The organism is Qipengyuania vulgaris, from assembly GCF_009827325.1.
GTDB classification, from domain to species: Bacteria; Pseudomonadota; Alphaproteobacteria; order Sphingomonadales; family Sphingomonadaceae; genus Qipengyuania; species Qipengyuania vulgaris.
The window spans coordinates 277,717-389,779 of record NZ_WTYC01000002.1; the positions used below are offsets into that span (position 1 = coordinate 277,717).

Here is a 112,063-nt window from a genome sequence, read left to right on the forward strand (position 1 = left end):
CGGCGGTGCGTGCATCGTGACCAGCATCATCGGGACCTATTTCGTGAAGCTGAGCAAGGGCGGCACGAATGTGATGGGCGCGATGTACAAAGGTTTCATCGTGACTGCCCTTCTGTCGATCCCGCTCATCTGGCTGGCGATCAATGTATCGCTCGGCGGTATGGGGACCGAAATCGGTGCGGCCATTTCCGGCATCGACGTAGGCGCTCCACTGGCCGAGGAAGGCACCACTGAACAGGTGACGAGCTTCACCGGTTGGGACCTGTTCTGGTGCTCGCTGATCGGTCTGGCCATCACCGGCCTGATCATCTGGATCACGGAGTATTACACCGGCACGAATTTCCGTCCGGTGCGCTCCATCGCCAAGGCTTCGGAAACGGGCCACGGCACGAATGTGATTCAGGGCCTTGCCATCAGCCTCGAATCCACCGCCCTGCCCACACTGCTGATCGTAGCGGGCATCATCGGGACCTTCGAACTCGCCGGCCTGATGGGCATTGCCTATGCGGCGACAGCGATGCTGGCGCTGGCCGGCATGGTCGTTGCGCTCGACGCCTATGGTCCGGTGACGGACAATGCAGGCGGTATCGCCGAAATGGCCGGTCTGGACGACAGTGTCCGCGAAAAGACCGACCTGCTCGACGCGGTGGGCAACACCACCAAGGCGGTGACCAAGGGATATGCGATCGGATCGGCCGGCCTCGCTGCGCTGGTGCTGTTCGCTGCCTATACCACTGACCTTGCCGAGTTCTTCCCGAACGCGGACGTCGATTTCAGCCTCGAGAACCCCTACGTCATCGTGGGTCTGCTCCTCGGCGCACTGCTCCCTTACCTGTTCGGTTCGATGGGCATGACCGCCGTGGGCCGCGCTGCGGGCGACGTGGTCAAGGATGTGCGTGAACAGTTCGCTGCCGATGCGGGCATCATGGCCGGCACCAGCAAGCCGGACTATGCGCGCACGGTCGACCTGGTGACCAAGGCCGCGATCAAGGAAATGATCATTCCTTCAATGCTGCCGGTGCTCGCTCCGATCGTGGTCTACTTCCTGATCACCTTCATCGCGGGACAGGAGAACGGCTTTGCCGCGCTTGGCGCATTGCTGCTCGGCGTCATCGTCGGCGGTATCTTCGTCGCGCTTTCCATGACCGCAGGCGGCGGCGCATGGGATAATGCGAAGAAGTACATCGAGGACGGCAATCACGGCGGCAAGGGCAGCGAAGCCCACAAGGCCGCGGTGACCGGCGATACCGTGGGCGATCCCTACAAGGATACCGCAGGTCCCGCCGTCAACCCGATGATCAAGATCACCAACATCGTCGCGCTGCTGCTGCTGGCGGCTCTCGCGGCTGGCTGATCGCTTCGATCACGATGCTAGAATGGGCGGCGGCACTCCGGTGTCGCCGTCTTTTTCTTGACCCTCACGTAAACGGAACGCACATGCCGCGGCGTGAGTGACAGCAAGACCCCAGAACAACTCGTTGCCGGCCTCGTCCGCCTGCTGACCGTGACACCCGCGGGCGACAAAGCCTTTACCGGCGGCCAGCAACCCGGCGGCATCGGCCGCGTATTCGGCGGCCAGGTGATTGCACAGGCGCTCCAGTCCGCCCAGGCCACAGCACCTGAGGGCATGGAGGCGCATTCGCTCCACGCCTACTTCCTGCGCGGCGGGCGCGAAGGCGTGGACATCGACTATGCGGTCGCCGCCGATTTCGACGGGCGCAGCTTCGCCAACCGCCGGGTGGTGGCGCGACAGGACGGTTCGGCAATCCTCAACCTTACCGCCAGCTTCCAGCTTCCGGAGCGAGGGCTGGAACATGACGATTGCCCCATGCCCGACGTGCCCGCCCCCGAAGACCTGCCCTCCGACACGGAGATGCGGAAGAAATTCCTCGCCGAGATGGGCGAAGTTTCCGATGCCCAGCGCGAACTGATGACCCGTCCGCGCCCCATAGAGATGCGGACCAGCGGCGAGCTTCACTGGATGAATGCGGACAAGAAGCCGCCCCGCGCCCACAGCTGGTTCCGCGCTGCCGCCGCATTGCCAGACGATCCGGCACTGCACCGCGCCGTGATCGCCTATGCCAGCGATTACACCCTGCTGGGCACCTCTGCCCTGCCCCACGGACTGAGCTGGGCACGCGGCGAACTCAAGGGGGCCAGCCTCGATCACGCCATCTGGTTCCATCGTCCGGCACTCGAGTCGTTTCGGGCCGACGAATGGTTGCTCTACGCCACGGACAGCCCGTGGTCTGGCGGGGGCCGCGGCTTCAACCGCGGACGGATCTTCAACCGCGATGGAGAACTGGTGGCGAACGTGGCGCAGGAAGGCGTCGTGCGGAAGGCGCGGCGTGGCTGATCTCCGGGTGATGAAAATAACGCAAGCCAAACGCGCATAAACACTGTAGGGGGCCGCTCAACCGCAGGTCGCGTGGTTGCCGATAGTACCGGCGAGCGACCCGATAGCCGCGCCGAGTGCGGCTTCCGCTTCCCCCTTCTACCCTCGGCGCCGCGCAACGATGCGGCGCCTCTTTCGTTTGTGAGCATCATGAGTTTCGAAACCCTCCCGCCGATGATCGGCGAAGCCCTTTCCGAGCGCGGCTATACCGCCCTCACCCCTGTCCAGTCCGCCGTCGTCGAAGACGAAGCGCGCGGACGCGACCTGATAGTGTCCGCCCAGACGGGCTCGGGCAAGACGGTCGCCTTCGGCCTTGCCATGGCCGATACCCTGCTAGCCGAAACCGCCAATCTGGCGCTGGTCGAACAGCCGCTGCTCCTGGTGATCGCGCCCACGCGCGAACTCGCGCTGCAGGTCAGCCGGGAACTCGGCTGGCTTTATGCCAAGGCCGGTCTGCGCATTGCCACCTGCGTCGGCGGAATGGATGCAAGCAAGGAACGCCGTGCCCTGCGCACGGGCCCCGCCATCGTGGTGGGTACGCCGGGCCGCCTGCGCGATCATCTCGAACGCGGCGCGCTCGACCTTTCCGGTCTGGCCGGTGTCGTGCTCGACGAAGCCGACGAGATGCTCGACATGGGCTTTCGCGAAGATCTCGAGGAAATCCTCGACGCCACTCCCGACAAGCGTCGCACGCTGCTGTTCTCCGCCACCATGCCCCCGGCCATCGTCCGACTGGCAGAGCGGTACCAGTCCAACGCGCTGCGCCTGTCTCTGGCGGGCGAGACCCGCGGACATGGTGACATTTCCTATCAGGCGATCACGGTCAGCCCTTCGGAAATCGAGAACGCGGTGGTCAACCTCCTGCGCTTTCATGAGGCCGAGACTGCCATCTGTTTCTGCGCCACACGCGACAGCGTCCGCCGCCTCCACGCGACTCTGCAGAACCGCGGCTTCGGCGTAGTTGCCCTTTCGGGCGAGCACTCCCAGTCGGAGCGCAACCAGGCCCTGCAGGCGCTGCGCGACCGCCGCGCCCGCGTCTGCGTTGCAACCGACGTGGCTGCACGAGGGATCGACCTGCCGACGCTGAGCCTCGTCATCCATGTCGAAATCCCGCGCGATGCGGAAACGCTGCAGCACCGTTCTGGCCGTACCGGACGTGCGGGCAAGAAGGGCACTGCGGCCATCGTCGTGCCCTACAACCGCCGCAAGCGGGTCGAGAGCATGCTGCGGGGCGCGAAGATCGCCGCCGAGTGGATGGATGCGCCAACCCCCGAAGCCATCGCCAAGAAAGACCGTGCGCGGCTGATGGAAAAGCTCACTGCGCCAACCGAATTTGACGAGGCGGACCGCGATCTGGGCAAGGAATTGCTGGCCAAGCTTTCGGCAGAGGACATCGCCGCTGCCCTGGTCCATGCACACCGCGCCAAGATGCCGCACCCCGAAGAGCTGCTCGCGAATACGCCCGAAGCGCGCGACAAAGCCAAGGCCGAACGCCATCGTCCCGGTTTCGAGGATGTGGTCTGGTTCAAGATCGGCATCGGCCGCCGCCAGAATGCCGAACCACGCTGGATCCTGCCGCTGCTATGCCGCCGCGGTCACATCACCCGTAACGAAATCGGCGCGATCCGCATCGGCCAGCACGAAAGCTGGTTCCAGGTGCCGAAAACCGCCGCCACGAAATTCGCCGATGCCATTGCCCGCACGGCCGATACCGATGACGAGCAGGACGCTATCGTCATCGAGGAATCTCCCGATGGCCCACGCGTCGAAGCCCGCCAGAACCGTCGCGATTTCGGCGGTGGCGATGGCGGCGACGGCCCCCGCGTGCGCCCGAAGCCCTTCGGAAAGGGCCCGCGCAAGGGACCGAGCGATGGCTCCGGCGGCAAGAAGTCAGGGGGCGACAAGCCTCCCTTCAAGAAAGGCAAACCCGGCGGTTTCAAGGGCAAGCCAGGTGGCAAGCCGTTCGCCGGAAAGCGTAAACCGGGCGGTCCGCCACGGTCCTAGTGCTTTAGCAGAAGGGGCACCCGCACATCGGAAAGCATGGCCCGCGTGACTCCACCGAATACCCATTCGGACAGACGCGTGCGGCCATAGGCTCCCATCACGATCAGTCCGACGCCCCGGACATCGGCTGCATTCCGGATCGCCTGGGCCGTGCCGTTCTCGGATTGCTCGAGCTCGACCATTTCGCTCGATATGCGATGATGAGATAGATAGTCCGCACCGCGTATCGGCGGCAGGTCGAACTTGTCCTTGCTGCCCCCCTTCTTCGTCTGCACCGTAGCCAGATATACTGTGCTGGCCCGTTTCAGAAACGGAAGGGCGGCGCGCAGCGCGTGGGAGGCTTCGGCCGATCCGTCCCACGCTACCAACGCAGGCTTTTCCAGGTCCATCCGCGTGCATTCATCGGGGAGAACGAGAACGGGACAGTCTGCGGTCAGCGCGAGTTCGCCCGCCGTGAAGGAGGGTGCCTCGCCCCCCGCACGAGGCTCGCGTTCGCCAACGACCACGAGATCGGCCAGCGACGACCGCTTCAAAAGGGCCAGCGCGACTGGGCCAGCCTTGTCCACCCAGTCCCAGGGAACGTCCTCGTTCGCAAGGTCCCTTTCGGTTTCCTCGCGAAACTTGCGCACTTCTTCTCGCCACACCGGCACCATGGCAGCAAAGGCAGCACCGTAGGGGTCGTTACTCGCCGCTACCTCGTAAGGCATGGCCGTCAAGAGTGTCAGATGGCTGTCGAAAGCTCTTGCGAGGTCCAGAACGACATCCAATCGGCGTGAGTGGCCCGGATCTTGGTGGGCATTGAAGAGGAGCGATTTCATGGCGGAACTCCACGCAGTTTCGGCTCGCAGACTGATCCTCGAGCCTTCTGATGGTAGTTTACACCTCAGGCCGTCGCGCGTCATTGATCGAGCGCAATCTGGCCGAGACCCCAAACTCAACCGCCCGCGTGATAGAAATCGTAGATCTGCTGGGCGACGCCTGCACTAATTCCCGGTGCGCGCTGGAGGTCCTGCAGCGATGCGGCGCGGACTTTTCCCGCCGTGCCAAAATGTAGCAGCAGCGCCCGCTTTCGTGACGGCCCGATGCCGGGAATTTCGTCGAGCGGCGAGGCCGTGATCGCACGGCTGCGTTTCGCTCGGTGGGCACCGATGGCGTAGCGGTGAACTTCGTCGCGCAGGGTCTGGAGATAGAACAGGAGCTGCGAATTGACCGGCAGCGTCTTTTCGCGGCCGTCGGGGAAGTGGAACACTTCGCGCCCTTCGCGCCCGTGGTGCGGGCCCTTGGCGATGCCGACCACGGGCACCTCGTCCGCGATTCCCAGATCCTCCAGCACGCCCATCACGCTCGAAACCTGCCCCTTGCCGCCATCGATCAGCAGCAGGTCGGGCCAGATCGCTTCGTGACCCTTCCCATTTGGCGCGCTCTCATCTGAGCGGTCGGTCTCCGCAAGCTTGCGGAAACGGCGGCCCATGACCTCACGCATCATTGCGAAATCGTCGTTTGTCTGCGCGGTTCTGAAGTTGAACTTGCGGTACTGACCTTTTTCGAAGCCTTCAGGACTGGCGACCACCATCGCGCCCAGCGCCTTGTCGCCTTGGATATGGCTGTTATCGTAAATCTCGATGCGCTGGGGCACCTCCTCCAGTTCGAGGAATTCTGCCAGCTCGCGCAGCCGCTGCGCTTTCGTCCCGCTTTCCGCCAGCCGCCGCTCGAGTGCTTCGGTGGCATTGCGCTGTGCCTGCTGCATCAGCTTGCGCCGGTCGCCGCGCTGGGGGATCGAGATCACGACCGCATGGCCAGCCTTCTCCGCCAGCGCTTCCGCGATCAGTTCCTGCTCGGCCAGTTCCCGGTCTGTCAAAATCGTCTTGGGCGGCGGAACCTCTTCGTAGAATTGCAGCAAAACGTCGGACAGCACTTCTTCCTCGGCCAGATCGGCTGTATTCTTCGGGAAGAAGGCCTTGTGTCCCCAATTCTGTCCGCCGCGAATGAAGAAGGCCTGTACGCCGATCTGACCACCCTTGGCAGCCAGCGCGAAAACGTCGGCATCGCCGACGCCGCTGGCGTTGATTGCCTGGCTGCCTTGGATGAAGGTCGCCGCGCGCAACCGGTCACGCAGGATCGCCGCGGTTTCGAAATCGAGGTTCTCGGCCGCCTTGGCCATCTGTTTTTCGATATTGGACTGCACCGCACCCGACTTCCCCGAAAGGAAGTCCTTGGCTTCCTGCACAAGGCTTTCGTAACCCGCTTCGTCGATCCGGCCGACGCAGGGGGCCGAACAGCGCTTGATCTGATAGAGCAGGCAAGGCCGGTCGCGATTGTTGAAGAAACTGTCGGTGCAAGACCTCAGAAGGAACAGTTTCTGCAGCGCGTTGAGCGTCTTGTTGACAGAGCCCGCGCTGGCGAAAGGGCCGTAGTAATTGCCCTTCGCCCGCCGCGCGCCGCGGTGTTTCTGGATGCGCGGAAAGGCATGGTCGGCGCGTAGCAGGATGAAAGGGAAGCTCTTGTCGTCGCGCAGCAGCACGTTGAAGGGCGGGCGGTACCGCTTGATCAGCTGCGCTTCGAGGAGGAGCGCCTCGGCTTCCGAATTGGTGACGACTATTTCCATCGCCCGGGTCTGGCTGATCATCCGCTGGAGCCGGATAGAAAGGTTCTTCACTTGCGTGTAATTCGCCACCCGCGCCTTGAGACTGCGCGCCTTGCCGACATAAAGCACGTCGCCCCGCGTATCGAGCATGCGATAGACGCCGGGGCGCGGCTTCAATGTCTTCACCGTGTCGCGGATGGCCTTGATCCCGGTTTCGAGATCCGGCTGCGCGCTGGCCACGGTTTTGGTGGCGCGTTCCTCGTGGAAACGCTCCTTTCCTCTCGGATCGTTGGGAGAACCGGCCTTGCTGCGCGACATGGCGGTGGAGATAGTGCGCGCGAGGCGCTTGTGCAAAGCCGTGTTTGCCGCCATCCCCGCCGGGATGAACGAAAGCTACGACGCTCCGCCACGTACCGTCGGTTTCTGGGGAACGGCGCTGTTCCCGATAAACGGCATGATCGGAGCGGGCATCTTCGCCCTTCCTGCCGTACTGGCAGCCAGTGTGGGAAGTTTCGCCCCCTGGTTGATGCTGGCGGGCGGGATCGGCTTCCTGCCACTCGCGCTGTGCTACGCTTGGCTTGCCCGCAGGTTCGAGAATAGCGGCGGGCCAGTGCTTTACGGTGAAGCCGCGTTCGGGCGCTTCGTCGGCTTTCAGGCAGGCTGGGCCCGCTATGCCAGTGCGATCGTGACCGCGGCTGCCAACACCAGCGTGATGGTCGCCTATCTCGCTGCGGTGTGGCCCGCTCTCGCCAATCCGATCGCGGAAGCTGGCGCGATTGCCACGATCCTCGCCATCGTCACACTCGTCAATCTCGTCGGCATGAGCCGCGCCGTCGGCGCGCTTGGAGTGATGACCGTTATAAAGGTCGTACCGCTCATCGCACTCGTCGTTTCCGCGCTCTTCGCCGCCGATCCGGACATCGGTTTCGCTGTCCCGGAATTCTCGGCCGTCGAGACGGTGGTGCTCCTCACATTCTATGCCTTCATGGGTTTCGAGGCGGTGGTCGAACCCGCCGGCGAAATGCGCCGACCGCGGCGCGACATCCCGCTCGCCATCATCTCCATGGTGGCGGCAGTGACGCTGCTCTACATGGCCGTGATCTGGGGCTATCTCGCGATTGCTCCGGCAGTCGTAAACGAAGACAATGCGCTGGCCGGTGCAGCTCTGGAAACAATGGGGCAGATCGGTGCGACAGCCATCGTCATCGCCGCCGCAGTCAGTATCGCCGCGAACAATTTCAACGGTTCGACCACGCAACCGCGCATCCTCTACGGCATGGCGCAGCGGGGGATGTTGCCCCTGTGGTTTGCAGGCATTTCCAAGCGTTTCGGCACTCCGGGCAATGCGATCCTCTTTACCGGCGCGGCCTCCATCGCTTTCGGCGTGTGGGAAGGATTCGCCGTACTGGCGATCGCGGGGACTCTGATCCGGCTGGTGACCTACTGCATCTGCGCCGCTGCCCTTCCTGTGCTCGAGCATCGGGAAGGAAAGGTGCAGCCTTTCCATGCGCTATGCAGCGTGCTGGCGATCGCCGTCAGCCTGTTCGTTGCGGCGCAGGTCGATACAAAGGCCATCCTCGTACTGGCGGGCATGATCGGTTTGGGCGCCGTGTTCTATCTTATAGCCGGGAGAAACGCGGCACAAACCGAACTTCCGGTCGCCTGACATGGCGGATCGTTACGACGCGATAGTGCTCGGAGCGGGAGCCGCCGGGCTGATGTGCGCGGCACGAGCAGGCCAACAGGGTCGGCGGGTGCTGGTGCTCGAAAAGTCGGAAAAGCCGGGCAAGAAAATCCTGATCTCTGGCGGCGGGCGGTGCAATTTTACCAATATCGGCGCAGGCCCTGCGAACTATCTTTCGTCCAATCCGCACTTCGCCAAATCGGCGTTGGCCCGTTACACGTCCCGCGATTTCCTCGCACTGGTGGAAAGCTACGGTATCGCCTGGCACGAGAAGACACTTGGCCAATTGTTCTGCGATGGATCGTCGAAGCAAGTCGTCGAAATGCTTGTGGTGGAATGTGCCAAGGGCGGTGTCGATATCTTTTGCAGCGAGCAGGTGGCAGAGGTTTCGCAAGAAGATGGCTTTACGGTCGTTACGCACGCCGGAAGCTATTCCGCACCCAATCTGGTGATCGCCACTGGCGGCCCTTCCATTCCCAAGATGGGCGCAACCGGCTTCGCTTACGATCTCGCGCGGCAGTTCGGTCTCAAAGTCGTCGAACCACGTCCCGCGCTGGTTCCGCTGACACTGGGGGGAGAGGAGGTGCTGTTCCGCGAAATCTCAGGGGTTTCCGCGCCGGTCGTGGCGAGCGTGGGCAAGGCGAGCTTTTCCGAAGCCGCGTTGTTCACGCATCGCGGGCTGTCCGGCCCTTCAATACTGCAGGCCTCCTCCTACTGGAAGCCAGGCGAAGACGTCGCAATAGACTTCTTGCCGGACCACACCGGCAACTGGCTGCTCGACCGGAAACGCGAAACGCCTCGCGCCACCCTGCGCTCGGTCCTGCGCGAGGCACTGCCAGACCGTCTCGCCGATATACTCGCCGAAAAGCTGGGGCTGGAAACGGAACTCGGCAATGCGAGCGACCAGACCCTGCGTACGGCAGAAGATCGCCTCAAGAGCTGGTCGTTCCGGCCGACCGGCAGCGAAGGCTTCGCCAAGGCCGAAGTAACAGTCGGCGGCATTTCGACCGCCGAGCTGTCGTCGAAGACGATGGAAGCCAGAAAGGCCCCCGGCCTCTATGCAATCGGAGAGGCAGTCGACGTGACGGGCTGGCTCGGCGGGTACAACTTCCAGTGGGCCTGGGCGAGCGGTGTTGCTGCGGGCGATGCCATCGCGGGCAGCGTCTAGAACGCCTTCCTGACCTCGATACCGAAATAACGACCGGTGGGATCGATCCTGAACGGTTCGTAGGCATCAGGAACAACTCCGTTCTCGTCGGTAACCCTCCTGCGGGCGTCGAACACATTGTCCATCATTGCCGAGACGCGCAGGCCCTTGAGAAAACCATCTTCCTTGTCGAACGCTTCGCCCAGATCTGCGAACAGGCGAATATCTACCGTCGCCAGATCGCCGAAGAACAGATCGCTCGATCCGGGTAGTTCTCCTCCGCGAAGGACGGCCCCGCCGACATATTGGCCCGAAAGCCGGAAACCATAACCCTGCCAGAAGATGCCGCCCTGCAACCTCGAGCTATGGCGCGGAACTGCCCCGCCGCCGAGCACGAAGCCATCGATCTGATCGAACAGCGGTCCGTTCTCAGACAACAGCACCTCGTTTTCCAGAACGATGTTGTGGTTGAAGCCCAGGAAGTAGCGCGGGCGGGTGTCTTCGTTTCCGCCGCCTCCCATCATCCGAGCCATGCGTCCGCCACCGCCGCGGCGGCCCTGCTGGCCGGATTCGCCGGCAGCAGCGGCATCGGCGCTGCACATACGCTCGCGCAGGGTCTTCAGGCGCTCAGGGTCGATCTCGCCGTCCTCGTTTCTCAGACGTGCGAGCATTTCCTCCGGCAGTGCGTCCAGATTGGGCGGATCGGCACAGATTGCCGTACGCATGGCGGCGAAGCGCTCGCTTCGTTCTTGCGCTTCTTCTCCGCAGAACCGCTCACGCGCAGCCGCGATCTTTGCAGGGTCCGGATTGCCGTTTTCGTCAAGCAGGCGCGCACGGAAAGCTTCCGGGATCTGCGACAAATCGGGCGTCTCGCCTTCCGGTGTATTGCAGAAGACTTCCCGCACTGCCTGCATGCGTGCGGGATCGAAACCGCCGCCCTGCTCGCCCGGCGGCGCTTGCGCTGCAGCTTGCCCGCCTGCGCTTGGCGGTCCCCTGCGCTCGGTCCGTTCGGGTGCCTTGCCGATTTGGCCGCGGGTGTTGAAGCCGAAGGAAAGGATGCGGCTGCGGGTTTCATACAGGGTGAGCGGGCGCCGATCGATAGCCAGAAGCTCACCGTCGGAATCGCGAGTTACACGGTCAGGAAAGGCTTGCTCAAAGGCGGAGCTGAAGGAAGGCGATGACGTGACATCACGCGACCGGTTGATTCCGTAATCGGCGCTCAGGCGCGAATTCTCCCAGAAGGGCAATTCCCAATTGGCGCTGAATTTCCAGTCGTTCTGCGTCTCCGCAACCAGGTCGGGGTTTCCGCCCGTTACGACCGTGGCCAACACCGTTTCTCCGCTGCGATAGTCGAAGACGGTTGAATTGAATTCGTCGATCCGCGGATTACCGAGATTCGCGAGCGAAGGGGCCACTTCGCGATAGATCCGGGTGGCGCTCAGATTGAGGTTTTCGAAAGGCGACCAGTTGGCGCCAAGGCTCCAGTTGGCGAGCGTGCCGAAGTCCGACAAATTCTCGAACCCGCCCGTCGCCGTCAGCGAGATATCGCCGATAACGCCCAGGGGATCGCCGCGCCGGGCAATCGGTGCTGTCACCGTGAGACCGCCGTTTAGGCCTCTGCGCGTCAGTGAAATATCGCTGTCGGCGCGGGAATCTTCGCTTTCGAGCCTCGTCCAGTCGAGACCCAGATCGAGCGTGGTACTCAGTTCGCCGGCCGGAAGCTGGAGCGGGAAGCCGTTCAACGTCAGCTTGTTCGAGGTCGTGTAAGTCCGGCTGCGTGCCGTGTCGAAGCCGCTTGCGTCGTTGCGGTCGATCTCTGTCAGCGAGCGGGTGTGATTGCTGTCGTTCGTAAACGTTGCGTCCCAGGCACCGAGCGGTTTGTTGAAGGTGAGGCCAGCCGAATAGCTATCGGTTTCACCGCGCCGTTCGAGAGGCGTCGCCCCGTCGATCGCCAGGCCGGACAGGCTACGGCTTTCATCGTGCCCAATCGTCCCGTTCAGGCTAATCGAGCTGCCGCTGTCCATGAATGCGCGGGTATAATTGCCTTCGGCCTGCAGGCTCATCGTATCCGATACGAGACTGCGGAACTGGGCCTCGCCGGGGATATCGGTCAGCACCAGCCCACGCTCCGCCTCGGTCAGCAAGCTGCGATCCTGGGCTTCGACATTGAAGTTTAGCCGGCCCTTCTCCCCGATCCTCAGCCAGGTCGCTTCCTGTTCGCTGGCCGAATAGCCGCCAGAACCCGGTTGTTCATATTCCACTTCAACGGTCAGGCTCTGGAAATTGGGCTTGAGGACGATATTGACCACGCGCTGGTCCGGCGAATAGCCGAAGCGCTGCGCCACCTCTTCCGCAAACACCTCCACCTTGGCGACGGCCTCGGGAGGGTAGCTGCGAAATTCGCGCGAGCTCGATACGCGAATACCGTTGATCAGGAAGACGGGCCTGCCCCCGCCGCGTCCGCCTCGGGCACCGCTGCTGGTCGCAGGCTCGATGGCGTCAATAAGATCGGCGATCGATCCCGCGCCGAAAGCGGCGATATCGGCTTCGTCATACTCCGCAAGCGGTGGCTGATCGATGATGAGCTGGCCCTTGAGACGCGTTCCATAAACGACAATGTCGCCTTCGTCTCCGGGCGGAACGGCCGCCTCTGCGTCGGCCGAATTGTCTGCTGGCTGTTCTTGGCCGTCTTCATCCTGCGCCATTGCGGATGGAATTTGCCATACCCATATGGCAGTAAGCGCCAGAAGCGTGGATTTGCCGTATCTATGCATCAAACTCGGGTCTTTCGATTTTGGATCGTCAGGCGCCCTCGCTTGATGACTTCGGCGAAAGGACGAACAAGGACAAGAGTTTGCCGCGTATCGAATTGTCGCGGCAGCCTTGCAGAAGCCTGAATGCCAAACTCTTCCCTTTTATCCCGCCTACCGCTATGGGCGCGCGACATTACTCGACCAACAACATGACTTAAGGACACGAATGGCCAAGGAAGAACTTCTCGAAATGCGCGGGCGCGTTGTGGAACTGTTGCCCAACGCCATGTTCCGCGTCGAGCTCGAGAACGGCCATGAAGTGCTTGGCCACACTGCTGGCAAGATGCGCAAAAACCGCATCCGCGTTCTGGTGGGTGACGAGGTGCTGTGTGAACTGACGCCTTACGACCTGACCAAGGCGCGCATCACCTACCGCTTCATGCCCGGACGCGGCGGCCCCGGCCAGGGCCCCGGCCCACAGTAACCGCGCGTGGGTTCGCCCAAGCTCATCCTCGCCTCCGCCAGCCCGCGCCGCCGCGATCTGATCGCGCGGCTGGGCTTGGCGCCGGATGCGATCAATCCTGCCGACATCGACGAAACGCCCACAAAAGGCGAACTCCCGCGCGACTATGCCCGGCGCATGGCGCGCGAGAAGGCTGAAGCTGCCGCAAGCGACGATGGTTTCGTGCTGGCAGGCGACACCGTAGTGGCGGCCGGCCGCCGCATCCTGCCCAAGGCCGAGGACGAGACGACAGCCCGGCAATGCCTCGAATTGCTGTCGGGACGCCGCCACCGCGTCATGTCCGCCATTGCCTTGCATGCGCCGGACGGCACGGTACGCGAGCGCTTGAGCGAGACGGTGGTTCTATTCAAACGTCTTTCCGGACAAGAGATCGAAGCTTACATCGCCAGCGGCGAATGGCACGGAAAAGCTGGCGGATACGCTATCCAGGGCATTGCCGAGGGCCTGATCACTCGCATTCAAGGCAGCCATTCGGGGGTCGTCGGCCTCCCGCTCTACGAGACACGCGCCTTATTGAAAACGGCAGGGTTCGACATTGCCTGAGTGGCTGATCGAAGAAGGGATCGGCGAAACGCGTGCCATTTTGCTCGATGGCGATACCGTACTGGCTGCAAAATGCCGCTGGCACGGCGAAGTATATTCCGGCCAGACTATCGCCGCAAAGCTGGCAAGCAAGCGCGGTGTCCGGGGAACGGCGATCTCTCCCGAGGGCCGCGAGATTCTGGTCGACAAATTGCCCCGAGACGCAAGCGAGGGAAGCACGCTCGACCTCGTCGTGACCCGTGCCGCCATAACCGAGCAGGGACGCTACAAACTGCCTTCCGCCAGGCCCGCGGGCTCCGTTACGAAGACAGAGGACGGCTTCAGTGGCGGAACAGCCGTGCACCGCTTTCCCGCCGGGACATGGGAGGACATCTGGCTCGCCGCGAATTCGGGGGAGGTGGCATTCAACGGCGGATCGCTGCTGTTTGCCGTTACCCCTGCGATGACATTGGTAGATATCGACGGAGACCTCGATCCCCGCGCGCTGGCGCTGGCAGCGGTCGAGCCACTCGCACTTGCGCTGGTTCAGTTCGATCTCGGCGGTTCGATCGGGATCGATTTCCCCACGCTGGAAGCCAAGACAGTCCGCAAGGCAGTGGACGCCGCTCTCGAAGAGGCGCTGTCGAATTGGCCGCATGAGCGTACTGCGATGAACGGGTTCGGCTTCGTTCAACTCGTCTCGCGGCTGGAAGGACCCTCCCTCCTCCACCGCTTCGCCACGTCGCGGACCGGAATGGGGGTACGCATGGCATTGCGCCGGGCGGAATTGGTCGAGGGTGCAGGTATCACGCTTCTTACAGTCCATCCCGCACTCAAGGCCAAACTCAAGTCTGAATGGATTGAAGAACTCGAACGCAGAACGGGTCGCCCGCTGCGGATAGAGACCGATCCCGGCCTTGCCATCGAGGCCGCTTCTGCCCAGATCATGGGGCATGAATAAATCCTGCCCCATCTGCAAGAAGCCGCGCTCCGAAAACCATGCCCCGTTCTGCTCGGATCGATGCCGGGACCGTGACCTCGCGAAATGGTTCGGTGACAGTTATGCCGTGCCCGGTCGAGCCGCCTTGCCGGAAGAGATCGCCACCGAAGTGGTCACGCCGCAGGACGACTGAAATAGCCCCTTGCCAATCCGCGCCCGCTTCGCCATAGGCGCGCACTCCAGCCGCTGGAGAGCCCCACGAGAGGCCGCAGCGAAGGTAAGCCCGGGTAGCTCAGTTGGTAGAGCATGCGACTGAAAATCGCAGTGTCGGCGGTTCGAATCCGTCCCCGGGCACCACTTTATAGCCTCCGTAGTCACCTCCTTCACTGCGCAGGGTTTTCCTGACCCTCAGGCCGCGCTATCGCTGCCGCCATGCACGAAGAAACCGCGACTGCGCTCTCCGCCTTCGATATCGCCGCATTGCTGGTGGTGGCTTCTGCCTTGCTCGGCTGGTTCAACCACCACTTCATCAGGCTTCCTCACGTTATTGGACTGACCGTGATGGGTGCGCTTGCGGCCAGCGGCCTTATGGTTGCCAACGCGTTCATTCCGGGCGTCACGCTCGACGACTGGGTGTCCGACACGCTGAAGCAAATGAATTTCACCGATACGTTACTACAGGGCATGCTCAGTTTCCTGCTGTTCGCAGGCGCGCTGCATGTGGATCTCGCCCGGCTCAAGGTCGCGTGGCTTCCGGTGCTGTTGCTCTCCACAGTCGGCGTGATGATTTCGACCGTGCTGGTCGGCCTCGCGATGTGGGGCGTCGGGACGCTGCTTGGTCTTTCCATCGCGCCGATCTGGTATTTCGTCTTCGGTGCGCTGATTGCTCCGACCGATCCGGTTTCAGTACTCGGCGTGCTCAAGGAAGAGGCCGTACCGCAATCACTACAGAGTGCAGTTGCCGGGGAAAGCCTGTTCAATGACGGCGTGGGCATCGTGGTCTTCATAATTCTGCTGGGTGCAGCCGTCAGCGGGACCGACTTCTCCCTTGCCGAGGGCGCACAACTCTTCGCGATCGAAGCAGGGGGGGGAATTATCGTTGGGCTGATCGCCGGTTTCGTCGGCTACCGCGCCCTCGCCGGGATGGACGAATATACACTCGAAGTCCTGATCACGCTGGCAGTGGTCATGGGCGGCTACGCTCTCTGCAGCCAGCTCCACCTATCAGGCCCGCTAGCCATGGCGGTCGCCGGACTGCTGATCGGCAATCACGGCGTGACCTATGCGATGAGCGATGTGACGCGAGACTATCTGCTGAAGTTCTGGGAATTGCTCGACGAACTGCTCAATTCGGTGCTGTTCCTGCTCATCGGACTGGAGATGATCGTTTTGATTCCTGGCGTGAACGAACTGATGTTCGGCCTGCTCGCCATTCCCCTCACCCTCATAGCGCGCGCGGTGGGCATCTTCGTCTCGACCAAGACGATTCCGGCTGCACGGCTCCAAGACAAGGGCGCAGGGCGTGTATTGTGGTGGGGCGGCTTGCGCGGCGGCATTTCGATCGCGCTCGCTCTCTCGCTCCCACCCGGGGAAACGCGCGACCTGATCCTCGCTGCTACCTTCGCTGCCGTCTTGTTCAGCGTGCTCGTTCAGCGTGCCACACTCGGACGCCTGATCGAGAAGCTGAAGAAGGAACACGCTCCTGCAGTGGAGGAGGACACTGCCCAAGCCGCCCCCATTCCGCCGCCCGCATGATTGCTTTCGTCACCGCCATCCGGTAAGCGCCGACCGAACGCCCCGGCCTCGTGCGGATCGCTTCGATTCCACTGCCGGGGCGCAAGTTTTTTGCGCGAAGGAAGCATCCGATGGCACGTCGCCGCCAGATTTATGAAGGCAAGGCCAAGATCCTGTACGAGGGTCCCGAGCCCGGCACGATCATCCAGTATTTCAAGGATGACGCTACCGCCTTCAATGCCGAAAAAAAGGGCACGATCAATGGCAAGGGGGTGATCAACAATCGCATCAGCGAATATGTCTTCACGCGGCTGTCACACATCGGGATCCCGACGCATTTCATTCGCCGCCTGAACATGCGCGAGCAGCTGGTACGGCAGGTCGAAATCATCCCGCTCGAGGTCGTAGTGCGCAATGTCGCCGCTGGTTCGCTTTCCAAGCGGCTCGGTATCGAGGAAGGTGAAGTGCTTCCGCACACGCTCATCGAATACTGCCTGAAGGACGATGCGCTGGGTGACCCCAAGGTGTCGGAAGAAGAAATCGCCTGCTTCAACTGGTGCAGTCACGAAGAGATGCAGGACATGGCCAGCATGGCTATCCGCATCAACGATTTCCTTTCGGGCATGTTTGCCGCGATCGATATCCGCCTGGTGGATTTCAAGCTCGAATTCGGCCGCATCTGGGATGGCGACTACAGCCGTACAATCCTTGCCGACGAAATCAGCCCCGACGGCTGCCGTCTGTGGGACATCAACACCGGTGAAAAACTGGACAAGGATCGCTTCCGCCGGGACCTCGGCGGCGAGAGCGAGGCCTATCAGGAAGTGGCCCGCCGCCTCGGCATCCTTCAGAATGAAGACAGCGGCCCGGGCGAAGTCCTGGACATGAGCGCCCACCGCACACGTCTGCGCACCTCGATCAAACCACCGAAAAAATAAATTAGATAATTCCACGGCTTGGTGGTTGCCAATCCGTCCCGCCGCGTCATGTTATGCGCGACAGGGAGGGTTGAATGACTTTGTTCAGAATGCGGATATTGATGGCCGGTCTTTTGCTGTCCGCCCCGATTTCGGCGCAAGCGCAGGACATCGAGCATGGGCCAGTGCCCGACTGGGTGACCGAGATAAACCCACTCCCTGTGCCGGACGATGCAACCGGGTTGCTATTTATCCGCAAGCAGCAAAGTGCCGTTCATCTTGTTGCCGATGGTCAAGAGACTTTCCAGTCACAACATTTCGCCTTGCTCAATCCGCAAGCACTTCAGGCGGGCAACATCGCCATCGAATGGAATCCGGCAGCCGGTAATCCAACCGTTCACCGGCTGCTTGTCCATCGAGGAAACGAGCGTATCGATGTGCTCGAAACTACCGATTTCGAAATACTTCGGCGTGAAGATCAACTCGAGCAAGCCATGCTCGACGGACATCTTACTGCCGTGTTACGCGTACCCGATCTGCGGGTGGGCGACGAACTTGAGCTTGCCTATTCGATGCCGACTCATGACGTCGTGCTGGGAGACGAGAGCTTCGGAATACTGTTTCTCGGAGACAGCGCGCCTCAAGGACGGATCGCATTGGAACTATCCTGGGAAGAAGGACAGGAACCCGCAGTATCCATACCGGAGGGGCTAAAGCCATTTACAACGAAGACGGAGAACGGTGTCTCCTTCCTCTCGGATAATATCCCCAATGAGATAATGCCGAAAGGCGCGCCCCCTCGTTATGCTTGGCATCGCATCCTGCAATACAGCGACTTCAACGCCTGGCCTAATGTCTCAAGGCGCTTCGCTGACCTGTTCGACCAAGCTTCGAGGTTGTCATCAGCGTCGCCAATAATCGATGAGGCCAGGCGAATCTCGGATCAATATGAAGGGCAGCGAGAGCGGGCACAGGCTGCCCTCGATCTCGTCCAACAGCAGGTCCGGTACATCTACGTCGGCTTGAATGGAGGCAATTTCGAGCCCACTGACGCGGATACCACCTGGCAACGCCGTTATGGCGACTGCAAGGGAAAGACGGCATTGCTTCTGGCGCTGTTGAAAGAGCTCGACATTGAAGCGCGAGCGGTGCTGGTCCAGAATCAACTCAGCGACGATGGGCTTAATGAAAGATTGCCCTCCCCGGCGGCCTTTGACCACGTTCTCGTGCAAGCTCAAATCGACGGTGAAACACATTGGCTTGATGGCACTCTCCCGGTCGTCGCAGAAATGGATGCAAAGCCGTTCTTACCTTATCGCTGGGCACTTCCACTGACAGCAGAGGGGGCCGATCTACAGGAAATCCCTCGCAAGCCTTTCGAGCTTCCGCAGGAAATGGTTCTTTACGAACTCGATGCCCGCGCCGGGTTCGATGCTCCGGCTCGCCAAGTAATTACCTCCGTTAAACGAGGCTTCGAAGGGATCATCGAATATTCGCGGCTTTCCACGCTGACGCCGGACCAAATCGAAGAGGTTTTCCGGAATCAAGCCGGTGGAGAATGGGACGAGATCGAAAGCGTAACCTATCGCTTCGATCGTTCAACTGGAGCCAGTATCCTCACAATTACCGGGACCGGCCCGCTTGATTGGGACAACGAAGGGGGCGGTGCGTACGATCTGACCTTGCCTGGAGGAGGCTTCAATCCTCCGCCGCGCCTGGGCCGTCCGAAAGACCAGGACCAAACTGCGCCTTACTACACGGAGCCGAATTACAGCTGCCACGTAACGACAGTTCGGTTGCCCGAAGGGACTAGCCTCGAGAATTGGGGCTACAACTCGACGTTTGACACGATGATGTATGGGCGCGTCTATTATCGGATGATGGAAGAGCGGGACGACCTGACCATCCGCATGGTTAGGGGTTCCCGCGTCGAGATAGCGGAAATTACTCCCGCCCATGCAGAACGTGACAACAAACGATTAGGCAGGTTCGATAATTCGATGGCCCGGATCACTTACGATCCGGATAAGATAATGAACCCATGGGGAAAGCAAGCTCCGGTTCCCGCAGTTTACGAATTCGATTGGATTGGGACGGATTCTCACTGTCTTCCCGAAGACTTGCACTCCGTCGATTAGCCAGCCTTATCCTCAGATCACGTACCGGAGCGCCAATCCACTAGGTGCGATGGCGTAGGCGCAGTCGGGCATGTGGTCGCCGTCGACCTGCACGGGGGTAACGCAGCGGTCGAACTCGACCCGGCGGCAACTGCGCACTTTCGCCTTTGCGAAGCGTTCGACCGGAAGGCCGAGCATGGCGGCCAGGCTCAACGCGATGATGCCGAACCGAGAACCCTCCCGCAGCGTGATCACTTCGACAGAATCTGCATGCAACGCCGCCTCCGGGCTCATTCGGAAAGGCCCTGCATAAAGCGCCGCGTTCGATACGATGACCGCCTCGGCTTCGTCCTCAAATGCCTCCCCTTCGGTCGTCGTCCCGCGCACGATCATCGGCGCGCGCGGCCATTCGCGCATTTGCTGCATCATGGCGATGACATACGCATACCGGCCGATACGCTTTTTCAGCTCTCCCGAAACGCGGGCGACCGCGTGGCTGTCCGGGCCGATGGAAAGGCATGACACGATCGGAAGTTCACCCAGCCGGTAGAGCGGGGCGTGCACCCATGCTTCTTCACCGCGCGCCCAGCCCTCGGCGATCTTCTTCGCGAATTCGCCCGGCTTGCGGGGATAATTCAACTCTCTCGCGACGAGATTGATCGTTCCCGAAGGAGCGACGCATATCGGCGTGCCTTCCGCATTTTCGCCGAGGGACCGCACGACATCCCGCAACGTTCCATCGCCGCCGAGCACGCAGATGAGATCCGCACGCCCAGTAAGTCGGGCGCCTTCTGCAGTTGTCGGCAGTGAAGCAACTTCGAAGCCTTCGCTCTCCAAGGCGCCAGCGAGCGCAGCCAGATGCTTCTGCGAGAAGCTCCCCGAAACCGGGTTGTAGACAAGGTCGATTGCAGCCATCGCCACCGGCTCTACCTTGCTGATGCCAAAAGAGAACCTGCAATTCATCGGAAGACGAGTGACCTTTGCAGATCGCGGGGCACCTATTCTTGCCCTCAGCAGCCCAATCTGTACCCTCTTATCCGGGACGGTCGCGTTTGCGGCTGAATGAAGGGACGCCAGATGAAATTACTGAATGTGACGCGCGCGGTTGCCGCGCTCCCCCTCATCGCACTCGTCACACCACTAGCCGCGCAGGATGCAGGGCCAGTGCAGACCGAGGCTCAACAGCGCAGCGAAACCGCTTGGGGCCTGCCGATCTACGATATCGCACACGATGCGTCAGTTCGGTACGGCATCCTTGATAACGGCATGCGCTACGCGATCATGCGCAACCAGACCCCAGACGGTGCGGTTGCCGTTCGATTCGGATTCGACGTTGGCTGGGTCGATGAACAGGACGACGAACTCGGCCTCGCGCATTTCATCGAGCATATGGCTTTCAACGGTTCGACCAACGTCCCCGAAGGGGAGATGATCAAGCTGCTCGAACGAGAAGGCCTCGCTTTCGGGGCGGACACCAATGCCTCGACCGGTTTCGAGGAAACGATCTACAAGCTCGACCTGCCGCGCAATGATGCCGACTTGCTGGGAACTGCGCTCATGCTGATGCGCGAAACGGCAAGCGAACTCAGCATTGCCGCAGATGCGGTCGATCGAGAGCGCGGCGTTATTCAATCCGAAACGCGCACGCGCAACAATTTCCAGATCCGCCGCATCAGGGATTATCTCAAGTTCATCGCGCCCGATACGCGCTTTGCCGGACGTTTTCGCGCCGACGGGACGATCGAGAATATCGATGCGGCCCCTGCACAGCGTCTCCGCGAACTTTATGCGCGCTATTATCGGCCTGATAATGCGGCGCTGGTGATCGTGGGCGACATCGACGTCGCGGCAGTGGAAGCCGAAGTGCGGGAGCGGTTCGCCGACTGGACCTTGCCCGATGCCGCGATCGAACGCGTCGAGGGCGGCACGATCGACCTCGAAAGAGGACCAGCCGCCGCCAATTTCGTCGATCCGGACGTTCCCTATCTCGTGGTCATCGACCGCTTTGCACCTTATCGCAAACCCCAGAGCACTACGACCGACTTTCGCCGCTCACTCCTTTCGCAGCTCGGCCGCGCCATGCTCAATCGTCGGCTCGAACAGATCGCGAATTCGCCAGATGCCCCGATCATCTCCGGCGGAATTTCGGGAAGTGACTTCTTCGAATTGTACGACCAGGCATCCCTGACCCTGCAGGCCAAGGAGGGCGAATGGCGAGAGGCCCTGTCAATCGGCGAGCAGGAATGGCGCCGCGCGATAGAACACGGTTTTACCCAAGCGGAACTTGCCGAACAGATCGCCAATTTCACCCGCAGCTTCCGGGATTCCGCACAGCAACAGAATACCCGTCAAAGCGCGGGTCTCGCGACCGGCATTCTCGGCACCGCCAAGACCGGACGGATCTTTGTTACGCCCCAGACCAATTGGGAGATATTCCAGCAAATCGCCGACACGATCGCGCCGGAATCCGTCGCCGAAGTATTCCGCGAAGACTATGCGCTTTCCCCGGCCCTGGTCCACGTCAGTTCGAAAGCGCCTGTCGAGGGTGGGCAGCAAGCGATACTCGATGTGCTGGCGACATCCCAGGCTGTGCCGGTAGAGGCACCCTCGAGCGACGAAGTGGCAACGTTTGGTTACACCGATTTCGGCGCACCTGGCGAAGTTGTGTCCGATACCGTGGTTGAGGACCTGAATTTTCGTCAGGTCCGCTTCGCCAATGGGGTGCGCCTGAACCTCAAGTCGACCGATTTCGAGGAAGGCAAATTACGTTATTCGATCCGCATCGGATCGGGCCTTCTTTCGCTTCCCGATGATTCAATCAGCACCGGCCTGTTCCTTTCCACCTCGCTTGCGCAGGGTGGGCTCGTAAAGCACAGCTATGACGAGATCCGTCGCATCATGGCAGGTCGCGATGTAGCAAGCGGATTGAATGTGGGCGGAGACAAATTCTCTACTTCTGGCAGCACGACGATGATCGATCTCGAACTGCAGCTTCAGCTTACCGCAGCATACCTGACGGATCCGGGTTTCCGCGAAGAAGCACTGAGCCGGTGGCAGGCGCTCCTGCCGCCATTCCTCGCCAGCGCAGATGCGACCCCGCAGGCGGTTTCACAATTCGAACTGCCCCAGGTCCTGACGGACGATAATCCCCGCTTCGGTATTCCCTCTCAGGATGGGCTGGAGGCGGTCACTCTCGAACAGGCGCGGGCGCTGTCCTCCGCCCAGTTCGGCTCCGCCCCGATCGAAATCGCCGTCGTCGGCGAAATCGACGAGGCCGCGATCGTCGATGCGGTCGGGCGTACATTTGGCGCGCTGCCCGCGCGAGCAGAGGCGCTGGAACCGTTCGAGGACGCAAGGCAAGCCAGTTTCACGGCTAGGCGAGAACCGGTCACGCTAACTCATGCCGGTGCAGAAGATCAGGCGCTGGCCCAGGTCTACTGGCCCACGACGGATGATGGCGATGCGCAGGAAGAAGCGACGATGCGGCTTCTCGCAACGGTGATGCGACTGGAACTGCTGGAGGAAATCCGCGAGAATTTGGGCGCGTCTTATGCTCCCGGCGCCTCGTCTTCGATGTCGGATACCTATGAAGGTTTTGGCACCTTTTCGACTTCGGTGGTCGTCGCTCCCGGCGATGCCGAGACGGTCTTCGCAACCATCGACTCCATTGCGAAGAACTTGCGCGAAAACCCGGTCGATGCCGATCTTCTGGATCGCGCCCGCCGCCCAATGTTGGAAAATCTCGCGCAGCAGAAGACCCAGAATCCATACTGGCTCGGATTGCTCTCGGAAGCCCAGCTCAAAGTGGACCGACTCGATCGCTATCGTACGCTCGAGACACGATTGCGGAATGTGACTCCGCAAATGCTACAGGAAGCCGCGGCGCGCTATCTGACTGAAGATGAAGCCCTGCGTGTCCGGATAGTACACCAGTCGCTGGCCGAAGACGATTAGGCTAGCCGATACATGGAAAAAGGGCTGGGAGAGCGATCACTCTCCCGGCCCTTTTCTCATGCAGGTTCCGATCGCTTAATGAGCGAAGCGGACCGAGAGGCCGATTACGCGCGGGTCGCTCACGAAACCGGTATTGTTGTTGAAGTCGATCCCGCCCTTCACATTGTCCTCGTCGGTAATGTTTCGTGCGAACAATGCCACTTCCAGGCTGCCATCATACTTGGCGTAACCTACGCGCAGGCCGCCTTCGACCTGATTGTCGGCGCGAAACTCGAAGCTGTCGTAGAGGAAGAAGTTCGTCGCACCCTGATATGTCCAGTCCGTGTAAGCGAAAAGCTCGCCGTCCGCCGAGACCGGCACAGCGTAGCGTGCGGTCAGATCGGCGATCCATTCCGGCGCGTTGGGGAATGGGTTTCCGTCCACAAGTGCACGGTCGGCTCCGCCGATATCCACCAAGGGATCCAGAATCGTACACTGCGCGCAGATTCCCACGGCCAATGCCTCGTCCTGAATTTCCGTTTTGTTCCAGCTTGCACCTCCCGTGATCAGGAAGTTCGGCGTGACCTGGAAGGCGGTGTCCAGTTCGAAGCCGTAGCCCCGACCCTTGTCGGCGTTGACAAGTTGTACGAGATTGTCAGCCCCACCGATTGCAGAGAATTGCGGATCGGTGATGGTGTAATAATAGCCGGCAAGGTTGAACCGGACACGGCGATCAAGCAGTTCGGACTTGAAGCCAGCCTCGTAGCTCATGATCTTTTCGCTGGTCGCGATCGAAGGCGGATTGAAGAAGGCGACGTCGCGGCCCTGGATTGTGGGCGCGCGAAAACCGCTCGCCACACGTGCGAAAAGACTGGCATCGCCGCTTAATTCATAAAATGCAGCAAGATCCCAGCTGATACGCTCATCCGAAACCGAGCGGGCCTGCGGATCGGCAGCGTCCCTGACGAAGAAATCCTTGTCGTCTTCGGTATAGCGCAACCCGCCGGTCAGTTTGAGCGCCGGCGTCACTTCACCAGTCACTTGGCCGAAGACGGCCCAGCTTTCGTTGGTGTGGTTGACGGTAACCGGCGGCGGGAAGTCGAAGCCCACGGTAGTTACATCGAAATCACTGTCGAAGTAGAAGCCGCCGACCTGCCATTGGAAAATCCCGGCGCCGTTCGAGGCGAGGCGGACTTCTTGAGTGAACTGGTCGAGCGCAATCGAATCCCGCGTGTCCGACTGGAAGGGAATAAAGCCCGGACCATCGAGGTTACCGCCATCGATGTCGCCGCGACTGGATCCTTCGCTCTCTGCCCAGCTGCTGATGCTGGTGAATGTGGCAAAGTCAGCCTCGTAATCGGCCTTCAGCGTTGCGATCTCGGCCTTGTACTTGGCCTGATTGCCGGCACCCGCATTATAGAACACGGTATCGCGGTCGTAGTTTTCGTTGAGGTCGTTCGAACCCGGGCCAAGGATGTTGGCGCGAAACAGTGTCGAGGTGCCGTCAAGGTCGCGGACCGAGTAGCTGCCGAGGACCGACAAACGGTCGGTCGGCGTCAACAGCAACTGGGCGCGGCCAGCGATGTCGCTGTAAGCGCCATAAGCGTCTTCTTCACCGGTAAAACCATTGTCGACCCAATCGTCGCGTTGCTGCCACAGACCCGACAAGCGGACAGAAGCAATGCCCGGCATGATCGGAACGGTCACGCCGCCATCGATCGAAACCGAATTGAAGGTTCCGTAGCTGGCAGAACCGGTCACGGCGAATTCGTCGCCCGGCTTGGTAGTATCGATCTTGACGATACCGGCCGGCGTATTACGCCCGAACAGCGTTCCTTGCGGACCGCGCAGCACTTCGATGCGCTCAACATCGAAAATCGGGAAGCTCTTGAGCGTGACGTTCTCAAGAACGACCTCGTCCATCACGACCGAAACCGGCTGCGAGGCGGCGAGATCGAAGTCGGTGTTGCCGAGGCCGCGAATATAGAAGCGAGGGGCAGCACGGCCGTTCGAGCTTTCGACGAACAGGCCAGGCACCCGGCCAGCGAGGGCAGTGATGTCTGCACCGGCGTCGAAGATGGTTCTTGCCGCATCCGCCGAGATGGTCGCAGCCGATACGGCCACATCCTGCAGGTTTTCTTCGCGGCGGTTGGCAGTGACCACGATCACGTCGAGCGCACTGTTATCGGCCTGTTCCGCGCCTGTGGCCTCGGTGTCCGAGCTTCCGACACTGTTTTGGGCGAGTGCAGGCTGCGCAAAGGCAAGCGCCAGCGTGCTAGCGGAGATGAGACGAAGAGGAAGTGAGCGGTCAATCATAGGAGAAGATCCTTGAGACCCGGCGCTACGATCCATTGGCGCGGGGCTGGTGGGACTGGAAAGGGTGAATTGACGAGGCGGGCTGTAACCCAAATGTCGCACAAATCGAGTCACAAACCCGCAGAATGCCGCGGTGCTAAGTCTATGTTGCAATGCAGTGACAGTGAACGGGTGGTCACGAATCGGCTAAGCTATTGTCCGGCCTTGTATTTCCCTCGCAGCTTGCTCTTGCAGCCCTCTCGCGGCATAGGCGCCCGGCATATGCCGACCGCATCGTTCCTATCGAAAGGCACATCATGAAGATTCGCGTTCTCGTCAGTCTCAAGCCCGGGGTTCTCGACCCTCAAGGCCGTGCCGTTCATCACGCGCTGGAGGGGCTCGGTTTCCAAGGCGTCGACGAAGTCCGCATCGGCCGTACCGTCGAACTCGACGTTGCAGACAGTACCAGTGACGAAGCGCTCGCCGATATGTGCGAGAAGCTGCTCGCGAATACGGTGATCGAGAATTACAAGATCGAGAAGCTGGGCTGATGGCTTTCCGTTCGGCGGTCATCACCTTCCCCGGATCGAACTGCGACCGCGACATGGCTGTGGCGCTGGAGCAGGTTTCGGGTAGCGCGCCAGTCCGCGTGTGGCATGGCGATGCAGAATTACCCGCAGGGCTCGACTTTATCGCGCTGCCCGGCGGCTTTTCCTATGGTGATTATCTACGCTCCGGGGCAATGGCGGCGAATAGTCCGATCATGCGCGAGATTGTCCGTGCTGCCGATAGGGGGGTGCCCGTACTGGGCGTATGTAACGGCTTTCAGGTTCTGGCCGAGGCGCGATTGCTGCCTGGCGCCCTGATGCGTAACGCCAGCCAGCACTTCATCTGCCGCACCGTATCACTCAAGGTCGAGAACGTGCAGTCTTTGTTCACCCGAGGCTATGAACCCGGGCAGGAAATCCGCATTCCTGTGGCGCATCATGACGGTAATTATTTCGCCGATGAGGAGACCCTCGACCGCTTGGAAGACGAAGGCCGCATAGCCTTTCGCTACGTTGAAAATTGCAACGGATCGCGCCGCGATATCGCTGGAGTTCTCAACAATGCAGGCAATGTCCTTGGCATGATGCCTCATCCCGAACGCGCCGTTGATTCAGCTCATGGCGGAACCGATGGACTCACCCTTTTCGAAGGGGCCATGAAAGCGCTTGCCAGCGCCTGATATTCTTAGGCTCTTTTGCGCGCGCCCGCAGCGGCGTTCCGGAAAATTTTGCGCGCATCCTCGGAAGGCATGGGGCGGCCGAAATGGAAGCCTTGGATCTTGTTGCAACCGAGTCGACGGATCATCTCCGCCTCCTCCTCGTTTTCCACGCCTTCCGCAGTGGTCGTCATCCCCAAGCTGTCCGCCATGGCAACCACGGCACGAATGATCGCAAGGCTCTCGGGACTGTTTTGCGCCGCTCCCTGCACGAAGGTCCGATCGACCTTGATGGTCGTGAACTTCAGCTTGCGAAGATAGCCGAGTGAGGAATAGCCAGTCCCGAAATCGTCGAGCGCGACCGAACAGCCCAAGGCCATGCACTGCTCCAGAGCTTTGCGCGCAACATTGGCGTCACGCATAAAAATGCTCTCGGTCACTTCGATCTCAAGCCGTTTGGGGTCCAGCCCGCTGTGCGATAGCGCACGGACAACTGTACCCGCGAAGTCGGGCTCTACCAGCTGCTCGGGCGAAACGTTGATATTGACCTTTACGTTCTCTGGCCAGTTGAGCGCCGCTTCGCGGCAGGCCTCCTGCATGACCCACGTTCCAATCGGAACGATCAGGCGCGTATCTTCGGCGAGTGGAATGAATTTCGCCGGGCTGACGAAGCCATGTTCTTCGCTGTTCCAACGGATCAGAGCCTCGAAGCTGACAAGCTCTTCGGTTTTCGCGTCCACGACGGGTTGGTAATGGAGAACGAATTCGTTCTTCTCGAGCGCTGAACGCAGCGAGAATTCGAGCACTCGGCGTTCTTCCGCGTTGCTATGCAGCGCCGGCTCGTACTCGAAATGACCACCGCCACCTTCATCCTTGGCCCGATAAAGCGCGAGGTCGGCATTGCGCAGCAGTTCCTCGACCGTATTCCCATCGCGAGGGCCGATTGCCGACCCGACGCTGGCACCAACGTAAAGTACCTGTCCATCTACATGATAGGGTGTCGAAAGCGCAGAGATGATTGCCTTGGCCAACGTATCCACGCGCTGGCGGTCGCTCGCATCCCGGATGATCACGGCGAATTCGTCGCCGCCGAGCCTTCCGCACAGTTCTCCTTCTCCCATCAGCGGCTTCAGACGGGAAGCCACGTCAGCCAGCATCTTGTCCCCTACCAAGTGACCCAGAGAGTCGTTGACTGACTTGAAGCGGTCGAGATCGATCATGAGCAAGCCGCAACGGGTGCGCCACTGACCGGCATATGCGAGCGCCTGAAACAGCGATTCGTTGATCTGAAGCCGGTTCGGCAACTGGGTGAGGGTATCGAACCGGGCCAGATACTCGATCTTCTCGCTGCTTTCGCGTTGAGTGGTCACGTCCGACCCCACGCCGCGAAAACCCAGCCAGACCCCGTCCTCGTCGAACATGGGCGTGCCCGACATCTCCCACCAGCGGGTCTGGCCGTCGACCAAAGCCTTCACGAGAAGATTGGAGAAGCTCTCCTTTCCCTTGAGCCTGTCCGCCAACTCATGAATGCTGGAAGGAAACTGGCCGGTTTTCCAGCCTTCACCAGAAATTAGCTGAAGGAACGACTTGCCCTCTATCTCCGCGATGTCTTTCCCCATCGCGAATGCAAGGCGGGGACTGACCGAACGCAGGCGCCGGTTGGTATCGATCTGCCACAACCAGTCGGCCTGGCCGTCCTCGAACTCGCGCAGCAGCATCGACACGGTCTCGCTCTTCTCGTGCATCTCGAATTCGGCGAGACGCGCGCCAATCGCCATGCGTGCCGTTTCGATCACGCCGAAGCAGGCAAAGAATGCACTCGCAATTATAATGGCGGCAAGACCGTAATTGAGCGTGGCCAGCGCCGCGACAAGCGACCCGGCGCTTAATGCCAGACTAAAGGCGATGGTGCTCAATGGCGCACCATAACGGCTGACTGCGCTCGCCATCATGAGGAACGCCAGCACCGGCCATAGGTATGCAACCTCGTCCGCAGGACCGAAGATGGCGACCATGCACAGACCCACTGACCAGACGCTTCCCTTAACGGCAGAAGCAAGCGCGTGGCGATGCGACTCTTCCATAGTGAATGCGCGTTCGTCCGCATCGCCTAAGCGGCGGTCGAGACAATAGGAATAGACAACTGCGCAGGTGAGGGCTGCTCCCCAGATACCAAGCACCATGCTCGGAATCGCGCCTCGGCACATCCAGCCAACCACCAACGCAGCGAAAATGTGCAGAGCAATGCGCGTGCCCGCCCGCTGCGTGACCGTGGAGTATTGCCGGCCATGCAGGCGCGCGAAATCTCCGCGTTCGGGCGCATCGAGCCCGATGACCTGTCGCATGCTTAGCGAACTGTCCATTGAGGACGGTACGATTTGGTTCTCGCTCACGCCCTACGGCTTAGGCGCGAAAGGTTATTCTCGAGTAAACCGGAGGCGATTATTCACCCCTTCACGAGCGCTGGCGGTGATCCGACAAATTGGGTCTAAGAAACAGGTATTCTTAGGAAATTTCCTACTCGACGGTGACCGATTTCGCGAGATTGCGCGGCTGGTCCACATCGGTCCCCTTCACGCAGGCCACATGATACGCCAGCAATTGCACCGGGATAGCATATACGAGCGGTGCGATCAGCGGATGGACGCGCGGCATTTCGATCGTGGCAAGGCAACCCTCGCCCGCTTCCTGCAATCCTTTCGCGTCAGATATGAGAACGATCTGCCCGCCGCGCGCACGGACCTCTTCCATATTCGAAATGCTCTTTTCGAACAGCGGACCGGAGGGCGCGAGCACGATTACCGGTACATCGTCGTCGATCAGCGCGATCGGCCCATGCTTCATCTCGCCGCTGGCATAGCCTTCGGCGTGGATATAGCTGATTTCCTTGAGTTTCAGTGCTCCTTCGAGGGCCAAGGGATAGTCCGGACCGCGCCCGAGATAGAGGACATCGCGCGCTGGAGCGATCAGATGTGCCATGCTGGCGATATCGTCATCGTGATCCAGGGCAGCATTCAGCGCCGCGGGTGACTCCAGCAGGTGTCCGACGACTTCCTGCTCCTCCTCGCGGCTCATCAGACCCTTCTTGACCGCCATATGCGCCGCGAGCGCAGCCAGCACGGCAAGCTGGCAGGTGAACGCCTTGGTGGAAGCAACACCGATTTCCGGACCTGCATGTGTAGGAAGCAGCAGGTCGGCCTCTCGAGCCATGGTGCTTGTCGGCACGTTGACGACCGCGCCGATGGTCTGGCCGTTTTCCTTGCAATGGCGGAGCGCCGCCAGCGTGTCTGCCGTCTCGCCGCTTTGCGAAATGAAGAGGGCAAGACCACCGTCTTCGAGAACCGGATCGCGATAGCGAAATTCGGAGGCCACATCGATGTCGACCGGCACGCGCGCGAATTGTTCGAGCCAGTATTTGGCGACCATGCCAGCGTAGAACGACGTCCCACAGGCGACAATTGTCACCCGCTTTACGCTCGAGATGTCGAAGTCGAACTGCGGCAAGGCCACGGAATTGTCTGATTGCCGCAAATAGGAGGAGAGCGTCTGCGCCACCACGGTGGGCTGCTCGAAAATCTCCTTCTGCATGAAATGGCGATAGTTGCCTTTCTCGACGGCAGCGGCGGAAGCACCTGAGCTGCGAATTTCTCGCTCTACCTCTTCGCCGTTTTCATCGTAAATGGTCGCACCCTCGCGACGGACGACGACCCAATCTCCCTCTTCAAGATAGGTGATCTGCTGAGTCAGGGGCGCGAGCGCCAGCGCATCGGAGCCCAGATAGGTTTCGCCATCCCCGTAGCCCACGACCAAAGGCGAACCGCGCCGCGCGCCGATCACCATCTCGGGGTGTTCGCGAAAAACGATTGCGAGCGCAAAGGCTCCCCGAAGACGGGGAAGAACTTCGGCAACAGCCTTCTCGGGCGTCTCTCCCTTTTCCACCAGGCGCGAAATCAGGTGTGCAACCACTTCACTGTCAGTGTCGCTTTCCAGCCTGCGCCCGTCCTCGCGCAGCTCTGCACGCAATTCCTTGTAATTCTCGATGATGCCATTGTGCACGAGCGCGACGTGATCCGTCGCATGCGGGTGGGCATTGTTAGCAGTCGGCGCACCATGCGTGGCCCAGCGGGTATGTGCGATACCCATGTTGCCAGGCGCAGGGTTGTTCGCCAGCTCGACCACCAGATTGTTCAGCTTGCCTTCGGCACGGCGGCGGACCAGGCGGCCGTTGTCGATGGTACAGACACCCGCGCTATCATATCCGCGGTATTCCATGCGTCGCAGTCCATCGACCAGTCTCTCGGCAACTGCTTCCCTGCCGACGATACCGATTATTCCGCACATGCACGTTACCCCTTATTCATTTGTCGAAAGCACACCTAGAGGCTTCCGCCTGCCGATCAATCGGTGCGCAGCTTCACATGTTCCCGCGGCGTGCTCCACCACAGTAGCAAGCCCGCACCGATAATGATCGCTGCGCCCGCCAAGGTGAGCAGATCGGGAACGTCCCCAAACCACCACCACCCCAGGATCGTCGCGACCAGCATCTGGACATAGGTTGTGGGCGCTATCGTTGCTGCGCCTGCACGCTGGGTGCCGATATATGCCAGCCAGTGGGCGCTGCTTGCAGTGACGGCGACTACAGCGCAGCGGGCGACTATCGTCCAATCGGGCGCAGTCACCTCAAGGCTTTCAAAGCCTGAAATATGCCCGCCCACAGCGGCAAGTATCAGCAAGGGCATCGCCCCGATCTGCACGAAAACCTGCATCGAAAGGGCGCTGCCTTGTCCAGCACTTGCGCGGTTCGCAATTATCATCAGCGCGAAAAAGAAAGCAGAAGCCAGAGGCAAGAGCGCGACTAGGCCGAGTTCGGCAAGATTCGGCCGCAAGACCAGTCCGACGCCAACCAGTGCTGCCAGCGATGCAAACCAGACTGCAGACCGGACCTTCTCACCCAGCAGCGGCCCGCTGAGCAACGCCACGATTACCGGTGAGACAAAAGCCAGCGCCATGGCAGTCGCCAGCGGCATGACAAATATCGCGGAGAAGAAGCAGAGCGAAGCGGCGGCTAGGCAAAATCCGCGCGCAGCTTGCAGACGCGGATTTCGGGGACGAAAAGCTGCCTTACCTTCATTCGCCGCCAGCAGGACCGAAACACCGGCAGAACCCAGCGCAAAGCGCAGCGCCGCCACGGCCAAGGGCGACCATTCCCCCGACATGGTCTTGATCACGGCATCGCCAACGCTGAGCAGGGTAAAACCGCACAGCGCGATAAGAATACCGCTGCGTTCTGAATTTTGCATAGCGATGTGGGCAGTTCCTGGTTCAGATCACGTGGCCTCGAGCGGGCTGCGCATACAGCAATTGTCCGGCTGGGGAAGATTCAAGATGTCCAGGGGCTCGTATCGCCGAGCTGCCCAAGCTGCTCTTCCACCCCATGCAAATCGCAGAACTTTCGTTGTGCCGAGAAAATTGGTTAGGAAAAAATCAAGGTTTCCAACTTATTCACCAAACTTCCACACGCAGAATTCGCCGTCTTGAAGACAGGTGGACTGCGCGACGACGAATTCGACCTCGGGGGTTTAGGCAATGAGTGCATTCGGGCGGAAGAACGGGCCGACTGGCATGGGCGCCGGATCGCGTCCGCAATTCGGTGTCGCTCGGCCGATGCATGGCGGCGGCGCACCCGATAAAGAAGACAAGAAGCAAGCTGGCGGAGAACAGTTTCCGCCGCTCCCGCAGGACAGTGCTCCCCCTCCCGGCACAGGCGGTTCGGCCGCCAGTTCGGAAGCCATGGCGCGCCTGTCGGAACGCATGAATTCCACGCATTCTGGCGATTCGGAAGTCGGCGGTTTCGAAGCCAGCGTACACAAGATCAAGGAGCAAGTCCTTCCCCGCTTGCTCGAACGCGTCGACCCCGAGGCGGCCGCGACGCTGACGAAGGACGAACTCTCCGAAGAATTCCGTCCGATCATCATGGAAGTTCTGGCCGAACTGAAGGTCACCCTGAACCGGCGAGAACAATTTGCGCTCGAGAAGGTGCTCGTCGACGAACTGCTCGGCTTCGGCCCGCTCGAAGAACTGCTAAATGACCCAGACATTTCGGACATCATGGTCAACGGCCCCGATCAGACCTACATCGAAAAGAAGGGCAAACTGGTCATCGCGCCGATCCGCTTTCGTGATGAACAGCATTTGTTCCAAATCGCCCAGCGCATCGTTAACCAGGTCGGTCGCCGTGTCGACCAGACGACCCCATTGGCCGACGCCCGGTTGAAAGACGGGTCACGTGTCAACGTCATCGTGCCGCCGCTCTCACTACGCGGCACCGCGATCTCGATCCGTAAATTCTCCGAGAAGCCGATCACGCTCGACATGCTGCAGGGCTTCGGTTCGATGAGCGAGAAGATGTGTACGGCGCTCAAGATCGCAGGCGCCTGCCGTATGAATATCGTCATTTCGGGCGGCACGGGCTCTGGTAAAACGACGATGCTCAACGCCCTGTCAAAGATGATCGACCCGGGCGAGCGCGTTCTCACCATCGAGGACGCCGCAGAACTTCGGCTGCAGCAGCCGCACTGGCTGCCGCTCGAAACGCGCCCGCCGAACCTCGAAGGACAAGGCGCGATTACCATCGGCGACCTCGTAAAGAACGCACTGCGTATGCGCCCCGACCGCATCATTCTTGGCGAAATCCGCGGCGCGGAATGTTTCGACCTACTTGCGGCGATGAACACGGGCCACGACGGATCGATGTGTACACTTCACGCGAACAGTCCGCGCGAATGCCTCGGCCGCATGGAAAACATGATCCTGATGGGCGATATCAAAATCCCCAAGGAAGCCATCAGCCGCCAGATCGCCGAATCAGTGGATCTGGTTGTTCAGGTCAAGCGACTTCGCGACGGTTCGCGCCGCACCACCAACATCACCGAGGTGATCGGGATGGAAGGCGACGTGATCGTAACGCAGGAACTGTTCAAGTTCGAATATCTGGACGAGAGCGAGGACGGCAAGATCATGGGCGAGTATCGCAGTTCAGGCCTGCGTCCCTACACTCTAGAAAAGGCCCGCCAGTTCGGCTTCGACCAGGCCTATCTCGAAGCCTGCCTCTAGGGCTCTAGCCGCGGATCATGCCCGGTATCGCGACGGCCAGCAGCCCGCCGCCCACCACGGCGCAAATCAGAAAAAGCCCGGTCCAGGGCACCCATCCTACGCCGTCGATCTTCGCCCGCTTGGCGCGTCGGCGCTCCATCACCAGGGTGATACCGGCGAATAGCAAGAATCCCGCTCCCCAAACGGCAAGGATGTCCGCTTCGCTGGCAAATGTCAGAAATTCGCGCATCGCGGCGCCATATGGGTTGCAGCCGGTCTTCTGCCAAGCTGGCGTTCAGGGAACCGGGTTATAGCTTGGTCGTTCCTTTCTGTTGAACGCCCTATGGTCGGGCTCTTCGGGAAGGATATAACCATGATCAAGAAGCTAATGCTCGCCCTTGGAATTACCACGATGAGCCTCGCCGCCACTGCCTGCAACACAGTCCAGGGTTTTGGCGAAGACATCGAATCCGTCGGCGAAACCGGTGAGGATGTAATCGATTAAGCCATGAAAAAGAAAACAGAATTCTTCCGCAAATCCGCAATCCTCATATCGGCAGCAGCGTTATCGCTAGGCGCCGCAGGGTGTAACGCGGTCAAAGGCTTGGGGCAGGACATTGAGTCCGTCGGTCAAGCGGGCGAGGAAGCGATCGACTGATCGCGCTTCTGCATTTGCGAAGAATCACGAGACGCCCGCCCTTACCGGCGGGCGTTTCTATTTGCGGCGATACACTAGAACCAAATTATTGGCGGGCATTTCATACCTCGCCGTGCGGATGAATGCCGAACGCTGTGCCAGTTCATCCATGTCTCTGATGTGCCGCAGGCCCCACAAAGAATTGCGGCTGCGCAGGCTCTCGTCGAACGCCGCATTGGATGGAGCGGTCTTGTTCCGGTCCTCCAGATATGGTCCGTAGAGAACAAGAGGGGCACTCTTTTCGAGTATCCCCCCTGCTTTTGCAAAAAGGCTCCGGGTTGCCTCCCAAGGGCTGATATGAACCATATTGATACACACCACGGCGTCGGCCTGCGCCACCGGCCAGTCTTCCATCTCGGCGTCCAGCATTAGGGGCGGCAGGAGATTGGCAAGCCCCTCTTCCTCCGCCCAAGCCGCAATCGACCTAAGGGCGGACGCGTCCTGGTCGGTCGGCCGCCATTGCAATCCGGGAAAACGCCGCGCCATGAAAACGGCGTGCTCGCCGGTGCCACTGGCGACCTCCAGAACAAGGCCGCTCTTGGGCAATTCCTTTTCAAGTACCTCCGCTATCGGTGCGGAGTTTCGAGCGGCAGCAGGCGATGTTCGCTTCAATTGACCTGCCGCTCGCGTCCAGCCCAATAGGGTGCGCGCAAATCCTTGCGGAGGATCTTCCCGCTGGCGTTGCGGGGCATCACCTCGATCACGTCGATACTCTTGGGAACCTTGAACCCGGCAACTCTTTCCTTGGTCCATTCGATCAACGAGTCCGGATCGATCTGCTGCCCGGGCTTGGCTACGATGCAAGCCTTTACCGCTTCGCCCCAAGTATCGTCAGGCACTCCGATTACCGCAACTTCGCCCACCGCCGGGTGTCCGTAGATCGCGCTTTCGACCTGGGCTGGATAGACGTTTTCTCCCCCGGAGATGATCATGTCCTTCATCCGGTCCTGAATATAAACATAGCCATCCTCGTCCATATAGGCGGCATCGCCAGTGTGCATCCAGCCGTCCCTGAGTGAGCTTTGGGTCGCTTCGGGAAGGTTCCAGTAGCAGGCCATGTTGGAGGGGCTCCTGCAGACAAGTTCGCCCACTTCGCCGCGCAGCAATTCCTCGCCGTTCTCACCGACCACTTGCAACTCCACACCGGGCACGGCTTTCCCCGCCGATTTCATCCGCTGGTTCCCGGCCAGATCGTGATCCTCGGGCGGAAGGACGGCAATCGTGCCGGTCGTCTCGGTCATGCCGTAGCACTGCAGAAACCCGGCATCCGGGATGGTTCTTACCGCCTCGCGCAGCAGGTCGAGCGGGATCGGTGCGGCCCCATAGAGAACGTATTTGACGCCTGTCATGTTGGTCGTCTTCGCGCGTGGATGCTGGACGACCATCTGCAGGGCGGCAGGTACTATGAACAGGCGCGTTATACCCTGCTCGAACGCGTCAAGCACGCCATCGGGCGTGAATTCCTCCTGCACGATGGCGCGAATGCCCGAACCCATCGCCATGATACCCAGCCCGGTTCCGCCGATATGCGCGCAGGGCATGCAGACGAGGATCGCCTCATCCTCGTCGAAATGCGACCAGGGCTGTTCCGCATCCTGGCTTGGGAGCCGGAGGGAAAAGAGGTTGCGATTGGTCAGCACCGCCCCTTTCGGATTGCCCGTGGTTCCCGAAGTGTAGAGCTGGAGCACGGCATCGTCCGGTCCGGCAGGCACGAAATCGTCTGCCCGTGCAGCATCGATCGCGGCAGCCGCATCGGGCGTAGTCGCCACTGCGGGCGGCGTATCCATCTGGCTGCAGGCCGTCGCCGCCATGTCCTCGAAACCACGGCCAACGAAGATCAGTTTTGCGCCCGTATCGCCAAGTATGAAGCCGATCTCGGGCGCGGCCAGCCGCCAGCCGATCGGGACCATTACCGCACCCATCCTCGCAGCCGAATAGAACAGCTCGAAATAATGGCGCGAGTTCTTGCCGAGCCATGCAATCCGGTCACCCTTCCGCACGCCCCGCGCCCTCAGCATCGAAACGATCTTGCGGCTGCGCGTTTCGAGCTCGCTGAACGTCAGCGCCTCGCCTTCCTGTTCGAGAGCCGTATTATCGGGGCGCTGTGCGGCCCAGTGGCGGATGAACTGGTCGAAACTCAGCTTCGGCTCTTCACTCATGCGGCTCTCCTCTGCGGGAGCCATCATGCCATGCCGCATGACGCACGCAAGAACCCTATTGCCAGCGACCGCTTGCCCTCGCCCGGCGTTCACGCACGCCAAGCCAGACGAGCAGACCCAGCGGCCCGGCGAAGAAGGTCGCCAGCAGGATCGGAGCCTGGAGGATGCGCGAGAACCCCTTCGCATCGGCATCGCGGGCAATCCAGAGGCCGACGAAAAGATCGAAAGCGAGATAGTGGATCCAGCCTACGGTCACCCCGCCGTCGCTCGCAAAGATCGACCTGACACCCTCTATGGAACCGAAATCAAGTCCGGACCCGTTGCCGCCGACGGGGTCGAGGCCTCCGGAAAGGATCCCGAGGAGGCCGATGACATAGGCGAGACACAGCAGGCCGATGCCAAGGTAAAGCACCGCTGCAAGCAGTGCGGGCCAACGGGGTAGCGCGATCAACGCAGTCCAGCATATCAGCGCCAGGATGTTGGCGAAGGCGAATGCGATGTCCCACATGTCTTGGTTACCTCAGTCTTCGACCAGCGCTGGCAGGCTGTTAGCCGCCCGCTTGATCGCGTCATTGTCGTGGACGAACCGTCCGCGTGCCGCGCGTTTCGCGAGGGCGATCGCACCCTTGGCTACAAGATCGGCCTTGATCCCCCGATATTGCCGGTATTTGCCATGCATGAAGAGATTGGCAATCGGCGCCGCCGCTATTCCGAGGCGTTCGGCAGTGCGGCGATCATTCTCGCGTTCTCCCACCAGCAATCCGGGGCGCAGGATGTCGAGACGCGGGAAGCGCAATCGCGTGAGTTCCCGCTCGGCCTCACCCTTGACGCGCAGGTAGAAGCTTTTTGCAGCGGTGTCGGCTCCTACCGAACTCAGAGCCACGAACCGATCGACGCCATGCTCAAGAGCAGCCCGGGCAGTTTGTAGCACCAGTTCCTGATCGACCGCGCGAAAAGCCGCCTCGTCCTCTCCGGCCTTTTTCCATGTCGTGCCTAGCGCGCAGATCACCGCCTTGGGACGCAGTGCTTCGAAAACCTCACCCCATTTGGCTGGATCGGCCACGAAGTATTCGATGCGGATGCCCGAAGGGAGCGCAGCCTCTCGCCGTGCTATCGCCTGGAGACGAACATCTTCGCGCCCCACGCATTCTTCGATCACCTTGCCGCCGATCAGACCTGTGGCACCGACCAGACACAGGCGTAGTGCATCAGACATTAGAGAGTCCTTCCGGTGCCCTGCCGTAAATGCGGCGGCATTGGTCGATCGCGAAGCGGTCGGTCATCCCGGCAATGAAATCGGCGATATGGCGGCTCTTCTCCGGGTCGCCAGCGGGAAGCCGTTCGACCCAGTCGTCGGGCATTGATGCAGGGTCCTGCTGATAGGCCGCGAAAAGCTTCGCCACGACTTCGCGGGCCTTTTCGGCAGTCTGGATTTGCTCAGGATGATAGTAGAGCCGCTGGTACATGAATTTCTTGAGCCGACGTTCCTCGGCGGCAAGCGAAGGTGAAAATCCGGCGAGTTGCTTCCCCGCACTTCGCACCCCCTCGATATCCTGCATTCCCTGCACATTCTCGCGCGTATGCTTGATAACGTCGTTCACCATCAGGCCGATCTGACTGCGGATTAATTCGCGCGACTGGGTTTCACGCGGAGCATGGGGGAATCGCCGTTCGACGCGCCGGAACTGCTCGGCCAGGAAATCGATCTCCATGAGATCGTCGAGATCGAGGAAACCGGCACGCAGGCCGTCATCGATATCGTGATTGTCATAGGCGATGTCGTCCGCCACCGCAGCCACCTGCGCCTCGAGCGATGGCCATTCGCCGAGTTCGAGCGGAAAAGCCGTGTCGATTTCCGCCAAGGCCCAGTTGGCCGCTCCGACCGGGCCATTGTGCTTGGCCATGCCCTCCAGAGTTTCCCAAGTGAGATTCAGGCCAACGTGATCGGGGTAAGGACTTTCGATCCGCGTCAGCGTGCGGATTCCCTGCGCATTGTGATCATAGCCACCTGCGTGACCCATGGACTGTTCCAGGGCTTTCTCTCCCGCATGGCCGAACGGCGGATGACCGATATCATGGGCGAGGCAAAGCGCTTCGGTCAGGTCCTCGTCGAGCCCCAACTCGCGTGCGATGACGCGGCCGATCTGCGCGACCTCGATGCTGTGCGTAAGCCGCGTCCGATAATGGTCGCCGTCAGGAGCGATGAATACCTGGGTCTTCGACCGGAGGCGCCGGAAGGCGATCGAATGGATAATCCGGTCGCGGTCACGCTGGAACTCGCTGCGGGGTCCCCGCGCACCGTCGCGGTTTTCGGCGAATTCGCGTCCGCGCGAGTGCGCAGGATCGGCAGCGTAGGGAGCTCTTTGCATGGAGCTATGTGGCTTAGGTGAGCCGATTCACCTCGACAACGTGAACGAAACGCGAACCCCTCGGGTTTTCGGCAAGAAGCACCGCTGCGGCGGGCAAAAAAAGGGTCGCGTGTCCTCACGACACGCGACCCATTCAGGAATGCGACCTCAACCGATCAGTTGATGCCGATGGTGTCCGGATTTCCATCCGGATCGCCGTTCACACTTCCGCCGCTCCGCGGTGTGCCTAGCAGCAGGAGACCGGCCATGTGCGGGCTGGCCATAGAAGTTCCCGACAGCGTCGCATAGCCGCCACCCTTGTAGGTCGAGAGGATTGACGAGCCTGGCTGTGCGTAGTCAACCGGCGGGTTGCCGTAGTTCGAAAAGCTCGACCAGTTATCACCCTGCGCGAACGAACTGATGGTATAGATGTTCGGATGATTTGCGGAAGCAGGCGACTTGGTCGTGGCGCTGGTGCTTTCGTTGCCCGCTGCCAATGCGAACTCGAGTCCGCCCTGAGCAGCAGCGATGACCGCATCGTTCAGCGCCTGGCTGAATCCGCCGCCGAGCGACATGTTCGCCACGTCGTCCGAATTGGCGATCGATGCAGCATATTCGATCCCGGCGATCACGCCGCTGGTCGAACCCGAACCACGACGGTCGAGTACCTTGATCCCGACCACGGTAACGCCGGGAGCTACGCCCACCACGCCAATGCCATTGCCTTTGATGGCGGCAATCGTGCCCGCGACATGTGTTCCGTGACCATTGCCGTCATCCGCATCCTTGTCGCGCGTGAAATTGGCCGCGAGACTGACATCCACATTCAGATCGGGATGGTCGAGATCCACTCCACTGTCGATAACAAGCGCGCGGCCCGTAGCGCCCGTCTGGCCGCCACCGACGCGCGTGACACCCCAAGGAGTGGACTCGCTCGGCTGGCTTCCGCCATCGTTACCGCCGCCGCCTGGTCCCTTGCCCGGAGGCGGAGCACTGACGCTGTATACCTGGTCCTGTTCGCAATAGGCGATGCGCGGGTTGTTCGCCTGCATCTTGGCGACCGCCTGCGGGGCTGCGTTCACCGCAAACCCGCGAATGGTACGCTCGTATGTGAACTTCACGTTCGCGCCCGCAGCGCGAGCCGAACGGTTGGCTTCCGCCTTGACCTGACCCTTGCCGACCAGCCCCGGATTGAAAACGCAAACATACTGATTTTCGATTTTTTGCGCGGCGGCGGGTGTAGCCACAGCTGCGCCGGCAAGCGCAATGACGCTCGCGGTGGCGAGCCGACCCAAGTCGATTTTCATAATGCAGTCCCTTCCCATGAGTTTGAGGAAGGGGATGATGCCTTGCCGGCCCTGCAGGACAAGGCAGCTATGGTTAAATTGCCCCGAAGATTCCGGGCACGTTACAAAAATGTCGCAAATCTACAAGTTAGGTTTCATTCCAAAATCCAATCGGCCGCGGCACGGCAATGGATATCGGTTGAATCGAAGACTGGCAGGACATTTGCATCGGTGTCGACCACCAGTTCCAGTTCCGTGCAGGCCAGCACGATTGCCTTCGCACCCTGCTTTTCCTTCATGGTGATAATGGTCTTGAGTGCACGCTCGGCATCGCGCGTCACTCGGCCAAGCATCAATTCCTTGTAGATGATGCCGTCCACCAGTTCGACTTCATTGGGATCGGGCGGCAGCAGGTCCACTCCATGCGCGACCAGCCGTTGCCGGTAGAAACTCTCCGTCATGACGAAACGCGTGCCGAGCAGGGCTGCGCTTTGGCAATCCGCCTCTGCCATCGCCTTACCGACGGCATCGGCGATGTGGATCACGGGAATGGAAATCGCCTCGGCCACGCGGTCGTAGCTCTTGTGCATGGTGTTTGCGGCAATGACGATGCCTTCCGCCCCGGCAGCTTCGAGCTTGCGGGCGCTCTCCACGAGGATCGCAGCGATTGTATCCCAGTCATCGGTGTTCTTGGCGCCGACGATGCGTGAATAGTCCAGGCTATCGATCACCATGGGCGCGCTGGCCATGGGCTGCGCGCGTTTCTGCACCAGCTTGTTGATACGTTCGTAATAGGCGCGGGTGGAAATCCAGCTCATCCCGCCGATGAGACCCAATGTGCGCAAGAGTAGCGCTCCCTCTGTAACCGTTATGCCGCCCCTGTGCGGCCCATCATGATGCAGAAGTCACAACGGGCTCGGTGGATGGCGGTTCCTCGACAGGCAATTGCGGTGGTATCAGCGCATCCGAAAGCCAGATCTTCAGGTCGATCACGCTCCGCTCCCCAGCCTCTTCCATCGGAAGATGGCCGATGCCCTCGTAGGAAACGAGCGTCGCCCGCGGCAAATGCTCAGCGTACCACTCACCTGCCTCATAGGGTATCAGCGCATCATCCCTTCCCCACATCACCAGCGTGGGTATCTGCAATCGCTCGATTTCCTCGGAGGCAAAGGTGGCGCGCGCCGAGCCGAAGCGCTTCCGGGTGGCGTCGCGATTGCCCGGATAACGGGCGAGTTCCCAGTATCGATCGACGGCCTCATCCGTCACCACATCCTGGTTCGAAACGCTTTGCGACAGGCTCTTTTCGACCAGCGAACGCGGCAGGAGCTGGCTCATGATGTCGCCGATTACAGGCATACCCGCCAGTTTGAACGCGATATTGCCGCTGCCTTCTCGGGTCACCGGGGCACCCGCTGCATCGACCAGCACGAGCGCGTCCAGTCGCCACGGTTTCTCGAGCGCATAGGCCATCGCGATCCCGCCGCCCATCGAATTGCCGGCAAGGGTAAAAGTCTCGATGCCCAGTTTCTCCGTAACCGCGTCGATATCAGCTCCGAAACCCTGGGCGGAATAGTCATCGTCCGGCGCCGGGCCTGTCAGTCCGTGGCCGCGCTGGTCGAAGCGGATGACGCGGTAGTCTTCCCTCAGCCGTTCAGTCCAAGGCTCCCAAGTGTGGAGATCGGCATTGGAGCCATGGAGCAGCACGATCACCGGCGCATCGCGGGGTCCTTCGTCCCGTAGGTGAATCTCGCGGCCGTCCTCAAGCATGAGGAACTGCGAAGAACTACCCCCGTATTTGGCGCGCATTTCCGCCGGATCGGTGTCCGGGACCCGAAAAACGAGGAAGGCGATCACGAGGATCGCCGCCACCACCAGCATTCCGCGCCAAACCCATTTCACGGGGCCATGCCCTCGATCCACCGGCGCACGATTACGGTGCCTTCGTCGTCAACCGTCGACTTGCCAAGTTCGGGCATCGCGACACCGGGATCGTCGCTCAGCATGCGGTGCAGCAGAATGGATTCGTCCGGCTTGCCGGGCACGATATCGTAGAGATGCTTGCCCGCTCCTCGCCCTGCGGCAACGGGACGCTTCATGATGCCGATGGCATGCGGATCGTCCTGTTCCCAGCGCAGGTCCAGCCCGCTGTTCGACGCGGTCGCACCGGGCCGATGGCAATGGGCGCAATTCACATCGAGATAGGCGCGCGCTGCCTCATCGACGCTTACAGAGGAACGATTTTCCCAGACCGGCAGGGTGTCTGCCCCATCTGGAACCTCCCTCAAAGTAGCATTCAGCCAATCAGTCGAAAGATTGCGCGCTTTCGGGCCGATAGGAACGACCTTACCATTCAGCCCGTGGCATTCCTTGCACTGGTTCTTGTTCGGCACCCGGTAGCTTATCGTCTCTCCAGTGGGCGTAATCGCCTGAACCCGCGCACCGGCCACCGCCAGCGCCGCCTCGGTCTGTTCTTCGTTCCAGAGATAGGGGAGCGCGAGCCACCCATCGGCGCGGTGGAGGAGCACGCGGGTCTCGATAAGGCGGCGCTTGCCATTTTCCTCGAAGGCGAATGTCTTGATGAGCGCGGAGCCGACAGGGAATTCGAGCAACCCTTCCCCTGACGTGCCGAACTTTTGCCCTTCCGGCACATAGACGAAACGCAGCTTTTCCGCCCCGTCGGAATAGAGCGGAGTGTTCAGGCGGTACGGGATCACGCCAGCTACGGGTAGCTGCATGCTTGCGTCCTCGAAGAAGCCAAAGTCGGACAGAAGGCGCGGCAAGCCTTCTCTCACCGCACTGTCGCTGACCGAACTTGGTCCGCCCCCCATCGGCGCGAAGACCTCGGCCCGCACTGCGACCGATCCGGCCAGCGCAAGGCATGCGAAAGCAAGAAAGGCAGAACCGGGTCTCATCCTTCCAACCGCGCCTCCAGCTCGGCTGGCGCTCCGATGCCTTCGGTCGGAAAGCGTTCGCTGGGCGGCGGAGCTTGAAGGCGCGCGGGTGAAGCCCCGCCCATTCCCTTGCCCTGCTCTGTCAGGTTGAGCGTCCATCCCGAAACACCCGGCGCAACCTTCAGCGTCACTCCCGCTTCTCCGAGCCCGTCCCACATCAGGGGAGGCAGTTCCCCACCGAAAGCTGCCAGCAGCATCTCCGCTCCATCGATCTGCGGGTCGTAACCGCCATCGGCGATCAGGTTCGCACCCACCACCACGTTGCGCGGAACGGGATCGTAATTCTCGTCCTCGAACGGCTGCGGATAGGCGATGACCATGATCGGGGCGGTCGGATTGCCGGACAGGATATTGTTCTCGATCAGCACGCTTTCATTGGCCATCACCATGATGCCCGTCCCGCGCCGCACACCCGCCACGATATTGCCGGGCGGCGCGAAATTGGGCGTATCGTTCGCGACCACCAGATTGTTGGCCACCACCACGTTGCCGCCGCCCATCACCGGCAGGTTAGGCAAGTCGAACACCAGGATGCCGCCCGTGTTCCGCGTCGCCACGTTATGTTCGACCAAGGCGTTGCGACTGTTTTCGATTTCGATCCCCGCGACATTGGCCTCGGCAATCGAATTGCGCACGGTGATCCCGTTCGACTGGCCGACATAGATGCCCGCATCGCTGGCACCGGTGACCTTCACGCCGTCGATCAGCACTCCGGTACTTTCCACCGGATAGATACCGTAGGCCCCGTTCTCGGGATGCGGCCCGCGGGTCCAGGTTACGCGCACGCGGTGGTACACGATGTTGTCCGCGCCCTTGGATTTGACCCCATCGCCCTTGGGGTTCTCCATCGCGAAATCGCGCAGGGTGACGTTGTCGCTGGTGACCAGCAGTCCCTCACCGGCACCCTGCTGACCGGTAAAATCGAGAACCGTACCATCCATTCCCGCACCGCGAACGGTGACACCCTCGACATCGAGGCTGAGGCCGTCGGTCAGGGCATAGCGACCTGCGGCCAGCACGATTTCATCCCCCGCTTCGGCAAGGATCAAAGCCTCCTGCAGGCGCTCCTGCGCCCCCTCGCCCGGCTCGATCGTGTGGGTTTCGGCCAGCACCGGTGCAGCGCTCGCAAGAAGAATGGCAGAAATGGCAAAACGGATCATGAGTCTCTCCCTCCCGGCCCATAGTGCCGAGCGGCGAAACTATTGCAAGCGGGCCTTAGCCTGCACTGAAGGAACAGATCGCTGCGGAAGTGCCGACTACTTCGATCAGTTCGCGGTCTTCGACAGACCGAAGACGCTCCAGGAATTCGACCGTGCTGGCTGGAAGACCCGCTTCGCCTTCGCGCTCACCCAAGCGTTCGAGTTCACGAAGCTGCGAGATCGTGAGCCGCTCCGACATGCGCGCGCCCATGCATTCGGCGACCGGTTGCGGAACGCCGCGATCCACCAGCGCGCTTTCGATGCGGCCCGCGGTCACCCGCTCGAACCCGCCAAGTGCGCCCCACAGGGCGACGCCCGCCAGTGCCAACAGAACGATGACAATCAGTACCTTTCGCATGGATCAGTCGAGCGCCTTCACGATTTCCTCGACCATCTTCTTTGCATCGGACAGCAGCATCATGGTCTGGTCCATGTAGAAGACGTCGTTGTCGACACCCGCATAACCGACGCCGCCCATCGAACGCTTGATGAAAAAGACCTGCTTGGCCTTGTCCACGTCGAACACGGGCATGCCGTAGATCGGGCTTGACTTGTCGGTCTTCGCCGCCGGATTGACCACATCATTCGCGCCGATGATGAAAGCGACATCCGCCTGCGCGAATTCCGAATTGATGTCCTCCAGTTCGAAGACATTCTCATACGGCACCTGCGCTTCTGCCAGCAGCACGTTCATGTGCCCCGGCATACGGCCTGCAACCGGGTGGATAGCGTATTTGACCTCCACACCCTTTTCCTCGAGCAGATCGGCCATTTCGCGAAGGGCATGCTGCGCCTGGGCGACTGCCATACCGTACCCCGGGATGATGATCACCTTTTCCGCCTGTTCCAGCATGAAGGCGGCATCCGCAGCACTGCCCTGCTTGTAGGGTCGCTGTTCACCGCCTTCAGTGCTGCCCCCCGAGCTTGCATCGGCACCGAAGCCACCTGCAATCACGGAGAGGAAGCTGCGATTCATAGCGCGGCACATGATGTAGCTCAGGATCGCACCCGAAGAGCCGACCAGCGCGCCGGTGATGATCATCGCGGTGTTGCCGAGGGTGAAACCCATCGCCGCCGCAGCCCAGCCCGAATAGCTGTTCAGCATCGACACGACGACCGGCATGTCCGCCCCGCCGATGGGGATGATCAGCAGGAAGCCGATGGCAAAAGCGAGCACGGTCATCGCGACGATCAACGGCAGCGTTTCGGCAGGGCCGTTCGCCATCGCGAAAAGCGCGGTCAGCACGATGATCGCGGCCAGCGTAACGAGATTGATGACATGCCGGAAAGGCAGCAGGATAGGCGAACCGCTCATTTTGCCGGAAAGCTTGAGAAACGCGATGACCGAGCCCGAGAAGGTGATCGCCCCGATGGCGATGCCGAGGCCCATCTCAATCTTGCTGACCGGGGAAATTATCCCATATCCCCCGGCGATTGTGCTGCCGTCGCGCATTTCTGCGGTAAAATTGAACGTCGAGGCAACCAACCCGAAAGCCGCGGGATTGAGATAGGCCGCCCATCCCACCAGAACGGCGGCGAGGCCGACGAGGCTGTGAAAGGCCGCGACCAGTTCGGGCATTGCGGTCATGGCAATACGGCGCGCAATGAGGAAGCCGATCAGGCCGCCGATGGCAATCGCGATGCCGATCTCGACGATATTGGCAATGTCGTGCGTGACCAGCGTGGTGACCACCGCGATCAACATGCCTGCCATGCCGAAGCGGTTGCCGGTCCGGCTGGTCGACGGCGAGGACAGTCCGCGCAAAGCGAGAATGAAGAAAATACCCGCCACGAGATAGGCGAGTGCTACCCACGGGTTTACCGCTTCGCCGGTTGCCGCGTGTGCTGGAGTGGCAGACAGGCCAGCCAAAATTGCCCCCGTCGCCCCGAACGTAATCCGGGGCTGGTGTTTCCTTGCAAGCCGGGCGCCGAACTTAAGCAGAACCCCGGCTCGGGGGCCGGGGCGTCGGAGATGGGAGGTGGTGCCCTGCATCACTTCTTCTCCTTCTTCTTGTACATCGCCAGCATCCGTTCGGTTACCGCAAAGCCGCCGAAGATATTCACGCTCGCCAGCACCACACCCAGCAAGCCGAGCCACTTGGCAACTTCGCTGCCGGCCTCCGCCGCCGCGATCAGGGCCCCGACGATGATCACCGAAGAGATCGCATTGGTCACCGCCATCAGCGGCGTGTGCAGCGCGGGCGTGACCGACCAGACCACGTAATAGCCGACGAAACACGCCAGCACGAAGATCGACAGGATCGAAATGAAGTCCATCGGCTAATCCTATCCAGGGACGTGAAAGGTTCTCGCAGGGGTATAGTCGAGGAGAACCGGTCGCGCTGGCACGGGATGAACGGTCTCGACCACCGCACCTTTCTCGGTTTGTCCGGTCACTCGGAACTTGCCACCGAACATTTCGAACTCTCCGTTGCCATCCAGCGCATATCGTTCGTATTCAATCGTCTCGAATTCGCCCGGTCGCCCGATTTCCTGCCCGACAAGCACGACATTTTTGTCCGGAACGGAGCGGCGCAAAACGAACTGCATTGTGATCTCCGCAGGATACGGGTTATCTGGTGCCGCGCGATAAGGTACCGGATTGGGCAGCACTTCCCAAGCAGTCCGATACTGGGCCAAAACCGGAAAAGCGGTGCTCATCCCGTCTGCAGTAAAGACACGATCGAAGCGGGCGTCTTCATCCGTATCCTGAAAACAGGCGAATACCCTGATGAGCCGGTCATACTGTGGCGGGCTTTCGGCGTCCGTATTGGATGAGGCGCAAAACATGCGGCCTTCGCTTCCCACCGCCTGAAACAGAATTGTACCTTCCGCGACATGTCGGCCGACAAAGTCAGCCGAAGCTTCGGTCGCCTTCTCGAGCCGGACAGTGGCAATCGCTTTTACCGGAAGCCTGTGGAAGATGTCATTTTCCGCAACGAAGCCGTCGGCAGATTGCGCGCTAAACGGATCCGTCGCGAACATCGGAATGGCCGAATTCCTTTCGCCCGAAACCGAAGTGCACCCAGCCAGAGCCGCTATGGCCGAGAGGGCGCAAAGGAATCGCACCTTCATACTAACCTCTCGTTCACGACCTTGCCGCCCTGCGTAAGGCGCACGGCATCGCCGATTTCCTCGTCCAGCACGGGCTTGCCCTGATCCTTGTCCCAGAAGGCCGATAGAAAATTGTAAAGGTTACGCGCGAACAGCGCAGAGGCGTCGGCCGCGAGATGCCCGGCAGTGTTCGAATAGCCGACGATCTTCGCGCCATGCTTCTCGACCACTTCGTCCGGCTGCGATCCTTCGACATTGCCGCCCTGCGCCACAGCAAGATCGAAAATCACGCTGCCCTGCTTCATCGTCGCAATCTGCGCGTCCGAAATCAGCTTCGGTGCGGGCCGCCCCGGGATGAGCGCGGTCGTGATGACGATGTCCTGCTTGGCGATATGGCTGCTGACAAGTTCGGCCTGCGCTTTCTGGTATTCCTCGCTCATTTCGGTGGCATAGCCGCCCGAACCTTCGCCCTCGATGCCTTCTACGTTCTCGACGAAGATCGGCTTCGCCCCGAGAGACTGGATCTGTTCTTTGGTTGCGCTGCGCACGTCCGTTGCGCTGACCTGCGCGCCAAGACGCTTGGCGGTGGCGATCGCCTGCAGACCCGCCACGCCCACACCCATCACGAAGACCTTGGCCGCCTGCACCGTACCGGCGGCGGTCATCATCATCGGGAAGGCGCGACCATATTCGTTCGCAGCGGTCAGCACCGCCTTGTAACCGGCGAGGTTCGACTGGCTGGAAAGCACATCCATGCTCTGCGCGCGGGTGATGCGCGGCATGAACTCCATGCTCAACGCCTCGAAACCGCCCTTGGCGTAAGCCTCCACCCGATCCTTCTCGCGAAAGGGATCGAAGGTCGCCGCGACCCAGGCACCCGGCTTCGCGCCGGCCAGCACCATGACGTCGGGCGCCTGCACCGCCAGCACGATGTCTGCACCTTCGACCGCTTTGGGCACAGGGACCACCTCGGCCCCTGCTTCCCGGTAGGCTTCGTCGGGAATGGAAGCGGTAATGCCCGCCCCTTCCTCAACTGCGACCGTGGCGCCCAGTGCGGCGAATTTCTTCACCGTTTCGGGCGTGATGGCGACCCGGCTTTCACCGGGCGCACGCTCCTTGAGCACCGCGATCCGCATGGGCATCTGTGCTTAGCTGGAGATCAGGATGACGACGACTGCCGTGATCACGGCCAGCAGCGGGAGTACCCATTTCAGCATGTCGATGAAGGAGCTGTAGGTTCGTTTATGCGCCTTCATGTCGTTGGCGGAATCCATATTCTTAGTATCCTGTTTCGAATGGCAACTGCTGCGAGGGTCTATAATGCCCTTTCGCCAGCGGCAAGGGCATTGCGCCCCACGCCAACACCTGCCGCGGGCAACCCGGACGCGGTTAATCACGCCTTTACCCCTTCCGCTTTAATCTCTCGCCAGAAGTGCGTATGCCCCCACGGCAGCGCGCGACCGGGAGTTTACGGCGATGGCGACAGACGATGCACGGCTGCTGATGCTGGTCGACGATGAACCCGCGCAGGCCCGCGTCATTTCGGGACTCGCAGGGCGCGAAGGCTGGCGGGTTCTGGTCATGGAAAGCTGCGAGGCGGCGCTGGAGGCGCTTTGCTCTGCCGACGGTTTCGAAGTCCATACCGTTCTCATCGACAACCGCGTTGCAGGGACGAACGCCTGCGATTTCATCCGTGCCGTGAAGAGCGAACGGCCCGAGATTGCAGTACTGATGCTTACTGCCAGTTCCTCCCCCCTCCTCGCGGTCGAAGCGATGCGCGCTGGTGCCAATGATTACCTCATCAAGCCGGTCGCGCCCGAACGACTGCTGGTCGCGCTCGACAGTACGGCGCGGTTCACGGCGGCGCGGGACGAATTGCAGCCGCTGTCCGAAAAGCTCTCTCCCATTCTCGAATTCGACGCGATGGTGGGCACCGACACCCATTTTCGGACCGCCCTGGCTAAGGCTGCCACTGCGGCGCGCGGCCACGGACACGTCCTGATCGAAGGCGAAAGCGGCACCGGCAAGCAGATGCTGATGCAGACGATCCAGCATTCCTCATCTCGCGCCAAAGCGCCGATGCGCCATGTCCATTGCGCGGGGTTGCCGCAGACAACGCTCGAATCCCTCCTTTTCGGCCACGAGAAAGGCGCGATTGCCGGGGCTTTCGACCGACAGGAAGGCGCCCTTGCTGCTTGCGATACGGGTACGGTCCTGCTGGCCGGCATCGATGCCCTGCCCATAGAGATACAGGATCGGCTGGCGGAAGTTCTGGACAGCGGCATCGTCCGCCCGACCGGGGCTGCACACGGCTTTCGGATCGACGTCCGCATCCTAGCTGCATCGCGCAGGCCGCTCGAGATGCTGGTGGAGGACGGGCGATTTTCCGCTGCCCTCCAGGAAAAGCTCTCCGCCACCCGCATCGTCATGCCTCCGCTGCGGGAGCGGGCCGGAGACATCCCCGCCCTCACCCGCTATTTCCTGTCAGGCATCGGCGAGCTGGAAGGCATGAGCCGGCACTCCATCGCCGACAGCGGCCTGTCGCTCCTGGAAGCCTACGACTGGCCGGGCAATGTCGGCCAGCTGCAGACAGTGCTGTTCCGCGCCTGCGTCCACGAACGCCGGGAATCGCTCACCGCCCACAGCTTCCCGCACCTTGCCGAAATGCTCGGCGATGCCGACCGGGGCGAGAGCAAGACGCGCGGCCTCGGTGTGCTTCTCTACGAAGACGACGGCAATATCCGCCCGCTGGAAGAAATCGAGGCCGATGTAATCCGCCTCGCCATCGGACACTATCGCGGCAAGATGACCGAAGTCGCCCGTCGCCTCGGCATCGGGCGCTCCACGCTCTATCGCAAGCTCAGCGAACTGGGCATCGACAACGCGGCCTGAGCTTGGCAAAATGCGGCCACGCATTCGAGGAGCAAGTCAGGTGAACTAAGGCAACCGCCACGGCGGATATCCATGGGCCCATTTTTGGTCCGATCTGCCACACCTGAATCTCCCGAAGGTTACGATATGCAAAAACTGAAAGACTCGCGGTGCGTGGTCACCGGCGGTGCCCGCGGTATTGGCAAAGCGGTTTGTGCCGCATTCGCCGAAGAGGGCGCGCACGTCGTGCTGACCGATATCGATGAAGCCGAAGGTAGGAAAGTGGCCGAAGAGACTGGCTGCGAATTCGCGAAGCTGGATGTCTCCAGCGAAGCCGACTGGGCCGCTTTTGCCGAACGTTTCCCCGCCATCGACGTGCTGGTCAACAACGCCGGCATCACCGGGTTCGAGGACGGCCCCGCCGCGCACGATCCGGAGAATGCCAGCCTCGCCGAATGGCACCGCGTCCACGCGGTCAACACCGACGGCTGCTTCCTCGGCTGCCGCTATGCCCTGCGCGCCATGAAGGCGACAGGCGAAGGATCGATCATTAACATGTCCTCGCGATCCGGCCTCGTCGGCATACCCGGCGCCGCGGCCTATGCGGCAAGCAAGGCAGCGATGCGCAATCATACCAAGTCGGTGGCACTCTATGCTGCGCAGCAGGGCCGGAAAATCCGCTGCAACTCGGTCCATCCCGCAGCAATCCTCACCCCGATCTGGGAGCCGATGCTGGGCGATGGGCCCGATCGCAATGCGAAAATGGCGCAGCTGGTCGCGGACACGCCGCTCAAACGCTTCGGCACGGTGGAAGAGGTCGCCGCGCTATGCGTCTACCTCGCATCTCCCGAAAGCGCCTACATGACGGGTGCCGAACTCACGCTCGATGGCGGTCTGCTGGCGGGAAGCGCCGCTTCACCCGGTTAGTCCGGCAAATCCCCGAAATCGGTCAGCGCCGCATCGCGCAAGCCGCGCCAGACATTACGCGCCTGAACGGTTTCGGGGACATCATGGACGCGGTGCAGCTGGACCCCCGCATCCATCCCCTTGAGCGCCAGTGCGACACTGCCGCCGAGCCGCTGGTCTGCCCCCGCCTCGTTGGACAAAGCCCCGATCATCCGCTTGCGGCTCGCGCCGAGCAGCAGCGGATGGCCGAGCGCATGGAACAGCGGCAGGGCATTGATGAGCGCGAGATTATCGGCAACGCTCTTGCCGAAGCCGATGCCGGGATCGAGCAGCATGCGACTGGCTTCGATGCCCGCCTCCAGCGCAGCATCGCGGCGTTTGCGAAGCTCGTCGAAGACGTCGAACACTACGTTCGTATAGTCTCCGCCCTCGTGCAAATCCTCGCCGTTACCGGGCGCGTGCATCAGGATGACCGGGCAGCCGGCCTTGGCAACCATCTCCGCCGCGCGCGGATCGTAGGTGAGGCCCGAGACGTCGTTGATAAGGCTCGCCCCGGCACCCAGCGCGGCCTCCATCACAGCCGCTTTGCGCGTGTCCACGCTGACCGCAGCGCCCATCGCGGCGCACATCTCGATCGCGGGAACGACCCGTTCGATCTCGTCGCCTTCCCACACAGCTTTCGCGCCCGGCCGCGTGCTTTCGCCGCCCACGTCGATGATCGCCGCCCCCGCTTCGAGCATGCGCGCGGCCTGTTCGCGCTGAACGTCGGGTTTATCCATGAACTCGCCGCCGTCGCTGAAACTGTCGGGGGTGACGTTGAGGATGCCCATCACCTGCGGCTGGTCGAGCCGGATGGTGCGCTCCCCCAGTTCGAGCGCCGGATGCGCCAGCGTGAGATTGGCCCATTGCTGCTCCGCATCTGCAGCCACTTCGTCGGGAAGTTGCCCCATCAGCTCCGCGATCGTGTCGGGCGCAGCAAGCCAGCGTTCGACGATCCGGCCATCGCGGCGCAGCACCACCGCAAAGCGGCTGGCATAAACCATCCCGCCGCCCAGCCGGATGGCATTGCCATGTTCCGATTGGGGTCCGGGGGCGAAGCCGATAGGGCGGATGTAAATGCGGTCGTTCATACGGAGAATTCTACTGCAAGCCGAGACCTTGACCGGGTGTTACACGGTCCAGGGGCAAAAACAGTCGGCTTATGGGAAAAACCGTCAGCTTGTGGAAATAAGCGTCGGCTTGTCCACCCGATCTGACAGCTTGCCTTGGGCAGCCTGTCGGCTTGCACTGTTTCATGCGCAAACGGGTGCGGCGATGGTCGCCCACAGGGCGGAAGAAGGGCATTTCGGTCATGGCTCTGGCGGTAGCGTGTTGCGGCGGAGTAGGACAGCCGCTCACTCAAGATGGATCCGAGGTGACAGGGATTTGCCCTTACCTCAGTCCTCCACCGCCAGCAGATACAGCTGCCGCGCGGCGTCGATGGGTTTCACTTCGCCGCCCGCCTCGTAGTGCCAGAAGGTCCAGCCGTTGCAGCTGGGGGCGCCCTGCAGGTCCTTGCCGAGGCCGTGGATGCTGCCGGTCTGCTTGCCGATGGCCAGTGAACCGTCCGCGCGCACCGTTGCCGTCCAGCGGCGTTTCTTGTCGAAGACTTCCGTTCCCGGCGCGATGAATCCGTTTTCCACCAGTGCGCCGAAGGCCACCTTGGGGGCGCTGCGGCCCGCCTGCATGGTGGTGAGCGCACTTTCGTCGAGCGGGAGCTCCTTCTCGATTCGCTTCAGCGCCGCGTCGCGGTAGACGTTCTCGCGCTCGCACCCGATCCATTCGCGGCCCAGGCGCTTGGCCACCGCGCCGGTGGTGCCGGTACCGAAGAAGGGGTCGAGCACCACGTCGCCGCGCTCCGTCGTCGACAGCAGCACGCGGTAGAGCAGCGCTTCGGGTTTCTGTGTCGGGTGCACCTTGTGCCCGCCCTCTTTCAGACGTTCCGCCCCGTTGCAGATCGGCAGGACCCAGTCGCTGCGCATCTGCAGTTCGTCGTTCAAGGTCTTCATCGCGCGGTAGTTGAAGTGGTATTTCGCCTTCTCGCCCTGCGAGCACCACAGCAGCGTCTCATGCGCATTGGTGAAGCGGGTGCCGCGAAAATTGGGCATGGGATTAGACTTGCGCCAGACGATGTCGTTGAGGATCCAGAAGCCCAGGTCCTGCAGGATCGCGCCGACGCGGTAGATGTTGTGATAGCTGCCAATCACCCACAGCGCACCATCGGGCTTGAGGATGCGTTTCGCCTCGATCAGCCAGTCCCGCGTGAAATCGTCATAGATCTTGAAGCTGTCGAACTGGTCCCAGTGATCGGTCACCGCATCGACATGGCTGCCGTCGGGCCGGTTGAGATCGCCGCCGAGCTGGAGATTGTATGGCGGGTCGGCGAAAACAAGGTCGATCGAGCCGCTGGGGATCGAGCGCATGGCTTCCACGCAGTCGCCATCGAGGATCTGCCCGAGGGGCAGTTCCACCGAAAGCTGCTTCTGTCTTGCCGGCGCCTTGGCGCGCGGCTTCGTGGTCTCAAGGACCGCCATGCCGATACCCCCGTCTGAAGTTATCCACAGGGTGAGTCCAAATGGATTCCGGGTCAAGTCAGTTGTTTAGGCAGGCTCTCTAAAGATGGTGTTAACCATGTGAGAACGAAACGAGTCCCCCACCAGATGTTGAGTCCGCCTAGTTCGCGCAGGCTCCAGATGGTGGGGTGTGGCCCAATGGACTCATTTCCCATTCCGAATTTCTGCCCCTGTGCTAGCTTCGCGCGGGGTCGCCTCTGGTGGGAGGCTGGCATGGCATTGAAAGTAATCGACGCAGGCGTTGGACGCACAGCGACCTTCACGATGAAATTCGCACTCGAACATATCGGAATGGGTCCTTGTTTTCACATGGCGGAGCTCTTCGCCGATGTCCGCCGGCAGGTGCCGCTGTGGCTGGATGCGATCGAGGGCAGGCCCGACTGGGACGAAATCTTCCGCGGGTTCCATTCCACGGTCGATTATCCCTCTGCCTCCTACTGGCGCGAACTGGCGGCATATTACCCGGACGCGAAAGTGGTGCTGACCACACGCGATGCGGACAGCTGGTTCGAATCGGTGAGCGAGACGATTTTCTCCGATGCCATGCAGGCGCATCTTGTCGGCACGCCGATGGGCGCCATGATGAAGGGCGCGATATTCGACCATTTCGAGGGCGGCGATATCCACGACCGGGCATACATGACCGACTGGTTCGAAAAGCGGAATGCCGAAGTTATTGCCAGCCTGCCCGCAGAGCGCCTGCTCGTCTTCCACCCGAAGGACGGGTGGGAACCTCTCTGCCGCTTTCTCGAAGTCCCGGTCCCGCCCGAACCCTTTCCCCGCGTGAACAGCCGCGACGAGCTTTCGGCAGCGAACGAGCAGGAAGGCGGAATGGCAAAGAGCGAAGACGCGGCCGAGAGCTTCGGCAAGGCCTATATCGAGACGCTGCGCGCCAAGGCTTTTGCAGCTTCGGGAATCTATTCGGCGGAACGTGCTTGCTCCGGGGCAGCCGACCTTGCCGCAACTTGAGGTAGTGCGGCGCGAGGTCTAAACTCGGTTCACAAGAAGGTCTTCTGATCGACCCTCTACCCTGAACATTCCTATCGCAGGTTATAACAAAAAGGCTCGCCAACCTGCCGGGAGAGCCCTGTATGCCTCAGTATCGCCTCAAATACTCAGATTCCGTCCACAGCGTCGAGAGCATCTATTTCGAAGCGCGCACGCTTGGCGGAGCCTTGGACATCGCCAGGAAAAGTGCCCTCGGCGAATGGGCCGAGCTGTCCGAAGACGGACGCCCCGTATGCTCGCTGGAACTGGTTTCCGACGATGGCGTATGGCTGGTCGGCGCACCCGATTGCCGAAGCGCCATCCAGCGGATCGAAATCCCGAACCCCCAGCCTTCCTGAGCACGCACGCCTCAGGCGAAAAGGTCCGCCTGAGCCACGGGCGCGAAGCTGCGGCGGTGGAGCGGCGTCGGGCCGTGGAGGCGCAGCGCTTCCATGTGTTCCTTCGAGCCGTAACCCTTGTTCCGGTCCCATCCGTAGTGCGGATGGTTCAGGGCGGCTTGCACCATCAGCCGGTCGCGATATTCCTTGGCGAGGATGGATGCGGCGGAGATGCAGGCTTCCTTGCCGTCACCCCCCACGATCGCCCGCGCCGGCCAGCGCCATTCGCTGCGGCGGCCGGCCGGCGTGAGGTTGCCGTCGATCAGCACCTCCACCGGCTCGCAATTCAGCGCCTCGATCACCCGCTGGGTGGCCAGGGTCATGGCAAGCATGGTCGCGCCGAAAATATTGAGCCGGTCGATCTCTTCCGGGCCCACCACTGCCAGTCCCCATGCGCAGCGGCGCTGGATTTGCGGCTCCAGCGTGGAACGTCGCGCCGCCGAAAGTTTTTTCGAATCATCAAGGCCGCCGGGACAGGGCTTGCAAAGAACCACGGCGGCAGCGACTACAGGCCCGGCCAAGGGGCCGCGTCCGGCCTCGTCCACCCCCACCACGAGCGGGGCGTCGCGAAGTCCATTTTCGGGAGTTGAAGCGAACATGAAGCGTATACCGATCCTTGCCGCCACCCTATCGCCGCTGCTGATGGCTGCAAGCTGCGGCGGTTCTTCATCCACCATTGGTGGGGGCGATCCCGTATCGACTCCGTCGCCATCGCCCGGCGCGTTCGACGGAAATTTCGCAATGGCCGAACACGGTACCTTCGACGAACCGTGGGCTTCGGCCTTCATTCCCGGCACTTCGATGCTGTTCATCACCGAAAAGCCGGGCACAGCGAAAATCTACGATACGCAGGACGAGCGCCTGATCACCGTCAGCGGCTTGCCGCAGGTCGATTACGGCGGCCAGGGCGGCCTCGGCGACGTGGCTTTCCTGCCATCCGAAAGCTCGGCTACGGTGGCGGAGCGGACCATTTACCTGAGTTGGGCGGAAGCCGGGAGCGGCGATACGCGCGGTGCAGTCGTCGGGCGCGGGCAACTGGTCTGCGCCGAGGCAAATGCCTGCACCATCCAAGGCCTCGACGTGCTCTGGCGCCAGACACCCAAGGTGACGGGGCGCGGCCACTATTCGCATCGCATCGTCTTCAGCCCTGACGAACAGTACATGTTCGTTTCCAGCGGCGACCGGCAGAAGAAGACCCCTGCGCAGGACACGTCGAACACGCTCGGCAGCATCGTACGGCTCAATCTCGACGGTTCGGCCGCCGCCGGCAATCCACTGGCCAGCGAGGGCAGCCCGTCGGACGAAATCTGGGCATACGGAACGCGCAACATCCTGAGTTTGGATTTCGACGATCAGGGACGCCTGTGGGAAATCGAACACGGCCCGCAGGGCGGTGACGAGCTCAACCTGGTCGAGCGCGGCGCGAATTACGGCTGGCCCGTCCGCTCCAACGGCATCAATTACGATGGCAGCGATATTCCGGACCATTCGGCCGATGACGGGTTCACCAAGCCGGTCATCAGCTGGACCCCGGTGATCGCGCCGGGCAACATGATCTTCTACGGCGGCGATCTGTTCTCGGGCATGGACGGCGATCTGATCGTGGCCGGGCTGAAGACGCAGGCACTGATCCGGATCGGCTTCGACGGCACCAATGCCCGCGAAGTCGCGCGCTATGACATGGGCGAACGTATCCGTCAGGTGGTCCATGGACCCGATGGCGCGCTCTGGGTGCTGGAAGACGGCGAAGGCGGGCGGCTGCTGGAACTTCGCCCCGAGTAAGCCAAAATTGATCGACAGCCATGGGCCGCGCTTCTAAGCGGCGCGGCCCATGGCGACTCTCGTTCCCCTGTCCGCGGTCGATGCCGCATTGCTCGAGCAACTGCTCGACGCCGCTTTCGGCGACGGACGTCATGCACGCACCGCCTACCGCATTCGCGAAGGCGTGGAATGGCTGCCCGGCCTCAGCTTCGCCGCGCTCGACGAGGACGATTACCTGGCAGGCTCGATCCAGCTCTGGCCGGTCGCGCTCACCGATCCGAAGGGCCGCCCCCATCCGCTGATCATGGTCGGACCGGTGGCAGTGATGCCCGGCCGGCAGGGTGAGGGCTTCGGCAAGGCACTGATGGCCGCGAGCCTCGGGGCGATCGACGCGGCATTCGAGGACGGCGCCCCGCCCTATCCGCAGGTGATGATCGGCGATCCGGATTATTACGACCGCTGGGGCTTCACCGCCGAACATACCGGCGGCTGGCACTGCCCCGGCCCGTTCGATCGCCACCGGCTGCTTCTGCGCACCGGGAACCCGGCGATCCTGCCCGGCGAGGGGATGCTCGGTCCCTGGACGCCGGAGACGAGCGAACACTTGGCGAAATAGCCGCGCTCTGCCATCGGTCTTCCTACCGATGGTCTATACTCCGCCCCCAGAACTCGCCGGAATGTCGCTCGCCCAGATTGCCGAGGCGGTGGCCGAACGCCGCCTGCCTCCGGTAGAGCAGTGGTCCCCCGACAATGTCGACGACAGCCACATGAAGATTGAGGCGGACGGGACATGGCTTCATGACGGCAGCCCGATCAATCGCTCCGCGATGGTGCGCGCCTTTTCAGGCCTGCTCAACCGCGAGGATGACGGCAGCTACTGGCTGGTCGTGCCCTATCAGAAGCTCTCCATCGAAGTGGAGGACGCGTGTTTCATCGCGACCGACGTGAGCCGCAAGGACGGCGATCTGGCCTTTCGCCTCAACACCGACGAACTGGTGGTGGCCGGACCGGACAACCGGATTCGCGCGGCAGGCGATCCCGAACAGCCTGCGCTTTACGTCCACGTCCGGCGCGGCTGCGAAGCGCGGCTTGACCGTTCGACCTACGAACAGCTTGCGAGAATCGCGCTGGCTGAGGGCGAGGACTGGACCGTAACAAGCGGCGGGGAGAGCTTCTCGCTCCTGCCGGAATGAGCCGCCTGTTCGACCGCCTGACCGAACTGTTCGAGCAGGGCCATGCGCGCGATCTCGGCGATTTGCTGTCGGACGAACGCTTCGCCGATCGCGACCGGACCGCCGATGCCGCGGTCCTGATCGCGGTGACCGAACGCGAGAATCCCACTGTCCTCCTGACCCAGCGTCCGCGCACCATGCGCGACCACCCGGGTCAGGTCGCCTTTCCCGGCGGGAAGATCGACAAGGGCGAGGATGCGGTCGAGGCGGCACTGCGCGAAGCTTGGGAAGAACTCGGCATCGAGCGCGAAAAGGTACGCGTGATCGGTACCACCGATCGTTACCAGACCGGCACCGGCTTCGACATCACGCCCGTTCTCGCCACCGTCCCCGCAGACCTGCCCATCCGGCCCGACCCGCGCGAGGTGGAAAGCTGGTTCGAGGCACCGCTCGATCACCTGATGGACCCGGCCCGCTGGAACGAGAACGAGGTGTTCTGGAAGGGCGCGATGCGCCGCTATTACGAAATGGACCACCAAGGCTATCGCATCTGGGGCGTGACCGCGGCCATCTGCATCAATCTCTCGCGCCGTCTGGCGTGGTTCGACTGACCTGCTAAAGGGCGGCGCACGATGACCCGCCTTCCGTTAGCATCCTGGACCACACGCGAAGACCTCGCCCGGCTCGTCGAAGCCCTGGGCACCGACAACGCCCGCTACGTCGGCGGCGCGGTGCGCGACACTCTGTTCGGCAAGGACATCCACGATATCGATATCGCCACGCCGCTGCTTCCGGCCGAGGTGATCGATCGCTGCAGGGACGCCGGCATCCGCACCGTGCCCACAGGTATCGACCACGGCACCGTGACCGCGATCCTTCCCGATGGACCGGTGGAGATCACCACCCTGCGGCAGGATGTGTCAACCGACGGACGCCGCGCCACGGTCGCTTTTGCCAAGGACTGGCGGGAAGATGCCGCGCGGCGCGATTTCACGATCAACGCGCTTTACGCTCATCCCGAAAGCCTGGAGATCAGCGACTACTTCGACGGACTGCAGGACCTCGAGAAGGGCCGTGTGCGCTTCATCGGCGATGCTGCCGAGCGGATCCGTGAAGATCACCTGCGCATCCTGCGCTATTTCCGCTTCCAGGCCCGGTTCGGCGACGCGCTGGATGACGAGGCGGTCGCCGCCTGCCGGGAACTGGCCCATACGCTCAAAGGTCTCAGCCGCGAGCGGGTGGCGATGGAACTGCTCGCCATTCTCGCCCTGCCCGCGCCTTCGCCGACTATCGCCCTGATGAAGGAACTGGGCGTGCTCGAGGTGATATTGCCCGAATCGCGGGAGCGTGAGGCGGAAAGCCTGCACCGGCTAGTCCAGGCCGAGAGGAGCGAGGGTATCAAACCGGACCCGGTACGCCGTCTCGCAGCCCTGCTGCCGCCCATCGCGCGCATTGCCGAAAGCGTGGCCGCCCGGCTTCGCCTTTCGCGCCAGCAGCGCGCGCGGCTCGTCTGTGCCGCCGAACGGAAAGAGACGGACGCGGAAAACCCCAGAACCCTCGCCTATTACGAAGGTCTTGAAGGCGCGCGTGATCGCCTGCTTCTCCAAGGCGCAAGCCTCTCGCCTCTCGCGGGATGGGAAATACCCTCCCTGCCTCTCAAGGGCGGCGAGATCGTCGAGCGCGGGGTTGGCAAGGGCCCCCAGGTCGCGAAGATCCTGCAGGCGGTCGAGCGCCGCTGGGTCGACGAAGACTTCCCCGATCGGCCCCGCGTGCTCGAACTCCTCGAACAGGAACTCGCCGCCCGGTGATGCAACGCACAATCGCGTCTGGCGCCCGGTCGAACGGCTCCTTCATCTGCGCTTAAGCTGCAATGCAGCATAACGGGGGCCTAACGGTTGCCACCCGGCCACCGTCTTGGCATAGAGCATGTCGCTTCCCCTATCGGGGGCATGCGGCGTTTACCGGGACATCCACTCTCGTGCCGCTCTAACCACCAAATCCGCCTGCGGCGTGTTCCACGCGTTGCGGACGCGTAAGTTGATCATGTCTTGGAGATTATCATGAAATTCGCGAAGCTGGCCGTCGCCGCCGTCGCCCTTGCAGCAACCCCTGCCCTTGCCAACGACCAGGTCGTTGCCGGTGCCACCGTGAGCGGCCCCGAAGGCAATGCAGTCGGCACGATCGTTGCCGTCGAAAATGGCCAGGCGATCATCGATACCGGCAAGCACAAGGTTCCGCTGGCCGTCGACATGTATGGCGAAGGCGAAACCGGCCCGACCATCACCGTCACCAAGGCGCAGCTCGACAGCATGATGGACGCGCAGCTCGCCGAAGCTTCCGCCAAGCTTGACGCAGCTTTGGTGGTCGATGCTGCCGTGGTCAGCGCTGACGGCCAGCCGGTCGGCACCGTCTACACGATCGACACGGAAGACATGGTCATCGTGAAGAACGATGCCGGCATCATCACGCTGACCCGCGACAGCTTCACGCTGAGCCCGGTAGGTGCCCTGATGGCCCGCTACTCCGCTGCCGACATCGCCGCGAACACGACACCCGTGGCCGAAGGTGCAGAAATCCTCACCCCGGCACAGGCCCGTGCCAAGGCGGCTGGAACGGCTGCCGGTGCCGGAGCGACTGCTGGTGACGACGCTGTGTCGGCGACCAACCCGAACTGATCTTTTCCCTGGGAAACCAGGGTCGCAAGGGGCCGGGGGTGCCGCAAGGCGCCTCCGGTCTTTTTTTATGAGTCGAACCGGTTGTCGCGGGGGAAGCCCTGCGGCGGTAGCCTTCCTGCTCCGCCGCGCGCCACCTTCCACTGCCACATCTCGCCTTCGGTCCGCGTGCGGCCTTCCTTGCCGCCCATGGTCCAGCTGAGGCCCTCTTCCATCGTGAAGGTCGTGGCATCCGACAAGCCACCGTCGCGGTAGTTCTGCAGCTTGTTGCCCTGACCGCGCGACATCTGCGGCAGTTCTTCCAGGTTGAACACCACCAGCTTGCGGTTTTCGCCCACCACCGCGACATGGTCGTGACCCTGCTCGATCGGACGCACGACGCGCAGGACCGCATCGCCGGGCAGGTTCACCACCTGCCGGCCCTTGCGCGTCTCGGCGAGCAGTTCGTCGGTCACCGCGGCAAATCCCTTGCCCGTGCTGGCGGCCAGCAGCAGGCGCTTGCCCTTCTCATGGACCACCACGGCAATGATCTGCGCGCTGGTTTCGATGTCCAGCGTGTTGCGCACCGGTTCGCCGAAACCGCGTGCGCCGGGTAATTTGTCCGCCCCAAGCGTGAAGAAACGCCCGTTGTCGGCAGCCAGCAGCAGCTTGTCGGTCGTCTGCGCGTGGATCACGAAGGCGGGTCCATCGCCTTCCTTGTACTTGAAGTCCTGATCCAGCGGCAGGTGCCCCTTGGCCCCGCGGATCCAGCCCTTCTGCGACAGGATCACCGTAACCGGCTCCTTCTCGATCATCGCGTCCATGCTGAATTCGATTGCCGGGGCGGCCTCGGCGATGGTGGTGCGCCGCTTGCCGAGCGCGGTATCCTCGCCATATTCCTTGCGCAGGGCGTTCAGGTCACGCTTCAGCCGAGTACGCTGGCGGGCGGGCGAGCCGAGCAGCTTGTCGAGCTCGTCCTTCTCCTGGAGCAGTTCGTCCTTTTCATTGCGAAGCTGCATTTCCTCCAGCTTGCGCAAGCTGCGCAACCGCATGTTGAGGATCGCCTCGGCCTGCCGGTCGGTGAGCTTGAACTCCTCCATCATCAGCGGCTTGGGTTCGTCCTCGGTGCGGATGATCTCGATCACCCGGTCGAGGTTTAGGAAGGCGATGATATAGCCTTCGACCAGTTCCAGCCGCCGCGCGATCTGGTCCAGCCGGTGCTGGCTGCGGCGCTGCAGGATGCCGATCTGGCTGGCGATCCAGTTGTCGAGCAGTTCCTTCAGACCCATGACCATCGGCGTGCGCGAGTGGTCGAGCACGTTGAGGTTGAGGCCGAAGCGCGTTTCCATGTCGGTCAGCTTGTAGAGGCTTTCCTTCAGCAGCTCGGGATCGACATTGCGGCTGCGCGGGATCAGCACGATGCGGACCGCCGTGTCGCTTTCGTCGCGCACGTCTTCGAGGATGGGCAGCTTGCGGTCGCCGATGGCCGCGGCGATCTGTTCGATCAGCTTGCCCTTCTGGACCTGGTAGGGGATTTCGGAAATCACCAGCTGCCACTGGCCGCCGCCCAGTCGCTCGATCCCCGCCTCGCGGTCCTCGGCCTTTTCGGCCTCGGCCGCATGGAACCGGCCGCGCACACGGAAGCTGCCGCGTCCCGTCTCATAGGCGTGGCTGATCGTCTCCGTGCTTTCGGGCACGACGCCGCCGGTGGGGAAATCGGGCCCCTTGAACAGTTCCATCAGCCGCGCATGCTCGACATGCGGATTGTCGATCACCTCCAGCGTGGCATCGACGATCTCGGCCACATTGTGGCTGGGAATATTGGTCGCCATGCCCACTGCGATCCCGCTGGCCCCATTGGCCAGCAGGTTGGGGAAGAGGCCGGGCATGACCTCGGGCTCTTCTTCCTCGTTATTGTAGGTCGGGATGAAATCGACCGTCCCCGCGTCGAGGCCTTCCATCAGCCGCATCGCGGTCTTGGTCAAGCGCGCCTCGGTGTAGCGGTAGGCGGCGGCATTATCGCCGTCGATATTGCCGAAGTTCCCCTGCCCTTCGACCAGCGGATAACGCAGCGCGAAATCCTGCGCGAGGCGGACCATCGCGTCATAGGCCGCGGTGTCGCCATGCGGGTGGTACTTGCCGATCACCTCGCCGACCACGCGGGCCGATTTCTTGAACCCGCTGGCCGGGTCGAGCTTGAGCTGCCGCATGGTCCACAGCAGGCGGCGGTGGACCGGCTTCAGCCCGTCGCGCAAATCGGGCAGCGAACGTGCCGTGATCGTAGAGAGTGCATAGACGAGGTAGCGCTCGGACAGGGCGGAATCGAAGGGTGCATCGACGATGGCATCGAAGGGATCGGCGCCGGAATCGTCGGTCTTGGCAGTGGTCATGAGGCCCGCCCTATCAGAGCCACGGCTCGGCTGTCACCGCGGAACGGTGCGTCATCCCCACACGTTGCAAGGGTAACACCAAATCAAGGAGCATCCCCCTCATGACACATCACACAAAACGCGTAATGATCCTCGCCACCGACGGCTTCGAACAGTCCGAACTGATGAAGCCCAAGGCCAATCTGGAAGACGCCGGTTTCGAGACCACCGTCGTCAGCCTCGAGAAGGGCGAAATCAAGGGCTGGGACCAGAAGGACTGGGGCGACAGCGTCAAGGTCGACAAGACGGTCGACGAAGTTACCGACTGTTCCGGCTACGACGCGCTGCTGCTTCCCGGCGGCCAAATGAACCCCGACATCCTGCGCATGAACGAGCGCGCCGTCGCAATCGTCCGCGAATTCGGCATGTCGGACAAGCCGATCGCCGCCATCTGCCACGCCCCGTGGCTGCTCGCGGAAGCCGACCTGGTGAAAGGCAAGACCGTCACCAGCTGGCCTTCGATCCGCACCGATCTAAAGAATGCCGGCGCGAATGTGGTCGACAAGGAAGTCGCCATCGACGGCCAGTTGATCACCAGCCGCAATCCGGACGACATTCCGGCCTTTAGCAAGGCGCTGATCGAAATGCTCGGCGAAAGCGCAGACAAGCGCGAGCTTGAATCGGCATAACCCTCTAACTCAAAACACTTTCAAGGGCCCTGCCGCAACGTGTCGGCAGGGCCCTTTTCTTTGATCGAATTGACTCTACACCACATCAAGATATGTTGTAACATGCTTTAGCACTTGCAATTGCGGCATAAATAAGGCGACAATGAGGCAGAAATGTGGTGAGGAGAGATTCGATGATGAAACGTTCCTACTTGCTGACTGGTGTATTTGCCGTGGCACTGACCTCTTGCGGAGAGGCGGGATCGGACCAGGCAGTTTCCGAAAACGTGACGTCAATGGACATCGCCGAACCGCCGCAGCCCGAATACGGGTACTCGCAGGCCATGGGGGAAAGCTCGTCTCCGCGCGCCGTTTCTCCTCCGCCCCCTCCCCCAGCACCGCCAGCATCGGGCAGTTCGCAGGCAGGAAGCATGGACATTCCTCCCTCCGCAGGCAGCTCGGTCCCGGTCGGAATGCCGCAGGTCGCCTATAGCTATGCCTTCGGGTTCCGCGTCCCCGCCGCCCTCATCCGGCCGATGCAGGAAAAACATGCGGACATGTGCGAGGCCAAGGGCCCGCAGGCCTGCCGCATCGTCTCGATGAATTCGGGCGAGAACGAAGGCGACTATGCCTATGGCAGCCTTCAAGTCGCCATCGCCAGCGGGGAGGCGCGGACCTTCGGCAAGGCACTGACCGCTACGTCCGAAGGAATGAAGGGCGAACTCGTATCGTCGTCCATCGAGGGCGAAGATCTCTCCAAGCGGATCGTCGATACCGAGGCCCGGCTGCGCGCCCGCACGGTGCTGCGCGACCGCCTGATGGAAGTGCTGCGCAACCGCACGGGTACGGTGGCCGAGCTGGTCGAGGCCGAACGCGGGGTGGCGCAGGTCAATGAAGAGATCGACCAGGCCCGCAGCTGGCTCAACGAGATGCGCGGACGGGTCGCCTATTCGACCATGACGCTGGAATATGAAGCCGGTAAGCCCAGCGAAGGCGGCTTCGTCGATCCGATCCGGGACGCGTGGGGCTCGCTCGCCACCATATTCGGCAATCTGATCGCGATCCTAATGGTTGTCGGCCTCGTCATCCTTCCCATCGGCCTGCTGGTGTGGGGCGCGATCCGGCTATTCAAACGGATCGATTTCTTTTCTGGCGGAGGAAATAGCTGGATGCCGCCAAAGGCGGGACCGGAAGACAGCGGCCCCGACTAGCGGCTCATATCGTGGCTTTCGGCGGGGATGGTGACGGTCAGGCCGTCCAGTTCCTCGCCCAGCACGATCTGGCAGGAGAGGCGGCTGGTGCGGCGCACGCCGGCGGCGAGGTCGAGCATGTCCTCTTCCTCCTCGCTGGCTTCGGCAAGCCTGGCGAACCAGTCCTTGTCCACCACCACGTGGCAGGTCGAACAGGCCATCTGGCCTTCGCAGGTTCCTTCCAGCGGCATCCCCGCAGCCTGCGCCACGCGCAGCAGCGTGTCGCCCGCCTCGGCCTCGGCATCGACGCGCCCACCATCGGAAATGATGAAATGGACCTTCACAGGCTGCCCTGCGCCTTGGCCGCCTCGTTGATCACCTTGCCCGCTTCCTCGATCTCCTCGATCGTCGTGTAACGTCCGAAGCCGAGGCGGATCGAAGTCTTCGCAAGCTTCTTGGGCAGGCCGATCGCTTCCAGCACGTGGCTGGTGCGGCCCGATCCGCTGGCGCAGGCCGAACCGGCGGAGAACATCACGTCGCGGCATTCGCTCATCAGACGATTCACGTCGAGCCCCCCGCCATTGGGCCCGCGCGGACGGATGTTTAGGTTGCCGTGCCAGCGGGCCTCGGCGCTGCCGTTGAGCTCCCAGTCTTCGAAAATCTCGCGGGCGCGCTTCCACAGCTGTTCGATGTGTTCAGCATCCTGATCAAGCGCTTCATTCGCAAGCGCCGCAGCTGTTCCCATGCCCGCAATCAGGGCCGGTGAAAGCGTGCCGGAACGCAGGCCATGCTCCTGCCCGCCTCCGGTCTGCACTTCGTGAAGGTCCAGCCCGTCGCGAATCCACAGCGCGCCTACGCCCTTGGGCCCGTGGAATTTATGCGCCGAAATCGCGATCATGTCCGCGCCGGTCACCTCGATCTTGCCATAGGCCTGAACGGCGTCGCAAAAATACAGGGCGTTGTTTTCCTTGGCTTTCCTGTGCCATTCGAGGGTCGGCTGGATCGTGCCGATCTCGTTATTTACCTGCATCAGGCAGACCAGCCGCGTGTCGGCCGGAAGGTCCTGCTTGGTATTGCACTGCCCGTCCTTCGCGACATTGAGGACATGGCATTCGCCCGCATCGCGCGCAGTATCGAGCACGGCGGCATGCTCGATGGCGGAAACCGAGACCGTCCCGCCCTTCCCCGACCCCCGAATGGCAAGATTGATCGCCTCGGTCGCGCCCGAGGTGAAGATGACCTTCCCCCCTGCCGGGAACAGCGCCGCCACCTGCTCGCGCGCAAATTCCACCGCAGCCTTGGCCTGCCGGCCCAGCTTGTGCGGGCTATGCGGATTGCCGAAACCGGTACCGCCCGGCCCGTCGAGCCAGCGCAGCATCGTATCGCGCGCCTCGGGGGCAAGCGGAGTGGTGGCCTGATAGTCGAGGTAGATCATGCTTTCGCCAACTCAAGCCATACCTCGCAGAAGCGTTCCACTTCGGCGCGCGTTGTGTTCCAGCCGAAGGAGACGCGGATCGTGCGGTCGGCCACGTCGGATTCGACTTGCATGGCCTGGAGCACGTGGCTGGTCTTCATGGTACCACTCGAACAGGCGGAGCCTTGCGAGACGGAAATTCCCGCCATGTCGAAGCGCATGACCTGCGCGCTGCCGCTCATCTTCGGCATGGCGATGGCGCGGATATAGGGTGTCGGATCGGACAGCCGGTCAGACAGCCATGTACCGCCAAGGTCGCGGCATTCCTGCGCCAATTGGTCGAGCGATTCCAGGGTGGCCCTATCGAGGTAAGCATCGCCACAAGCCTCCAGTGCCGCCGCCAGGCCGAGCACACCGGGCAGGTTCTCGGTACCCCGCCTGTAGCCCCGCTCCTGTCCGCCTGCGGGCTCCAACATGGTGAAATTCTTCACCAGCAACGCGCCCACACCGATTGGCCCGCCGAACTTGTGGGCAGATATGATCGCCATGTCGGCGTGCGGAAGCGCAAACTTGCCCGCGCCTTGCGCGCAATCGGCGAGCAGCAATCCCCCAGCCCCGTGGACACGCTCCGCAATCGCGGCGAGATCCTGCCTATTTCCGGTTTCGGAATTTACCTGTTGGGCGGCGACGAGCGGCCGTTCTCGCTGCACGGCCTCGTCCAGAGTTTCGAAGTCGAGCGCTCCGTCGGGCAGCACCGGCAGCCGCTCGGCATCGGGCGCAGCCTTTAGAATCGCATCATGCTCGACAGCTGAAACCAGCCGAGCCCCCGTTTTTGCGTGACCCAGCGCAAGCGCCGCCGCCTCGCTCGCTCCGGAGGTGAAGATGACCTCCCCATCCCATCCGAGCGCCCGCTTCACGCGCTCGCGTGCATCCTCCAGCGCCGCCCTCGCCTTGCGACCTTCGGCGTGCGGACTGCTCGGATTGGCCCAGAGCGCAAAGCCTTCTTCCATCGCGCGCCTCGCCTCTGGGCGCAGCGGCGTGGTGGCGGCATGATCGAGATATATGCGTGTCGGGACGGGACGTGCTCGAAATAATTGCGAAACGGAGACAAAACCCTATATAGCGCGCAACCTCGTGCAAGCCCCCTTCGGGGCCAGCGCCCCGAAAATTTCTGCCAGGGTACCTCTCCGCATGCCGACCGTGATCTTTCCCGGCCCAGAAGGCCGCCTCGAAGGCCGTTTCTCTCCCGGACCTCGCCCGCGCGCACCTGTTGCGATGATTCTCCATCCCCACCCGCAGGGCGGCGGTACGATGAACGAGCAGATCACGCAGCGGCTGTACAAGACCTTCGTCAACCGCGGCTTCGCCACGCTGCGCTTCAACTTTCGCGGCGTCGGCCGCAGCCAGGGCAGCTTCGACAATGGCGTCGGCGAATTGTCCGACGCTGCCAGCGCTCTCGACTGGGTGCAGCAGGTTCATCCAGAAGCGCAGGTGACCTGGATCGCTGGCGTCAGCTTCGGTTCGCTGATCGGCATGCAACTGCTGATGCGCCGCCCGGAAATCCGCGGATGGATCAGCATCGGCGCCCCGGCGAGCATGTACGATTTCTCCTTCCTCGCGCCCTGCCCGGCCTCCGGGATTTTCATCCACGGCGCGCAGGACACGGTGGTGCAGCCCAACGCGGTGACCAAGCTGGTCGAAAAGCTGCGCACGCAGAAGCACATTACCGTGCATCACGAAGAAATCCCGCGCGCAAACCACTTCTTCGAAAACGAGCAGGAAGAACTGATGAAGTCGGTCGACAATTATCTCGACTTCCGCCTCGATCCGGCTTGCCCGATCACCTGAGAGCGATCACGCAATTACGAATGCTTCAAAGGGCCCGCCTGTCGGGCCCTTTTTTGTGCGCAAACTCCTTCGGTTGCATTCCGAAACGCGAAAAGCCTTGCTTGCAATTTGTCATGTTGTAACATCGCTAATAATAAGAGTCGCAAGGAAGAGGAACCGACTATGTCATTCGTAGATCAGAAAAGAGGGCCGTCCCCCACGGGCATTGCCAGTGCGATCATCGTGCAGGCCGCCATAGGTGCGGCGGTCATCACCGGCCTGTCTGTGGCAGGAGGAGTTGTCGACCCTCCTGAGATTCTGGACACTTGGGATGTGAGGCCTACCCCGCCACCCGAGCCAGTCCAACCCCCGGAACCAGAAGTAAAGCCGGATGTGCGCCCAGAAGTTACAACCGAGTTGCCGGTGATCATCCCCAAGCCGGAGTTCGATTTCGACCAGATTCAACCGACTTACGACTCGACGGAATTGGCTTTGGATCGTCCCCTGGTCATAGAACCCGGGCCCGTCAGCGAGAAGCCTCCCGCACCGCCGGCACCAGTGCCAACATTCGATTCAGTGTCAGCCAAGCCGCGCAACGATCCGGGCAATTGGCTCAGCGATCGGGATTACAAGTCGGCCTGGGCCCGACGCGAACTGACCGGCGTGGCAAGCTTCCGGCTCGACATCGCCGCAACGGGCAGGGTTACGGGCTGCCGGATCACCGGTTCGACCGGGCATTCCGAGCTTGATCAGGCGACTTGTTCGCTGATCCAGCGCCGGGCCCGCTTCGAACCTGCCCGGGGCAGCAATGGCGAACCGGTGGCGGGCAGCTTCAGCTCATCCGTGCGCTGGCAACTGCCCAACTGACTTCGCCTCGGGTATTCGTCACTGCGAGCCCCGTTCGACCTTTTCGAGCGGGGCTTCCCCGTCTGCGGCAGGCACCGTCCATATCGCCACATTGACCAGCGCCACCAGCGCCAGGATCACCATCAGCATGGCATTCTTCATGTTACCCGAGCGGCGCCACAGAAAAAAGGCACCGAAGAAGAGAGCTATTGCCGCAAGGACGACGATGGACAGGACAACATCTAGCATTCGGCAAGCCTAGCCGCCCCGGGCCGATTCGGGGAAGCGCAGGAACGCGGCTTCCCGACCGGAGTTGAGGGAGGAACGATGCGGCACCAGTCGCAACCATAAAAGGCAAAACGACATCATGGGTATTTTCAGCAGCATCAAGGACGCGATTTTTCGGACGGAATCCGAAGTAAAAGCGGCCCCCGTCGACAGGCACCCGGCCCCCGCGACTGCCCCTGCCGCAAAACCAGCTACACAGCGTGAGGCGGCGCCTATGATCGATGTCGAGAACCATCTCGATACCATGCCCGGCGCGGATCGTCTCAACTGGCGCACTTCCATCGTCGACCTGATGAAGTTGATCGGCGTCGATCCCAGCTACGAAAACCGCAAGGCGCTGGCACAGGAGCTTGGCCGCGAGGATTATTCGGGCGATGCGGAAGACAATGTCTGGCTGCACAAGCGCACCATGCGCGAACTTTCGGCGAGCGGCGGCAAGGTCCCGCCCGAATATCTCGATTGATTTGACAGGTTTAGGCGGGTCCCCCACACATCCCGCATGAACAGATACAGCTTCGACGCCAGCCGCCGCCAGGTCCTCGCCGGACTTGGTGCGACCACCGCCCTCACCCTGTCAGGTTGCGCCACCATGCCTCGCCAGGCCGGTGGGCAGAGCGCGGAAGCGCTGCTGGAGGATATCGCCTACAATTTGCTCGAGCATGAGCCCGAGCGCGCGACCGGCCTGGGCGTCGACACCGGGCAATATGCCTATCTGCGCAGCCGACTGGAAGACCAGTCGCCCGCCGGCCAGCAGGCTTATGCCGACACGCTAAGGAGCGATCTTGCCCGACTGCGTGCTTTCCCGCGCGATGGGCTGGACAGCGAAAACCTCACCAATATCGAGGTAGTCGAAAGCGCCTACCAGCTTGCGCTGGACGGCTTCGCCCTGCCCTATGGTGACACGCCGGTCGGCAACTGGCGCACGGCCCCCTATGCTGTGATCCAGAATGTCGGCGAATATATCGGTCTGCCGCGCTTCATGCAGTCGACTCACATGGTCGAAACTTCCGCCGATGCCGATGCCTATGTCGATCGCCTCGAACAGGTTCCCGCGACATTCGACGGCGAACTTGCCCGCATCCGATCCGCACGCGGCATGGGTGTGGTCCCGCCCGACTTCCTGCTCGACAAGACGATCGTACAGATGGAGCAGACCATCGCCAGCGCTGGCAAAGGCGAGCTTTTCGCCGCCGACCTGCGCAGCAAGCTTGCAGACGCAGGCCTGGCCGAAACCCACGCCGACCGGGCCCTTGCACTCGAGACCGGGCCCATCGCCGAGGCCCTTTCGCGCCAGCTTGGCGAACTGAAAGCCGAGCGTGCAGTCGCCACCGGTGATCCGGGCATTTCGGCGCGTCCCAATGGCGATGAATTCTACGCTTGGGCGCTGCGCAACAGCACCACGACCACGCTCTCGCCCGATGAAGTCCACCGGCAAGGACTGGCAGAACTCGAGGGGCTTCACGCGCGCATGGACCCCATCCTGCGCAAGATCGGCTATACCGACGGCAGCGTGGGCCAGCGCATGACCGCTCTGTCGGAAGACCCGCGCTACAAGTTCGCCGAGGGCGATGCGGGCCGCGAACAGATCATGGAATTCATCGACGAGCGCATAGAATGGATCCGCGCGCAGATGCCGCGCGCCTTCAACACGCTGGTCGATCCTAATCTTGAAGTCGTCCGGATACCGCCCGCCGAGGAAGCCGGGGCTCCAGGCGCCTATGGCGGCGCGGGCAGCAAGGACGGAACAATTCCGGGTCGCTTCTGGATCAACCTGCGCAGCACCGACCTGCACCGCAAATACGATCTCGCCGATCTCACCTATCATGAGACCATCCCGGGCCACGTCTGGGAGGGCGAATATTCGAACCGCCTGCCGCTCATCCGCTCGATCCTGGCCTTCAATCCGTTCAGCGAAGGCTGGGCGCTTTATGGTGAGCAGATCGCCGACGAGCTTGGGGCATATGACGGCTTCGAGGTGGGCCAGCTCGGCTACCTGCAGAGCCTCGCCTTCCGTGCCTGCCGCATGGTGGTCGATACTGGCCTCCACTCCAAGGGCTGGAGCCGCCAGCAAGGCCGCCAGTTCTTCATCGAACGCAACGGATCCAAGCCCGAGGAAGTCCAGAGCGAAGTCGATCGCTACTGCAGCTGGCCCGGCCAGGCGACCGGCTACAAGCTCGGCCACAGCCGCATCGTATCGCAGCGCGAACGCGCGCAACGCGAGCTAGGCTCGGCTTACGACTTCAAGGCATTCAACGACGCTGTGGTCCTGGGCGGGAACGCACCGATGAACGTGATGGAACGCAATGTGGGCAGGTATATCGCCAATACGCGAAGTTAACTCTGACCCCCTTTCAGTATCCGATCTGCTTGCTATGGTAATGCGGACATTGAAGGGGGTTGAGGATGAAATTGCGGGTCGCTTTTCTGGCTATGATTGCCGCTGCTGCTTCGCCTGTGCAGGCGAAATGGTACGAGGCGAGTAGCGAACACTTCGTTATTTATGCCGATGATAGCGAGAATGACGTTCGCGAGTTCGCAGAGAATCTGGAAAAATACCATTCGGCGATGGCGCTGGTGAGCGGTCGCTCCGTAGTGACCCCAAGTCCGTCCAATCGCGTGACGATCTTCGTGGTCGGAAGCCAGCGCGATATCCGCAAGCTCGCGGGGTCGGACAGCGATACGATCGCCGGGTTCTACGTTCCGCGAGCGGGCGCCTCGCGCGCATTCGTGCAGGACATTCGCAATCGGAGTAACGGTTATCCCGACTTCTCGACCATTATTCTGCTTCACGAATACGCGCATCACTTCCTGATTGGCAGTTTCCGCTACGCGATGCCTCGTTGGATGAGCGAAGGCGCGGCAGAATTCTTCGCGTCGGCCGGGTTCAACAAGGACGGCAGCGTCCAGATCGGTCGCCCCGCAATGCACCGCGCAGGCGAACTGCATCATGCCGACGATGTGTCGGTCCACGAACTGCTGGATGCGGAACTATACGAACAGCGCCGAGGCAAAGGGTACGATGCTTTCTACGGCATGAGCTGGGCCCTGTATCACTATCTGACATTCAGCGAAGAGCGCAGTGGCCAGTTGGGCGAGTACTCGGGCCTTGTGATGAGGGGGAAAAGTTCGCTCGAGGCTGCGCACGAAGCTTTCGGCGATATCGACAGGCTCGACAAGGAAATCGAACGCTATCTCAGGCAACGAAGAATGTTCAATATCAAGCTCCCGCCTGAGAGAATTTCATATGGCCCGATAACGCTGCGTGAACTTCCCGAAGGCGAGGCGGAGATGATGGACGTCCGCATTGTTTCTCAGCGCGGCGTTACCCGGGAACAGGCGCTAGAGCTCTTGGTCGATGCGCGCGAAGTCGCAGAAAAATTTCCCGGTGATGCGGGCGTGCTTACAGCACTCGCCGAAGCGGAATACGATGCTGGCAATGATGATGAAGCGATCGCTGCGGCTGACCGCGCAATCGCCATCGATCCGATGCGTCCAAATGCCTATGTCCAGAAAGGCTATGCGCTGTTCCGAAAGGCTGAAGATGCTGACGATGTCGAAGCAGCCTATGCCGAGGCCATGGAGGCATTCAGTGCGCTCAACAAGATCGAAAACGATCATCCGCTTCCGCTGATTTACTATTACCGCAGCTTTATCGAGCGCGGCGTCCGTCCGAGTGAAAATGCGCGGCATGCGCTTGAACGGGCCTCGCAGCTTGCACCCTTCGATCAGGGCCTCGCATTAAACACTGCGATGATGTTTGCCGAAGAGGGCAAGATCGATGTTGCCAGGTTCACCCTAGAGCCGCTCGCTGCCAATCCGCACGGCGGGCCTTTGGCCGGACAGGCGAAAGAATATCTGGAAGCCCTGGAACCGGTGGCGGAAGGCACTTCCTGGCATCCTTCGTCACCTGAACTTTCGGACGCGGTTGCCGCGGCAGCGGAGCTCAAGGATGGCGATGAAGCAGCGAAGGACTAATGCAATTTACCTTGGCGTCGGTCTCCGCCAGTCGTATCTCGTAAAGCTTCGGCCACAGCTTGCCGGTGACGAACAAGCGGCGGTTCTCGGCGTCCCAAGCGATGCCATTTAGGACTGCGTCAGTGCCTGTGACCGGTATTGTCTCTACAAGATCACGCAGGTCGATCAGCTTTTTTACCGCTCCGTCAGCTGGATCGATCGCCACGATGAAGGGCGCCTGCCAGACGTTGGCGTAGATCAGGCCGTCGATCATCTCGAGTTCGTTGAGGCGGCGCAGGGGCCGTCCGTTTAGCGTTACCACGATCGTGCGGCGCACTTCGTAGGTTTCAGGATCCAGCACACGCAAGGTCGCGCTTCCGTCAGAGTGGATCAATCCTTCTGCGGATGAGGTCAGCCCCCACCCTTCGAGCGGATAGTCTTCACGCGAAGATAGGGGCTCGAGCGTATCGGCATCCCAACGATGAATCGCCCCGTCCCGCCAGGTCAGGCTGACGAATTCGTCTTCCCACAGGGCGATGCCCTCGCCGAACTGGTCTGCCGGGATGGCGCGTTCCTGCGTCGTCTCGCCGGTTTCCAGATCGACCTCTCGCACGACTGACTGCCCTTCCTGGCCCGTGCTTTCGAAAAGAGAGCCGTCGTGCCAGAGGAGCCCCTGAGTGAAAGCGCCGCTATCGTGCGGGTAGGTCGCGACAATTTCGGCCCGATAGACCGTAGGACCGGAATATTGCTCTTCGACTGCCGAAGTCGCCGGGGTTGCAGCCTCCTGCGCAAACGATGGTGCGCAGGCGAGCGCGGCAAAGGCCAGCAGGGAAATGCGCAGTTTCATCATCTTGCCTTGGCCAAGATCATCTGAGCGCAGGATGAAGCATTCGCGCACAAATTAAAGCCCCCGGTCCGCACTTCGTGAGCGCGGCCGGGGGTCTCCTCTCCAACTCTCTGCCCGATCGAGCGGGCTATATGGTCAAGCGGCTTCGGGAGCCGCGTCGCGTACGCCCTGGTCCACATGGGCAGCGAAGGGTTCGAAATTGTTGACGAACAGCTGCACCAGCTTCTGCGCGGCACGGTCGTATTCGTCCTTGTCCGCCCAGGTTGTACGCGGATCGAGGATCTGGCTGTCCACGCCAGGAACGCTGACCGGCACTTCGAAGCCGAAATTCGGGTCCTTGCGGAAATCGGCGTCGTTCAGGCTGCCCTCGAGCGCGGCATTGAGCAGCGCACGGGTGGCCTTGATCGGCATGCGCTGGCCCACGCCGTACTTTCCGCCGGTCCAGCCGGTATTGACCAGCCAGCACTGCGCGCCGCCTTCGGCAATGCGCTTCTTGAGGAGGTTGCCGTAGACACTCGGATGGCGCGGCATGAAAGGAGCACCGAAGCAGGTGCTGAAAGTGGCTTCCGGCTCGGTCACGCCGATTTCGGTCCCGGCGACCTTGGCGGTATAGCCCGACAGGAAGTGGTACATCGCCTGGTCAGGCGTGAGACGTGCGATCGGAGGCAGCACGCCAAAGGCATCGGCGGTAAGCATGATCACATTGCTGGGCGGCGGGCCCATGTTCTCTTCCGAGGTGTTCGGGATCGAGGACAGCGGATAGGCACCTCGGGTGTTTTCTGCGAGGCTGTTGTCGTCGAGATCGATCTCGCCATTCTCGTCCATGACCACGTTTTCGAGCACGGTGTTTTCCATGCGAGTGGTGGCGTAGATTTCGGGCTCGGCCTCGGGATTGAGGCGGATCATCTTGGCGTAGCAACCACCTTCGAAATTGAAGACCGCCGTGTCCGACCAGCCGTGTTCGTCATCGCCGATCAGAGTGCGGCTGGCATCGGCTGACAGCGTGGTCTTGCCGGTACCGGACAGGCCGAAGAACACCGCGCTCTTGCCGTCCGGGCCGATGTTGGCCGAACAGTGCATCGGCATCACGCCCTGCGGCGGCAGGAGATAGTTGAGGATGCCGAAGACGCTTTTCTTCATTTCGCCGGCATATTTGGTGCCGCCAATGAGGATCAACTTTTCCTCCAGATTGACTGCGATCACCGTCTCGCTGCGGCAGCCGTGACGCTCCGGATCGGCCTTGAAACTGGGCAGGTCGATGATCGTGTATTCGGGCACGAAGCCTTGCAGTTCGGCCGCAGTCGGGCGCACCAGCAGCGTACGGATGAACTGGTTGTGCCAGGCAAGCTCGTTGATGACGCGCACGTTGACGCGGTATTCCGGCTGCGATCCGCCGAAAAGATCTGCCACGAACAGCTCGCCCTTGTCGGCGACCGCCTTCATGAAATCCTCTTTCAGCGCGGCGAAATGCTCCGGCGTCATGGAAGCATTGTTGTCCCACCAAACCGTGTCTTCGGTTTCGGCATTGCGGACGATGAACTTGTCCTTCGCACTGCGCCCGGTGTGCTTGCCGGTTTCGACGACCAGTGGACCGTGCTTCGCGCGGCGCCCTTCGCCGCGTTCGAGTGCGGCGGCGGTCAATTCTTCCGACGTCAGGTTGGGGTGAATAGTTGCAGCAGTCTCGATGCCCTGCGCGGCAAGCGAGTGGGAAAGCTCGGTAGTCACTGAAATCTCCAGCGCAAATTAAGCGGGTTCGGTGTCGTGAATCGCCACGCATACGAATGCGCGCCCTTCGACCCCGCCAATAGTCCCAGCCTGCCGCAACGTCAAATAGCAGGCGATAGATTCCACTTTCCATGCGCCTGTTCGCGTTGTCTTGCCCGAAAAACTGCGTTAACCGGCTGATCCATGGAAAGTGAAGCCGTACAGGGCGCTACGCCGAATGACGATGACCGCACGGTTATCGCGCTGGTCGACGATGACCGCAATATCCTGACCACCGTCTCGATCGCCCTGCAGGCCGAAGGGTTTGCGACACGAGTCTATTCCGATGGGGAAGCCGCGTTGTCGGCCCTGCTGGGCAATCCGCCCGATCTTGCCATCTTCGATATCAAGATGCCCAAGATGGACGGAATGGAACTGCTTCGCCGACTGCGCGAACATTCTCCCCTCCCCGTCATCTTCCTCACCAGCAAGGACGAGGAACAGGACGAGGAAGCGGGCCTCCAGATGGGGGCGGACGATTATATCGCCAAGCCCTTCAGCCTGCGCCTGCTGCTCGCCCGGATCCGCACGATCCTGCGCCGGAGCGACGCTCGGCGGCCAATGCCGATCGAGCCCGGCGAAAAGCCCGCCGAAGTAATCGAACGCGGACGGCTGGTCATGGACCCGGCACGTCACCACGTGGTCTGGGACGGCAAACCGGTCTCGCTCACCGTCACGGAATTCCTCCTGCTGGAAGCGCTGGCGCTGCACCCCGGCGTTATCAAGAGCCGCAATCAGCTGATGGATGCCGCCTATCCGGACGACGTGTTCGTCGACGACCGGACGGTGGACAGCCACGTCAAGCGCATGCGCCGCAAGTTCCGCAGTGTCGACGGCGAGTTTTCCGCGATCGAGACGCTCTACGGCGCGGGATACAGTTTCAGCGATGGCTGAAACCCGCAGCGTCCTTCGGGGCGATCCGCGGCTTGAAAAGCTGCGCTGGTCGCGGCGGCTTTCGCTCACCAGCCGCATCCTGTTCGTCAACGTCCTGCCACTGGTACTTCTGGGCGGGGGGGTTCTTTATCTCGATAGCTACCGCAAGCAGCTACTCGACGAACGCTTCAAGCTGGCACTGGTAGAGGCGCAGATCACGGCCGAAGCACTCGCTGGCGCCACCCCGCAGCGGCAGGAGGCACTGCTGATCCAGATCGGCAAGGAACAGCGACTGCGTATCCGCGTCTACGGCCCGGATGGGAACCTCGAATCCGACAGTTTCCAGCTCGCTCCTCCCAGCTTCGACCTGCCGGAGCCCGCGGAAGTCGACCAGACCGATTTCGCATTGCAGATGGACCGCTGGTTCGACCGGGTCGTGGGCGCGCCCGCACTGCCCGACTATCGCCAGCCCGAATACGACCGTGCCGACGAATGGCCCGAGCTGGTCCGTGCGCGTGAGGAAAGCCTGACACAAATCGTGCTCCGCGATGCGCCCGATGGTACCCATGTCATCAATGCCGCCGCACCGGTCGGGCTGGACGGCGATACATTGCTCATCACCCGCAATCCGGTCGACATCACGCAATCCGTGCGCGAGGCGCGCACGACCGTGGCGATGATCGTCCTGCTGTTTCTCCTGGTTTCCACCCTGCTGAGCTTCTTCCTCGCGCAGACCATCGTACGCCCGCTGCGCGAACTGGTTCAGGCCGCCGTACGCGTACGCCAAGGGCGTGACCGGCAGGTCGAGGTCCCGCGCCTGCCCGACAGGAGGGACGAAATCGGCATGCTTGCCCGCGCCGTTTCCGACATGACCGCAGCCCTGCGCCACCGCATCGATGCCGTGGAGAGCTTCGCCGCCGACGTGGCGCACGAAATCAAGAATCCCCTCGCTTCCCTTCGCAGCGCGACCGAATCGCTGGGCAAGGTCGAGGACCCCCAGCTGCGCGCCCAGTTGATCGAAATAGCCACTCACGATGTCCGCCGGATCGACCGGCTCGTGACCGAAATCTCCGACGCCAGCCGGATCGACGCCGAGATGTCGCGCACCGAATTCGAGCAGGTCGACATGGCCGAACTGCTGCGCCACACCATCGCAAGCAGGGAAGAGCGCGGAGAGAACGAAGGACGCAAGGTGGCAATTTCACTCACGGGCGAAGGCCATGTCGTCCCGGGCGTCGGCATAAGGCTCGAACGCATCATCGAGAACCTGCTCGACAATGCAGTCTCGTTCTCCCCGGCAGATGGCACTATTGACGCCCAGCTCGTCCGGCGCGAAGGGCGGGTCATCCTGACGATTTGCGACGAAGGTCCGGGCATACCGGAGGAAAAGCGAGAGAAAGTGTTCCACCGTTTCCACTCCGACCGCCCCGAAAGCGAAGATTTCGGCAATCATTCCGGCCTCGGTCTGGCAATCGGCCGCACGATCGCCGATGCACATGACGGCACCCTTCATGTCGAAGGACGCGCCGATGGGCGCACCGGCGCCTGTTTCGTACTCGATCTGCCGGCGGCTGCGCGATGAAGACCAGACTGCCCAACGTCACCGCGGTTGCCATAGACGGCCGCGCATTGCTGATTGCAGGCGAATCCGGGGCGGGGAAATCCTCCCTCGCCCTAGCCCTGATCGACCGCGGCGCGACCCTGATCGGCGATGACGGGCTGATCATCGACGAGGTGGACGGTCACCCGCTAGCCTGCCCGCCGAAGACGACGCGCGGCCTGCTGGAAGTGCGCAATGTCGGCCTTGTCGAACTGCCGACCTGCGAAGCCCCAATTGCGCTGGTGCTCCAGCTGACCACTCTCGCCCCGCGCTATCCGATGGAACTTGCCAAGACGACGCTGGGAGGTGTCGGCGTGCCCGTACTCCTGTTCCGCCCCGGCGATGCAACGCAAGCACTGCGGGCAGAATTTGCGCTCGGCAAGCACGGCATGGCTGTGCCGCAAGCTGGGACCGACGACGGCGAAGCGGCACAGTGAGCGAAAAGCCGCCAATCCAGGGCATCCTGCTGGTCACCGGCATGTCGGGGGCGGGCAAGACCACTGCCCTTCAGGTGCTCGAAGACCTCGGCTGGGAAGCCATCGACAACTTCCCGCTCCGCCTGCTGGCCAGCCTCGTCGACGCCGAGGCCGAGCGCCAGGCCCCCATCGCCATTGGCTTCGATTCGCGCACCCGCGGCTTCGCGCCTGCCGATATCATCGAACAATGCGAGGGATTGGCCGACCAGAGCGATGTCGAACTGACACACCTGTTCATCGACTGCTCTGACGGCGAACTCGAACGCCGCTACAACGAGACCCGCCGCCCCCACCCCATGGCTCGCGAACGGCCAGTCGCGGGCGGTATCAAGGCCGAACGCGAATTGCTCGAACCACTGCGCAACTGGGCGGAAATCCTGATCGACACGAGCGAGCTTGCGACCAATCAGCTGCAGCAGGTCATGCGCGAACGCTTCGGCAAGAGCCGGGATCGCGAAATGACGGTCACAATTTCGAGCTTCGGATTCGCGCGCGGCCTGCCCCCCCTGGCCGACCTGCTGTTCGACATGCGTTTTCTCGACAATCCCCATTGGGTACCCGAATTGCGAGAGCTTACCGGGCTCGACGCTGCGGTCGCCCACCATATCGAACGGGACCCCGGTTTCGCGCCGGCCTTCTCGCAGATTTCGCGGACCTTGCTGGAACTGCTGCCTCGCTACGGCGCGCAGGATCGCGGCTATCTCAACATTGCCTTCGGGTGTACCGGGGGGAGACACCGTTCGGTTTACAGTGCGGAACGGGCGGCGCAGGTCTTGCGCGAGGCTGGATTTTCGCCCACGGTCGTTCATCGGAACTTGGGAAACCGGCCCGCCGACCCGCTCGAGCGCAGCTGAGATTCGCACACCAAGCGATGGTTGAGAAAAGAGCCTGAAACCTTCGGAACGCGCAACGGACGCACTTCACGCATGATCGGAATGATCCTCGTCACCCATGGCAGACTGGCCGAACACTTCATCGACGCGATGGAGCATGTCGTCGGCAGCCAGGAAGGTGTGGCAACCATCTGCATCGGCCCCAACGACGATATGGAGCAGCGGCGCAGGGACATTGCCGATGCCATCTCCACCGTCGACACAGGTGATGGCGCCATTATCCTCACCGACCTGTTCGGGGGAACCCCTTCGAACCTTGCGATTTCCCTCCTTGATGCAGGGAGAATCGAAGTCATCGCCGGGATCAATCTGCCGATGCTGATCCGGTTGGCCGGTGCACGCAAAAGCATGAATGTGGTCGATGCCGTGCACGCCGCACAGACCGCGGGGCGCAATTACATCACCGTTGCCAGCGAATTCCTCGGGCAGGACCTAGACAGCGCGCGGAAGGCAAGTTGAGCGAGGCGCGCAAACAGGTCGAAGTGGTCAACCAGCGCGGGCTTCATGCGCGCGCGAGCGCCAAGTTCGTCGGCGCGGTCGCCGAACTTCCCGACAGTTGCAAAGTGCGGGTCGCGAAGGGCAAGAACGAAGCAGCTGGCGGCTCCATTCTCGGACTGATGATGCTGGGCGCAGCCAAGGGCGATACGATCGAAATCATCGTCGAGGGCGAGAATGCCGATGCGGTGATGGCCGACCTTTCGGCAATGATCGAAGGCGGCTTCGGGGAACCCTGAGATGGCCGCGCATCGCCGGGTAATCACCGGTTTTTCCAATCCGACGGTCAAGGCGCTGCGCTCCCTGCGCGAAAAGAAGCACCGCAAGCGTGAGGGCAAGTTCCTCGCCGAGGGACTGCGGCTGCTCACCGATGCGCGCGAGTGCGGCCATGTGCCCGAAACGCTCGTGCTCGCCGACAGGCGCGATCCCCATCCGCTTCTCGCGGCGCTGGAAGATGCCGTAGAGGACAGCGGCGGAGAGGTGATCGAGACCTCGCCCGTCATCCTTTCCAAGATCACGGGCAAGGACAATCCGCAGGCCGTCGCCGGAGTTTTCGCCGAATTCGATACTTCGCTGGGCAAACTCGATCGCTCCAGCGCCGATATATGGCTGGTCGCCCAGGCGCTGCGCGATCCCGGCAATCTCGGGACCATGCTGCGCACCGGCGATGCCATCGGTGCCGGCGGGCTTATACTGATCGACGATTGCGCCGATCCTTTCAGCGTCGAGGCCGTGCGCGCCAGTATGGGTGCCGTCTTCACCCAGCGAGTCGCCTTGGCGGAATGGGGCGAGTTCGAAACCTGGCTGCGCACGGGCGCAGAAGAGAATCGGGGCCAGCTTGTCGCCGCCAGCCTGCGCGATGCCCGGCCCTATCGCGGCGCACCCTATTCTGCTCCCTGCTTCGTTATGGTCGGCAACGAGAGCCGCGGCCTTCCGGAAGAATATGAGATGGCATGCGACCTCAGGGTCACCATGCCGATGAAGGGCCGGGCCGACAGCCTGAATGCGGCGGTGGCAGCTGCGGTGCTGGGATACGAAGTCCTGGCCAGCATGGAGAATTGACCTGATAAACGCACCAACCGGCATCGCCCTCGCAGACATGATGCTGCCGACCTATCGCCAAATGCTCGGCGCGCTATCGAACTGGCTCGAAAAGGCACAAACGCAGCTAGGGCAGCCGGAAGCCGACGCGCTGATGGCGAAGCGGCTGGCACCGGACATGTTCCCGCTGTCGACGCAGGTGCGTTTCTGCTGCGTACAGGTCATGGAAGGTATTTCGCGCCTGAACGGTAAGCCGTTTCCCGCAGTTGTCGACACACTGCTCGAAGAGGGCCGCAATGCAGGCGAAACCCCGGGCACCCTGGCGGACGCAAAGGCCCATATCTCGGAAAGCCTTGCGTGGCTGGACAAGCAGGATGCCAATGCGACGTCACTCGAACCCGGCGATCCAATCGAGCATTCGCTGCCCAACGGGATCGTCTTCGATTTCACGGTCGAGCAATATGTCCGCGACTGGGCGCTGCCCCAGTTCAACTTCCACCTGATGACCGCCTACGCGATCATGCGCAGCAGCGGTGTGGAACTCGGCAAGGTCGATTACGTGTCGCACCTGCTCCCGCTGGTGCGCCCGGGCACGATGCCCGGATAAGTGCGCTGTGGCGCCTCAGTCCGGTTGCTGGGCGAATGCTGCGATGGCTGCGGCTTCGTTCTTTCCGCCTTCGACAATGATATGTTCGAGAACTGAAGGATAGAGCGGTTGTTCGAACTCAACGCCGACTTTCCGCTTCTCGATCCATTTCACACGCGCGGTTAGCGGACCGATGCTGCCGATCCGGATGGTGATTTCATGCCCCTTCTGGACACGCCCGCCCAGATCGGAAAACTGGCAGCCATATTCGGAAAGATCCTTGATCGCGACATTGAAGCCCACGCCGGTGCCCTTGCGGTAACGCCCGGGCACGGCGATCGAGTACCGTTTTTCTCTGCGTAGATCCATTCGCCCACTCCGGCAGTATTGCCCAATGTGTTTGCGAGACCCGAATTGTGTTTATCCTGCTGGTAAACGGATAAGGCGGAATCGTTTACGAATGGCTAAAGCGAGAGCACAATCACTCCGCAGCTTCGCGTCCGTCTTCCGCCGAACTTTCGATCTGCGCGGCGTCATCGGCATTGTAGCGCGGCGTACCTTCGACCAGCGGGATATCTGGTATCTCCGACTTGCCGACTTCAACACCCTTCTCTGCCATTCGTCGACCCGAAGAGAGGACGTTGCGCTCAAAACTTCCGACGAAGCTGTTGTAATTCTTTACCGCACTTTCGAGACCGCCGCCCATACGTTTGAGATGCTCAGAAGCAGAGCGCAACCTATCGTATAGCTCGGCTCCCATTCTTCCGATTTCACGAGCTTCGTCGGCCATTTTGTCTTGCCGCCAGACCTGCGCGACCGTGCGCGCAATGGCGACGAGATTGGTTGGGGTCGCCAGCAGCACCTTGTTGCGGAAGGCGAAATCCCACAGTTCGGGATCGTGTTCGAGCGCCGCGGCGACGAAATGTTCGCCCGGCACGAACATGACGACATAGTCTGGCGCATCGTCGAATTGGCTTTGGTAGCCCTTGCTGCCAAGCGTCTGGACGTGGTTGCGCATCGACTTGGCGTGGAGGTCGAGATGCCGCTTGCGCTCGCCGTCATCCTCCGCCTCGAACGCTTCCTGATAGGCATTGAGCGAGACCTTGGCGTCGATCACCAGTTTCTTCTGGCCCGGCACATTGACGATCGCATCGGGACGCAAGCGGCCTTCGTCGGTCGAAACCGAGTGCTCGAGAATGTAATCGGTGTGTTCGCTGAGGCCGCACTGTTCGAGGACGTTCTGTAGCGCGCGCTCACCCCAGCGCCCGCGCGCCTTGGGGGCATTGGTCAACGAATTGCCGAGCCGCTGCGCCTCGCGCCGGACCTCTTCCTGCCCCAGCCGCATCTGTTCGATCTGCGTGGCCAACGAGGAAAAGGCATTGGTGCGTTTCTCCTCCAGTGCAGCCACCTGATCTTCGTATTTCTTCAACCGGTCGCCCACCGGCTGAAGCAATTCCCTGATCCTAGCCTCGGAAGTCTTTTCCGAATGGCCGAACCGCTCGTTCGCGCGCTCCAGGAATTTTTCCTGCGCCGCGCCGAGCACCTTGGCCCCGGTATTCTCGAATTCCTTGAGCAGATTGGCGCGGCTTTCCTCGAGCAGGCGTTTCTGCTCTTCGAAACCGGCGGCCTGTGCTTTCAGCGCCGTGTTCTCCTCGCGCACGGCATCGAGCCTGCTTGCCAGATCGTCGGACCGGGCCGCGCGTTCGGACATTGTTGCAAGATCGCGGGTCATTTCCTTGACCTTGTCCTCGGCTGCGCGTGCATCAGCCTCGCGCTCGCCAGTTCTGGCCTTCCATTCAGCCACGGGACGCGAACCCACGAACCATCCCAGGCCCGCTCCGACCAGCAGCGCGACAATCGCAATTACAGCCATTTCCATGCCGCAACGCTAGGCGGAACACATGCGGAACGCCACCCCTTTCCTACAGCAATCCACCGGGAGAGCTTCGCATCGGTTCGTTCTTATCCTCAGCCGCCGCCAGTCACCGCTTTTACCTATGGCAAGGCAGGCCGCGGGATGTCCTTGATCAACTTGCACAAGGAAAAGGCGACCCGCTCACCGCGAATCGCCTTTTCGAAAGCGGGAATGTGTTGGGAAGCCTAAGCGGCTTCGCGAAGCTTCCGCAGCTTCTTCAGCGCCATGTTGCGCTTCAGGCGCGAGAGGTGGTCGATGAAGAGAATGCCTTCGAGGTGATCCATCTCGTGCTGGAGACAGGTCGCCATCAGGCCGTCCAGATCTTCCTCATGCGCTTCGCCCTCAAGGTCCTGATAGCGCACACGGCAGGTCGCCGGACGGTCCACATCGGCAAAGATGTCGGGGACCGAAAGGCAGCCCTCCTGATAGGTCGCCAGTTCTTCTGCCGGGTCGAGAATCTCGGGGTTTATGAAGACCCGCGGCTCCTTCTTCACCGGGTAGTGCACATGTTCGTGCCCGCCGTGGTTGCAGACTTCGCCCTCGGCATCTTCGTCCTCGGGCTGCAGGTCGATCACCAGCACGCGCTTGGGTACGCCGACCTGGATTGCGGCGAGACCGATACCGGGCGCATCATACATGGTTTCGAACATGTCCGAGACGAGTTCACGCAATACGTCGTCGAATTCGGTCACGGGTTCGGACACGACCTTGAGCCGGGGATCCGGCACTTCGAGGATTTCACGGATAGCCATGGAGGGTCAGATAGGCGCGGAAGCGGCGTTTTTCAATCCACTTGGGACGGTCAGAGTGATCGCTTAGCCGAGCGGTCTGCGAGCCCTCAAAGCCTGTGCCAGTGTCCCTTCATCAAGGTAATCCAGTTCCCCGCCCACCGGCAGGCCGTGGGCGAGCTGGGTGATGCGGACGGGGAAGTCCTCCAGCCGCTCGGCAAGGTAATGCGCCGTGGTCTGCCCTTCGAGCGTGGCATTCATGGCGAGGACAACCTCGTCCACCCCGCCCTCTTCCACGCGCGACAACAGGCTGGCAATGTTGAGGTCTTCCGGCCGGACGCCATCCAGCGCCGACAGCTTGCCGCCGAGCACGTGGTACCTGCCCGTGAATAGCTTCGCCCGGTCGAGCGCCCAGAGATCGGCCACATCCTCCACCACGCACAGCCCCTTGCCGTCACGGCGCGGGTCGGCGCAGATTCCGCAGGGATTGGTGGTATCGACATTGCCGCAGGTGCCGCATTCGACCAGCGTATCGCCAACCGTCGCGAGCGCTTCGAGCAAGGCGGGCAATGCGCTTTCGCGGCGCTTGACCAGCCACAGCACGGCACGTCGTGCGCTGCGGGGACCGAGGCCGGGAAGGCGGGCCAACGCCGAAGCGAGCGTTTCGATTTCTTGTGAGGCCATTGCGCTTTGTTAGAAATCCGTTCGGGCTGAGCTTGTCGAAGCCCTGCACTTTCTTATAGCGCTGTACAAGAAGTGAAGTACGGCCCTTCGACAAGCTCAGGGCGAATGGAGGTATCGGTTGCGCGTTGTTTTCATGGGATCGCCGGAATTTGCCGTGCCGACGCTGCAGGCGCTGGTCGATGCGGCGCATGAGGTGTTCTGCGTCTACACCCAGCCGCCCCGCCCCGGCGGAAGGCGAGGCAAGGAACTGACGAAAACTCCAGTTCATCAGCTGGCGGAGCGGCTCGGTATCGAGGTCCGTCATCCCACCTCGCTCAAATCGGCCGAGGAGCAGGAGAAGTTCACCGCACTCGATGCGGACGTGGCAGTAGTGGCAGCCTATGGGTTGATCCTGCCGCAACCGATCCTCGACGCGCCGAAACGCGGCTGTCTCAACGTCCATGCCTCGCTGCTGCCGCACTGGCGCGGCGCGGCCCCGATCCACCGCTCGATCATGGCAGGCGACGAGGTGACCGGGGTGACGATCATGCAGATGGAAGCCGGGCTCGATACCGGCCCGATGCTCGCCACGGTGCGCACGCCGGTCGAAGACAAGACCACCGGCGAATTGACCGAGGAACTCGCCGAGCTGGGCGCACAGCTGATGGTCGGCACGCTGATCGATCTCGATGCGCTGCATGCGGTCGAACAGGACGACGAAGCGGCGACCTATGCGAAGAAGATCGACAAGGCCGAAGCGCGGATCGACTGGTCGCGGCCTGCTGCGGAAGTGGTTCGCCATATCCACGGCCTCTCCCCCTTCCCGGGCGCATGGTTCGAGATGGAAGGGCTGCGCGTGAAGGTGACGCGCGCCGAATTGGCGGAAGGTTCGGGCGAAGCGGGCACGGTGCTCGATGGCGATCTGGCCATCGCTTGCGGAGAAGGAGCCATCCGCCCCACCCGCCTGCAGCGCGCAGGCAAGCCCGCGATGGACCGGGCGGAATTCCTGCGGGGCAATGCAATCGGGAAAGGTGCGGGCCTCAAATGACCCGCTTCGCGCTCACCATAGAGTTCGATGGAACGCCCTTCTTTGGTTTGCAGCGGCAAGACAATGGGCCAAGCGTGCAGCAATCACTCGAGGATGCGGCCTATCGCGTCACGGGCGAGGACGTCCGTCTCCACAGCGCGGGCCGGACCGATGCGGGCGTCCACGCGCTCGCCATGCGCAGCCACATGGATATCGAGAAGGACATCGCGCCCTTTCGCCTGATGGAAGCTCTGAACTCGCAGGTCCGCCCCGATCCGGTCGCGGTGACACATTGCGAGATCGTGCCCGATGACTGGCACGCGCGGTTTTCCTGCACCGGTCGCAGCTATGTCTACCGCATCGCCAACCGCCGTGCGCCGCTGACGCTGGAGCGCAACCGGCTGTGGCAGGTCCCACAGGAGCTGGACCATGAAGCGATGGACCGCGCCGCCAAGGCGCTGGTGGGCCTCCACGACTTTACCACCTTCCGCTCTGTTCATTGCCAGTCGCAAAGTCCCGTCAAGACATTGGACCTGCTGGATGTCGAACGAGAGGGCGAGGAAGTGCGCATCCACTCCGCCGCGCGCAGCTTCCTTCATCATCAGGTCCGCTCGATGGTCGGCTGCCTCGCGCTGGTCGGAATGGGCCGCTGGGGCGAGGAGCGGGTGGCCGAGGCGCTGGAAGCAAAAGATCGGCAGGCGCTCGGCCTCAACGCGCCGCCCCACGGCCTCTATTTCGTCGAGGCGACATATCCGGAAGATGCATGACGTAACGGCACCCTAGCCAAGCCCGTTTCCGAGGCGTAGCGAACTTTGGAAACAGGTTTCGTAAAGCAACGAAAGGGAACTCTAATGACCACCGGCAAGCAGCTTTTCACCACGCTGACGAGCGACGGGACGCTAACCCTCGCGATTGAGGAGGTCACCTTCCCCGACCCGACCGGCAACCAGATATTGGTCAAGATGGAAGCCGCCCCCATCAATCCTTCCGATCTCGCGATCCTCACTGGAGCGGCAGATTTCGAAAATGCCGAATATTCGCCGGGCAAGGTCGTTGCCAAAATGCCCGAACCGTTCAATTCGGGTCAGAAATCGCGCCACGGTCAGAAGCTTCCCGCAGGTAACGAAGGCGCGGGCACGGTGGTTGCCACGGGTGACAGCGACATGGCGAGGGCGCTCATGGGAAAGCGTGTCGCCTGTGTCCCCGGAAATGCGTTCAGCCAGTATGCCATCGCCGATGCCGCCATGTCTCTCCCGCTGGGCGAGCATAGCGCCGAAACGGGGGCGTCGAGCTTCGTCAATCCGATGACCGCGCTCGGCTTCGTCGAGAACGCCAAGGCCGATGGCCAGAAGGCGATCCTTCACACGGTCGGCGCGTCGAACCTTGGCCAGATGCTCAACCGCATCTGCCTCGAGGACGGCATCGACCTCGTCAACATCGTTCGCAAGGATGACCAGGCCGAACTGCTGAAATCGCAGGGCGCGAAGCATGTCGTCAATTCCTCGGATGAAGATTTCATGGACCAGCTGCGCGGCGCGATTGCGGAAACGGGTGCCTTCTATGGCTTCGATCCCATCGGTGGCGGCCAGATGGTCGATAGTTGCTTCAAGGCGATGGAGCAGGTCGCCGTCTCGCAGATGAGCGAATATTCACGCTATGGCTCCAACCAGCAGAAGCGCATGTTCATCTATGGCCGCCTCGATTTCGGCCCGACCACATTGACGCCGGCCTATGGCTTCGGCTGGACCTTGTCGGGCTGGCTGCTGACGCCGTTCCTGCAGAATGCAGGTATGGAAACAGTCATGCGGATGAGAAAGCGCGTTCTCGACAATCTGACCACAACCTTTGCCAGCAACTACAAAACCAGGGTCGACCTGGAAGGCATGCTGACCAAGGACGCGATCCTCGACTACCGCCGGATGAAAACGGGCGAGAAATATCTCGTTACGCCGAACGGCTGAGCTAGCGGCGGTCGAACTTGCGCTGGATGGCGGCGGGATCGGTGATCCCGTTCGCCAACAGCAGTTGCAACAGGATGCGCGCCTTCTGCGGATTGAGCGCCCGCGCGGCGACGAAGCCGTTCTCCGTGTCCTCGGGCTCACGATCGACCAAACCTTCGTCGGCGCGGCTGGCACGTACCACGGGGAGACCCCGCTTGGCCTGAGCCCTCAACGCCTCGCGAATTTCCTCGGACATGTTGCCCTCACCCACGCCTGCCACGACGATTCCCCGCGTCGCCTGCCCCACCTGCCGTTCGACGCTGGCAGCGCGCAGGCCCGCGTAGGCATATAGGATGGCGACCTCCGGCAAGCTGTCCGACCATTCGAATGAAGCATCGCTACCCTGTCGCCATGGCGCACCGAACCATTCAAGACTCGACGGTGTTACGAGAGCTATAGATTCGCGCGGGAAGCCGCGGAATGCCTCTGTCCCGCGTGTCCTGACCTTGCGAACATCGCGCGCCGCGAACACGCGGTCGCCCATGACCACCAGCACTCCGCGCCCTGATGCACTCGGATCGCTTGCGACGCGCACGGCATTGGCAAAATTTCTGAGGCCATCGTAGCCAACCGCATCGGCGGGCCGCATCGCGCCCACAACAACTACAGGTTTATCGGCGGGCAACGTCAGGTCGAGAAGGAAAGCGGTTTCTTCCAGCGTATCGGTGCCGTGGGTGACGATCACACCGGCGCATGAATTGACGGCCAGCGCCTCCATGATTGCGGGGTGGAGCGCATTCCAGACCTCCGGCCCCATGTCCGCCGAATCGATATTGGCGATTTGCCTGCCGGACAACTCGGCTTCGAGACCCAATCCGCCGACTTTTTCGAGGTAATCGTCGATCCCGATTTCGCCCGCGCGGTAATCCTTGGCGATGGCCGATCCGGCGATTCCCGCGATGGTGCCGCCTGTGGCGAGGACTGTAAGCTTGGTCGTCATGACAAAGCGCGATAGCGGCAATTGATTTTCCCGTCACGCACGCTATGTGGCGCTCTCCCGACACCGGTTGGGGCGCTTAGCTCAGTTGGTAGAGCATCTCGTTTACACCGAGAGGGTCGGCGGTTCGAGCCCGTCAGCGCCCACCATTTCACTCGAAGCGCAAGGCTTCGTCGATCGCGGTACGAGCTTCCTCGCTCGACCAGTCGTAGTCGCCTCGCACGCGCCAAACTTCCTGCCCCAACGCATTGTAAAGCACGGTCGTGGGAAGCACGGTGTCGCCAAGGGCGAAGCTCAATTCTGCGTCCGGGTCCATCCATGAACCGAGATGCTCGAACTGGTTCTGTGCGAAGAATCCAGCGACCTTTTCCTCGCCGCCCATGTCCTGGCTGGCGGTGATGACGCGCATTCTGCCTTCGTAATCGCCGGCCAACTCGTCGAGCAGCGGCATCTCCTTCACGCATGGTGCGCACCAGGTCGCCCACAGGTTGAGCAAGACCGGGGTGCCCTGCACGGCCCCCAGATTGAGTATCCGCCCTTCAAGATCGCGTAAATTCGATGCAGGCATGAGTTCTCCGGCCATGCTGCGATCGATTTCACCGCTTGTCGGTGCCGAAGCACCGTTTTCTTGCGCCTCTTCCGGCGCGCTCCTATCGCAGGCCGCAACGAAAAGACCGAGGACACAGGCAAACGTGAGCGACAAGCGGGACAATTCGGGCTCCAACAGTATGTGGGGCGGAAGGTTTGCCGAAGGACCTAGCGCGATCATGCGCGAAATCAACGCCTCAATCCCATTCGACAAGGCTCTGTGGCGCGAGGATATCGCGGGGAGCCGTGCGCATGTCGCGATGCTGGCGAAGCAGGGTATCGTGAGCGAGGCGGACGCAAAGGCGATAGATGAGGGCCTTCATCAAATCGCTGCAGAATACGAGCGTGACGGGGTCCCTGTGGATTGGGATCTCGAAGACATCCACATGACCGTCGAATCCCGGCTGACCGAGATTGTCGGGCCGGTGGCCGGCCGCCTCCACACCGCGCGTAGCCGCAACGATCAGGTGGCAACCGATTTCCGCATTTGGGCCCGCAGCGCAATGCGGCGCGCCGTTGCCGGGATCGACGCCGTCCTCTCAGCGCTGATCGAGCGGGCCGACGAACACGCCGCCAGCATCATGCCCGGTTTCACGCACCTTCAGACGGCGCAGCCAGTGACGCTCGGGCATCACCTGCTTGCCTATTTCGAGATGCTGGCGCGCGACCGCTCGCGCTTCGCCGATGCGCTGGCGCGGATGGACGAATGCCCGCTTGGGTCGGCCGCGCTGGCAGGAACTGGTTTCGATCTCGACCGAAAAATGACCGCACAGGCGCTGGGTTTCGCTCGGCCTACCCGAAACAGTCTCGACGCTGTCTCGGACCGCGACTTCGCGCTCGATTACCTGATGGCGGCAAGCCAGTGCTCGCTTCATCTCAGCCGTCTCGCCGAGGAGTTCATTATCTGGGCGAGCCAGCCCTTCGGTTTCGTCAAATTGCCCGATGCCCTCTCCACCGGCAGCAGTATCATGCCGCAAAAGCGCAACCCCGATGCGGCCGAGCTTGTGCGTGGCCATGCCGGGCGGATAATCGGATGCGTAACCAGCCTGATGGTCACGATGAAGGGGCTTCCGCTCGCCTATTCGAAGGACATGCAGGACGACAAGCCGCCGGTATTCGAGGCAGCGAGCCTGCTCGATCTCAGCCTTGCCGCAATGGCAGGCATGGTCGCCGATAGCGGGTTCGACACGGCAAGGATGCGCAAGGCTGCAGAGGCTGGCCACGCAACTGCCACAGACTTGGCCGACTGGCTCGTCCGGCAGGCTGACATTCCGTTCCGCGAGGCGCATCACATTACCGGCGCTGCCGTGAAATTGGCAGATGAGAAGGGCGTTGCGCTCGATGGACTTTCAATCGGCGACCTCAAGGGCATCGACGAACGGATCGACGAGCGCGTATTCGAGGCATTGTCAGTGGATGCCTCCGTAGCGGCCCGGTCTTCCTATGGCGGGACTGCACCGGTCCGTGTTAGGGAGCAGGTCGAAGCCGCCCGCAAGCGGCTGGAGGAGTTCTGATCGATATGCGTAAAATCGCAGCCCTTGGCTTTGCCATCGCGCTGACCGCCTGCGGCCAGAAGGTCGAACTGACCCCGGTCGCGGGCGAAACACTGCCGCCCAAACCCTATGGGGCCGAGGTGCAGCCCGATGCGGCGGAATTGCTGGCGCTGGATCCCCAGGCTGCGCCGGACCGGTCGGTGGAACTTCGCACCCGCTCCGAAGAGCGCGAAGACGATCCGTTCGACCTCCCGCCGGAGTGAATTTCCGGTCGCAAAGCACAGCTTGTTAGACTTCGCGCCCCGGATTCGGCAGAGGCGCACGCATGGACCATTTCCAGCTTCGTGACGGCATCCTGCACGCCGAGGATGTGCCGCTTCCCGCTATCGCCGACGAGGTCGGCACCCCTGTCTATGTCTATTCCCGCGCCACGTTGGCACGCCATGCCCGTGTATTCCGCGATGCCCTTTCGGGCCTGAAGGATCCGCACATCGCCTTTGCGGTGAAAGCCAATCCGAACCTTGCCGTACTGCGCGTGCTGGCGAACGAGGGCTACGGGGCCGACGTGGTTTCCGGCGGCGAACTGACCCGTGCGCTGGCTGCCGGCATGAAGCCGGAGGACATCGTTTTTTCCGGTGTCGGAAAGACCCATGCCGAACTCCAGCAAGGTCTCGAACAGGAGATCGGCCAGTTCAACATCGAGAGCGAGGAAGAGGGCTACGAACTCGCTGCGATCGCGCGGCGCTTCGGCAAGCAGGCGGCCTGCGCCCTGCGGGTCAATCCGGATGTCGATGCGCGCACCCATGAAAAGATTTCGACTGGCAAGCGCGAGAACAAGTTCGGCGTCCCGCTTGATCGGGCTACGGAAATCTACACCGCTCTAGCAAAGGAAGACGGGCTCGATATGCGCGGCATAGCGGTGCATATCGGCAGCCAGCTGGCCGATCTCGAGCCCCTTGAAACAGCCTTCACCAAGGTCGGCACGCTGATCGGGGAACTGCGCAATGTCGGATGCAGCGTGACCCATGCCGATCTCGGCGGGGGGCTCGGTGTACCATACAAGGCGGGCGAGGAGCTTCCCGCCCCTGCCGAGTATGGCGCGATGGTGGCGCGGGTCACCAAAGGCTGGGACGTGCGGCTGGTGTTCGAACCCGGCCGCGTGATTGCCGGAAATGCCGGCGTGTTGCTGACGCGCGTCGTGCGCGTGAAACGCGGGATCGAGCGGCCATTCGTCGTGGTCGATGCCGCGATGAACGATCTGGCACGCCCCGCCATGTATGGCGCGTGGCACGATTTCGAAGCGGTGCAGCCGACCGGCGAGAGAACGATCGCGCATATCGTCGGGCCGATCTGTGAGACCGGCGACACTTTCGCCATGGACCGCGAATGCGATGCTCTGGTCCCGGGCGATCTTGCCATATTCCGTACCGCGGGCGCGTATGGCGCGACCATGGCCTCGAGCTACAATTCGCGCGGGTTCGTGGCGGAGGTGCTGGTGGATGGTGATCGGCACGCCGTAGTGGCCGACCGCATCCCGGCAGATGCGATCATGGACGCCGAACGCGTACCCGACTGGCTGGAAGGCTGATGCACTCGCTGCCGCTGTTCCACCGAATCGCGGGCGAGCGGGTTGTCGTCGTCGGCTCGGGCGGGATGGCGGCAGCAAAAGCTCGCCTGGTGGAACGTGCAGGCGGCATCGTTTGCGCGGAAACCGAGGCACACCATGCGAAGCTTGCCTTCGTTGCATTGGAGGACGAGCGGGCGGCAGAGGCTGCGGCCCTGCGCCTGAAACGCGCGGGGCTGCTCGTCAACGTCGCCGACCGTCCGGAATTGTGCGACTTCACGCTGCCCAGCATCCTGGACCGCGAACCGGTGCTCGTCGCTATCAGCACGGGCGGCGCTTCGGCAGGTTTGGCAAAGCATCTTCGGCTGCGGCTCGAGGGGCTTATCCCTCAGTCGATCGGCGGCCTTGCGAGCGGGCTTTCCGCGATGCGTGAAAAACTGCGTGCTCGATGGCCCGATGGCGACATGCGGCGCAGCGCGCTTGACCGGGCCCTCGAAGAAGGAGGCCCGCTCGATGTGCTTCAAGCAGAGTCCGCATCTCATATCGATGCGTGGATTGAATTCGGTACGGCAGAAGACCAACCGGCGATTTTCGAGTTCATCCTGACAAGCGACGATCCGGAAGACCTGACCCTCAAGCAAGCTCGGCTATTGGGCAGAGCCGACACCGTGCTTCACGACCCGGCGATCCCGGAAGCCATACTCGTGCGAGCCCGAGCCGATGCCCAGCGGCAGCCCCTGCTAGGCGACGAGCCAACAAGCGGCCTGACCGTAATCCTTCGCCGGTCGATCTAGACCGCCAGCAACTCTTCCGCCGTAACGCCGATCGCTTCGAAGTAGCGCGCCATGGCGTCGACTGTGGTGTCATCCAGAGCAATGTGCGCACGGCGACGATCGTGCGGGTCAGGTATGCGTACGAGCAAGCCCGCATCCACCATCTGACTGATCCAGCGCAAACCCGTTGTCGCCGGAACGCCCGCCGCGATGCAGAGCGAAGTGACGCTGACCCTTCGCCGTTCCGACTTCGCAGCCGCGAGATCGAGCAGAATGTCCCAAGCCGGGTCCGCAAACAGTTCGGCATCGAAGAACCTAGCCCGTAACTGTCGTGCCTGAATCATCCTGCGAATACGGTCGCCTGCCGGAAGCTGGGGAGGTTTCTCTCGCGACGCGGAATATTCTTCTCCCTGCTGCGCAAAAGTCTGAGTTGGCGATTCGAACCGGAAAGCTCCGCCGCCCTCTCGCTGGCCCGGCGACAAACCTTCGAGCCGTTCGGCAATCTTGCCCACCTGTTCGGTCAGGCGAAGGAGCATCAGCCGATCTTCCTCGGCCAGTTCGCGCAACCGCAGATTGGGCACATGCGCGAGCACGCGGCCAATCGCGATTACCCTTTCGGCACGGCAGGGATCGACGAGTATCTGTGCGCCCGACATCGCGAAACAGCCGAATACTGCATCGAGCGATGCCATCGTGGTCGAGACGACGATCTGCGCACCCGACTTGCCTGCACGCATATCGAGCCGCGAAAGGAGCGCGACGACAGCCGCATCAGCCTCTGCGCAATCCACCAGCACCAGATCGCCCAGTGCACCTGACGCGCCAGACGCGAACTCATCGAGGCTGCAGCACTCCAAAATCCGGAATCCGGCTGCTTCGGCATCTTCACGCAACTGCCCTCCTACCGGCTCCCGATCGGCCAGAATCGTTATCGCGAGCTGGAAACCGGCGCTGTCAAAAACGAGCTCATAGCTGAAATCGGCTTGCATCGAATCGAGTTCCTTTGAGAATGCTTGGAACTTTGTGAGAACAAACTGGGTTCATATCAAGAATACGGAGGTCCGGCAGATGTACCAACGGGCCGCCTATGGCAGCCGTGACCGGATCGCTCGCCTTCCGCCAAAAAAGCGATTAGGGCGCATTCCATGCACTTCCTCGATCAGGCAAAAATCTACCTCAAGTCCGGCGGAGGCGGCCCCGGCGCCGTCAGCTTCCGGCGTGAGAAGTATATCGAATACGGCGGCCCGGACGGCGGCAATGGCGGGAAGGGCGGCGACATTGTATTTCGTGCCGTTCAGGGCCTCAACACGCTGATCGATTTCCGATATTCGCAGCATTTCAAGGCGCAGCGCGGGAAGCACGGCATGGGCCGTGACCGTACCGGCGCAGGCGCTCCCGATCTCGTCATCGACGTGCCAGTCGGTACGCAGGTCCTATCCGAGGACAAGGAAGAAATCCTCGCCGATTTCACCGAGGTCGGACAGGAAATGGTTTTCCTGGAAGGCGGTATGGGCGGCCGAGGCAACGCCAGCTACAAGAGCAGCACCAACCGCGCCCCTCGCCAGCACCAGCCAGGCGTTCCGGGCGAGGAAATGTGGGTCTGGCTGCGCCTCAAGCTGCTTGCCGATGTCGGGCTTCTCGGTCTGCCCAATGCGGGCAAGAGCACCTTCATCAACCAAGTGACCAATACCAAGGCCAAGGTGGGTGATTATGCTTTTACCACCTTGGTGCCCAAACTGGGCGTAGTGCGCCACAAGGGCCGCGAATTCGTGCTCGCCGATATTCCCGGCCTGATCGAAGGCGCTGCAGAAGGCGCAGGTATCGGCGACCGATTCCTGGGCCATATCGAACGTTGCCGCGTGCTGATCCATCTGATCGACATCGCCGGGGACGACCCGGCGGACGCCTATCGTACAGTCAATTCGGAGCTTGAGGCTTACGGTGCGGGGCTTCTCGACAAGCCGCAACTGGTCGCGCTCAACAAGCTTGACCTCGCAGACGAGGAACTGGGCAAGGCCTTCGCCGACGAATTGCTGGAAGCGGGGGCGGAAAAGGTTTTCTCGATATCGGGAGCCACAGGCTCGGGCATCGAGGAATTGCTCGATTCAATTCTTAGCTATCTACCCGATCGCACTTCGACCGAAACCCACGCGGAAGAGGTCGAAGACGAGGACGAAGCTCCTGACTGGTCGCCCATCTGACCGCATGACTATCGATACGCTCTCCGGACTGGTCGGGGCAAAGCGCCTCGTGATCAAGGTCGGCTCGGCGTTGCTGATCGAAGGGGGCGAGGCGCGGTCGGGCTGGCTGGCGACACTTGCCTCAGAAATTACCGACCTGAGAACGCGCGGGACGCAAGTGATCGTGGTGTCTTCGGGCGCAATCGCTCTCGGTGCTGCCAAGCTTGGCCTCGCGAAAGGTGGGCGAGGTAGCCTCGCCGATGCCCAGGCTGCGGCCTCGGTCGGACAAGTCGAACTGGCGCGCCTGTGGTCAGAAATGCTCGGCAAGCACGATATCGTCGCTGCCCAGATGCTGGTGACACTTGGCGATCTCGAAGATCGTCGGCGCTATCTCAACGCTGCTGCAACGCTGGACCGGTTGATCGAGGCGGGCGCGATCCCCGTGGTCAATGAGAACGACAGCGTCGCGACGGAAGAGATACGGTTCGGAGACAATGATCGGCTGGCGGCGCGCGTCGCTCAGGCAGCGAAGGCAGATGCCGTGCTGCTCCTTTCCGACGTAGACGGCCTCTACGATCGGGATCCGAAGGAACCGGACGCAGAACTCATCTCCACCGTTGAGGGTGTCACCCCCGAGATTATCGCCATGGCGACGAAGGAGTCCTCATCGGGCCTCGGCTCGGGCGGCATGCTGGCCAAGCTGCAGGCAGCGCGAATTGCCGAGCGCGCCGGGATTGCGCTCGCCATCATCAACGGCAAGCACGATGCACCTATTGCCGAGGCGGTGAACGCCAACCGCGGGACGCTGTTCCTTGCCCAGGGTGACGAGAATGCGCGCAAGGCATGGCTGTCCGGCCGCCTGGCCCCTGCCGGCGTGCTCAGCGTTGACGAGGGTTGCACCAAGGCGTTGGCGAAAGGCGCCAGCCTGCTAGCCGCTGGCCTGACCGATGTCGAAGGAGACTTCCGGCGCGGCGACCTTGTCGCGATCTTCGGGGCCAAGGGGGAAAGGCTCGGCCAGGGCCTCGTCGAATATACTGCTTCCGAATGCCGCGCTATTCTGGGCCTTCGCGAGGAAGAGCAGGCCGAGAGGCTCGGGTACGCACCGCGTGCCGCGATCATCCATCGCGACCATATGGTGCGCGGATGATTATTGCTCTGACCGGAGCGACAGGCTTCGTGGGGCAGGCCGTGCTCGATGCTGGATCGCGTCAGGGTGTGGAAGTTCGGGCGCTGACCCGCCGCGCGCAGGAGCCGCGAGAGGGAGTGACATGGGTAGAAGGAAGTCTCTCTGACAAGGCGTCGCTTGCACGGCTTGTCGAAGGCGCAGACAGCGTAGTCCATGTCGCGGGACTGACGAATGCCCCCGACCCGAAAGAGTTCGAGATCGCCAATGTCGAGGGTACGACTGCGCTACTGAACACCCTGCGTTCCAGCCCAATTGAGCGCTTCATCTTCACCTCTTCGCTGTCTGCACGAGAACCGAAGCTGTCGCTCTACGGCGCATCCAAGGCGAAAGCGGAAGCCTATGTCGAAACCAGCGGACTCGATTGGACCATCGTGCGTCCCCCCGCAGTTTACGGCCCGCGCGACAAGGATATGTTCGAGCTCTTCCGCTCCGCCAAATACGGCATCGTACCGGTACCCCCCAAGGGTCGCACGTCGCTCATCCATGTCGATGATCTTGCGGAATGCCTGCTTGCGCTCGCCCATGGTGGGGTCGCAACGGGCGCCAAGCTGGAACCGGACGACGGACGTTCGGGCGGCTATGAACACGGGGAGTTGGCAAGGCTTATCGGCACCGCTGTGGGCAAGAAGGTGCTTACGCCCCACCTGCCCAAGACGTTGCTTGCGCTCGCAGCCCGCTCTGACCGCCTGGTCAGGGGCGACCGGGCCAAGCTCACTCCCGACAGGGTCGGATATATGGTCCATCCCGACTGGGTCTGTCGCCCTGAACGCGCCGTTCCGCCCAATATCTGGTCCCCGCGCATCGACGGACCTGCTGGCCTCGCCTCAACCGCACGCTGGTACAGACGCGAGGGCTGGCTTTGACGCAATTGCGGTCGTGCAATGCCATCTATAGGGTCACCGCATGACCTCGCATCCCGCCCCGCCTTTGCCTGGAGATTATGCACCTTGGTTCCACGCCAAGGCGTTATCGGGTTCCGACCGGTACGCTTTCCATTCGATAGGCGGACGCCATGTGCTCATGCTGTTTCATGGCACGGCGCGCCAATCCGAAGCCAAGGCTGCTCTGGGTTTGGTGCAGAAACATCGCGAGCTGTTCGATGATGAAAACGCCTGCTTTTTCGGCATCACGACCGATCCCACGGACGTCTCCGAAAGGAGAATCGAGCAAAGCCTGCCCGGCGTTCGCCATTTTCTCGATTTCGACCAGTCGGTAAGCCGGCTTTACGGGGCCTCCGATCGGGATCAGCGTTTGAAACCCTTCTGGATACTGCTCGATCGCGAATTGCGGATTATTGGTCGCTACCCATTGGATAAGGGTATTGAGGCGATTGCCGAACTGAAGCGTAGGACCAAGGACGTGGTCGATCGCTGGGCGCCCGTACTAACCGTTCCGGACGTTTTCGACGAAACGATCTGCAAGCACCTGATCTCTCTTTACGAACGCGACGGCGGCACGCCTTCTGGCTTCATGCGCGACGTGAAGGGGATGACCACGCACATTCTCGACGATGACTTCAAGCAGCGCCGCGATACGACCATTGAGGACCCGAAGCTGATCCAGCTGCTTTCACAGCGCATAGCTCGCCGGATCGCACCTGCAATCGAGCGTGCTTTCGCCTTCAAGGCCACTCGGATCGAGCGCCACATCGTGGCCTGTTATGAAGCCGGGCGAGGCCACTTCCGCCCACACCGCGACAACACGACTTTCGGCACGGCGCATCGCCGCTTTGCGGTGACGATCAACCTCAACGCAGGAGAATATGAAGGAGGTGACCTGCGCTTTCCAGAGTTTGGAGGCCGCACCTACCGTGCGCAAACTGGTGGAGCTGTGGTTTTTTCCTGCTCGTTGCTGCACGAGGCAACACCTGTGTCGAAAGGCAAGCGTTACGCTTTTCTTCCGTTTCTCTACGACGAAGACGCCCGGTCCGTTCGCCAAGCCAATTTCGGCAAGTTGGCAGCGCATACTAAGGAAAACCCGGAGCAAAAATCCGACTGATAAATGCCGATTGTCTTATTCGGGATTGCGCCTAACCTCCGGCGCTCGGTCGCGAGTCGTGAGCGGAAAACTCCGCCTGTTCGTCATGGGTCGCGATTGGAGGATTTCATGAGGATGCTATTGATTCTTGCCAGCTCGCTGGCGATTGCGGGCTGTTCGCAGGCCGAGGACGAAGAAGCCGCACCTGCCTTGGAGACATCAACGCCCGAACCCGCGGAGCCGTTGGCCGCCGATGGCAACCCGGCACCCGGCCTATACACGATCACGCTGGAAGAGGGTACGGTATTCACCGAAGACGTGAGGGCAGACGGCACTTACGTCCAGACCGATGCAGACGGCGAAGTCGTCGAGACCGGCACTTGGGAGCAGAAGTCCCCCCAGCAATATTGTTACACGGTCGACGAGGAATACCGTGAGGCCGAAGAACCCGAAGGCCAGCAATGCAACACCGAGGGCATCGGTGAGGACGGCGTCTGGTTCTCGACCAACCCTGAGGGCGAAACCTCGACGGTCGAACGCTCGGAAGGATAGCTAGCCTTGCGAGGGCATCGGCGCCAATGCGGCCCGGTGCCCTTGATCCTGGACTATAGGAACGGCTCCTCGCCCGGTTTGTGGATGCCGCATTCGACCTTGTCCCATCCTGCCCAGCGACCGGCGCGGGGATCTTCCCCCGGCGCGACGGGGCGCGTGCACGGCGAACAGCCGATGGAAGTGAAGCCGCGATCGACCAGAGGGTGCCGTGGCAGGTCGTGCTCTTCGAAATAGGCGGCGATGCGATCCGCGTTCCAATCGATAAGCGGGTTTATCTTGAACCTGCCTTGTGCGTCCGAAGTGTCGATCTCGAAACGCGGAAGGTTTGCGCGGGTCGAAGACTGGAATGCTTTCCGGCCGGTCAGACTGGCATCGAAACCGGATAGCGCCTTTTCGAGCGGACGAACTTTGCGCAGCTCACAGCAACCGTCAGGGTCATAAGACCAGCGCAGTCCGCTTTCATCGCGCGACTGCAGGTCTTCGAGATCGGGATAGACGTTGACGAGATTCAGCCCCAACCGATCAGTCAGCAAGTCGCGATAGGCGAGAGTCTCGGGAAAGTGCTTTCCCGTCTCGAGGAAGAGAACAGGAACCGACGCATCTATTTGCGATACCAGATGGAGCAGTGCCGCGCTTTCGGCTCCGAAACTGGAGACGATGGCAATATCTCCAACGAGATTTCCCTCCAAAACCGCAGCAAGCCATTCATCGGTATCGCTTCCGCGGAACATGCGATTGAGCCGGATAGCATCCTGCTCGGTGAACCGCGGTCCGGTGTCGATACGATCTATCGCACGCAGTTCGTTCACCCGTGCCTCTTGTTCCAGATCGGCGTGGTTGGGTCCGCCGCCGATTGATAAACCTCGGGCCACCGCGACAATGCGGCTTCCAGATCGCTCTCTTCAATCGGCGCGTCCGGGTCGAAGGCGTCGAAGCCGCAGCGCCGCATATAGGCGACCTGGTCGACCAGCACATCGCCCACTGCGCGCAATTCGCCTTCATAGCCCGCTTCACGCAACAACCTTGCCGAGGAGTAGCCTCGCCCATCGCCGAAAGAGGGGAAGTTGACTTCGACGAGGGCAAGGCGTTCGAGATGGGGGATCAACTCGCGCGCATCATCGCCAGGCTCCACCCGGACGGCGCTTGCAGACGACTGGTCGAGGAATGAATCGACAGTCACTGCCCCATGATCGACGGGATCGTCTTCGCGGTAGCGGATCAGGCGATCGTTTTCGAACGATAGATCAGCCATAAAGCGCCTCCTTGAACGGGTTCATGCCGATACGGCGATAGGTATCGAGGAAGCGTTCGCCGTCCTCGCGTTCGCGAAGGTAGACGTCTGCGGCGGTTTCCACCGCATCGACGATGCCTGCCTCGTCGAACCCGGGGCCGGTAATCTTGGCCAGGCTGACATCTTCTGCCTCGCTTCCGCCGAGGAGCAACTGGTAGTTCTCGACGCCTTTGCGATCGACGCCGAGGATGCCGATGTGACCGGCATGGTGATGACCGCAGGCGTTGATGCAGCCGGAGATCTTGAGCTTGAGCTGGCCCAGAGCCTCGGTCTTGCCGCTTGCGGAAAAACGCTCCGAAATCTTCTGCGCCACCGGAATCGATCGGGCATTGGCGAGGCTGCAATAGTCGAGCCCCGGGCAAGCAATAATGTCCTCGACAGTATCGAGGTTCGGGCTGCCCAGACCAGCTTCTTCCAACGCGGTCCACAGCGTGTGAAGATCAGCTTTGCGGACATGCGGCAGAACGATGTTCTGCGTGTGCATGACGCGCAGTTCGTCGAAGCTGTACGCCTTCGCTAAGTCCGCCATCAGGCGCATCTGATCCGAGGTTGCATCACCCGGAATCCCGCCGACGGGCTTCAGACTAATAACGGCAGACGCATAACCTTCGGTCTTGTGCGAAACCGTGTTGCGATCGACCCAAAGCGCGAAGTCCGGATCGCTGCGATCAATCTCACCATTCGCATCTTCCTCGAACGGCGGGTCCTGAAAGAAGGTTCGAATACGTTCGAGTTCGGCGAAGGGCGGTTCGATACCCTGACCCAGCATGTGTTCGAATTCGGCGTCGACGGCCTTTGTATATGCCTCTGCGCCCATCTCATGGACGAGGATCTTGATACGCGCCTTGTACTTGTTATCCCGACGACCTTCGCGGTTATAAACCCGCAGGCACGCTTCGGTATAAGTCACCAGCTGATAGAGCGGAACGAACTCCTTGATGCAAGGCGCAATCATTGGGGTGCGGCCCATGCCGCCGCCGACATAGAATGCCGCGCCGAGTTCGCCGCCGTGCTCCACGATGTGGATGCCGATATCGTGAAGCCGCATCGCGGCACGATCGGTATCGCTGGCGATCACGGCGATCTTGAACTTTCGGGGCAGCGCGTTGAATTCGGGATGGAAGCTCGACCACTGGCGCAGCAGCTCGGCGTAGGGGCGCGGGTCGACCAGTTCATCCTTAGCGGCGCCCGCAAAATGATCAGAAGATATATTGCGGATGCAATTGCCGCTGGTCTGGATGGCATGCATCTCCACTTTGGCCAGATCCGCCAATATGTCCGCGGCTTCTTCCAGCTTGATCCAGTTGTACTGGATATTCTGGCGGGTCGTGAAGTGACCATAGCCGCGGTCGTATTTGTCCGCGATGTCGGCCAGCGCGTGCATCTGGCGGCTGTTCAGAGTGCCATAGGGAACTGCCACACGCAGCATGTACGCATGGAGTTGCAGATAAAGGCCGTTCTTCAGCCGCAAGGGCGTGAACTGCGCTTCGGTCAGCTTGCCTTCGAGACGGCGACGCGCCTGATCGCGGAATTCTTCCACCCGCGCATCGACCATCGCCTGATCGTATTGGTCATAGAGATACATCAGATCACCCAGTTACCGATATCGGGATCGGCCGGTTTGAGAGTGAGGTCGGGGCGCACCGTGGGTCCCAATGCGCGAACACGGTCCTTGATATGCGCGGGCCGCGGCTTGCCATCGTGCAGTTCGGCATCGATCGCATAGGGCACATTGACGCGCCTGGAAGCTTCTTCCCGTCGGGCGGTTTCATCCTCGCACCCGGAAACGTCGACTGCGTCCTCGACATGTAAGGACCAGTCGCTTCCGGTCCACCAGGTAACTGCGCCACTCTTCAGGTCGTTACCAGTGAGGATTCTCATACCGCTGCCTCCATCGCAATCGACGCAAGCGCGCTATCGCGTGCAGTTACCTCACCGATGACGATCAGCGCAGGGCTGATCACGGCCTCATGTTCCACCATGTCCGGCAGCCCGGCCAACGAAGACCTCAATACGCGCATCGACGGCCTTGCGCCGTTCTCGATCACGGCCACCGGCATCGCAGGAGAAAGGCCATCGGCCATCAGCTTTTCGGCGATTTGGGGCGCTGTCTTAACACCCATATAGATCACCAGCGTGCGGCCCTTGCCTGCCAGACCTGCCCAGTCCTGCTCCGCCAGACCCTTGCATTGTCCGGCTACGAAACTGACGATCGAAGAGGCATCGCGGTGCGTAAGCGCGATCTGCGCCGCAGCAGCCGCTCCGTTCGCTGCACTGATTCCGGGGACGATTTCCACGGCAACGCCTGCAGCACGTGCAGCTTCCGCTTCTTCTCCGCCCCGACCAAAAATGAAGGGGTCGCCGCCCTTCAGACGCACGACATCCTGCCCGCTTCGTGCAATCCTAATCAGGAAAAGGTTGATCTCCTCCTGCGGGAGCGTGTGCCTTGCGCGTTGTTTGGCGACCGATATCAATTCGGCATCCGGGTGCGCCAGATCGAGGATTGCAGGATCGACAAGCCCGTCATGGACGATGACGCGCGCTGCTTCGATCAGACGCGCTGCGCGCACGGTAAGAAGATCGGGATCGCCCGGTCCCGCACCGACGAGATAGATGGTTCCGTCCTTTGCCATGTCTTCAAATTGCGGACTGGCACACGTTTGCGCCAAGCAGAATGAATAGCCGGGACGGTAGATCGAATTTTGAAATCGAAGCTGTCGCGCGTGATAGGCGATATTTCAAAACCGCCGCTGCGCCCATCGGAAGCTCAGCTTTAGTGCGGAGGCCCGCTATGCGGGCGTATTGAATTTAGTCCCTCGGCTCGCTCTTTTGCCCGGCCATGGTCCCAAACCACCTCTCCAGCTGATCGCTCGACCGGATATGTATGTCTCGCTGCGGGAAGGGAATTTCGACCCCATGTTCCTTGAACAGCCACCACAGTTTCTTGAGCACCGCACTGCGGACATTGCCCACTCCATCCTCGGGATCCCGGATCCAGCAATGGATCGTGAAATTGACGGAATTGTCGCCATATTCACTCATCCAGACTGTCGGTGGCGGCGCCTTGAGCACGCGTTCGCAGCTCTTCGCGGCTTCGAGCATCAGCTCCTCGGCCAGATGCATGTCCGCTTCGTAGCTCACCCCAACGAGCACCTGCATTCGCACGTTCTTGGAGGAGTAGGACCAGTTCTCCACCTGGTTGATCATCAGGTTCTCGTTGGGAATCAGGTATTCGCGCTGATCGCGCGTGGTAATGGACACGGCGCGCACGCCGATCTTGCGGATTTGCCCGAAGGTTTCGTTTCCCGCCATGTCGGTGACGGCAATCACGTCACTGGGCTTGATCGATTTGTCCATCAGCAGGATAATTCCCGCTATCAGGTTGCCGAAGGTCTTCTGGAGACCGAAACCGATGGCAAGGCCGAATGCGCCGGAAAATACGGCAAGGGCCGTCAAGTCGATGCCCAGCAGGTCGATGCCCAAGAAGAAGGCAGCCGACCAGACGACGATGGTGAGGATCTTCTCGGCCAGCAACTGCTGGGTTTCGTCGAGTTTGGTGAAACGCCGGACTCCGCGGCGCGCGAGCCTGCTCGCGAACCAGGCAAAGAATATTACACCGAACAGGATGGCAGCGACGATCACTATGTCGAACAGCGAAATCCGCATGTCACCGAGGCTGAGCGCGACAGCATCAAGCGTATCGAGCAGCGAGCCGACCGTTTCGTTCTGGCTGCTGACCGCTTCCCTGATCCCCTCGGCAGCAGCAACGCTGCTTTCTTCGGGCGCGTCTTCCGCAAGGCTCCACGCCTGCTCGACCGGAGTGGTTTCGGCAGCTGGAGCGTCTGCTGGTGGTGTTTCGCCCTGCACGTCTATCCCTGTTTCATAGCCGCGAAGGCCTGTTCGAGGTCGGCGATCAGTTCGCCGACATCTTCGAGGCCGATGGATAGGCGAATACCGAGCTTGTCCTCAACCCCCCATCCCTTTTTCGGCCACGCCATCCGCGAACGGACCGGATCGACATCGAAGGGCAGAGCAAGGCTTTCGAAGCCGCCCCAACTGTAGCCGATACCGAACAGGTCCAGAGCATCGATAAACCGGCAGCGCGAGGCATCGTCTGATCCCTTCAGGACGAAACTGAACAATCCGCACCCGCCGGTGAAATCTCGCGCCCAGAGTTCGTGTCCCGGCGCCCCGGGCAGCATCGGGCACAGGACATGAGCGACCTCGTCGCGCTGGCCCAACCATTCGGCGATCCGCAGCGCACTCGCGGTTTCGCGTTCCAGGCGCACTCCCATCGTCCTCAGGCCCCGCAGGGCAAGGGACGCATCGTCGGGTGAAACGACGTGTCCGAGTTGCTGAGCCGTCCGGCGCAGCCGCCGATACCATCGCTCCCCGGCACTCGCGGCCCCCATCATAAGGTCCGAGTGGCCGCCGATATGCTTGGTGAGTGAAGTGATCGAGATATCGCAGCCATGTTCTAGCGCGGCCAATCCGAGCGAGGTCGCCCAGGTATTGTCGAAAAGGCTCACTGCCCCTTTGTCGCGCGCAATGCGGGTCAGTGCTGGGACGTCGCAGACTTCCATCGTGAGACTGCCGGGGCTTTCCAGCATCACTGCCTTGGTGCGTTCGCAAAAGGCCTGTTCGTAGGCCGGAACGTTGAGCGGGTCGAAAAAGCGATGCTCGACGCCGAATTGCCTGAGCAGCCCCATCGCCGTGTTGCGCGTAGGGTCATAGGCGTTGTCAGCCACGAGCAGTACATCGCCGCTGCGCAGGACGGACATTAGCGCTGCGACGATCGCCGCAACCCCGCTTGGATACAGCACCGTGCCTTCGGCACCCGGTTCGAGATCGGTCAGCGCCTCGGCCAGTGCCCATTGCGTTGGCGCGCCGCGCCGACCGTAGAAGAAACTGCCGTCCTCGTTGCTCTTAACCCCTTCGCGCAGCGCCGCACAGTCGCGATAAAGATGCGTACTGGCCCGCCAGACGGGCGGATTGACGACGTGCTCCGAAAAGTCCCCCGAGCGGCCACCCGTCACGAGACGTGTGCCCGCCGATCGCTTGCCGCCGCTATCCTTGGCCATTCATCTCGCCTGCCCGCTTTGCTTGGGGGTATCGGGGTCCGCACCCCACTCCTGCCAGCTACCGTCATACAGCGCGCTGTCTTCCTTGCCGAGCAGTTCTAGGCCGAACAGCAGGACCGAAGCAGTCATTCCGCTATTGCAGGTGGTGACGACGGGCTGGACCAGATCGATCCCCGCATTTTCGAATTCGCTACGGATCGCGCCCGGGGATTTATAGGTCCCGTCCTCGTTCAACAGCCTTGTGAAGTGCAGGCTTTTCGCACCGGGGATATGCCCCTGCGATCCGCTCCCTTCCCGGCCTTCGAAGCGGGCTGCATCGCGCGCATCGACCACCTGCCACTCGCCCTGGGAAATATTGGCCAACATTTCATCCTTGGATTTGACGTCGCGCCGCGGGGTTGATTCTTCCCTGTGCCGGGGTGCGTGATCGACTATCCGCTGCGAAACTTCGCGCCCCTCGCCGCGCCATTTTTCCAGCCCGCCGTCAAGGATGGCCACCTGGTCGATGCCGTACCGGTCGAGGATGAACCACGCACGCGCGGACGACTTGATCGCGCTATCGTCGTAGAGCACGACGCGGCTGCCGGGGGCGATGCCGAGCTCGCCCATTCGCTCGGCAAATTGGGCCGACGTGGGCAAAGCCTTAGGGACATCCGACCCGGTGTCGACGAAGCTGGCGAGATCGAGGAACCGGGCACCGGGGATATGGCCGGCCCCGAACTCTTCTACTGCATCGCGCCCACTGTCGGGCAGATGCGTGGTTGCATCCAGCACTACGAGATCATCCGCACCTAGCCGGGCGGCAAGCCATTCGGTCGATACAAGCTTTTCCATCCCGGCTTGCTAGCTGGCACCGGACGCGGTGTCGATTCAGTCGAGCGCGCGTGCCGCAATCGGCTCGTAACTCCGTGGCCCTTCGTCGATACGAAACGGTGTCACGCGTCCGCCGCCCGGTATGCCAAGTCCCACGACGAAAGTCTTGACCAAAGGCTCGGCACTGGCTCCGTCGAGGCGTACCCTCAGCAACGGAACGAAGAGTGCAGCCTTGCCCTGCCGGATTACCCGAGCCTGCGAAAGCGGGATGGTCAGTTGCCCTTCGTGCCGCACACTTTGCCCCGGGGCGATGCGCTCGAAGGTATGACGCTTTTCGAGCGCCTGCGAAGCGCTGGCAACCTGCTGCTCGACCGGTACACCGCCATGTGCGGAGACGATGTCCGCACCCAGATCGACGTTCGAGAGCGCCTTTGTGGAGCGATTCATCAGCGACACACGATAATGCAGCGTCGCGTTCATTACCGACCGGGTTAACTTGATCGCTTCTGCGCGAATTTGCAGATCTGTAGGCCCGGCCAGACCGCCGCCGCTGGCCACGATGGGCTTCTCTATCTCCGGCGGAGAAACGGCGCGGCGACGCTGGGACACGAAATAGCCCAGACCGAGCAAGGCCAATAGCCCACCGCCAACGGCAGGCCATATCCAGGTTATACCTTCGGCGGCCGGCTCGGGAACGGGCACAGCTTCACTCGTAATTGGATTGGCGCTTTGACCTGGCTGCTCTTCGGTCTCTTCCGTGGCCAGAGGCGCGGGCACGATCGGTACTGTCTCACCCGGATCGAGCGGGAGACGTTCCGGCGCCGTCGGCAGGCCGGTCGGCTGTGGGCGCGGCGCTTCTACAGTCCTGGTTGCGGGTGCAGCCGCGCCTGCAGTCCGCGAGGGAGCCGGTGTCGGCTCAGGACTTGGGGATGCAGGCAGGGTCACCGTCGGCCTTGCTGTCGGGCGTGGCGAGGGGGTCGGCGTGCCAATGACGCGCGGCACAACCGGCACATTGCCGCTTTCGACATCGACCGGACCCTGCGCGCGCGGACTGGCCGTGGGCGTGGGGTTCGGCGGCAACTGGAAATCCTGCGCGCTTTGTGCCGACAGGCCGCTGGGCGCGGCGAGAGCGAGCGCTACGAAGGGAAGGCGAATACGAATGTGCATGAGTAAAGAAGACCTGATCGGATCGGCGCGCTGAATAGGCACTGAAGAGGCGAGTTCCAAGCCCCGGCTTGCACCCATGCCCCATTCGCGGCAGATGCGCGACATGAGCGACACAGTGACACCCAAGTTCCTTGGCGAAAGTAGCCCACTTCCCACCTCGCCGGAAGAGGCCGAACTCGATTACGTGCCGAACCCCCGCAAGGGCCAGCTCTACATGGTGCGCTTCGCCGCGCCGGAGTTCACCTCTCTGTGCCCGGTTACCGGCCAGCCGGATTTCGCGCATCTGGTGATCGATTATGCCCCTGAAGAAACGATCGTGGAATCGAAAAGCCTGAAGCTTTACCTCGGCTCTTTCCGCAACCACTGCGGATTTCACGAGGATGTTACCGTGGGCATCGGAGAGCGACTGTTCACGGAAATGAAGCCCAGATGGTTGCGCATCGGCGGCTACTGGTATCCGCGCGGCGGCATTCCGATCGACGTGTTCTGGCAGAGCGGCGCGGTGCCGGAAGGACTATGGGTTCCCGATCAGGGCGTATCGTCCTATCGTGGGCGCGGTTAAGAGGAGACGGGCGTGATTGCGAAACTGCCGAAATATGCCTTGTGGCTCGCGCTTGCGCTACTGCTCTGGTTCGCGGTTGCGATCTTCGGACCCAAATTCGGGGTGATCGACTGGCAGACCGGGCTGGGCACCATGGTCCGCACTGCCGGCCCCATTTTCATCGGCGTGACCGCGTTGCTGGCTCTCGTCGCCCTCGTTCTCGTCCTTTGGAAAGGCCCTCGCCCGCAGTGGTGGAAAGCGGCGCTCGCCCTCGCCATTCCCGCGGCGCTGATGGCCGGTCTCGCGTGGGTGGCGGACCGGGCGGCCAGCGTGCCCCCGATCCATGATGTCTCCACCGACACAGCGAACCCGCCTTCATTTTCCGCCGCCACGATCGCCCAGCGTGAAGAGATGGGCGCGAATCCGCTCAATGATTACCAGACGCCGCTCGGCCAGCTGGAACCGTGGCAGGAGGCGCTCGCCGATAGTCCTTTGGCCGGGAAGAGCCATGCACGGGTGATTGGAGAGAGCTTCCCGGAACTGCAGCCAATTCCGTTCGACATTCCCCGTGATCAGGCCATAGCGCGGGTTTCGGCAGCGATGAGCGACATCGGCCTCACGGACATCCGCAGCGACGTCCAGGCGGGCACGGTCGAAGGAACGGCGGAAACCTTCGCATTCGGCTTCAAGGACGACGTCGTGGCACGGGTGCAAGACGGCGTCATCGACCTGCGCTCGGTCAGCCGTGTTGGTCTGTCCGATCTCGGTTACAACGCCGCGCGCCTGCGAGAATTGTCCGATGCCATCGAGGCGCGCCTCAACGACTGAACCGATCGACCCAGCGGCGGTCGAGCCAGTCCTTGAGCCGCCGCAGCCAGCGGGCCTGTATCGCGAGGCCGTAATAGGACAGGATGGCTTCTCCCCTGCACGTGTTGAGCAGGTAGAAATCCATCCCGATACCGCGGTAAGTGCGACGAGGACGACTGCTTGAGAGGGTGCGGCGAATATTTTCTGCCAGCAGCGGACCGGCGTAGACGGCGTGTACACCGGAATGCTTCAAGTGCCTGTCCGTCCGGCGCGCGACGTCTCCGGTCGCGAAAATCTCGCGAAATCCGCAAACGGCCTGATGCTCATCGACACGGATGAAGCCGTCTTCATCCACTGGCAGGCCGCTCGCCCGCGGCCAGTCGGGTGCGCCGCTTCCGACAGCAGCCACCACCAGGTCCAGCGCCTCGAGAGACTTCCCACCGGCCACCAGCTTTCCGCTCTCAAAACGCGCATCGGCATCGACGATGCGAATTTCCTGCCGCACTAGTTCGGCACGAACCTTTTCCGCAATTCTCCCTGAGTGGCTAGTCAATAGGCCGCCCTCTCCGCATACGAGCGTGATGGAAAATCGAGGTTTTTCCCGCGCATTGGCGAGTCCGAAAGCCAGCTCTACGCCGCCTGCGCCGCCGCCAACCACGGCGATGTTACGGATAGCCGAGGAGCTATCACGCAGTTTCCGCCAATGTTCGATAAAGCCGTCGATAGGGCGAATATCGAGCAGGCGCGGGTCGCTTCCAAGCAATTCGGCAGCCTGTCCCTCCCCTCCGGTGGCTATCGCGCAGACATCGTAATTCACGATCTCGCCGCTATCCAGCAGCGCTGCCTTCGCGTGAGGATCAAGGGAAACAAGCCTTGCCCGGCGCCAATCGATACCGGATTGCGCGACCAGCGGCTGCAAGGGGATACCCGCTTCGTCCGCACGATACTCCCCCGCCAGCCAGCCCGGAACCATGCCGGAATAGCGCATGGTATCGAGCGGCTCGACAAGCACGACACGTGTGCGCGGGAGCGGATTTTTCCGAAGCGAATCGATCACGCCAAGATGCGCATGGCCCGCGCCGACGAGCAAGAGGGTCCGGTCGTCCATCATCGGCAAGTAGCGCGGAAACCGGTTGCAAGGAACCTGGTGGAGCCGAGCGGGATCGAACCGCTGACCTCGTCATTGCGAACGACGCGCTCTCCCAACTGAGCTACGGCCCCGTAACCGGTCTGGATCAGAGTTTTAGCGATTGGGCCTGCGCAAGAAAAGACCGGTCAGCTCCGGATTTTCCAGCCGGACGCGAGGATGCGATATACGAGGAAGGCGAATACCAGATTGAATAGACCCAGTCCCAATGCGCTCTGCACGAGGGCCGAGTTGGTATCGCCGATGTCGCTCTGGCCCAGAAAGCCGAAACGAAAGCCGCTTATGACATAGAAGAAGGGATTGAAGCGGCTGATGATCTGGAAAGTAGGAGCAAGGTTGTCGATCACGTAGAATGTGCCCGACAGTAGGCTCAGCGGTGCTATCACGAAATTGGTGACCGCAGCGTTGTGATCGAACTTTTCCGCCCAGATCGACGCAAGCAGGCCCATCAGCGCGAGCATGATCGCGCCCATCAGCCCGAACCACGCGACCGCCCATGGATGCGCCAGCGACAAATCAACCCCTGGATAGAACGCCATGGCCAAGGCGACCGCTGCACCCACTGCAATTGCCCGGGTAACCGCGGCTGTGACGATCCCCGTCATCAGTTCGCCAGTCGAAAGCGGCGGCATGAGCAGATCGATGATCGTACCCTGGATCTTGCCCGACAACAGCGAGAAACTGGAATTGGCAAAAGCATTCTGCATCATGCCCATCACGATCAGGCCCGGGGCGACGAAGGTTGCAAAATTCACTCCCAGGATCTCTCGTCCCTCACGGCCGAGCGCGACCGTGAAAATGACCAGAAAAAGCAGCGTGGTTACGGCAGGGGCCCAGATCGTCTGCGTCTGGACCTTGAGAAACCGGCGAACCTCCTTAATATAGAGACTCCATAAACCCACGCGGTTGATCCCGGTAATCACGGGCTCCCCCCGCTTCGGGAAACTGCCCCTCCCCTTGCCCGGATTTTCCGTGAACGAGGCATCGTCACTGCTCTGAGAGGAAGCGGGAACGGGTTGGACTTGATCGGCCATGGGCGTGCGCCTAGGGCCAAGCACTTCCGCTGGCAAGATGCAGGCGGAAACACGAAGGATACGGATTTCGTAATGAGCTGGACCGACGAACGGATCGCGACGCTGAAGAAGATGTGGGAAGGCGGTTCAACTGCCAGCCAGATTGCCGACGAACTGGGCGGCGTGAGCCGCAATGCGGTGATCGGAAAGGCTCACAGGCTCGGCCTCAAGTCGCGCCCCTCACCGGTTAAGGCGGCCGAGAAAAAGAAGGTTGTGCCCAAGCCGAAGCCTGCGTCCAAGCCGGTGGCTAAGAAGGTCGCTCCGCGTCCTGCACCCGCTCCTGCCACTGCTGCGCCAGCGGCTCCGGCGGCAGCTCCACCAGCGGCCAGGCCGGATAGCAACAATCCCTCTCAGCCAATGCCCAATCGATCGACCGACCTGCCGAAGATCGTTTCGGTCGGTCCCGGCGGTTTCCTCAGGCAGGGACCCGGCGATCAGCAGCCTCCCATTCCGCCCGCGCCGCCGCGCAGGCTGGTTCCGGCTAAGCCTGATCCCTCTATCGCCGACAAGACAAGCCTGCTCGATCTATCGGA

At 61.8% G+C, this 112,063-nt stretch carries 111 protein-coding genes and 3 tRNA genes (2 of these 114 running past the window's edge); 60 read left to right on the forward strand and 54 right to left on the reverse strand.

From position 1 onward, the window contains the following. From GRI69_RS05780 to GRI69_RS05790, 3 genes are all read left to right on the forward strand, one after another. Positions 1 to 1,354, forward strand: the 3' portion of a protein-coding gene (locus tag GRI69_RS05780; protein WP_160727313.1) for a sodium-translocating pyrophosphatase. The gene continues 803 nt to the left of window position 1, outside the view; only the last 1,354 of its 2,157 coding nucleotides appear in the window; its start codon lies off the left edge, out of view; its stop codon occupies positions 1,352 to 1,354. A 93-nt stretch (positions 1,355 to 1,447) separates the two neighbouring features. Further along, positions 1,448 to 2,356 carry an acyl-CoA thioesterase domain-containing protein gene (locus tag GRI69_RS05785; protein WP_160727314.1) on the forward strand — a complete coding sequence of 303 codons (909 nt, stop codon included), beginning with the start codon at positions 1,448 to 1,450 and terminating at the stop codon, positions 2,354 to 2,356. 189 nt (positions 2,357 to 2,545) lie between these two features. Next, positions 2,546 to 4,399: a DEAD/DEAH box helicase gene (locus GRI69_RS05790; RefSeq protein WP_160727315.1), complete on the forward strand. Its 1,854-nt coding sequence runs from the start codon at positions 2,546 to 2,548 to the stop codon at positions 4,397 to 4,399. On the opposite strand, the gene GRI69_RS05795 is transcribed toward GRI69_RS05790, so the two are convergent. Together GRI69_RS05795 and uvrC are read right to left on the reverse strand one after the other, a co-directional pair. Next, complete coding sequence (locus GRI69_RS05795) at positions 4,396 to 5,217, reverse strand: universal stress protein (protein ID WP_160727316.1); 822 nt, start codon at positions 5,215 to 5,217, stop codon at positions 4,396 to 4,398. The genes GRI69_RS05790 and GRI69_RS05795 overlap by 4 nt on opposite strands. Before the next feature lie 116 nt (positions 5,218 to 5,333). Beyond that, complete coding sequence (uvrC, locus tag GRI69_RS05800) at positions 5,334 to 7,301, reverse strand: excinuclease ABC subunit UvrC (protein WP_160727317.1); 1,968 nt, start codon at positions 7,299 to 7,301, stop codon at positions 5,334 to 5,336. A 40-nt stretch (positions 7,302 to 7,341) separates the two neighbouring features. On the opposite strand from uvrC, the gene GRI69_RS05805 reads away from it, so the two are divergent. Together GRI69_RS05805 and GRI69_RS05810 are read left to right on the forward strand one after the other, a co-directional pair. Further along, positions 7,342 to 8,649 (forward strand): APC family permease, encoded by a 1,308-nt coding sequence (locus GRI69_RS05805; RefSeq protein WP_337191031.1) that lies wholly within the window; start codon positions 7,342 to 7,344, stop codon positions 8,647 to 8,649. A 1-nt stretch (position 8,650) separates the two neighbouring features. Next, on the forward strand, positions 8,651 to 9,835 hold the full coding sequence (locus tag GRI69_RS05810) for a BaiN/RdsA family NAD(P)/FAD-dependent oxidoreductase (protein WP_160727319.1): 1,185 nt from the start codon (positions 8,651 to 8,653) through the stop codon (positions 9,833 to 9,835). On the opposite strand, the gene GRI69_RS05815 is transcribed toward GRI69_RS05810, so the two are convergent. Further along, positions 9,832 to 12,588 carry a TonB-dependent receptor plug domain-containing protein gene (locus tag GRI69_RS05815; RefSeq protein WP_237452963.1) on the reverse strand — a complete coding sequence of 919 codons (2,757 nt, stop codon included), beginning with the start codon at positions 12,586 to 12,588 and terminating at the stop codon, positions 9,832 to 9,834. The genes GRI69_RS05810 and GRI69_RS05815 overlap by 4 nt on opposite strands. 205 nt (positions 12,589 to 12,793) lie before the next feature. Between GRI69_RS05815 and infA the strand changes: the two genes are divergently transcribed. The 8 genes from infA to GRI69_RS05855 all read left to right on the forward strand — a co-directional run bounded on the left by infA (position 12,794) and on the right by GRI69_RS05855 (position 19,341). Then, positions 12,794 to 13,051 (forward strand): translation initiation factor IF-1, encoded by a 258-nt coding sequence (gene infA / locus GRI69_RS05820; RefSeq protein ID WP_006833527.1) that lies wholly within the window; start codon positions 12,794 to 12,796, stop codon positions 13,049 to 13,051. A 6-nt stretch (positions 13,052 to 13,057) separates the two neighbouring features. Continuing rightward, complete coding sequence (locus GRI69_RS05825) at positions 13,058 to 13,633, forward strand: Maf family nucleotide pyrophosphatase (protein ID WP_160727321.1); 576 nt, start codon at positions 13,058 to 13,060, stop codon at positions 13,631 to 13,633. Next, complete coding sequence (locus tag GRI69_RS05830; RefSeq protein WP_160727322.1) at positions 13,626 to 14,573, forward strand: Rne/Rng family ribonuclease; 948 nt, start codon at positions 13,626 to 13,628, stop codon at positions 14,571 to 14,573. The genes GRI69_RS05825 and GRI69_RS05830 overlap by 8 nt, the downstream gene beginning before the upstream one ends. Then, entirely contained in the window at positions 14,566 to 14,745 is a 180-nt protein-coding gene (locus tag GRI69_RS05835) for a DNA gyrase inhibitor YacG (protein WP_160727323.1), read from the forward strand. Before GRI69_RS05830 ends, GRI69_RS05835 begins: the two co-directional genes overlap by 8 nt. 88 nt (positions 14,746 to 14,833) lie before the next feature. Beyond that, positions 14,834 to 14,909 (forward strand) — tRNA-Phe (locus tag GRI69_RS05840). Positions 14,910 to 14,984: 75 nt separating this feature from the next. Continuing rightward, the gene (locus tag GRI69_RS05845; protein WP_160727324.1) at positions 14,985 to 16,307 is read left to right on the forward strand and encodes a cation:proton antiporter; all 1,323 of its coding nucleotides are present in this window, start codon (positions 14,985 to 14,987) and stop codon (positions 16,305 to 16,307) included. Between the two features lie 110 nt (positions 16,308 to 16,417). Beyond that, entirely contained in the window at positions 16,418 to 17,224 is an 807-nt protein-coding gene (gene purC, locus GRI69_RS05850) for a phosphoribosylaminoimidazolesuccinocarboxamide synthase (RefSeq protein WP_160727325.1), read from the forward strand. A gap of 74 nt (positions 17,225 to 17,298) precedes the next feature. Next, entirely contained in the window at positions 17,299 to 19,341 is a 2,043-nt protein-coding gene (locus GRI69_RS05855; RefSeq protein ID WP_160727326.1) for a DUF3857 domain-containing protein, read from the forward strand. 12 nt (positions 19,342 to 19,353) lie between these two features. On the opposite strand, the gene GRI69_RS05860 is transcribed toward GRI69_RS05855, so the two are convergent. Then, positions 19,354 to 20,235 (reverse strand): diacylglycerol/lipid kinase family protein, encoded by an 882-nt coding sequence (locus GRI69_RS05860; protein ID WP_160727327.1) that lies wholly within the window; start codon positions 20,233 to 20,235, stop codon positions 19,354 to 19,356. Between the two features lie 162 nt (positions 20,236 to 20,397). Between GRI69_RS05860 and GRI69_RS05865 the strand changes: the two genes are divergently transcribed. Further along, positions 20,398 to 23,274: a M16 family metallopeptidase gene (locus GRI69_RS05865; RefSeq protein ID WP_160727328.1), complete on the forward strand. Its 2,877-nt coding sequence runs from the start codon at positions 20,398 to 20,400 to the stop codon at positions 23,272 to 23,274. 75 nt (positions 23,275 to 23,349) lie between these two features. Here GRI69_RS05865 and GRI69_RS05870 read toward each other — a convergent pair whose 3' ends face one another. Next, positions 23,350 to 25,569 (reverse strand): TonB-dependent receptor, encoded by a 2,220-nt coding sequence (locus GRI69_RS05870; protein WP_160727329.1) that lies wholly within the window; start codon positions 25,567 to 25,569, stop codon positions 23,350 to 23,352. 296 nt (positions 25,570 to 25,865) lie between these two features. Here GRI69_RS05870 and purS point away from each other — a divergent pair, with 296 nt between their 5' ends. Together purS and purQ are read left to right on the forward strand one after the other, a co-directional pair. Then, positions 25,866 to 26,099 (forward strand): phosphoribosylformylglycinamidine synthase subunit PurS, encoded by a 234-nt coding sequence (gene purS, locus GRI69_RS05875; RefSeq protein WP_160727330.1) that lies wholly within the window; start codon positions 25,866 to 25,868, stop codon positions 26,097 to 26,099. After that, positions 26,099 to 26,776: a phosphoribosylformylglycinamidine synthase subunit PurQ gene (gene purQ, locus GRI69_RS05880; RefSeq protein WP_160727331.1), complete on the forward strand. Its 678-nt coding sequence runs from the start codon at positions 26,099 to 26,101 to the stop codon at positions 26,774 to 26,776. Before purS ends, purQ begins: the two co-directional genes overlap by 1 nt. Before the next feature lie 5 nt (positions 26,777 to 26,781). Here the strand turns inward: purQ and GRI69_RS05885 are convergent, their stop codons facing one another. The 3 genes from GRI69_RS05885 to GRI69_RS05895 all read right to left on the reverse strand — a co-directional run bounded on the left by GRI69_RS05885 (position 26,782) and on the right by GRI69_RS05895 (position 32,052). Continuing rightward, positions 26,782 to 29,097: a putative bifunctional diguanylate cyclase/phosphodiesterase gene (locus GRI69_RS05885; RefSeq protein ID WP_160727499.1), complete on the reverse strand. Its 2,316-nt coding sequence runs from the start codon at positions 29,095 to 29,097 to the stop codon at positions 26,782 to 26,784. A 172-nt stretch (positions 29,098 to 29,269) separates the two neighbouring features. Further along, the gene (gene glmS, locus GRI69_RS05890) at positions 29,270 to 31,093 is read right to left on the reverse strand and encodes a glutamine--fructose-6-phosphate transaminase (isomerizing) (RefSeq protein WP_160727332.1); all 1,824 of its coding nucleotides are present in this window, start codon (positions 31,091 to 31,093) and stop codon (positions 29,270 to 29,272) included. A 56-nt stretch (positions 31,094 to 31,149) separates the two neighbouring features. After that, complete coding sequence (locus GRI69_RS05895) at positions 31,150 to 32,052, reverse strand: DMT family transporter (RefSeq protein ID WP_160727333.1); 903 nt, start codon at positions 32,050 to 32,052, stop codon at positions 31,150 to 31,152. Positions 32,053 to 32,338: 286 nt separating this feature from the next. Between GRI69_RS05895 and GRI69_RS05900 the strand changes: the two genes are divergently transcribed. Continuing rightward, positions 32,339 to 33,865 (forward strand): TadA family conjugal transfer-associated ATPase, encoded by a 1,527-nt coding sequence (locus GRI69_RS05900; RefSeq protein ID WP_160727334.1) that lies wholly within the window; start codon positions 32,339 to 32,341, stop codon positions 33,863 to 33,865. Between the two features lie 4 nt (positions 33,866 to 33,869). Here GRI69_RS05900 and GRI69_RS05905 read toward each other — a convergent pair whose 3' ends face one another. Beyond that, the gene (locus tag GRI69_RS05905) at positions 33,870 to 34,094 is read right to left on the reverse strand and encodes a hypothetical protein (protein ID WP_160727335.1); all 225 of its coding nucleotides are present in this window, start codon (positions 34,092 to 34,094) and stop codon (positions 33,870 to 33,872) included. Between the two features lie 123 nt (positions 34,095 to 34,217). Between GRI69_RS05905 and GRI69_RS05910 the strand changes: the two genes are divergently transcribed. Both GRI69_RS05910 and GRI69_RS05915 read left to right on the forward strand, forming a co-directional pair. Next, positions 34,218 to 34,349 (forward strand): entericidin A/B family lipoprotein, encoded by a 132-nt coding sequence (locus tag GRI69_RS05910; RefSeq protein ID WP_160727336.1) that lies wholly within the window; start codon positions 34,218 to 34,220, stop codon positions 34,347 to 34,349. Between the two features lie 3 nt (positions 34,350 to 34,352). Beyond that, on the forward strand, positions 34,353 to 34,502 hold the full coding sequence (locus tag GRI69_RS05915) for an entericidin A/B family lipoprotein (protein ID WP_160727337.1): 150 nt from the start codon (positions 34,353 to 34,355) through the stop codon (positions 34,500 to 34,502). A gap of 57 nt (positions 34,503 to 34,559) precedes the next feature. Here the strand turns inward: GRI69_RS05915 and GRI69_RS05920 are convergent, their stop codons facing one another. The 16 genes from GRI69_RS05920 to GRI69_RS05995 all read right to left on the reverse strand — a co-directional run bounded on the left by GRI69_RS05920 (position 34,560) and on the right by GRI69_RS05995 (position 48,812). Next, positions 34,560 to 35,180 carry a DUF938 domain-containing protein gene (locus tag GRI69_RS05920; protein WP_337191032.1) on the reverse strand — a complete coding sequence of 207 codons (621 nt, stop codon included), beginning with the start codon at positions 35,178 to 35,180 and terminating at the stop codon, positions 34,560 to 34,562. Continuing rightward, positions 35,150 to 36,700 (reverse strand): fatty acid--CoA ligase, encoded by a 1,551-nt coding sequence (locus GRI69_RS16045; protein WP_160727339.1) that lies wholly within the window; start codon positions 36,698 to 36,700, stop codon positions 35,150 to 35,152. The genes GRI69_RS05920 and GRI69_RS16045 overlap by 31 nt, the downstream gene beginning before the upstream one ends. Positions 36,701 to 36,755: 55 nt before the next feature. Next, positions 36,756 to 37,208, reverse strand: coding sequence for an ABA4-like family protein (locus tag GRI69_RS05930; RefSeq protein WP_160727340.1), 453 nt, complete (start codon positions 37,206 to 37,208; stop codon positions 36,756 to 36,758). A 12-nt stretch (positions 37,209 to 37,220) separates the two neighbouring features. Continuing rightward, positions 37,221 to 37,916 carry an NAD(P)H-binding protein gene (locus GRI69_RS05935; protein ID WP_160727341.1) on the reverse strand — a complete coding sequence of 232 codons (696 nt, stop codon included), beginning with the start codon at positions 37,914 to 37,916 and terminating at the stop codon, positions 37,221 to 37,223. Further along, a complete protein-coding gene (locus tag GRI69_RS05940; RefSeq protein ID WP_160727342.1) occupies positions 37,909 to 39,069 on the reverse strand; it encodes a deoxyguanosinetriphosphate triphosphohydrolase in 1,161 nt (386 codons plus the stop codon). The genes GRI69_RS05935 and GRI69_RS05940 overlap by 8 nt, the downstream gene beginning before the upstream one ends. 155 nt (positions 39,070 to 39,224) lie before the next feature. Then, complete coding sequence (locus GRI69_RS05945; RefSeq protein ID WP_202391862.1) at positions 39,225 to 40,355, reverse strand: S8 family serine peptidase; 1,131 nt, start codon at positions 40,353 to 40,355, stop codon at positions 39,225 to 39,227. 134 nt (positions 40,356 to 40,489) lie between these two features. Next, positions 40,490 to 41,179: an aspartate/glutamate racemase family protein gene (locus GRI69_RS05950; protein WP_160727344.1), complete on the reverse strand. Its 690-nt coding sequence runs from the start codon at positions 41,177 to 41,179 to the stop codon at positions 40,490 to 40,492. 46 nt (positions 41,180 to 41,225) lie between these two features. Continuing rightward, positions 41,226 to 42,233, reverse strand: coding sequence for an alpha/beta fold hydrolase (locus GRI69_RS05955; RefSeq protein WP_160727345.1), 1,008 nt, complete (start codon positions 42,231 to 42,233; stop codon positions 41,226 to 41,228). Next, positions 42,230 to 43,246, reverse strand: a complete 1,017-nt coding sequence (locus GRI69_RS05960) for an SO2930 family diheme c-type cytochrome (RefSeq protein WP_160727346.1) — start codon at positions 43,244 to 43,246, stop codon at positions 42,230 to 42,232. The genes GRI69_RS05955 and GRI69_RS05960 overlap by 4 nt, the downstream gene beginning before the upstream one ends. Further along, entirely contained in the window at positions 43,243 to 44,445 is a 1,203-nt protein-coding gene (locus GRI69_RS05965) for a parallel beta-helix domain-containing protein (protein ID WP_160727347.1), read from the reverse strand. Before GRI69_RS05965 ends, GRI69_RS05960 begins: the two co-directional genes overlap by 4 nt. Positions 44,446 to 44,500: 55 nt before the next feature. After that, positions 44,501 to 44,842, reverse strand: a complete 342-nt coding sequence (locus GRI69_RS05970) for a hypothetical protein (RefSeq protein WP_160727348.1) — start codon at positions 44,840 to 44,842, stop codon at positions 44,501 to 44,503. Positions 44,843 to 44,845: 3 nt separating this feature from the next. Next, entirely contained in the window at positions 44,846 to 46,354 is a 1,509-nt protein-coding gene (locus GRI69_RS05975; RefSeq protein WP_419957062.1) for an NAD(P)(+) transhydrogenase (Re/Si-specific) subunit beta, read from the reverse strand. Positions 46,355 to 46,476: 122 nt separating this feature from the next. Next, positions 46,477 to 46,761: an NAD(P) transhydrogenase subunit alpha part 2 gene (locus GRI69_RS05980; protein ID WP_160727349.1), complete on the reverse strand. Its 285-nt coding sequence runs from the start codon at positions 46,759 to 46,761 to the stop codon at positions 46,477 to 46,479. A 9-nt stretch (positions 46,762 to 46,770) separates the two neighbouring features. Further along, positions 46,771 to 47,559 (reverse strand): hypothetical protein, encoded by a 789-nt coding sequence (locus GRI69_RS05985; RefSeq protein ID WP_160727350.1) that lies wholly within the window; start codon positions 47,557 to 47,559, stop codon positions 46,771 to 46,773. Further along, on the reverse strand, positions 47,556 to 48,674 hold the full coding sequence (locus GRI69_RS05990) for an NAD(P) transhydrogenase subunit alpha (protein ID WP_202391863.1): 1,119 nt from the start codon (positions 48,672 to 48,674) through the stop codon (positions 47,556 to 47,558). The genes GRI69_RS05985 and GRI69_RS05990 overlap by 4 nt, the downstream gene beginning before the upstream one ends. A gap of 12 nt (positions 48,675 to 48,686) precedes the next feature. Continuing rightward, on the reverse strand, positions 48,687 to 48,812 hold the full coding sequence (locus GRI69_RS05995) for an aa3-type cytochrome c oxidase subunit IV (RefSeq protein WP_160727352.1): 126 nt from the start codon (positions 48,810 to 48,812) through the stop codon (positions 48,687 to 48,689). Between the two features lie 202 nt (positions 48,813 to 49,014). Here GRI69_RS05995 and GRI69_RS06000 point away from each other — a divergent pair, with 202 nt between their 5' ends. Both GRI69_RS06000 and GRI69_RS06005 read left to right on the forward strand, forming a co-directional pair. Further along, positions 49,015 to 50,430, forward strand: coding sequence for a sigma-54-dependent transcriptional regulator (locus GRI69_RS06000; protein ID WP_160727353.1), 1,416 nt, complete (start codon positions 49,015 to 49,017; stop codon positions 50,428 to 50,430). A 126-nt stretch (positions 50,431 to 50,556) separates the two neighbouring features. Beyond that, positions 50,557 to 51,336: an SDR family NAD(P)-dependent oxidoreductase gene (locus tag GRI69_RS06005; protein ID WP_160727354.1), complete on the forward strand. Its 780-nt coding sequence runs from the start codon at positions 50,557 to 50,559 to the stop codon at positions 51,334 to 51,336. Here GRI69_RS06005 and folP read toward each other — a convergent pair. Continuing rightward, complete coding sequence (gene folP, locus GRI69_RS06010; RefSeq protein ID WP_160727355.1) at positions 51,333 to 52,445, reverse strand: dihydropteroate synthase; 1,113 nt, start codon at positions 52,443 to 52,445, stop codon at positions 51,333 to 51,335. The genes GRI69_RS06005 and folP overlap by 4 nt on opposite strands. 306 nt (positions 52,446 to 52,751) lie before the next feature. Further along, complete coding sequence (locus tag GRI69_RS06015; RefSeq protein WP_160727356.1) at positions 52,752 to 53,888, reverse strand: site-specific DNA-methyltransferase; 1,137 nt, start codon at positions 53,886 to 53,888, stop codon at positions 52,752 to 52,754. A gap of 252 nt (positions 53,889 to 54,140) precedes the next feature. Here GRI69_RS06015 and GRI69_RS06020 point away from each other — a divergent pair, with 252 nt between their 5' ends. Together GRI69_RS06020 and GRI69_RS06025 are read left to right on the forward strand one after the other, a co-directional pair. Next, a complete protein-coding gene (locus GRI69_RS06020) occupies positions 54,141 to 54,896 on the forward strand; it encodes a sulfotransferase family protein (RefSeq protein WP_160727357.1) in 756 nt (251 codons plus the stop codon). A 122-nt stretch (positions 54,897 to 55,018) separates the two neighbouring features. Beyond that, the gene (locus GRI69_RS06025; protein ID WP_160727358.1) at positions 55,019 to 55,273 is read left to right on the forward strand and encodes a hypothetical protein; all 255 of its coding nucleotides are present in this window, start codon (positions 55,019 to 55,021) and stop codon (positions 55,271 to 55,273) included. Between the two features lie 11 nt (positions 55,274 to 55,284). On the opposite strand, the gene GRI69_RS06030 is transcribed toward GRI69_RS06025, so the two are convergent. Continuing rightward, the gene (locus GRI69_RS06030; protein WP_160727359.1) at positions 55,285 to 55,911 is read right to left on the reverse strand and encodes a ribonuclease HII; all 627 of its coding nucleotides are present in this window, start codon (positions 55,909 to 55,911) and stop codon (positions 55,285 to 55,287) included. On the opposite strand from GRI69_RS06030, the gene GRI69_RS06035 reads away from it, so the two are divergent. The 6 genes from GRI69_RS06035 to GRI69_RS06060 all read left to right on the forward strand — a co-directional run bounded on the left by GRI69_RS06035 (position 55,910) and on the right by GRI69_RS06060 (position 60,920). Further along, positions 55,910 to 57,094: a PQQ-dependent sugar dehydrogenase gene (locus tag GRI69_RS06035; RefSeq protein WP_160727360.1), complete on the forward strand. Its 1,185-nt coding sequence runs from the start codon at positions 55,910 to 55,912 to the stop codon at positions 57,092 to 57,094. The two genes, GRI69_RS06030 and GRI69_RS06035, sit on opposite strands and share 2 nt — an antisense overlap. Positions 57,095 to 57,143: 49 nt before the next feature. Continuing rightward, complete coding sequence (locus GRI69_RS06040) at positions 57,144 to 57,689, forward strand: GNAT family N-acetyltransferase (protein WP_160727361.1); 546 nt, start codon at positions 57,144 to 57,146, stop codon at positions 57,687 to 57,689. Between the two features lie 28 nt (positions 57,690 to 57,717). Then, positions 57,718 to 58,266, forward strand: coding sequence for a DUF1285 domain-containing protein (locus tag GRI69_RS06045; protein WP_160727362.1), 549 nt, complete (start codon positions 57,718 to 57,720; stop codon positions 58,264 to 58,266). Further along, the gene (locus tag GRI69_RS06050; RefSeq protein ID WP_160727363.1) at positions 58,263 to 58,856 is read left to right on the forward strand and encodes a CoA pyrophosphatase; all 594 of its coding nucleotides are present in this window, start codon (positions 58,263 to 58,265) and stop codon (positions 58,854 to 58,856) included. Before GRI69_RS06045 ends, GRI69_RS06050 begins: the two co-directional genes overlap by 4 nt. Positions 58,857 to 58,877: 21 nt before the next feature. After that, entirely contained in the window at positions 58,878 to 60,053 is a 1,176-nt protein-coding gene (locus tag GRI69_RS06055) for a CCA tRNA nucleotidyltransferase (RefSeq protein ID WP_160727364.1), read from the forward strand. 252 nt (positions 60,054 to 60,305) lie between these two features. After that, on the forward strand, positions 60,306 to 60,920 hold the full coding sequence (locus GRI69_RS06060) for a hypothetical protein (RefSeq protein ID WP_160727365.1): 615 nt from the start codon (positions 60,306 to 60,308) through the stop codon (positions 60,918 to 60,920). 65 nt (positions 60,921 to 60,985) lie between these two features. Here GRI69_RS06060 and parC read toward each other — a convergent pair whose 3' ends face one another. Next, positions 60,986 to 63,286 carry a DNA topoisomerase IV subunit A gene (gene parC / locus GRI69_RS06065; RefSeq protein WP_160727366.1) on the reverse strand — a complete coding sequence of 767 codons (2,301 nt, stop codon included), beginning with the start codon at positions 63,284 to 63,286 and terminating at the stop codon, positions 60,986 to 60,988. A 101-nt stretch (positions 63,287 to 63,387) separates the two neighbouring features. On the opposite strand from parC, the gene GRI69_RS06070 reads away from it, so the two are divergent. Both GRI69_RS06070 and GRI69_RS06075 read left to right on the forward strand, forming a co-directional pair. Beyond that, positions 63,388 to 63,954 (forward strand): type 1 glutamine amidotransferase domain-containing protein, encoded by a 567-nt coding sequence (locus tag GRI69_RS06070; RefSeq protein WP_160727367.1) that lies wholly within the window; start codon positions 63,388 to 63,390, stop codon positions 63,952 to 63,954. Positions 63,955 to 64,127: 173 nt separating this feature from the next. After that, entirely contained in the window at positions 64,128 to 65,144 is a 1,017-nt protein-coding gene (locus GRI69_RS06075; RefSeq protein WP_237452965.1) for a DUF4349 domain-containing protein, read from the forward strand. Here GRI69_RS06075 and GRI69_RS06080 read toward each other — a convergent pair. The 3 genes from GRI69_RS06080 to GRI69_RS06090 are packed head-to-tail and all read right to left on the reverse strand — an operon-like array spanning position 65,141 to position 67,547. Further along, entirely contained in the window at positions 65,141 to 65,467 is a 327-nt protein-coding gene (locus GRI69_RS06080; protein WP_160727368.1) for a 2Fe-2S iron-sulfur cluster-binding protein, read from the reverse strand. The genes GRI69_RS06075 and GRI69_RS06080 overlap by 4 nt on opposite strands. Next, positions 65,464 to 66,558: a cysteine desulfurase family protein gene (locus tag GRI69_RS06085; protein ID WP_160727369.1), complete on the reverse strand. Its 1,095-nt coding sequence runs from the start codon at positions 66,556 to 66,558 to the stop codon at positions 65,464 to 65,466. Before GRI69_RS06085 ends, GRI69_RS06080 begins: the two co-directional genes overlap by 4 nt. Continuing rightward, positions 66,555 to 67,547 carry a cysteine desulfurase family protein gene (locus GRI69_RS06090; protein WP_237452966.1) on the reverse strand — a complete coding sequence of 331 codons (993 nt, stop codon included), beginning with the start codon at positions 67,545 to 67,547 and terminating at the stop codon, positions 66,555 to 66,557. The genes GRI69_RS06085 and GRI69_RS06090 overlap by 4 nt, the downstream gene beginning before the upstream one ends. A gap of 181 nt (positions 67,548 to 67,728) precedes the next feature. Between GRI69_RS06090 and GRI69_RS06095 the strand changes: the two genes are divergently transcribed. After that, on the forward strand, positions 67,729 to 68,385 hold the full coding sequence (locus GRI69_RS06095) for an alpha/beta hydrolase (protein WP_160727370.1): 657 nt from the start codon (positions 67,729 to 67,731) through the stop codon (positions 68,383 to 68,385). A gap of 162 nt (positions 68,386 to 68,547) precedes the next feature. Continuing rightward, a complete protein-coding gene (locus GRI69_RS06100; RefSeq protein WP_160727371.1) occupies positions 68,548 to 69,231 on the forward strand; it encodes an energy transducer TonB in 684 nt (227 codons plus the stop codon). An 18-nt stretch (positions 69,232 to 69,249) separates the two neighbouring features. Here GRI69_RS06100 and GRI69_RS06105 read toward each other — a convergent pair whose 3' ends face one another. Next, positions 69,250 to 69,459: a hypothetical protein gene (locus GRI69_RS06105; RefSeq protein ID WP_160727372.1), complete on the reverse strand. Its 210-nt coding sequence runs from the start codon at positions 69,457 to 69,459 to the stop codon at positions 69,250 to 69,252. Positions 69,460 to 69,577: 118 nt separating this feature from the next. Between GRI69_RS06105 and GRI69_RS06110 the strand changes: the two genes are divergently transcribed. From GRI69_RS06110 to GRI69_RS06120, 3 genes are all read left to right on the forward strand, one after another. Then, on the forward strand, positions 69,578 to 69,961 hold the full coding sequence (locus tag GRI69_RS06110) for a DUF3597 domain-containing protein (RefSeq protein ID WP_160727373.1): 384 nt from the start codon (positions 69,578 to 69,580) through the stop codon (positions 69,959 to 69,961). 36 nt (positions 69,962 to 69,997) lie between these two features. Then, positions 69,998 to 71,836, forward strand: coding sequence for a DUF885 domain-containing protein (locus GRI69_RS06115; protein WP_160727374.1), 1,839 nt, complete (start codon positions 69,998 to 70,000; stop codon positions 71,834 to 71,836). A gap of 65 nt (positions 71,837 to 71,901) precedes the next feature. Then, positions 71,902 to 73,473 (forward strand): DUF1570 domain-containing protein, encoded by a 1,572-nt coding sequence (locus tag GRI69_RS06120; protein WP_160727375.1) that lies wholly within the window; start codon positions 71,902 to 71,904, stop codon positions 73,471 to 73,473. On the opposite strand, the gene GRI69_RS06125 is transcribed toward GRI69_RS06120, so the two are convergent. Next, on the reverse strand, positions 73,442 to 74,350 hold the full coding sequence (locus GRI69_RS06125) for a glutaminyl-peptide cyclotransferase (protein WP_337191033.1): 909 nt from the start codon (positions 74,348 to 74,350) through the stop codon (positions 73,442 to 73,444). The two genes, GRI69_RS06120 and GRI69_RS06125, sit on opposite strands and share 32 nt — an antisense overlap. 84 nt (positions 74,351 to 74,434) lie before the next feature. Further along, entirely contained in the window at positions 74,435 to 76,024 is a 1,590-nt protein-coding gene (locus GRI69_RS06130) for a phosphoenolpyruvate carboxykinase (RefSeq protein ID WP_160727376.1), read from the reverse strand. Positions 76,025 to 76,207: 183 nt separating this feature from the next. Between GRI69_RS06130 and GRI69_RS06135 the strand changes: the two genes are divergently transcribed. The 8 genes from GRI69_RS06135 (at position 76,208) to GRI69_RS06170 (ending at position 82,048) form a co-directional block, all read left to right on the forward strand. After that, positions 76,208 to 76,957 carry a response regulator transcription factor gene (locus tag GRI69_RS06135; protein WP_160727377.1) on the forward strand — a complete coding sequence of 250 codons (750 nt, stop codon included), beginning with the start codon at positions 76,208 to 76,210 and terminating at the stop codon, positions 76,955 to 76,957. Next, positions 76,950 to 78,518: a sensor histidine kinase gene (locus GRI69_RS06140; protein ID WP_160727378.1), complete on the forward strand. Its 1,569-nt coding sequence runs from the start codon at positions 76,950 to 76,952 to the stop codon at positions 78,516 to 78,518. Before GRI69_RS06135 ends, GRI69_RS06140 begins: the two co-directional genes overlap by 8 nt. Further along, the gene (locus GRI69_RS06145; protein WP_160727379.1) at positions 78,515 to 78,973 is read left to right on the forward strand and encodes an HPr kinase/phosphorylase; all 459 of its coding nucleotides are present in this window, start codon (positions 78,515 to 78,517) and stop codon (positions 78,971 to 78,973) included. The genes GRI69_RS06140 and GRI69_RS06145 overlap by 4 nt, the downstream gene beginning before the upstream one ends. Then, on the forward strand, positions 78,970 to 79,866 hold the full coding sequence (rapZ, locus tag GRI69_RS06150; RefSeq protein ID WP_337191034.1) for an RNase adapter RapZ: 897 nt from the start codon (positions 78,970 to 78,972) through the stop codon (positions 79,864 to 79,866). Before GRI69_RS06145 ends, rapZ begins: the two co-directional genes overlap by 4 nt. A gap of 72 nt (positions 79,867 to 79,938) precedes the next feature. Then, positions 79,939 to 80,364 carry a PTS sugar transporter subunit IIA gene (locus tag GRI69_RS06155; RefSeq protein ID WP_160727380.1) on the forward strand — a complete coding sequence of 142 codons (426 nt, stop codon included), beginning with the start codon at positions 79,939 to 79,941 and terminating at the stop codon, positions 80,362 to 80,364. Continuing rightward, positions 80,361 to 80,639: an HPr family phosphocarrier protein gene (locus GRI69_RS06160; protein WP_160727381.1), complete on the forward strand. Its 279-nt coding sequence runs from the start codon at positions 80,361 to 80,363 to the stop codon at positions 80,637 to 80,639. Before GRI69_RS06155 ends, GRI69_RS06160 begins: the two co-directional genes overlap by 4 nt. Before the next feature lies 1 nt (position 80,640). Beyond that, positions 80,641 to 81,462 carry a TrmH family RNA methyltransferase gene (locus tag GRI69_RS06165; protein WP_160727382.1) on the forward strand — a complete coding sequence of 274 codons (822 nt, stop codon included), beginning with the start codon at positions 80,641 to 80,643 and terminating at the stop codon, positions 81,460 to 81,462. A 22-nt stretch (positions 81,463 to 81,484) separates the two neighbouring features. Then, the gene (locus GRI69_RS06170) at positions 81,485 to 82,048 is read left to right on the forward strand and encodes a DUF1993 family protein (protein WP_160727505.1); all 564 of its coding nucleotides are present in this window, start codon (positions 81,485 to 81,487) and stop codon (positions 82,046 to 82,048) included. A gap of 15 nt (positions 82,049 to 82,063) precedes the next feature. On the opposite strand, the gene GRI69_RS06175 is transcribed toward GRI69_RS06170, so the two are convergent. The 4 genes from GRI69_RS06175 to recR all read right to left on the reverse strand — a co-directional run bounded on the left by GRI69_RS06175 (position 82,064) and on the right by recR (position 85,354). Next, positions 82,064 to 82,396, reverse strand: coding sequence for a PilZ domain-containing protein (locus tag GRI69_RS06175; protein WP_160727383.1), 333 nt, complete (start codon positions 82,394 to 82,396; stop codon positions 82,064 to 82,066). Between the two features lie 112 nt (positions 82,397 to 82,508). After that, positions 82,509 to 83,906, reverse strand: a complete 1,398-nt coding sequence (locus GRI69_RS06180) for a DNA recombination protein RmuC (protein ID WP_160727384.1) — start codon at positions 83,904 to 83,906, stop codon at positions 82,509 to 82,511. Positions 83,907 to 84,127: 221 nt separating this feature from the next. Then, entirely contained in the window at positions 84,128 to 84,694 is a 567-nt protein-coding gene (locus tag GRI69_RS06185) for a peptide deformylase (protein ID WP_160727385.1), read from the reverse strand. Between the two features lie 63 nt (positions 84,695 to 84,757). Continuing rightward, entirely contained in the window at positions 84,758 to 85,354 is a 597-nt protein-coding gene (recR, locus tag GRI69_RS06190) for a recombination mediator RecR (RefSeq protein WP_160727386.1), read from the reverse strand. Between the two features lie 118 nt (positions 85,355 to 85,472). Between recR and fmt the strand changes: the two genes are divergently transcribed. The 3 genes from fmt to GRI69_RS06205 all read left to right on the forward strand — a co-directional run bounded on the left by fmt (position 85,473) and on the right by GRI69_RS06205 (position 88,321). Then, positions 85,473 to 86,381, forward strand: a complete 909-nt coding sequence (gene fmt, locus GRI69_RS06195; RefSeq protein ID WP_160727387.1) for a methionyl-tRNA formyltransferase — start codon at positions 85,473 to 85,475, stop codon at positions 86,379 to 86,381. Next, on the forward strand, positions 86,378 to 87,127 hold the full coding sequence (truA, locus tag GRI69_RS06200; RefSeq protein ID WP_160727388.1) for a tRNA pseudouridine(38-40) synthase TruA: 750 nt from the start codon (positions 86,378 to 86,380) through the stop codon (positions 87,125 to 87,127). The genes fmt and truA overlap by 4 nt, the downstream gene beginning before the upstream one ends. Positions 87,128 to 87,211: 84 nt before the next feature. Continuing rightward, positions 87,212 to 88,321, forward strand: coding sequence for a zinc-binding dehydrogenase (locus tag GRI69_RS06205; protein ID WP_160727389.1), 1,110 nt, complete (start codon positions 87,212 to 87,214; stop codon positions 88,319 to 88,321). Between the two features lies 1 nt (position 88,322). On the opposite strand, the gene GRI69_RS06210 is transcribed toward GRI69_RS06205, so the two are convergent. Continuing rightward, positions 88,323 to 89,300, reverse strand: coding sequence for an asparaginase (locus GRI69_RS06210; protein ID WP_160727390.1), 978 nt, complete (start codon positions 89,298 to 89,300; stop codon positions 88,323 to 88,325). A 70-nt stretch (positions 89,301 to 89,370) separates the two neighbouring features. Here GRI69_RS06210 and GRI69_RS06215 point away from each other — a divergent pair. Continuing rightward, positions 89,371 to 89,446, forward strand: a tRNA-Val gene (locus GRI69_RS06215). Positions 89,447 to 89,448: 2 nt separating this feature from the next. Here GRI69_RS06215 and GRI69_RS06220 read toward each other — a convergent pair. Next, positions 89,449 to 89,865: a TlpA family protein disulfide reductase gene (locus GRI69_RS06220; RefSeq protein WP_237452968.1), complete on the reverse strand. Its 417-nt coding sequence runs from the start codon at positions 89,863 to 89,865 to the stop codon at positions 89,449 to 89,451. Positions 89,866 to 90,025: 160 nt separating this feature from the next. Between GRI69_RS06220 and argH the strand changes: the two genes are divergently transcribed. The 4 genes from argH (at position 90,026) to GRI69_RS06240 (ending at position 93,736) form a co-directional block, all read left to right on the forward strand. Further along, positions 90,026 to 91,399 (forward strand): argininosuccinate lyase, encoded by a 1,374-nt coding sequence (argH, locus tag GRI69_RS06225; protein WP_160727506.1) that lies wholly within the window; start codon positions 90,026 to 90,028, stop codon positions 91,397 to 91,399. Between the two features lie 5 nt (positions 91,400 to 91,404). Then, positions 91,405 to 91,641: a hypothetical protein gene (locus GRI69_RS06230; protein WP_160727392.1), complete on the forward strand. Its 237-nt coding sequence runs from the start codon at positions 91,405 to 91,407 to the stop codon at positions 91,639 to 91,641. Between the two features lie 62 nt (positions 91,642 to 91,703). Then, positions 91,704 to 92,966 (forward strand): diaminopimelate decarboxylase, encoded by a 1,263-nt coding sequence (gene lysA, locus GRI69_RS06235; RefSeq protein WP_160727393.1) that lies wholly within the window; start codon positions 91,704 to 91,706, stop codon positions 92,964 to 92,966. Next, positions 92,966 to 93,736: a precorrin-2 dehydrogenase/sirohydrochlorin ferrochelatase family protein gene (locus GRI69_RS06240; protein WP_160727394.1), complete on the forward strand. Its 771-nt coding sequence runs from the start codon at positions 92,966 to 92,968 to the stop codon at positions 93,734 to 93,736. Before lysA ends, GRI69_RS06240 begins: the two co-directional genes overlap by 1 nt. On the opposite strand, the gene GRI69_RS06245 is transcribed toward GRI69_RS06240, so the two are convergent. Continuing rightward, positions 93,733 to 94,704 (reverse strand): MarR family winged helix-turn-helix transcriptional regulator, encoded by a 972-nt coding sequence (locus tag GRI69_RS06245; RefSeq protein WP_160727395.1) that lies wholly within the window; start codon positions 94,702 to 94,704, stop codon positions 93,733 to 93,735. The genes GRI69_RS06240 and GRI69_RS06245 overlap by 4 nt on opposite strands. A 156-nt stretch (positions 94,705 to 94,860) precedes the next feature. Between GRI69_RS06245 and obgE the strand changes: the two genes are divergently transcribed. From obgE to GRI69_RS06270, 5 genes are all read left to right on the forward strand, one after another. Continuing rightward, positions 94,861 to 95,916, forward strand: coding sequence for a GTPase ObgE (obgE, locus tag GRI69_RS06250; protein WP_160727396.1), 1,056 nt, complete (start codon positions 94,861 to 94,863; stop codon positions 95,914 to 95,916). 4 nt (positions 95,917 to 95,920) lie between these two features. Continuing rightward, positions 95,921 to 97,042 carry a glutamate 5-kinase gene (gene proB / locus GRI69_RS06255; protein ID WP_160727397.1) on the forward strand — a complete coding sequence of 374 codons (1,122 nt, stop codon included), beginning with the start codon at positions 95,921 to 95,923 and terminating at the stop codon, positions 97,040 to 97,042. After that, complete coding sequence (locus tag GRI69_RS06260) at positions 97,039 to 97,944, forward strand: NAD-dependent epimerase/dehydratase family protein (RefSeq protein ID WP_160727398.1); 906 nt, start codon at positions 97,039 to 97,041, stop codon at positions 97,942 to 97,944. Before proB ends, GRI69_RS06260 begins: the two co-directional genes overlap by 4 nt. A 40-nt stretch (positions 97,945 to 97,984) precedes the next feature. Beyond that, a complete protein-coding gene (locus GRI69_RS06265; RefSeq protein WP_160727399.1) occupies positions 97,985 to 99,079 on the forward strand; it encodes a 2OG-Fe(II) oxygenase in 1,095 nt (364 codons plus the stop codon). Between the two features lie 108 nt (positions 99,080 to 99,187). Continuing rightward, positions 99,188 to 99,610: a hypothetical protein gene (locus GRI69_RS06270; protein WP_160727400.1), complete on the forward strand. Its 423-nt coding sequence runs from the start codon at positions 99,188 to 99,190 to the stop codon at positions 99,608 to 99,610. 53 nt (positions 99,611 to 99,663) lie between these two features. Here GRI69_RS06270 and GRI69_RS06275 read toward each other — a convergent pair whose 3' ends face one another. The 9 genes from GRI69_RS06275 to GRI69_RS06315 form a co-directional block, all read right to left on the reverse strand. Beyond that, on the reverse strand, positions 99,664 to 100,419 hold the full coding sequence (locus GRI69_RS06275) for a phosphoadenylyl-sulfate reductase (protein ID WP_337191035.1): 756 nt from the start codon (positions 100,417 to 100,419) through the stop codon (positions 99,664 to 99,666). Continuing rightward, positions 100,416 to 100,862 carry a DUF934 domain-containing protein gene (locus GRI69_RS06280; protein WP_160727401.1) on the reverse strand — a complete coding sequence of 149 codons (447 nt, stop codon included), beginning with the start codon at positions 100,860 to 100,862 and terminating at the stop codon, positions 100,416 to 100,418. The genes GRI69_RS06275 and GRI69_RS06280 overlap by 4 nt, the downstream gene beginning before the upstream one ends. Then, positions 100,855 to 102,486 carry a nitrite/sulfite reductase gene (locus GRI69_RS06285; protein ID WP_160727402.1) on the reverse strand — a complete coding sequence of 544 codons (1,632 nt, stop codon included), beginning with the start codon at positions 102,484 to 102,486 and terminating at the stop codon, positions 100,855 to 100,857. The genes GRI69_RS06280 and GRI69_RS06285 overlap by 8 nt, the downstream gene beginning before the upstream one ends. Then, complete coding sequence (locus tag GRI69_RS06290) at positions 102,486 to 102,782, reverse strand: DUF2849 domain-containing protein (protein WP_160727403.1); 297 nt, start codon at positions 102,780 to 102,782, stop codon at positions 102,486 to 102,488. The genes GRI69_RS06285 and GRI69_RS06290 overlap by 1 nt, the downstream gene beginning before the upstream one ends. Continuing rightward, positions 102,779 to 103,534, reverse strand: a complete 756-nt coding sequence (cobA, locus tag GRI69_RS06295; protein WP_160727404.1) for a uroporphyrinogen-III C-methyltransferase — start codon at positions 103,532 to 103,534, stop codon at positions 102,779 to 102,781. Before cobA ends, GRI69_RS06290 begins: the two co-directional genes overlap by 4 nt. 175 nt (positions 103,535 to 103,709) lie before the next feature. Then, positions 103,710 to 104,768: a mechanosensitive ion channel domain-containing protein gene (locus GRI69_RS06300; protein WP_160727405.1), complete on the reverse strand. Its 1,059-nt coding sequence runs from the start codon at positions 104,766 to 104,768 to the stop codon at positions 103,710 to 103,712. A 2-nt stretch (positions 104,769 to 104,770) separates the two neighbouring features. Continuing rightward, positions 104,771 to 105,982: a cystathionine beta-lyase gene (gene metC, locus GRI69_RS06305; protein WP_160727406.1), complete on the reverse strand. Its 1,212-nt coding sequence runs from the start codon at positions 105,980 to 105,982 to the stop codon at positions 104,771 to 104,773. Continuing rightward, on the reverse strand, positions 105,983 to 106,816 hold the full coding sequence (locus GRI69_RS06310; RefSeq protein ID WP_160727407.1) for a sulfurtransferase: 834 nt from the start codon (positions 106,814 to 106,816) through the stop codon (positions 105,983 to 105,985). Between the two features lie 36 nt (positions 106,817 to 106,852). Further along, entirely contained in the window at positions 106,853 to 107,962 is a 1,110-nt protein-coding gene (locus GRI69_RS06315; protein WP_237452969.1) for a hypothetical protein, read from the reverse strand. A 103-nt stretch (positions 107,963 to 108,065) separates the two neighbouring features. Between GRI69_RS06315 and queF the strand changes: the two genes are divergently transcribed. Together queF and GRI69_RS06325 are read left to right on the forward strand one after the other, a co-directional pair. Further along, positions 108,066 to 108,524, forward strand: a complete 459-nt coding sequence (gene queF / locus GRI69_RS06320; RefSeq protein WP_160727409.1) for a preQ(1) synthase — start codon at positions 108,066 to 108,068, stop codon at positions 108,522 to 108,524. A 12-nt stretch (positions 108,525 to 108,536) separates the two neighbouring features. Beyond that, positions 108,537 to 109,331 carry a DUF1499 domain-containing protein gene (locus GRI69_RS06325; RefSeq protein WP_337191036.1) on the forward strand — a complete coding sequence of 265 codons (795 nt, stop codon included), beginning with the start codon at positions 108,537 to 108,539 and terminating at the stop codon, positions 109,329 to 109,331. Here GRI69_RS06325 and GRI69_RS06330 read toward each other — a convergent pair. The 3 genes from GRI69_RS06330 to GRI69_RS06340 form a co-directional block, all read right to left on the reverse strand. Then, positions 109,321 to 110,421 (reverse strand): FAD-dependent oxidoreductase, encoded by a 1,101-nt coding sequence (locus GRI69_RS06330; RefSeq protein WP_237452970.1) that lies wholly within the window; start codon positions 110,419 to 110,421, stop codon positions 109,321 to 109,323. The two genes, GRI69_RS06325 and GRI69_RS06330, sit on opposite strands and share 11 nt — an antisense overlap. A 34-nt stretch (positions 110,422 to 110,455) precedes the next feature. Beyond that, positions 110,456 to 110,531: transfer RNA gene (locus tag GRI69_RS06335), tRNA-Ala, on the reverse strand. 54 nt (positions 110,532 to 110,585) lie between these two features. Further along, the gene (locus tag GRI69_RS06340; protein ID WP_160727411.1) at positions 110,586 to 111,491 is read right to left on the reverse strand and encodes an ABC transporter permease; all 906 of its coding nucleotides are present in this window, start codon (positions 111,489 to 111,491) and stop codon (positions 110,586 to 110,588) included. Positions 111,492 to 111,563: 72 nt separating this feature from the next. Here GRI69_RS06340 and GRI69_RS06345 point away from each other — a divergent pair, with 72 nt between their 5' ends. After that, positions 111,564 to 112,063, forward strand: partial view of a GcrA family cell cycle regulator gene (locus GRI69_RS06345; protein WP_160727412.1) — the 5' portion only. It continues 184 nt past the right edge of the window; 500 of the gene's 684 nt are visible here — the first part of the coding sequence; it begins with the start codon at positions 111,564 to 111,566; the stop codon falls past the right edge of the window.

Coding starts and splice junctions, on each gene's coding strand:
- argH (WP_160727506.1), top strand. CDS start 90,026: ATGTGGGGCGGAAGGTTTGCCGAAGGACCTAGCGCGATCATGCGCGAA.
- GRI69_RS06230 (WP_160727392.1), top strand. CDS start 91,405: ATGCGTAAAATCGCAGCCCTTGGCTTTGCCATCGCGCTGACCGCCTGC.
- purQ (WP_160727331.1), top strand. CDS start 26,099: ATGGCTTTCCGTTCGGCGGTCATCACCTTCCCCGGATCGAACTGCGAC.
- GRI69_RS06035 (WP_160727360.1), top strand. CDS start 55,910: ATGAAGCGTATACCGATCCTTGCCGCCACCCTATCGCCGCTGCTGATG.
- GRI69_RS06110 (WP_160727373.1), top strand. CDS start 69,578: ATGGGTATTTTCAGCAGCATCAAGGACGCGATTTTTCGGACGGAATCC.
- purS (WP_160727330.1), top strand. CDS start 25,866: ATGAAGATTCGCGTTCTCGTCAGTCTCAAGCCCGGGGTTCTCGACCCT.
- GRI69_RS06090 (WP_237452966.1), bottom strand. CDS start 67,547: ATGGAAGAAGGCTTTGCGCTCTGGGCCAATCCGAGCAGTCCGCACGCC.
- cobA (WP_160727404.1), bottom strand. CDS start 103,534: ATGGCAAAGGACGGAACCATCTATCTCGTCGGTGCGGGACCGGGCGAT.
- GRI69_RS06185 (WP_160727385.1), bottom strand. CDS start 84,694: ATGGCTATCCGTGAAATCCTCGAAGTGCCGGATCCCCGGCTCAAGGTC.
- obgE (WP_160727396.1), top strand. CDS start 94,861: ATGCACTTCCTCGATCAGGCAAAAATCTACCTCAAGTCCGGCGGAGGC.
- GRI69_RS05815 (WP_237452963.1), bottom strand. CDS start 12,588: ATGCATAGATACGGCAAATCCACGCTTCTGGCGCTTACTGCCATATGG.
- GRI69_RS06070 (WP_160727367.1), top strand. CDS start 63,388: ATGACACATCACACAAAACGCGTAATGATCCTCGCCACCGACGGCTTC.
- GRI69_RS05980 (WP_160727349.1), bottom strand. CDS start 46,761: ATGGACTTCATTTCGATCCTGTCGATCTTCGTGCTGGCGTGTTTCGTC.
- GRI69_RS05860 (WP_160727327.1), bottom strand. CDS start 20,235: ATGGCTGCAATCGACCTTGTCTACAACCCGGTTTCGGGGAGCTTCTCG.
- GRI69_RS05865 (WP_160727328.1), top strand. CDS start 20,398: ATGAAATTACTGAATGTGACGCGCGCGGTTGCCGCGCTCCCCCTCATC.
- folP (WP_160727355.1), bottom strand. CDS start 52,445: ATGAACGACCGCATTTACATCCGCCCTATCGGCTTCGCCCCCGGACCC.
- GRI69_RS06155 (WP_160727380.1), top strand. CDS start 79,939: ATGATCGGAATGATCCTCGTCACCCATGGCAGACTGGCCGAACACTTC.
- GRI69_RS05970 (WP_160727348.1), bottom strand. CDS start 44,842: ATGCGAAAGGTACTGATTGTCATCGTTCTGTTGGCACTGGCGGGCGTC.
- GRI69_RS06165 (WP_160727382.1), top strand. CDS start 80,641: ATGGCCGCGCATCGCCGGGTAATCACCGGTTTTTCCAATCCGACGGTC.
- GRI69_RS05835 (WP_160727323.1), top strand. CDS start 14,566: ATGAATAAATCCTGCCCCATCTGCAAGAAGCCGCGCTCCGAAAACCAT.
- GRI69_RS06005 (WP_160727354.1), top strand. CDS start 50,557: ATGCAAAAACTGAAAGACTCGCGGTGCGTGGTCACCGGCGGTGCCCGC.
- GRI69_RS06085 (WP_160727369.1), bottom strand. CDS start 66,558: ATGATCTACCTCGACTATCAGGCCACCACTCCGCTTGCCCCCGAGGCG.
- GRI69_RS06220 (WP_237452968.1), bottom strand. CDS start 89,865: ATGCCTGCATCGAATTTACGCGATCTTGAAGGGCGGATACTCAATCTG.
- GRI69_RS05905 (WP_160727335.1), bottom strand. CDS start 34,094: ATGCGCGAATTTCTGACATTTGCCAGCGAAGCGGACATCCTTGCCGTT.
- GRI69_RS06310 (WP_160727407.1), bottom strand. CDS start 106,816: ATGGAAAAGCTTGTATCGACCGAATGGCTTGCCGCCCGGCTAGGTGCG.
- GRI69_RS06020 (WP_160727357.1), top strand. CDS start 54,141: ATGGCATTGAAAGTAATCGACGCAGGCGTTGGACGCACAGCGACCTTC.
- GRI69_RS06180 (WP_160727384.1), bottom strand. CDS start 83,906: ATGGAAATGGCTGTAATTGCGATTGTCGCGCTGCTGGTCGGAGCGGGC.
- GRI69_RS05810 (WP_160727319.1), top strand. CDS start 8,651: ATGGCGGATCGTTACGACGCGATAGTGCTCGGAGCGGGAGCCGCCGGG.
- GRI69_RS05935 (WP_160727341.1), bottom strand. CDS start 37,916: ATGTCTGATGCACTACGCCTGTGTCTGGTCGGTGCCACAGGTCTGATC.
- GRI69_RS06120 (WP_160727375.1), top strand. CDS start 71,902: ATGAAATTGCGGGTCGCTTTTCTGGCTATGATTGCCGCTGCTGCTTCG.
- GRI69_RS05985 (WP_160727350.1), bottom strand. CDS start 47,559: ATGAAGGTGCGATTCCTTTGCGCCCTCTCGGCCATAGCGGCTCTGGCT.
- GRI69_RS06270 (WP_160727400.1), top strand. CDS start 99,188: ATGAGGATGCTATTGATTCTTGCCAGCTCGCTGGCGATTGCGGGCTGT.
- GRI69_RS05895 (WP_160727333.1), bottom strand. CDS start 32,052: ATGCAAAATTCAGAACGCAGCGGTATTCTTATCGCGCTGTGCGGTTTT.
- GRI69_RS06315 (WP_237452969.1), bottom strand. CDS start 107,962: ATGCACATTCGTATTCGCCTTCCCTTCGTAGCGCTCGCTCTCGCCGCG.
- GRI69_RS05945 (WP_202391862.1), bottom strand. CDS start 40,355: ATGAAAATCGACTTGGGTCGGCTCGCCACCGCGAGCGTCATTGCGCTT.
- GRI69_RS06240 (WP_160727394.1), top strand. CDS start 92,966: ATGCACTCGCTGCCGCTGTTCCACCGAATCGCGGGCGAGCGGGTTGTC.
- lysA (WP_160727393.1), top strand. CDS start 91,704: ATGGACCATTTCCAGCTTCGTGACGGCATCCTGCACGCCGAGGATGTG.
- GRI69_RS06285 (WP_160727402.1), bottom strand. CDS start 102,486: ATGTATCTCTATGACCAATACGATCAGGCGATGGTCGATGCGCGGGTG.
- GRI69_RS06175 (WP_160727383.1), bottom strand. CDS start 82,396: ATGGATCTACGCAGAGAAAAACGGTACTCGATCGCCGTGCCCGGGCGT.
- GRI69_RS06030 (WP_160727359.1), bottom strand. CDS start 55,911: ATGTTCGCTTCAACTCCCGAAAATGGACTTCGCGACGCCCCGCTCGTG.
- GRI69_RS06135 (WP_160727377.1), top strand. CDS start 76,208: ATGGAAAGTGAAGCCGTACAGGGCGCTACGCCGAATGACGATGACCGC.
- parC (WP_160727366.1), bottom strand. CDS start 63,286: ATGACCACTGCCAAGACCGACGATTCCGGCGCCGATCCCTTCGATGCC.
- GRI69_RS06140 (WP_160727378.1), top strand. CDS start 76,950: ATGGCTGAAACCCGCAGCGTCCTTCGGGGCGATCCGCGGCTTGAAAAG.
- GRI69_RS06060 (WP_160727365.1), top strand. CDS start 60,306: ATGAAATTCGCGAAGCTGGCCGTCGCCGCCGTCGCCCTTGCAGCAACC.
- GRI69_RS05795 (WP_160727316.1), bottom strand. CDS start 5,217: ATGAAATCGCTCCTCTTCAATGCCCACCAAGATCCGGGCCACTCACGC.
- GRI69_RS06025 (WP_160727358.1), top strand. CDS start 55,019: ATGCCTCAGTATCGCCTCAAATACTCAGATTCCGTCCACAGCGTCGAG.
- GRI69_RS06095 (WP_160727370.1), top strand. CDS start 67,729: ATGCCGACCGTGATCTTTCCCGGCCCAGAAGGCCGCCTCGAAGGCCGT.
- GRI69_RS06260 (WP_160727398.1), top strand. CDS start 97,039: ATGATTATTGCTCTGACCGGAGCGACAGGCTTCGTGGGGCAGGCCGTG.
- GRI69_RS05990 (WP_202391863.1), bottom strand. CDS start 48,674: ATGCGGATCGCGGTGCTCAAGGAGCGTGCGCCCGGTGAAAGCCGGGTC.
- GRI69_RS06055 (WP_160727364.1), top strand. CDS start 58,878: ATGACCCGCCTTCCGTTAGCATCCTGGACCACACGCGAAGACCTCGCC.
- GRI69_RS05870 (WP_160727329.1), bottom strand. CDS start 25,569: ATGATTGACCGCTCACTTCCTCTTCGTCTCATCTCCGCTAGCACGCTG.
- GRI69_RS06045 (WP_160727362.1), top strand. CDS start 57,718: ATGGTCTATACTCCGCCCCCAGAACTCGCCGGAATGTCGCTCGCCCAG.
- truA (WP_160727388.1), top strand. CDS start 86,378: ATGACCCGCTTCGCGCTCACCATAGAGTTCGATGGAACGCCCTTCTTT.
- GRI69_RS06205 (WP_160727389.1), top strand. CDS start 87,212: ATGACCACCGGCAAGCAGCTTTTCACCACGCTGACGAGCGACGGGACG.
- infA (WP_006833527.1), top strand. CDS start 12,794: ATGGCCAAGGAAGAACTTCTCGAAATGCGCGGGCGCGTTGTGGAACTG.
- GRI69_RS05960 (WP_160727346.1), bottom strand. CDS start 43,246: ATGAGACCCGGTTCTGCCTTTCTTGCTTTCGCATGCCTTGCGCTGGCC.
- GRI69_RS05940 (WP_160727342.1), bottom strand. CDS start 39,069: ATGCAAAGAGCTCCCTACGCTGCCGATCCTGCGCACTCGCGCGGACGC.
- GRI69_RS05930 (WP_160727340.1), bottom strand. CDS start 37,208: ATGTGGGACATCGCATTCGCCTTCGCCAACATCCTGGCGCTGATATGC.
- purC (WP_160727325.1), top strand. CDS start 16,418: ATGGCACGTCGCCGCCAGATTTATGAAGGCAAGGCCAAGATCCTGTAC.
- GRI69_RS05845 (WP_160727324.1), top strand. CDS start 14,985: ATGCACGAAGAAACCGCGACTGCGCTCTCCGCCTTCGATATCGCCGCA.
- metC (WP_160727406.1), bottom strand. CDS start 105,982: ATGGCCAAGGATAGCGGCGGCAAGCGATCGGCGGGCACACGTCTCGTG.
- GRI69_RS05915 (WP_160727337.1), top strand. CDS start 34,353: ATGAAAAAGAAAACAGAATTCTTCCGCAAATCCGCAATCCTCATATCG.
- GRI69_RS06075 (WP_237452965.1), top strand. CDS start 64,128: ATGATGAAACGTTCCTACTTGCTGACTGGTGTATTTGCCGTGGCACTG.
- GRI69_RS06265 (WP_160727399.1), top strand. CDS start 97,985: ATGACCTCGCATCCCGCCCCGCCTTTGCCTGGAGATTATGCACCTTGG.
- GRI69_RS05910 (WP_160727336.1), top strand. CDS start 34,218: ATGATCAAGAAGCTAATGCTCGCCCTTGGAATTACCACGATGAGCCTC.
- GRI69_RS05885 (WP_160727499.1), bottom strand. CDS start 29,097: ATGCGACAGGTCATCGGGCTCGATGCGCCCGAACGCGGAGATTTCGCG.
- GRI69_RS06105 (WP_160727372.1), bottom strand. CDS start 69,459: ATGCTAGATGTTGTCCTGTCCATCGTCGTCCTTGCGGCAATAGCTCTC.
- GRI69_RS06050 (WP_160727363.1), top strand. CDS start 58,263: ATGAGCCGCCTGTTCGACCGCCTGACCGAACTGTTCGAGCAGGGCCAT.
- GRI69_RS16045 (WP_160727339.1), bottom strand. CDS start 36,700: ATGAGTGAAGAGCCGAAGCTGAGTTTCGACCAGTTCATCCGCCACTGG.
- GRI69_RS06000 (WP_160727353.1), top strand. CDS start 49,015: ATGGCGACAGACGATGCACGGCTGCTGATGCTGGTCGACGATGAACCC.
- GRI69_RS06290 (WP_160727403.1), bottom strand. CDS start 102,782: ATGAGAATCCTCACTGGTAACGACCTGAAGAGTGGCGCAGTTACCTGG.
- GRI69_RS05965 (WP_160727347.1), bottom strand. CDS start 44,445: ATGATCCGTTTTGCCATTTCTGCCATTCTTCTTGCGAGCGCTGCACCG.
- GRI69_RS06040 (WP_160727361.1), top strand. CDS start 57,144: ATGGCGACTCTCGTTCCCCTGTCCGCGGTCGATGCCGCATTGCTCGAG.
- queF (WP_160727409.1), top strand. CDS start 108,066: ATGAGCGACACAGTGACACCCAAGTTCCTTGGCGAAAGTAGCCCACTT.
- GRI69_RS05855 (WP_160727326.1), top strand. CDS start 17,299: ATGACTTTGTTCAGAATGCGGATATTGATGGCCGGTCTTTTGCTGTCC.
- GRI69_RS06245 (WP_160727395.1), bottom strand. CDS start 94,704: ATGCAAGCCGATTTCAGCTATGAGCTCGTTTTTGACAGCGCCGGTTTC.
- glmS (WP_160727332.1), bottom strand. CDS start 31,093: ATGTGCGGAATAATCGGTATCGTCGGCAGGGAAGCAGTTGCCGAGAGA.
- GRI69_RS06015 (WP_160727356.1), bottom strand. CDS start 53,888: ATGGCGGTCCTTGAGACCACGAAGCCGCGCGCCAAGGCGCCGGCAAGA.
- GRI69_RS05900 (WP_160727334.1), top strand. CDS start 32,339: ATGAGTGCATTCGGGCGGAAGAACGGGCCGACTGGCATGGGCGCCGGA.
- recR (WP_160727386.1), bottom strand. CDS start 85,354: ATGGCCTCACAAGAAATCGAAACGCTCGCTTCGGCGTTGGCCCGCCTT.
- GRI69_RS05790 (WP_160727315.1), top strand. CDS start 2,546: ATGAGTTTCGAAACCCTCCCGCCGATGATCGGCGAAGCCCTTTCCGAG.
- proB (WP_160727397.1), top strand. CDS start 95,921: ATGACTATCGATACGCTCTCCGGACTGGTCGGGGCAAAGCGCCTCGTG.
- GRI69_RS06280 (WP_160727401.1), bottom strand. CDS start 100,862: ATGGCTGATCTATCGTTCGAAAACGATCGCCTGATCCGCTACCGCGAA.
- GRI69_RS06330 (WP_237452970.1), bottom strand. CDS start 110,421: ATGATGGACGACCGGACCCTCTTGCTCGTCGGCGCGGGCCATGCGCAT.
- GRI69_RS06340 (WP_160727411.1), bottom strand. CDS start 111,491: ATGGCCGATCAAGTCCAACCCGTTCCCGCTTCCTCTCAGAGCAGTGAC.
- GRI69_RS05995 (WP_160727352.1), bottom strand. CDS start 48,812: ATGGATTCCGCCAACGACATGAAGGCGCATAAACGAACCTACAGCTCC.
- GRI69_RS06210 (WP_160727390.1), bottom strand. CDS start 89,300: ATGACGACCAAGCTTACAGTCCTCGCCACAGGCGGCACCATCGCGGGA.
- GRI69_RS06100 (WP_160727371.1), top strand. CDS start 68,548: ATGTCATTCGTAGATCAGAAAAGAGGGCCGTCCCCCACGGGCATTGCC.
- GRI69_RS06145 (WP_160727379.1), top strand. CDS start 78,515: ATGAAGACCAGACTGCCCAACGTCACCGCGGTTGCCATAGACGGCCGC.
- uvrC (WP_160727317.1), bottom strand. CDS start 7,301: ATGTCGCGCAGCAAGGCCGGTTCTCCCAACGATCCGAGAGGAAAGGAG.
- GRI69_RS06115 (WP_160727374.1), top strand. CDS start 69,998: ATGAACAGATACAGCTTCGACGCCAGCCGCCGCCAGGTCCTCGCCGGA.